The sequence below is a fragment of the Thermoplasma sp. Kam2015 genome, assembly GCF_003205235.1.
Lineage (GTDB): Archaea > Thermoplasmatota > Thermoplasmata > Thermoplasmatales > Thermoplasmataceae > Thermoplasma.
This window is the reverse complement of sequence record NZ_QJSM01000020.1, coordinates 115,343-226,115: the sequence shown is the minus strand read 5'-3', so window position 1 is coordinate 226,115 and position 110,773 is coordinate 115,343. Positions and strand designations below refer to the sequence as shown.

At 44.3% G+C, this 110,773-nt stretch carries 116 protein-coding genes, 3 tRNA genes and 4 pseudogenes; 68 read left to right on the top strand and 55 right to left on the bottom strand.

All coding sequences use genetic code 11. The features are described 5' to 3' along the window. Positions 1-334, bottom strand: a 334-nt coding sequence (locus DMB44_RS04335) for a hypothetical protein (protein ID WP_153280145.1), incomplete at its 3' end; no start/stop codon positions are given. A gap of 204 nt (positions 335-538) precedes the next feature. Between DMB44_RS04335 and DMB44_RS04330 the strand changes: the two genes are divergently transcribed. After that, positions 539-1,177 (top strand): site-specific integrase, encoded by a 639-nt coding sequence (locus DMB44_RS04330; RefSeq protein WP_110641182.1) that lies wholly within the window; start codon positions 539-541, stop codon positions 1,175-1,177. 20 nt (positions 1,178-1,197) lie between these two features. Then, on the top strand, positions 1,198-1,341 hold the full coding sequence (locus tag DMB44_RS09485; protein ID WP_153280144.1) for a hypothetical protein: 144 nt from the start codon (positions 1,198-1,200) through the stop codon (positions 1,339-1,341). Positions 1,342-1,523: 182 nt separating this feature from the next. Here DMB44_RS09485 and DMB44_RS04325 read toward each other — a convergent pair whose 3' ends face one another. The 7 genes and pseudogenes from DMB44_RS04325 to DMB44_RS04300 all read right to left on the bottom strand — a co-directional run bounded on the left by DMB44_RS04325 (position 1,524) and on the right by DMB44_RS04300 (position 11,118). Further along, a complete protein-coding gene (locus DMB44_RS04325) occupies positions 1,524-2,096 on the bottom strand; it encodes a hypothetical protein (RefSeq protein WP_110641180.1) in 573 nt (190 codons plus the stop codon). A 99-nt stretch (positions 2,097-2,195) separates the two neighbouring features. Then, positions 2,196-2,291 (bottom strand): annotated as a pseudogene (locus DMB44_RS04320) (type I restriction enzyme endonuclease domain-containing protein); the annotation flags it as partial. An 85-nt stretch (positions 2,292-2,376) separates the two neighbouring features. Further along, a complete protein-coding gene (locus DMB44_RS04315) occupies positions 2,377-3,312 on the bottom strand; it encodes a Swt1 family HEPN domain-containing protein (protein ID WP_110641176.1) in 936 nt (311 codons plus the stop codon). 4 nt (positions 3,313-3,316) lie between these two features. Next, positions 3,317-6,349, bottom strand: coding sequence for an SNF2-related protein (locus tag DMB44_RS04310; protein ID WP_110641174.1), 3,033 nt, complete (start codon positions 6,347-6,349; stop codon positions 3,317-3,319). Continuing rightward, positions 6,333-9,368 carry an Eco57I restriction-modification methylase domain-containing protein gene (locus DMB44_RS04305; protein WP_110641172.1) on the bottom strand — a complete coding sequence of 1,012 codons (3,036 nt, stop codon included), beginning with the start codon at positions 9,366-9,368 and terminating at the stop codon, positions 6,333-6,335. The genes DMB44_RS04310 and DMB44_RS04305 overlap by 17 nt, the downstream gene beginning before the upstream one ends. After that, positions 9,368-9,538 carry a hypothetical protein gene (locus DMB44_RS09480; RefSeq protein ID WP_201796929.1) on the bottom strand — a complete coding sequence of 57 codons (171 nt, stop codon included), beginning with the start codon at positions 9,536-9,538 and terminating at the stop codon, positions 9,368-9,370. Before DMB44_RS09480 ends, DMB44_RS04305 begins: the two co-directional genes overlap by 1 nt. Positions 9,539-9,774: 236 nt before the next feature. Next, the gene (locus DMB44_RS04300) at positions 9,775-11,118 is read right to left on the bottom strand and encodes a helix-turn-helix domain-containing protein (protein WP_110641170.1); all 1,344 of its coding nucleotides are present in this window, start codon (positions 11,116-11,118) and stop codon (positions 9,775-9,777) included. A 95-nt stretch (positions 11,119-11,213) separates the two neighbouring features. Here DMB44_RS04300 and DMB44_RS04295 point away from each other — a divergent pair, with 95 nt between their 5' ends. Further along, positions 11,214-11,375, top strand: a complete 162-nt coding sequence (locus DMB44_RS04295; RefSeq protein WP_110641168.1) for an AbrB/MazE/SpoVT family DNA-binding domain-containing protein — start codon at positions 11,214-11,216, stop codon at positions 11,373-11,375. A gap of 18 nt (positions 11,376-11,393) precedes the next feature. Here the strand turns inward: DMB44_RS04295 and DMB44_RS04290 are convergent, their stop codons facing one another. Further along, entirely contained in the window at positions 11,394-11,864 is a 471-nt protein-coding gene (locus tag DMB44_RS04290) for a hypothetical protein (protein ID WP_237265287.1), read from the bottom strand. A gap of 130 nt (positions 11,865-11,994) precedes the next feature. Between DMB44_RS04290 and DMB44_RS09570 the strand changes: the two genes are divergently transcribed. The 33 genes from DMB44_RS09570 to DMB44_RS04135 all read left to right on the top strand — a co-directional run bounded on the left by DMB44_RS09570 (position 11,995) and on the right by DMB44_RS04135 (position 31,408). Next, complete coding sequence (locus DMB44_RS09570) at positions 11,995-12,177, top strand: hypothetical protein (RefSeq protein WP_110641166.1); 183 nt, start codon at positions 11,995-11,997, stop codon at positions 12,175-12,177. 88 nt (positions 12,178-12,265) lie between these two features. Then, positions 12,266-12,730 (top strand): hypothetical protein, encoded by a 465-nt coding sequence (locus tag DMB44_RS04280; protein WP_110641164.1) that lies wholly within the window; start codon positions 12,266-12,268, stop codon positions 12,728-12,730. 6 nt (positions 12,731-12,736) lie between these two features. Next, entirely contained in the window at positions 12,737-12,907 is a 171-nt protein-coding gene (locus DMB44_RS09475; RefSeq protein ID WP_201796928.1) for a hypothetical protein, read from the top strand. Then, on the top strand, positions 12,904-13,557 hold the full coding sequence (locus DMB44_RS04275; protein WP_110641158.1) for a hypothetical protein: 654 nt from the start codon (positions 12,904-12,906) through the stop codon (positions 13,555-13,557). Before DMB44_RS09475 ends, DMB44_RS04275 begins: the two co-directional genes overlap by 4 nt. Positions 13,558-13,904: 347 nt before the next feature. Further along, positions 13,905-14,039 (top strand): hypothetical protein, encoded by a 135-nt coding sequence (locus DMB44_RS09655; protein WP_255414311.1) that lies wholly within the window; start codon positions 13,905-13,907, stop codon positions 14,037-14,039. Then, entirely contained in the window at positions 14,036-14,431 is a 396-nt protein-coding gene (locus DMB44_RS04270; protein WP_153280143.1) for a hypothetical protein, read from the top strand. The genes DMB44_RS09655 and DMB44_RS04270 overlap by 4 nt, the downstream gene beginning before the upstream one ends. Before the next feature lie 37 nt (positions 14,432-14,468). Then, complete coding sequence (locus tag DMB44_RS04265; RefSeq protein ID WP_110641154.1) at positions 14,469-14,783, top strand: YddF family protein; 315 nt, start codon at positions 14,469-14,471, stop codon at positions 14,781-14,783. 824 nt (positions 14,784-15,607) lie between these two features. Next, complete coding sequence (locus DMB44_RS04260) at positions 15,608-16,405, top strand: hypothetical protein (RefSeq protein WP_110641153.1); 798 nt, start codon at positions 15,608-15,610, stop codon at positions 16,403-16,405. A 66-nt stretch (positions 16,406-16,471) separates the two neighbouring features. Then, positions 16,472-16,741: a hypothetical protein gene (locus tag DMB44_RS04255; protein WP_110641151.1), complete on the top strand. Its 270-nt coding sequence runs from the start codon at positions 16,472-16,474 to the stop codon at positions 16,739-16,741. A 33-nt stretch (positions 16,742-16,774) separates the two neighbouring features. Beyond that, positions 16,775-17,170, top strand: a complete 396-nt coding sequence (locus tag DMB44_RS04250; RefSeq protein WP_110641149.1) for a hypothetical protein — start codon at positions 16,775-16,777, stop codon at positions 17,168-17,170. A 32-nt stretch (positions 17,171-17,202) separates the two neighbouring features. Continuing rightward, positions 17,203-17,523 (top strand): hypothetical protein, encoded by a 321-nt coding sequence (locus DMB44_RS04245; RefSeq protein WP_110641147.1) that lies wholly within the window; start codon positions 17,203-17,205, stop codon positions 17,521-17,523. A 22-nt stretch (positions 17,524-17,545) separates the two neighbouring features. Then, the gene (locus tag DMB44_RS04240; RefSeq protein WP_153280142.1) at positions 17,546-17,902 is read left to right on the top strand and encodes a hypothetical protein; all 357 of its coding nucleotides are present in this window, start codon (positions 17,546-17,548) and stop codon (positions 17,900-17,902) included. A 42-nt stretch (positions 17,903-17,944) separates the two neighbouring features. Beyond that, complete coding sequence (locus DMB44_RS04235; RefSeq protein ID WP_110641143.1) at positions 17,945-18,208, top strand: hypothetical protein; 264 nt, start codon at positions 17,945-17,947, stop codon at positions 18,206-18,208. A 30-nt stretch (positions 18,209-18,238) separates the two neighbouring features. Beyond that, complete coding sequence (locus DMB44_RS04230) at positions 18,239-18,778, top strand: hypothetical protein (protein ID WP_110641141.1); 540 nt, start codon at positions 18,239-18,241, stop codon at positions 18,776-18,778. A gap of 51 nt (positions 18,779-18,829) precedes the next feature. Then, positions 18,830-19,078: a hypothetical protein gene (locus DMB44_RS04225; RefSeq protein ID WP_110641139.1), complete on the top strand. Its 249-nt coding sequence runs from the start codon at positions 18,830-18,832 to the stop codon at positions 19,076-19,078. A 33-nt stretch (positions 19,079-19,111) separates the two neighbouring features. After that, positions 19,112-19,507 carry a hypothetical protein gene (locus DMB44_RS04220; RefSeq protein WP_110641137.1) on the top strand — a complete coding sequence of 132 codons (396 nt, stop codon included), beginning with the start codon at positions 19,112-19,114 and terminating at the stop codon, positions 19,505-19,507. Positions 19,508-20,173: 666 nt separating this feature from the next. Next, positions 20,174-20,908, top strand: coding sequence for a hypothetical protein (locus tag DMB44_RS04215; RefSeq protein ID WP_110641135.1), 735 nt, complete (start codon positions 20,174-20,176; stop codon positions 20,906-20,908). A gap of 25 nt (positions 20,909-20,933) precedes the next feature. Then, positions 20,934-21,473: a hypothetical protein gene (locus DMB44_RS04210; protein WP_110641133.1), complete on the top strand. Its 540-nt coding sequence runs from the start codon at positions 20,934-20,936 to the stop codon at positions 21,471-21,473. Further along, positions 21,470-21,898 (top strand): hypothetical protein, encoded by a 429-nt coding sequence (locus DMB44_RS04205; protein WP_110641131.1) that lies wholly within the window; start codon positions 21,470-21,472, stop codon positions 21,896-21,898. The genes DMB44_RS04210 and DMB44_RS04205 overlap by 4 nt, the downstream gene beginning before the upstream one ends. 151 nt (positions 21,899-22,049) lie before the next feature. After that, entirely contained in the window at positions 22,050-23,063 is a 1,014-nt protein-coding gene (locus DMB44_RS04200) for a hypothetical protein (RefSeq protein ID WP_153280140.1), read from the top strand. Positions 23,064-23,120: 57 nt separating this feature from the next. Then, positions 23,121-23,696: a hypothetical protein gene (locus DMB44_RS04195; protein WP_110641127.1), complete on the top strand. Its 576-nt coding sequence runs from the start codon at positions 23,121-23,123 to the stop codon at positions 23,694-23,696. Between the two features lie 59 nt (positions 23,697-23,755). After that, positions 23,756-23,983: a hypothetical protein gene (locus DMB44_RS04190; RefSeq protein ID WP_153280139.1), complete on the top strand. Its 228-nt coding sequence runs from the start codon at positions 23,756-23,758 to the stop codon at positions 23,981-23,983. A gap of 45 nt (positions 23,984-24,028) precedes the next feature. Next, positions 24,029-24,211 (top strand): hypothetical protein, encoded by a 183-nt coding sequence (locus tag DMB44_RS04185; RefSeq protein ID WP_110641123.1) that lies wholly within the window; start codon positions 24,029-24,031, stop codon positions 24,209-24,211. 4 nt (positions 24,212-24,215) lie between these two features. Further along, the gene (locus tag DMB44_RS04180; RefSeq protein ID WP_153280138.1) at positions 24,216-24,575 is read left to right on the top strand and encodes a hypothetical protein; all 360 of its coding nucleotides are present in this window, start codon (positions 24,216-24,218) and stop codon (positions 24,573-24,575) included. Positions 24,576-24,618: 43 nt separating this feature from the next. Then, positions 24,619-25,197, top strand: a complete 579-nt coding sequence (locus DMB44_RS04175; RefSeq protein ID WP_153280137.1) for a hypothetical protein — start codon at positions 24,619-24,621, stop codon at positions 25,195-25,197. Positions 25,198-25,242: 45 nt separating this feature from the next. Then, complete coding sequence (locus tag DMB44_RS04170; protein WP_110641118.1) at positions 25,243-25,812, top strand: hypothetical protein; 570 nt, start codon at positions 25,243-25,245, stop codon at positions 25,810-25,812. Then, positions 25,809-26,159, top strand: coding sequence for a hypothetical protein (locus DMB44_RS04165; protein WP_110641116.1), 351 nt, complete (start codon positions 25,809-25,811; stop codon positions 26,157-26,159). The genes DMB44_RS04170 and DMB44_RS04165 overlap by 4 nt, the downstream gene beginning before the upstream one ends. A gap of 70 nt (positions 26,160-26,229) precedes the next feature. Beyond that, positions 26,230-26,427, top strand: a complete 198-nt coding sequence (locus DMB44_RS04160) for a hypothetical protein (protein WP_153280136.1) — start codon at positions 26,230-26,232, stop codon at positions 26,425-26,427. Between the two features lie 322 nt (positions 26,428-26,749). Next, positions 26,750-27,271 carry a hypothetical protein gene (locus DMB44_RS04155; protein ID WP_153280135.1) on the top strand — a complete coding sequence of 174 codons (522 nt, stop codon included), beginning with the start codon at positions 26,750-26,752 and terminating at the stop codon, positions 27,269-27,271. Between the two features lie 303 nt (positions 27,272-27,574). Beyond that, positions 27,575-28,735 carry an AAA family ATPase gene (locus DMB44_RS04150; protein WP_237265291.1) on the top strand — a complete coding sequence of 387 codons (1,161 nt, stop codon included), beginning with the start codon at positions 27,575-27,577 and terminating at the stop codon, positions 28,733-28,735. Further along, positions 28,732-29,997, top strand: a complete 1,266-nt coding sequence (locus tag DMB44_RS04145) for a hypothetical protein (protein ID WP_110641108.1) — start codon at positions 28,732-28,734, stop codon at positions 29,995-29,997. Before DMB44_RS04150 ends, DMB44_RS04145 begins: the two co-directional genes overlap by 4 nt. A gap of 3 nt (positions 29,998-30,000) precedes the next feature. Continuing rightward, positions 30,001-30,912: a hypothetical protein gene (locus tag DMB44_RS04140; protein ID WP_153280134.1), complete on the top strand. Its 912-nt coding sequence runs from the start codon at positions 30,001-30,003 to the stop codon at positions 30,910-30,912. Then, positions 30,884-31,408, top strand: a complete 525-nt coding sequence (locus DMB44_RS04135) for a DUF1643 domain-containing protein (RefSeq protein WP_237265286.1) — start codon at positions 30,884-30,886, stop codon at positions 31,406-31,408. Before DMB44_RS04140 ends, DMB44_RS04135 begins: the two co-directional genes overlap by 29 nt. On the opposite strand, the gene DMB44_RS04130 is transcribed toward DMB44_RS04135, so the two are convergent. The 4 genes from DMB44_RS04130 to DMB44_RS04115 all read right to left on the bottom strand — a co-directional run bounded on the left by DMB44_RS04130 (position 31,391) and on the right by DMB44_RS04115 (position 35,747). Continuing rightward, entirely contained in the window at positions 31,391-32,422 is a 1,032-nt protein-coding gene (locus DMB44_RS04130) for a hypothetical protein (protein ID WP_110641104.1), read from the bottom strand. The two genes, DMB44_RS04135 and DMB44_RS04130, sit on opposite strands and share 18 nt — an antisense overlap. A 4-nt stretch (positions 32,423-32,426) precedes the next feature. After that, positions 32,427-33,026 (bottom strand): hypothetical protein, encoded by a 600-nt coding sequence (locus DMB44_RS04125; RefSeq protein ID WP_153280133.1) that lies wholly within the window; start codon positions 33,024-33,026, stop codon positions 32,427-32,429. 20 nt (positions 33,027-33,046) lie between these two features. Then, complete coding sequence (locus DMB44_RS04120; protein WP_153280132.1) at positions 33,047-34,984, bottom strand: hypothetical protein; 1,938 nt, start codon at positions 34,982-34,984, stop codon at positions 33,047-33,049. 106 nt (positions 34,985-35,090) lie between these two features. After that, on the bottom strand, positions 35,091-35,747 hold the full coding sequence (locus DMB44_RS04115; RefSeq protein WP_110641098.1) for a zinc-ribbon domain-containing protein: 657 nt from the start codon (positions 35,745-35,747) through the stop codon (positions 35,091-35,093). A gap of 110 nt (positions 35,748-35,857) precedes the next feature. Here DMB44_RS04115 and DMB44_RS04110 point away from each other — a divergent pair, with 110 nt between their 5' ends. Further along, positions 35,858-36,052: a hypothetical protein gene (locus DMB44_RS04110; RefSeq protein ID WP_153280131.1), complete on the top strand. Its 195-nt coding sequence runs from the start codon at positions 35,858-35,860 to the stop codon at positions 36,050-36,052. Between the two features lie 115 nt (positions 36,053-36,167). Here the strand turns inward: DMB44_RS04110 and DMB44_RS04105 are convergent, their stop codons facing one another. Beyond that, complete coding sequence (locus tag DMB44_RS04105; protein ID WP_153280130.1) at positions 36,168-36,338, bottom strand: hypothetical protein; 171 nt, start codon at positions 36,336-36,338, stop codon at positions 36,168-36,170. A gap of 90 nt (positions 36,339-36,428) precedes the next feature. Here DMB44_RS04105 and DMB44_RS09275 point away from each other — a divergent pair, with 90 nt between their 5' ends. Continuing rightward, positions 36,429-36,602 carry a hypothetical protein gene (locus DMB44_RS09275; RefSeq protein WP_153280129.1) on the top strand — a complete coding sequence of 58 codons (174 nt, stop codon included), beginning with the start codon at positions 36,429-36,431 and terminating at the stop codon, positions 36,600-36,602. 100 nt (positions 36,603-36,702) lie between these two features. Beyond that, positions 36,703-37,398, top strand: a pseudogene (locus tag DMB44_RS09770) (tyrosine-type recombinase/integrase); the annotation flags it as partial. A 144-nt stretch (positions 37,399-37,542) separates the two neighbouring features. On the opposite strand, the gene DMB44_RS04095 reads toward DMB44_RS09770, so the two are convergent. Further along, positions 37,543-37,615: transfer RNA gene (locus tag DMB44_RS04095), tRNA-Asp, on the bottom strand. Positions 37,616-38,552: 937 nt separating this feature from the next. On the opposite strand from DMB44_RS04095, the gene carA reads away from it, so the two are divergent. From carA to nth, 3 genes are read left to right on the top strand one after another with little or no spacing between them, the layout of a single operon-like run. Beyond that, positions 38,553-39,596, top strand: coding sequence for a glutamine-hydrolyzing carbamoyl-phosphate synthase small subunit (gene carA / locus DMB44_RS04090; protein WP_110641092.1), 1,044 nt, complete (start codon positions 38,553-38,555; stop codon positions 39,594-39,596). Then, the gene (gene carB / locus DMB44_RS04085; RefSeq protein WP_110641090.1) at positions 39,580-42,726 is read left to right on the top strand and encodes a carbamoyl-phosphate synthase (glutamine-hydrolyzing) large subunit; all 3,147 of its coding nucleotides are present in this window, start codon (positions 39,580-39,582) and stop codon (positions 42,724-42,726) included. The genes carA and carB overlap by 17 nt, the downstream gene beginning before the upstream one ends. Then, positions 42,723-43,367, top strand: coding sequence for an endonuclease III (gene nth, locus DMB44_RS04080; RefSeq protein WP_110641088.1), 645 nt, complete (start codon positions 42,723-42,725; stop codon positions 43,365-43,367). Before carB ends, nth begins: the two co-directional genes overlap by 4 nt. A gap of 12 nt (positions 43,368-43,379) precedes the next feature. On the opposite strand, the gene DMB44_RS04075 is transcribed toward nth, so the two are convergent. Beyond that, on the bottom strand, positions 43,380-45,152 hold the full coding sequence (locus tag DMB44_RS04075; RefSeq protein WP_110641086.1) for an APC family permease: 1,773 nt from the start codon (positions 45,150-45,152) through the stop codon (positions 43,380-43,382). Between the two features lie 223 nt (positions 45,153-45,375). Between DMB44_RS04075 and lysA the strand changes: the two genes are divergently transcribed. The 3 genes from lysA (at position 45,376) to DMB44_RS04060 (ending at position 50,854) form a co-directional block, all read left to right on the top strand. Beyond that, positions 45,376-46,581: a diaminopimelate decarboxylase gene (gene lysA, locus DMB44_RS04070; protein WP_110641084.1), complete on the top strand. Its 1,206-nt coding sequence runs from the start codon at positions 45,376-45,378 to the stop codon at positions 46,579-46,581. Between the two features lie 119 nt (positions 46,582-46,700). Beyond that, positions 46,701-50,123, top strand: a complete 3,423-nt coding sequence (smc, locus tag DMB44_RS04065; protein ID WP_110641082.1) for a chromosome segregation protein SMC — start codon at positions 46,701-46,703, stop codon at positions 50,121-50,123. Then, positions 50,120-50,854: a hypothetical protein gene (locus DMB44_RS04060; RefSeq protein ID WP_110641080.1), complete on the top strand. Its 735-nt coding sequence runs from the start codon at positions 50,120-50,122 to the stop codon at positions 50,852-50,854. Before smc ends, DMB44_RS04060 begins: the two co-directional genes overlap by 4 nt. A 168-nt stretch (positions 50,855-51,022) precedes the next feature. Here DMB44_RS04060 and DMB44_RS04055 read toward each other — a convergent pair whose 3' ends face one another. The 4 genes from DMB44_RS04055 to DMB44_RS04040 all read right to left on the bottom strand — a co-directional run bounded on the left by DMB44_RS04055 (position 51,023) and on the right by DMB44_RS04040 (position 53,332). Continuing rightward, the gene (locus DMB44_RS04055) at positions 51,023-51,646 is read right to left on the bottom strand and encodes a DUF998 domain-containing protein (RefSeq protein WP_237265285.1); all 624 of its coding nucleotides are present in this window, start codon (positions 51,644-51,646) and stop codon (positions 51,023-51,025) included. A gap of 99 nt (positions 51,647-51,745) precedes the next feature. Next, positions 51,746-52,687 carry a hypothetical protein gene (locus DMB44_RS04050; RefSeq protein ID WP_110641078.1) on the bottom strand — a complete coding sequence of 314 codons (942 nt, stop codon included), beginning with the start codon at positions 52,685-52,687 and terminating at the stop codon, positions 51,746-51,748. A gap of 497 nt (positions 52,688-53,184) precedes the next feature. Further along, positions 53,185-53,258 (bottom strand) — tRNA-Ile (locus DMB44_RS04045). Between the two features lies 1 nt (position 53,259). Next, positions 53,260-53,332 (bottom strand) — tRNA-Asn (locus DMB44_RS04040). A 248-nt stretch (positions 53,333-53,580) separates the two neighbouring features. Here DMB44_RS04040 and DMB44_RS04035 point away from each other — a divergent pair. Then, positions 53,581-54,534: a Gfo/Idh/MocA family protein gene (locus DMB44_RS04035; protein WP_110641076.1), complete on the top strand. Its 954-nt coding sequence runs from the start codon at positions 53,581-53,583 to the stop codon at positions 54,532-54,534. Positions 54,535-54,552: 18 nt separating this feature from the next. Here DMB44_RS04035 and DMB44_RS04030 read toward each other — a convergent pair whose 3' ends face one another. Beyond that, entirely contained in the window at positions 54,553-56,091 is a 1,539-nt protein-coding gene (locus DMB44_RS04030; RefSeq protein WP_110641074.1) for a thiamine pyrophosphate-binding protein, read from the bottom strand. Continuing rightward, the gene (locus DMB44_RS04025) at positions 56,092-57,021 is read right to left on the bottom strand and encodes a 2-hydroxyacid dehydrogenase (protein ID WP_110641072.1); all 930 of its coding nucleotides are present in this window, start codon (positions 57,019-57,021) and stop codon (positions 56,092-56,094) included. Positions 57,022-57,169: 148 nt separating this feature from the next. On the opposite strand from DMB44_RS04025, the gene DMB44_RS04020 reads away from it, so the two are divergent. The 3 genes from DMB44_RS04020 (at position 57,170) to DMB44_RS04010 (ending at position 61,742) form a co-directional block, all read left to right on the top strand. Next, complete coding sequence (locus DMB44_RS04020) at positions 57,170-57,718, top strand: pyruvoyl-dependent arginine decarboxylase (RefSeq protein ID WP_110641070.1); 549 nt, start codon at positions 57,170-57,172, stop codon at positions 57,716-57,718. A gap of 5 nt (positions 57,719-57,723) precedes the next feature. Beyond that, on the top strand, positions 57,724-60,408 hold the full coding sequence (gene leuS, locus DMB44_RS04015) for a leucine--tRNA ligase (protein ID WP_237265284.1): 2,685 nt from the start codon (positions 57,724-57,726) through the stop codon (positions 60,406-60,408). Between the two features lie 83 nt (positions 60,409-60,491). After that, a complete protein-coding gene (locus DMB44_RS04010; protein WP_110641067.1) occupies positions 60,492-61,742 on the top strand; it encodes a Glu/Leu/Phe/Val dehydrogenase in 1,251 nt (416 codons plus the stop codon). 120 nt (positions 61,743-61,862) lie between these two features. Here DMB44_RS04010 and DMB44_RS04005 read toward each other — a convergent pair whose 3' ends face one another. Beyond that, positions 61,863-63,284: an MFS transporter gene (locus DMB44_RS04005; protein WP_110641207.1), complete on the bottom strand. Its 1,422-nt coding sequence runs from the start codon at positions 63,282-63,284 to the stop codon at positions 61,863-61,865. Positions 63,285-63,427: 143 nt separating this feature from the next. Beyond that, positions 63,428-63,967 (bottom strand): nicotinamide-nucleotide adenylyltransferase, encoded by a 540-nt coding sequence (locus DMB44_RS04000; RefSeq protein ID WP_110641065.1) that lies wholly within the window; start codon positions 63,965-63,967, stop codon positions 63,428-63,430. 378 nt (positions 63,968-64,345) lie between these two features. On the opposite strand from DMB44_RS04000, the gene DMB44_RS03995 reads away from it, so the two are divergent. Then, complete coding sequence (locus tag DMB44_RS03995) at positions 64,346-66,235, top strand: 2-oxoacid:ferredoxin oxidoreductase subunit alpha (protein WP_110641063.1); 1,890 nt, start codon at positions 64,346-64,348, stop codon at positions 66,233-66,235. Beyond that, complete coding sequence (locus tag DMB44_RS03990; protein ID WP_110641061.1) at positions 66,225-67,148, top strand: 2-oxoacid:ferredoxin oxidoreductase subunit beta; 924 nt, start codon at positions 66,225-66,227, stop codon at positions 67,146-67,148. The genes DMB44_RS03995 and DMB44_RS03990 overlap by 11 nt, the downstream gene beginning before the upstream one ends. Positions 67,149-67,167: 19 nt before the next feature. Here the strand turns inward: DMB44_RS03990 and DMB44_RS03985 are convergent, their stop codons facing one another. Next, positions 67,168-68,328 (bottom strand): pyridoxal phosphate-dependent aminotransferase, encoded by a 1,161-nt coding sequence (locus DMB44_RS03985; protein ID WP_110641059.1) that lies wholly within the window; start codon positions 68,326-68,328, stop codon positions 67,168-67,170. A 147-nt stretch (positions 68,329-68,475) separates the two neighbouring features. Here DMB44_RS03985 and DMB44_RS03980 point away from each other — a divergent pair, with 147 nt between their 5' ends. Then, positions 68,476-69,147, top strand: a complete 672-nt coding sequence (locus DMB44_RS03980; protein WP_110641057.1) for a metal-dependent hydrolase — start codon at positions 68,476-68,478, stop codon at positions 69,145-69,147. Between the two features lie 4 nt (positions 69,148-69,151). Here the strand turns inward: DMB44_RS03980 and DMB44_RS03975 are convergent, their stop codons facing one another. The 3 genes from DMB44_RS03975 to DMB44_RS03965 are packed head-to-tail and all read right to left on the bottom strand — an operon-like array spanning position 69,152 to position 70,694. Next, positions 69,152-69,517 carry a PIN domain-containing protein gene (locus tag DMB44_RS03975; protein WP_110641055.1) on the bottom strand — a complete coding sequence of 122 codons (366 nt, stop codon included), beginning with the start codon at positions 69,515-69,517 and terminating at the stop codon, positions 69,152-69,154. Continuing rightward, positions 69,507-70,109 carry a mevalonate-3-phosphate 5-kinase gene (locus DMB44_RS03970; RefSeq protein ID WP_110641053.1) on the bottom strand — a complete coding sequence of 201 codons (603 nt, stop codon included), beginning with the start codon at positions 70,107-70,109 and terminating at the stop codon, positions 69,507-69,509. The genes DMB44_RS03975 and DMB44_RS03970 overlap by 11 nt, the downstream gene beginning before the upstream one ends. Continuing rightward, entirely contained in the window at positions 70,110-70,694 is a 585-nt protein-coding gene (locus tag DMB44_RS03965) for an isochorismatase family protein (RefSeq protein ID WP_110641051.1), read from the bottom strand. Positions 70,695-70,796: 102 nt separating this feature from the next. Between DMB44_RS03965 and DMB44_RS03960 the strand changes: the two genes are divergently transcribed. Further along, entirely contained in the window at positions 70,797-71,534 is a 738-nt protein-coding gene (locus DMB44_RS03960) for a glycosyltransferase (RefSeq protein ID WP_110641049.1), read from the top strand. A 27-nt stretch (positions 71,535-71,561) separates the two neighbouring features. Here DMB44_RS03960 and DMB44_RS03955 read toward each other — a convergent pair whose 3' ends face one another. Together DMB44_RS03955 and DMB44_RS03950 are read right to left on the bottom strand one after the other, a co-directional pair. Continuing rightward, entirely contained in the window at positions 71,562-71,924 is a 363-nt protein-coding gene (locus DMB44_RS03955; RefSeq protein WP_201796927.1) for a hypothetical protein, read from the bottom strand. Between the two features lie 102 nt (positions 71,925-72,026). Further along, on the bottom strand, positions 72,027-73,589 hold the full coding sequence (locus tag DMB44_RS03950) for a helix-hairpin-helix domain-containing protein (protein ID WP_110641047.1): 1,563 nt from the start codon (positions 73,587-73,589) through the stop codon (positions 72,027-72,029). A gap of 267 nt (positions 73,590-73,856) precedes the next feature. Here DMB44_RS03950 and DMB44_RS03945 point away from each other — a divergent pair, with 267 nt between their 5' ends. Together DMB44_RS03945 and DMB44_RS03940 are read left to right on the top strand one after the other, a co-directional pair. Next, entirely contained in the window at positions 73,857-74,972 is a 1,116-nt protein-coding gene (locus DMB44_RS03945) for an L-rhamnonate dehydratase (RefSeq protein ID WP_369907620.1), read from the top strand. Continuing rightward, positions 74,962-75,723 (top strand): hypothetical protein, encoded by a 762-nt coding sequence (locus DMB44_RS03940; protein ID WP_237265283.1) that lies wholly within the window; start codon positions 74,962-74,964, stop codon positions 75,721-75,723. Before DMB44_RS03945 ends, DMB44_RS03940 begins: the two co-directional genes overlap by 11 nt. Positions 75,724-75,728: 5 nt before the next feature. On the opposite strand, the gene DMB44_RS03935 is transcribed toward DMB44_RS03940, so the two are convergent. From DMB44_RS03935 to DMB44_RS03915, 5 genes are all read right to left on the bottom strand, one after another. Then, positions 75,729-76,589: a fumarylacetoacetate hydrolase family protein gene (locus DMB44_RS03935; RefSeq protein ID WP_110641043.1), complete on the bottom strand. Its 861-nt coding sequence runs from the start codon at positions 76,587-76,589 to the stop codon at positions 75,729-75,731. 8 nt (positions 76,590-76,597) lie between these two features. Continuing rightward, positions 76,598-77,596 carry an alcohol dehydrogenase catalytic domain-containing protein gene (locus DMB44_RS03930; protein ID WP_237265282.1) on the bottom strand — a complete coding sequence of 333 codons (999 nt, stop codon included), beginning with the start codon at positions 77,594-77,596 and terminating at the stop codon, positions 76,598-76,600. Between the two features lie 416 nt (positions 77,597-78,012). Next, positions 78,013-78,732, bottom strand: coding sequence for a helix-turn-helix domain-containing protein (locus DMB44_RS03925; RefSeq protein WP_110641041.1), 720 nt, complete (start codon positions 78,730-78,732; stop codon positions 78,013-78,015). 89 nt (positions 78,733-78,821) lie between these two features. Further along, on the bottom strand, positions 78,822-79,586 hold the full coding sequence (rhaD, locus tag DMB44_RS03920; RefSeq protein ID WP_110641039.1) for an L-rhamnose 1-dehydrogenase: 765 nt from the start codon (positions 79,584-79,586) through the stop codon (positions 78,822-78,824). A gap of 14 nt (positions 79,587-79,600) precedes the next feature. Next, entirely contained in the window at positions 79,601-80,965 is a 1,365-nt protein-coding gene (locus DMB44_RS03915) for an MFS transporter (protein WP_237265281.1), read from the bottom strand. A gap of 252 nt (positions 80,966-81,217) precedes the next feature. On the opposite strand from DMB44_RS03915, the gene DMB44_RS03910 reads away from it, so the two are divergent. Next, entirely contained in the window at positions 81,218-82,102 is an 885-nt protein-coding gene (locus DMB44_RS03910; RefSeq protein ID WP_110641037.1) for a dihydrodipicolinate synthase family protein, read from the top strand. Positions 82,103-82,114: 12 nt separating this feature from the next. On the opposite strand, the gene DMB44_RS03905 is transcribed toward DMB44_RS03910, so the two are convergent. Next, on the bottom strand, positions 82,115-82,420 hold the full coding sequence (locus DMB44_RS03905; protein WP_110641035.1) for an L-rhamnose mutarotase: 306 nt from the start codon (positions 82,418-82,420) through the stop codon (positions 82,115-82,117). A 225-nt stretch (positions 82,421-82,645) separates the two neighbouring features. Between DMB44_RS03905 and DMB44_RS03900 the strand changes: the two genes are divergently transcribed. Then, on the top strand, positions 82,646-83,014 hold the full coding sequence (locus DMB44_RS03900) for a DUF2004 domain-containing protein (protein WP_110641033.1): 369 nt from the start codon (positions 82,646-82,648) through the stop codon (positions 83,012-83,014). 38 nt (positions 83,015-83,052) lie between these two features. On the opposite strand, the gene DMB44_RS03895 is transcribed toward DMB44_RS03900, so the two are convergent. After that, complete coding sequence (locus tag DMB44_RS03895) at positions 83,053-83,922, bottom strand: phosphatidylserine/phosphatidylglycerophosphate/cardiolipin synthase family protein (RefSeq protein WP_110641031.1); 870 nt, start codon at positions 83,920-83,922, stop codon at positions 83,053-83,055. Between the two features lie 151 nt (positions 83,923-84,073). On the opposite strand from DMB44_RS03895, the gene DMB44_RS03890 reads away from it, so the two are divergent. The 3 genes from DMB44_RS03890 to DMB44_RS03880 all read left to right on the top strand — a co-directional run bounded on the left by DMB44_RS03890 (position 84,074) and on the right by DMB44_RS03880 (position 89,554). Continuing rightward, a complete protein-coding gene (locus DMB44_RS03890) occupies positions 84,074-88,090 on the top strand; it encodes a thermopsin family protease (protein ID WP_237265280.1) in 4,017 nt (1,338 codons plus the stop codon). A gap of 74 nt (positions 88,091-88,164) precedes the next feature. Beyond that, a complete protein-coding gene (locus tag DMB44_RS03885; RefSeq protein ID WP_110641029.1) occupies positions 88,165-88,827 on the top strand; it encodes a TIGR00266 family protein in 663 nt (220 codons plus the stop codon). Between the two features lie 91 nt (positions 88,828-88,918). Continuing rightward, positions 88,919-89,554, top strand: coding sequence for a trans-aconitate 2-methyltransferase (locus DMB44_RS03880; protein ID WP_237265279.1), 636 nt, complete (start codon positions 88,919-88,921; stop codon positions 89,552-89,554). Between the two features lie 53 nt (positions 89,555-89,607). Here the strand turns inward: DMB44_RS03880 and DMB44_RS03875 are convergent, their stop codons facing one another. Continuing rightward, complete coding sequence (locus DMB44_RS03875) at positions 89,608-90,675, bottom strand: glucose 1-dehydrogenase (protein WP_110641025.1); 1,068 nt, start codon at positions 90,673-90,675, stop codon at positions 89,608-89,610. Between the two features lie 91 nt (positions 90,676-90,766). Between DMB44_RS03875 and DMB44_RS03870 the strand changes: the two genes are divergently transcribed. The 6 genes and pseudogenes from DMB44_RS03870 (at position 90,767) to DMB44_RS03850 (ending at position 95,391) form a co-directional block, all read left to right on the top strand. Next, a complete protein-coding gene (locus DMB44_RS03870; protein ID WP_110641023.1) occupies positions 90,767-92,578 on the top strand; it encodes a DNA/RNA helicase domain-containing protein in 1,812 nt (603 codons plus the stop codon). A 188-nt stretch (positions 92,579-92,766) separates the two neighbouring features. Then, positions 92,767-92,901 (top strand): hypothetical protein, encoded by a 135-nt coding sequence (locus DMB44_RS09645; RefSeq protein WP_255414309.1) that lies wholly within the window; start codon positions 92,767-92,769, stop codon positions 92,899-92,901. 64 nt (positions 92,902-92,965) lie between these two features. After that, positions 92,966-93,544, top strand: a pseudogene (locus DMB44_RS03865) (RNA-guided endonuclease InsQ/TnpB family protein); the annotation flags it as partial. A 174-nt stretch (positions 93,545-93,718) separates the two neighbouring features. Further along, positions 93,719-94,044, top strand: a pseudogene (locus DMB44_RS03860) (HEPN domain-containing protein). Continuing rightward, the gene (locus tag DMB44_RS03855; protein ID WP_110641017.1) at positions 94,020-94,220 is read left to right on the top strand and encodes a nucleotidyltransferase domain-containing protein; all 201 of its coding nucleotides are present in this window, start codon (positions 94,020-94,022) and stop codon (positions 94,218-94,220) included. The pseudogene DMB44_RS03860 and the gene DMB44_RS03855 overlap by 25 nt, the downstream one beginning before the upstream one ends. A 559-nt stretch (positions 94,221-94,779) precedes the next feature. Continuing rightward, the gene (locus tag DMB44_RS03850; RefSeq protein WP_237265277.1) at positions 94,780-95,391 is read left to right on the top strand and encodes a hypothetical protein; all 612 of its coding nucleotides are present in this window, start codon (positions 94,780-94,782) and stop codon (positions 95,389-95,391) included. Between the two features lie 89 nt (positions 95,392-95,480). On the opposite strand, the gene DMB44_RS03845 is transcribed toward DMB44_RS03850, so the two are convergent. The 10 genes from DMB44_RS03845 to DMB44_RS03800 all read right to left on the bottom strand — a co-directional run bounded on the left by DMB44_RS03845 (position 95,481) and on the right by DMB44_RS03800 (position 102,813). Then, a complete protein-coding gene (locus tag DMB44_RS03845) occupies positions 95,481-95,843 on the bottom strand; it encodes a hypothetical protein (RefSeq protein ID WP_110641013.1) in 363 nt (120 codons plus the stop codon). A 50-nt stretch (positions 95,844-95,893) separates the two neighbouring features. Next, positions 95,894-96,130 (bottom strand): hypothetical protein, encoded by a 237-nt coding sequence (locus DMB44_RS09565; RefSeq protein WP_237265276.1) that lies wholly within the window; start codon positions 96,128-96,130, stop codon positions 95,894-95,896. A 169-nt stretch (positions 96,131-96,299) separates the two neighbouring features. Beyond that, positions 96,300-96,416 carry a cyclase family protein gene (locus DMB44_RS09800; protein ID WP_237265275.1) on the bottom strand — a complete coding sequence of 39 codons (117 nt, stop codon included), beginning with the start codon at positions 96,414-96,416 and terminating at the stop codon, positions 96,300-96,302. Between the two features lie 192 nt (positions 96,417-96,608). Further along, on the bottom strand, positions 96,609-96,845 hold the full coding sequence (locus DMB44_RS03835; protein ID WP_110641011.1) for a nucleotide-binding protein: 237 nt from the start codon (positions 96,843-96,845) through the stop codon (positions 96,609-96,611). Positions 96,846-96,953: 108 nt separating this feature from the next. After that, positions 96,954-98,225, bottom strand: coding sequence for an MFS transporter (locus DMB44_RS03830; RefSeq protein WP_161952093.1), 1,272 nt, complete (start codon positions 98,223-98,225; stop codon positions 96,954-96,956). Positions 98,226-98,313: 88 nt separating this feature from the next. Next, a complete protein-coding gene (locus DMB44_RS03825) occupies positions 98,314-99,813 on the bottom strand; it encodes a PQQ-binding-like beta-propeller repeat protein (RefSeq protein WP_110641007.1) in 1,500 nt (499 codons plus the stop codon). 493 nt (positions 99,814-100,306) lie between these two features. Then, a complete protein-coding gene (locus DMB44_RS03815; protein WP_153280128.1) occupies positions 100,307-101,059 on the bottom strand; it encodes a hypothetical protein in 753 nt (250 codons plus the stop codon). A 25-nt stretch (positions 101,060-101,084) separates the two neighbouring features. Continuing rightward, positions 101,085-101,840: a hypothetical protein gene (locus DMB44_RS03810; RefSeq protein ID WP_153280127.1), complete on the bottom strand. Its 756-nt coding sequence runs from the start codon at positions 101,838-101,840 to the stop codon at positions 101,085-101,087. 273 nt (positions 101,841-102,113) lie between these two features. Then, positions 102,114-102,548 (bottom strand): type II toxin-antitoxin system VapC family toxin, encoded by a 435-nt coding sequence (locus DMB44_RS03805; RefSeq protein WP_161952092.1) that lies wholly within the window; start codon positions 102,546-102,548, stop codon positions 102,114-102,116. Next, entirely contained in the window at positions 102,529-102,813 is a 285-nt protein-coding gene (locus tag DMB44_RS03800; RefSeq protein ID WP_110640997.1) for a DUF6364 family protein, read from the bottom strand. Before DMB44_RS03800 ends, DMB44_RS03805 begins: the two co-directional genes overlap by 20 nt. Positions 102,814-103,079: 266 nt before the next feature. Between DMB44_RS03800 and DMB44_RS03795 the strand changes: the two genes are divergently transcribed. Beyond that, positions 103,080-104,294 (top strand): RNA-guided endonuclease TnpB family protein, encoded by a 1,215-nt coding sequence (locus tag DMB44_RS03795; protein WP_110640995.1) that lies wholly within the window; start codon positions 103,080-103,082, stop codon positions 104,292-104,294. Between the two features lie 1,120 nt (positions 104,295-105,414). On the opposite strand, the gene DMB44_RS03790 is transcribed toward DMB44_RS03795, so the two are convergent. From DMB44_RS03790 to DMB44_RS03765, 6 genes are all read right to left on the bottom strand, one after another. After that, on the bottom strand, positions 105,415-105,831 hold the full coding sequence (locus tag DMB44_RS03790; RefSeq protein ID WP_153280126.1) for a hypothetical protein: 417 nt from the start codon (positions 105,829-105,831) through the stop codon (positions 105,415-105,417). 49 nt (positions 105,832-105,880) lie between these two features. Next, entirely contained in the window at positions 105,881-106,312 is a 432-nt protein-coding gene (locus DMB44_RS03785) for an FkbM family methyltransferase (RefSeq protein WP_110640991.1), read from the bottom strand. After that, entirely contained in the window at positions 106,296-106,811 is a 516-nt protein-coding gene (locus tag DMB44_RS03780) for a hypothetical protein (RefSeq protein WP_110640989.1), read from the bottom strand. The genes DMB44_RS03785 and DMB44_RS03780 overlap by 17 nt, the downstream gene beginning before the upstream one ends. Before the next feature lie 31 nt (positions 106,812-106,842). Beyond that, the gene (locus DMB44_RS09555) at positions 106,843-107,055 is read right to left on the bottom strand and encodes a hypothetical protein (RefSeq protein WP_237265292.1); all 213 of its coding nucleotides are present in this window, start codon (positions 107,053-107,055) and stop codon (positions 106,843-106,845) included. 140 nt (positions 107,056-107,195) lie between these two features. Then, entirely contained in the window at positions 107,196-107,585 is a 390-nt protein-coding gene (locus DMB44_RS09270) for a CRISPR-associated endonuclease Cas1 (RefSeq protein ID WP_153280125.1), read from the bottom strand. Positions 107,586-108,157: 572 nt separating this feature from the next. Beyond that, positions 108,158-108,337, bottom strand: coding sequence for a hypothetical protein (locus tag DMB44_RS03765; protein ID WP_153280124.1), 180 nt, complete (start codon positions 108,335-108,337; stop codon positions 108,158-108,160). A 274-nt stretch (positions 108,338-108,611) separates the two neighbouring features. Here DMB44_RS03765 and DMB44_RS03760 point away from each other — a divergent pair, with 274 nt between their 5' ends. Then, positions 108,612-109,736, top strand: a complete 1,125-nt coding sequence (locus DMB44_RS03760; RefSeq protein ID WP_161952091.1) for a glycosyltransferase family 4 protein — start codon at positions 108,612-108,614, stop codon at positions 109,734-109,736. Between the two features lie 3 nt (positions 109,737-109,739). Here the strand turns inward: DMB44_RS03760 and DMB44_RS03755 are convergent, their stop codons facing one another. Further along, entirely contained in the window at positions 109,740-110,312 is a 573-nt protein-coding gene (locus DMB44_RS03755; RefSeq protein ID WP_161952090.1) for a class I SAM-dependent methyltransferase, read from the bottom strand. Between the last annotated feature and the right edge of the window lie 461 nt (positions 110,313-110,773).

The window sequence follows — 110,773 nt, the reverse complement described above, 5'->3', positions numbered from 1 at the left end:
TCAGAAGCCTCCTGGTCGACGCGCGGATCTGGATCGTGGTGGGCCTGTCCACCGGCTCAGGCTCCGGCAGATTGAACATGCCCTGCTCTTCAAACAGAACCCTGTCCGTATCCGGGTCGACGATCTTTATGAGTATGCCGTCTAGGCCGAGGCCCTCGACGTAGCCCAGCTCCATCCAGCCCGTTGCGTTCCAGTCGGATGCAGTCGGCATCCTCTCGAATTCCACGCTCCCGTCCTTGTACAGTATTGCGTACCTTCCTTCAAAGAATTCGTCCTGTTCGTAGACAAAGCGAAACGCCTCATCTTTTGCCTTTTCAAATATTTCAGGCTTCATTATCCTGTATTATATCCTATAGTTATATTTCAGTTTTTCTTCGTTTGAGGTTCGGGCGCATCGCTCATAGATGCTCAAGTCTTAATGTAGGACTTGAGCATACCCCCCATACGTTATATATTATCTCTTTTTTATATAATAGGCTATTCGGGGTAAAATGCTCAAGTATAAATTATTCTTGAGCATGGTCTTTTCGATCATAGAATGGATCCTATACTCATTGAGTTCAAGGAGCCTAAACACAGGGAGAGGCTAGGCCGCACTGTTCTGGAGGAGGAGCCCCGGCGGAGCAATGTCGTTCAGATGAAGACCCGCATTCTTAGGCCGTCAGAATACGAAGCCCTCCGATCAGCAGCATCGCCCAAGTACCGCGTGGTGTTCGATACTGCGCTGATGACAGGCATGCGCGTGGTCGAGCTCCGGCTTTTCTTGAAGAACCCGTCCTGGTTCGACGGCACGTTCATACACCTGCCGCGCATCGCGATCAAGAAGAAGAAGGCGACGATAAACCAGCGGTGGATCCACCTGTCATCGAGGGGGAGGGCGCTCATCGAGAACATACACCAGATCCTCGGAGAGGCGGATCTGCCCACAGAGACGTCGCTCAGGGACTATATGCACAGGAAGGCGCTCATAGCCGGAATAGACCCATACGGCCTGAACATGAAGATGTTCCGGAAGACATGGGAGTCGTGGCTCATCGCTTCCTATCCGGACAGGAAGGAGGAGATATTCCTCAGCCAGGGCCACACATCGCTGACTGCGCTGCAGCATTATGTTAATCTTCCTTTCACCGAGGAGGACCGTTTGAAGATGAAGGAATGGGTAGAGGGGTGGAGATGATCTAACAAAGGGGGGTTTAAATGACAGAATCCGTAAGGGCGAAAGAAGATTACAACATAGATTTTGAAAGAATTATTGAACTCATATCGAAATACGAACAGATCAAGAAGTCTGGTGAAATCAGAAAATACAACGAAGAATCCACAAAAAAGGATTTCATATAGCCTTTGTTTGAGGCATTAGGTTGGTATCATATACCAAAGATGGTATAGTAATATTCGGTCTTATATACTCAAAATTAGATTGATCATTTTTATTTATATACTCCACAATCGCCTATTGGGATATATTAATGATTGAATAATAAAAATTCATTTTTCGTTCTCCGATATTGACTTAACGTTTCTTAGTCTTGTTTTTCATTTACCTTTAAAAGGAAGTATCCAAACTTGGTATATTCATCGAAATTATAGTTTGAGGGTTCTGCTTTTATTCCCCTTTTATCAATAATTCCTTTTAGCTGTGATATTAGATCGTTAGAGTTGTTTATTTTATTAGAAGCCCTAATCTTAATATTATTCACTGAGACAAATGAAAGCACGTATACCTTTTTTTCTGGATTTTCGCTCAGAATTAATTTGTTCAAATCTTTTGCGATAAAATAATTCTTTGAAAAATAAGAGTTAAGTGTGAAAGTTCCTTTCTTTTGTTTCCCTACTAAAATATGTTTTAGCTCAATCCAATACTCTTGTGCATCAGTGTTAATTTTAAAGTCAATAATATTTCCATTATTTTTAACTTCCCTATTATAGACCGTCAATTCAATTTTATTCCTCTTAAAGTAACGCATTAACTCTCCTCTGAACCATCCTTCTATCTGAATTTCGAGAGTAGAAAATAATTGCAGATATTCACATTTTTCTTTGATCAAGTAATTGTAAAAATCTTCTACCTGTTCCTCAAATTTGTTGTTAGCCATGTTTAATCTATGCAGCCAAAGCTTAAAAATGTATTCTTCAAATATAAAGTGAGATTTAGAATTTTAGCTAACCCATTCATACCCCAACAGTTTAGCCTGTTATAGTACTGTCAGTGTGGCTTTCTCCTGCTTGTCCGGAGGATAGCCGTATTTCCTCAGTATCTTCTTCACCATGAGTCTGAGTTTGGCCTGAAGTTTCTTCCACATTCACACCATGTGGGAACAAAGATAACCACTATATCAGTATACAAAGTTAGATTTCCGAAATGGGTTAATCCGCCTAGCACGGAAACGCCTTCCCGATTATCCTCTTTATATCACCCGAGTTAATTCTGAGTCTGTCAATTTGGTCCTTTGTAATTTTTCTTGAATGTGCCAATGAATTTCTGATCGGTGCAATCTCATTTATTTTTATACGAATCCATTCCTTACTGGGAAATATCTGCGAAAAACAGCATTCCCAGTTGTTTTCTTGCAGTATAATTTCAAGATAATCCGAGAACACCAGGTACGAGAATAAATCTTCGCCCTGTGTACTTTCTTTCTGCTCTTGGCTTAACATCCTTTTTTTAGCTCTGGTACGGATATATGGCGGGACAATATCCTCATAATTGTCACCAAACATTCCTCTCCCCTCTTGCCGAAGCATAGTTCTCAAACAATTCTCAAGAGAATTAATCAAATCAAGAGCTAACAAATTTAATGGGCCCCTATTTTGGATATAGGATGTGATTTCACTGTTCTCAATCAGTTCCATGTTGATGATTTCATCAAGCACTTTTATAAGTTCCATAATTCTGCGCGTAGGTGTGCTATATTTATTCAATCTGTTCATCTTTCTGATCAATAGATAGCTGTTTCCGCTCAAGGTCAGATTACGGGTTGGAACAGAGACTGTTGAGAGAAAGCTCTTAATCTCCTTTACGAGGATACCCAGCTGGCTGTTAGCATATCTAACTGCATTCTCCCTTTGCATCCTTCTCTGTTTCTCCATATTGGTGTTCAGATAGTTAGTTGCAATTGATTTGGCCTTCCTTCTTCCGATGATGTCCGATATACCAAGAATTTCAGGGATCTTTCCTGCAATATTGCCAATAACCTCGTTTCTAACCTTTTCTTTGTTGTATCCAGATGGGTATTCAGGTATCTGTATTGTAAGCAGAGAATATGCTCTCTGTTTAAATTCCAGAAGTTTTGTTTTAATAGAATTTTCCATTTGTCTATTTCCCTCTTGACAGAAGACACCAGCATACACGTTTTAGTGTCGCTTGCGTCTCCTTAACCGCGCTTTCCCGGATCGTTATTTTTTCTATTACCCTCCTGGCATTTTCCAAAAAATTTGGAGAACCCATGGATTCGAATAAGGAATTCACCAGAGTCTCCCTGGATGCAACATTTCTAAACCTGAGCGCCAGCTCCTCATCCAGAGAGGCAAGTTTCTCGTAAACTGCTATTGCTTTTTTTGACATTTTTGGAAGTATTGATGAGGATTTGCTCTTCCTCATGTCTGCCTTGATCATCTCTAGAGTATCATCCTTCAGTGCCTTGAGTTTCTCAACCAAGCCTTTGTATTCTATTTTCTGGCCAGATTCATCTTCAGACTGACGTTCCGTGAGAATACTGACAATCTGCCCAGGATCAGCAATTACCGTATCGTCGTCAAAAAACTTCAATCGCCAGTAGAGCCTGTCTCCGTCCGTAAATAGGGAAAATAGACCATCTCTCCCGTATTTCTTGTACGCCCCTATTCCCCTAGGTATTGCTTTGATCCATTCTTCACCCATCTGATCTATTATTTCCATGAGTTTATCCTTGGGATCGTTGGTAATTTGTTCCAGCTCCTTTGCGATGGCCTCCAGAACCTCGCTTTTGCCTTCGTATATCCTTTTCTGGGTCTCTCCAAAATCCTTTGGATCGGCATCTTCCCCCAGCACAGGCGAATCAATGCCTATGGTATCCTTGATTCCTGATATCTTGGTGTAAAGTTTCTTCATGAGCCCAATGAAATGCTCCAATGACTGCGGATCGTTGGGATCAGAATTTTCCTGCATCATGTTGATCAGGTATATCTTCCTGTGTTTTGATCCCATCCTGTCCACCCTACCTGCCCTCTGTATTAGAACGACAGGGTTCCATGGGAAGTCATAGTTCACCACATACTGTCCATTCTGGAGGTTCTGTCCCTCGCTGAGAACATCGGTGCTTACAAGCACTCCACCATACTCCTGGAAAAGACCAACTATCTTTGTTATATCGGAATTCCTTCCCTCATGGTCACGGCATTCCGATCCAGTGGTAAGGTAGCATTTTGTTTTCAGATCCCTTACGGCGTTATAAACTGCCCTTGCAGTGGCCGTGTATTGTGAGAAAACAACAACACCGTTGGGAGGATTTAAGGATGACACTAGCTTGCTCAATCTCTCCCTGAATCGATTCAACTTCTCATCATTGGCTGGGATATTTTCCAGGATTTCTTCGATCTTATAACGGTCTTTCCTACAAGATTCTATGAACCAGTCCTTTTCGGTGTCTGTAAGACGGCACATTTCCTTGAGTGATCCGTATTTTGCGCTCTCAAATATATCTGGCGGTATCTCCTCATCAAAGTCAAACAGTGAATCATCGGCAGCGCTTCGTGGGAGGAAGTAACCGGTCTTTTCTGCGATATGAATCGCCTTTCCCATATAATCATGAATTGACAGCATAGTTTCTCTGAAAGCTTCTATGGAGCTCTCTATTCTTTTAAACAGATTCAGAATCACAATTGTTTTCACTAGATCCTTCAGATCGTCCTTCTTTCTGGATACTACAAGCTGCGAAATAGGCTGACCTGTTGGCAGCCTGAGGTCTGTCAGTTTTTCAATGGATAGGTCATACTGCGCAAACACTAGGTCCTCGAGTTCTTTTTTCAATAGCTCATAGTCTATTCCTGATCGGTACCGGTTCAGTGGATCAGTGTCTATGATTCTATCAGGGAAGCTTACATCAGGCTGCAGGGTCTTGGCAAACTTTCTCGAATGCCTTACCACAAACCTTTCTAGTACAGATGACATGTCAAGGCTTCTTCCCTCAAGAAGCATTTTCTGATTACTCGTGAAATATCCCCTGAGCGTCAGGCCGGCAATATCCTGTACGGCTTCTTCGGAGGCAAATAGGGCAATCAGGTTGTACAGATCCATCAGGGTGTTATTAACAGGGGTCGCGGTGGCGAGAACTACCTGAGCTCCATTACGGAGTATAAGATCCCTGAGCGCCTTGTACCGGTTTGACGAGGACGATTTGAAATAATGGGCCTCATCGACAATGATAAAGTTACATTTCTTTTTACTGTACTTTTCCAAAAAACCATACGGATCGGCAGATATCGCCTCAGAATTTATGCTTTCAATATGCGTGTCAAGTTCTTCCATCTCCTTTTCCCATGTGGTGCGGAGAACGCTCTTTGGTGCTATCAGAAGCACCTTTTTACCATCCTTCCTGGCTTCATGGGCCAGGGCAAGCATGGTTCTCGTCTTTCCAAGACCTGTTGAATCTGCGATGACTACGCCGTTGTAAGCAGAGATGATTTTCCTCGCCTCGAGAACCGAGACGATCTGAAAACGCTTCAGATTCATCATCTTTATCTTTTCTGATTCAAGCATCGTGCCCTTATATGCCTCGTATAAGGCCTTTGCAACAACCTCAAAAGGTGTGTGCGTGACGGTGTAATTCCTCAAGAAATTGAGGAACTGATCCTTATAGTCCTCTGACGATTCCCATTTCCTGGAGAACCAGTCACAGAGTTCCCTCAGAACTTCCCTATCGGTGTTTACAACGTTCAGCTCATTGTTTGTCTTGAGACCTGCCGATGTAAAGTTGCTGGATCCCACTATTCCGACCCCATAGTCCGGCCTCTCTAAACTTGGTGTTACTCCAATGTATGCCTTCCCATGAAAGAACGCCCCAGTCTTCTTTCTCACCTGTCTGTGATTATCAGTGAAAAAATCAACAGCATCGAGCATAAGATTGTAGTATTCCGGGTTATCCTCATTCTCCTCAAGTTCCCTGACTATCTGTTCCTCGAATGATATGCTCTCATCCTGTGGTCTACCCACAAGGAATTTTAGAGGCTTGTTCCTGATTGCATCTCTGATAAGGCCGAATCCGCCTATATTGAAATAAGCCGAGGCTATGGCAACTTCATTTGACTTGGACAGTTCCCTCAGAAGAACACTAAACATCTTCTCATTCTCATTGTCAATTATCCTGCTCATCTGTAGCCTCCTTTGATTTCAGTCCCCTATCAGCCTTGATAAGGCGGTCATCGACAAGCTCAACAAATTCCTTGTAAAATTCCTCGATGGTGAAGCTTTCTGCAGATAGCAGCTTTAATATTTCACTGTCAAGTTCTTTTCTATCCTTCATCTTAACCTCATCGAAATATCTCATTACATCTCTTTCAAGCGCAATATTTGTGGATGATAGATCAATTTTGTGCAGATCTGGGACGGGCATCTGCTCGTAATCGGTTACCTTGATCTCACCCACACCCCCACCCAGTCTTCTAAGGTATAATTCCATAGTGATGTAAAATATCGTGGAGTTTAGATAAGATTCAATACCCTTAACTTTCGATTTTAGTGTATAAAATGTATTATCACAAATTACCGGTTCTCTTGATACTGGAATAAAGAATCTATCCATAACGTACATTGGTAGTATTATGTTTGATGGCTCAAGATCGTTGAGGTAATACCAATTTTTCCTTCCAGATACAGATGGCACATTATTGTAACCTATAACAGGCTCCTTTCTTCCCCTGATACTTATATTCTGTTTTTCGCCCCATTCAATGTATTTTTTGGTCATAGATCCTGGGTCTTTGGTGTATAAGCACAATCTCTTTGGTTTGTCAATTATATATCTCCTAAGATCCTTTGTCGTTCTAACAAGTGATTTTGTATCAGAGCTATTTATAACAAATCTCTCTCCACCCTCGTTCTCAATATAAATCAACCCCTGATCTTTCAGCTCTTTCTCATTCTTCGCGGTCACACCCCACTCTTGAAACTTCTTTGGATTTGCAAGATAGTCAGCTTCGTATTGTGATGAAACATCCTTCATGTAGAAGAAATCGTTGGCACCCGTTGTGAAACCTCTTTTAATTTCTGCAAAATCTCCAAGCCTGTGCGTCAGCTTCGGGTATATCTTTTCCATGAAAATCTTTGGTGCCCGGAGATAGAACCATTTTCCGGGTTTCAGATCTGACCTTTTGAACCGCACATGGTTTCTTACAATACGCGACATGTAGGATTCAAGATAGATGAAATCTGTTGTTTTCGAACTGTCCGTATCACTGCTGTACACAAAGATAACACTGTTTACATCAGCTTCAAATGTCCTCCCCCTCTGTCCATATATTCCAATCAGTCTGCTAGACAGCAACTTTTGAAGATCTTCGCCATATCCTGTCTCAAGCCACTTGTCTGAAGATATGACTGAGACGATGCCGTTACTGTTGATCAATTTTAGGGCTCTAAGGACAAAATAGCAGTAAAGATCCGATTTCTTGTCGATCTTGTAATTAGATGTATAATGTTTCTTCCTATCCGCCGGTATTGATTCCTGCCTTACGTATGGGGGATTCATGACGATGATATCCACCGGCCCTATACCCCACGATTCAATGGTCCCACCGTAAACACCTGTCTGTTTCTCCATATCCGCCTGAAGTCTTTGAAGCTCTTTCCTGAGTCTAGATCTGGATGTGGAATCAGTTTCATTCATGAATCTTGAGCGAAGACCATTCATTGTATCCCAGAACATACCAATTTTGTCATCCAGCTTGCTCTGGGATGATAGCTGAAGAGAATCATGTATTAGTATCAAATTCATGTCAAGGCTAGGAAGAGGTTCTGCTGATTTCTTGTCCACGATCATAGATAGCCAGAGTCTCAGTTTCGCAATTTCAATGGCTTCCCCCTCAATGTCAAATCCGAAGAGGTTCCGGAGTATCCTATTCTTATAATCTTCCATGTCAGCTGTCCAGCCAACGCTCTCGTCTGCTTCTCTAAGAATGGATAGCATCTCCTGCATCATTCCAAGCAGGAATCCGCCAGATCCGACGGCAGGATCCATGATTTTTATCCTGAGGATCCTATCTCTGAGTTCCCTCACCATCTTCTCGCTTTTTTCTGATCTTATCCTGTCAAGGAGGAGGGAGATTCCGTCCTGCAGAACCTCCTGACCATCTTGGTTAACAACATTTTCCTCTATCCTCAGATACTGGGCGAGTGCCCTTCTGCAGATGAATGAAATCTCCTCCGGTGGAGTGTAGAAGGTGCCCTTGGATCCCCTATCATGCTCAGGAAGCATGTTTTCAAATATTGTACCGATCATAGTTGGATCAACGCTTACCTCGGCATCCAATGGTGAAAGTTCATCCACAGTAAAATTATACTGATTGAGAAAATCTCTTGCTTCAATGAATATTGCGTTCATTTTTTCGGAGATTTGGTCTTCAATCCTTTCATCAAAATAGTCCTCTCTCTCAAAAAGGGTGCCATCTAGATAAGGTAAACCGTCATTTCCCTCTTTGCTAAGACCTTCGTAGAAGATCCAGTTCAATTCTTTATAGTCCTTTATCGTGTCAACAAATCTCTTGTTATTCTTCAACCAGCCTTTTTTCTGAAGGAAATAAAGAAACATGAGTCTGCCAATAAATCTTTGTGAATATGATGCGGCGTTTTCCCCCAAAGTTTCTCTGACGGTTTCAAAGACCTTTTGATACAGATCTCTATAGCCATGGAAGAAATCTTCTCTGACCTTCTCATATGGTAAAAAGCTGTTATCGTAGAGTTCCCGGAGTAGTTTTTTATCCTCCATATACTGCAGTGAATTGAGTGCTTCATTGTCAGTTCTGAATATCATTTCTGAAAGGCTCAGTATCCTCGCTTTCGTTGATTCAGATTCAATTGGGCCAGGAACAACAACTGCATAACTGTCAGTCCCATCGGTGAAAAACATAAGCTGCCGACCCTGCTGGTGTGCCTTCCAGTATCTGGCAATTCGTGACGCCGATGTTCTTGATGGAAGTCTGTCAAACTCCAGTAGAACGATGTCAAATGTTAAGGGATCGGAATAGAGCAGATATCCCTGTTTCAGATTTACGCCTGGAGGTACAGCTTTCCTTTCTCTTAGAAACTGAACAGGTATTGGATTCTCACTGATATGGTATCCCAATTTGGTTAGCTCTGATACCCAGAACTTGCGGTCAAATTTTTCCATTGACATCACTTGCTCCGTGAACCTGGAATGGTATATGAGCGTCTTCCTTCCGCTTCATATATATTGAAATAATTATTGCAGTCTCCACATTTGTACCTGGTTACCTCATAGAAGCCGTACTTCCAGTTCTTTACAAAGACAAAATTCCCTTCGGATTCACAGATGGGGCATTTCATATAATGTTTAGGATTAGAACATATATTAATATTTCAGAAAGAAGAACATAATTTGTCAGTATATATAGACAATTTCTTATCGAGATGGGGATCTGGGCTTATCACAGACAGATATTTGATTGAATAGGTATAAAGATTTAGTTTTTCAATGCATCAATTAGAAATTCTATAATCTCGATTGTCACTTGACATCTAAAGGAAATTTAGGAATTTATTCTATTCGTATCTTAGCGCCTTTAATAAAACCAGTTTTCTTCCTTGGTTTTTAATAATGCGTGGTCTACTGAATCTATTGGAATCGGCAACATTAAACTTTCATATATAGAATTCCTTAATTTAATTGAGCTTATTATCAGTTTGGACATCTCGGAACAAAATCTAGAAAGAAATTGTTCGTATCTTATATTATACTTTTGAAAGAGATCAATGACTCCCTCTTTATATCTGACCGGTTCAAGGAAAAATTGTAATTCTCTTTTCAAATCACAGAATTTTATATCACTACCTTTTCCTCCTCTATAAATCTTTGAAGAAATGGTATTTATGAATTTGTTAAGTTGTGGCCAGTGTTGGTCATGATCATCATTTGTAGCATATTGGAACATGTAAGAAACAAAGGAAAGTGCCGTTAAAGGAGGTTCTTTATTAAAGAATATTTCATTTCTAGGGCTAACATGTTGTATGTTTGTAAGAAAATCCAAATTTATGTTCTCGCCTCCAAGATTAAAAGCAGATATTAGCATATTTAGAAGATCAATAAACAAATAGTCTTCGTTATAAGTTAAAATCGTGTGAGGAATATACCTTACCTTGTACAATTGTATGTAAAGGTCTATCGTTATACCATAATAGCCTTCATACATCGATAAAAAGCTTGAAGAATTGAATAGATCTACAAACTTTTTATCACTTAACTTTTTATCACTTTTTTTTAAATAAGAATTGGCGAAAGCATGAAGGTTAATGACTTCTATTTTTTCCTCTCTTCCTTTATTAACTTCACGCACCAAATCAAATAAAAAATTATTCAAAATTTTAAAAATTTTTACTCTGTATTCAAAATTATAGACATAATTGGCCTTCAAATTTGCAATTCTGTTCAAAACTGATGGTTCCATTTTTCTCGTACTGGGTCCGGTTCGAGTCCAATAATTGTAGGTAAGAAAATTCCTATTTTTATGTTCGTTTTGATCAAAACAGGTAATTTCTTCCTTAACCGCATGTATATAGGGACTTAATCCAACCTCTATCAAATGAACAAACTTACCATCATCAGTCTTTATCTCATGAATATGGTACAACCCTGAGAGACTTGGTTCAATATACTCCTTTATCAAATTTTCAATTTTATCTGCCTTTTCCTTGATTCCGAAAACATCATGAGTTTCATCATCAATACCTATTACAAGAAGCCCTCCCCGAGTATTAGCAAAAGCTGAAACTGGATTCAACAAATGGGTGTATATGTTGCTTATATCTCGCTTAAATTCAAGTTGAACATCTTCATTACTAATGGCTTTAAACCTTTCTAAGTCTTTGAAGGAGGGCCTGTTTGAACCAAGAATTTTTTCAATTAACACTCAAGATAATTACCTAACTGTCTAATAAAGCTTTATTCAGCTCAGCCACTTTCTAATCGGCTAAAACTAAACTTATTCCACTTACTCTTCCTTGAATGCCGGAAATACCAATAGCAGTGACAAGAACATCCTCAAAGGGATCATCTCTTCGAATAACCTTACCAAAAGAAGTAGCAGAGAAACTGAATATATCGGTATCCGAACATATTGGATTCTATGAAGTAAATGGGGAGATTGTAATTAGAAAGATTGAATGAAGAGGATCATTTGAATGATTAATCTGGGGGCACTCTCAATAGAACATAACGAAAAGTATTATTTTCACTACTATTAGAATGAATATTTGTGTATTCACCCCTGTATTTATCGATCAGGGGCGAATGAGCCACTGGATATACCAGCCTGCCCTGTACTGTTGTCAATGAAATTGTATGTGAATCGGGATAGAATTTGAATGTTCTGTTATCATACCTTATTGTGAGTGATTTTCTCTTTATTTTCTTCTCAATTTCTGTTGCTTTCAATGCTTCAGATGCCGTATCCCTTGCCGTCTGAACAAGTGCAGATGGAAGAGTGGGTATCCTTCCCCTCACCTCTCTGTATGTGCCTCTATTGAGTTTGTTCTTGTTGAACGTCTTATTCTCAAAACCATAGTCCAGAACTATCTGGCATGCGTTCCTGAACTGCTTCACTGTTTCGATCAATGGTCTATCGTATGGTAGTTTCAGTTTAATAGTTCTGAACATCTATTATTAATATAGCAAACTTATCAATAGGATTTTCGGTTGGGGGAAGTCCGTGTATCTCCTGTACGAAGAGAGAGTTTTACTGCTTCCCTCAAACTCCTAACCTTTCTATAATCTCGATGAAGTTGAAATGACTGGTGCAAATGAAGAGGATTATTTAAAATACTTGAAGGATCATGAAATTGCCAATAGCAAGGAATTTCTTAATTGGGTTTTAACGTTGAAGCCGAAGAATGTCAGGGATAAGGGGATATCACAACAAGCCCTATACCCCAACGTTAACATGCATGCATCTCATCGCTCAAGCCTTTGAGAATTACTGCTTCCCAAAAACGCTAACTTTAAAAGGCTAAGTGGTTTTTGTTGGTATGCCAGTCAAGAAATCCCAACGGGCAGTCAGAGTGCATGGAAGAGCTATCAGAGGCACTCTGAAGGAGGAAAAGGAGCTGATGGCCGACAGCCGCGGGCTCTACTCTCTGACCAAAGGACAGCATTTTGGAAGTGCAGCCGAGAAGGTAAACGACATGGGCCGTACCCTCGAGGAGCTGGACCAGCACATAGAGGCCTTGCGAAAACTAGCCTCCGACAAGAGGGTCGCTTATTCAGACAAGCTGAAATACGCCACCATGATAGAGGAGGCCAAGGCCCAGAGGCGCAAAGCCGCCTCCAGCATGCTTGAGCACAATGATGGCGGTGATTCCCATCACAGTGATACGGTTGCAAGGGCAAGGGCGGATCTGGATCTCAGGTCCATTCCAGAAAAGCTCGGGTTTTTATTCGGAAAGCGCAGAAAGCGGGTCAGTTCTGGTGATATAGAGGCCGTTTCTGAGGAGGGCGCAGGCGACGGCAGCCTACACTGGGAGTGATGAAGGATGAGGAAGGGTGCGCTTAGAAACTACGTTAAGAAGAGGTTCGGGAACAAAGGCTTCACAAAGGCCGGAACCATCAAGATCGAGGTTCTAAAGAGGTTGAAGCAGGACGGCAGCCCGGCCATTAGGAAGAGGGCAACCTTCGCCCTCAATGCGAGGAAGTGGGGGAAATGACGCGCTTCATAACGAAAGGCTACGGCAGCAATGCGAGGCATATCCCGATCAGGGAAAAAAGGGGCAGCATCAGAAGGCCGATCATAACCAATTTCATCGGTAGGAACGGATCCAACGGCCTGATCAGGTATGCGGTATCGCATGCGTTCAGGATCATAGGTTCCGTCTCCGGCGAGCTGAAGTTTGTGGCGGCCACCTCTACAGGCGAAATCAAGGCAAACCTACTTGAAGCGAGCAGCTATCTTGACACCAACCTGTCCGAAGAATTTTCCAGACTGGCAAATGCGCCGAGCAAGATATCAGATCCTGAGCTGTTCTTGAAGGTTTATAGAGGCCTGACATATGCTGCCGGAGACATCATGGAAGCCATCAACATGTTCAAGAATTCAAAGTCTGAAAGCAACAAGAACAAGTCAGAAGCACTGGTGGTCTATGTGAGCCGCCTGCTGACCGCCCGGGATATGATGAAAAACGCCTATGTCAGCGCAATGATGGAACGCGCAATAGCCCAGAACAGGCGTGCTAAGAGGAAGACCCCAGCATCGGCATATCAGCGACTCCACTTGGCAAAAGCATCGCTAGGAACAAAGGTCAACGAGCTCAAAGAAGCTGAAATCGCTGCCCGTTACGAGGACTGGTTCGCTCTCTGAAGCTGAGGGGCAGCCCGCAGCTACCTTTTTCCCCTTTTTTGAGGCCAGGGAGGGAAAAAATAGCGAAATATTTATATAGTAGATAATCGTCAATCGATCATCAAAAAGATTAGTGAAATGAAGGGGTGGGTGGATTGAAGGATTTCTCCACCGAAACCTTTATATAGTCAATTGTCGCAAACAGATTAACGGGAAGCAATTCCCGCAAGGGAACGTCTAGATGTGCCTTTTTTCTAGGCGTTTCTGCCATTCCCGAGAGGGAAAAAGAATGGGCCTGACGATTGCCGTGGCGGCACACCACAGGCATGCTCTGCCAAGGAGAAGGCCCCGAAAGGGGAGTTGTACTCATGCTCCGTACCTCCAGAGCACGAGAAAATACTGGCAGGGTTGGCGAGCTTCTGAATGGTCTTGCGAGCCGAAACAAAGTAGCCCAATTTTTGTTGCTCGCCACCGCTGAGGTGGCGAGGAGGTGTGTTGTGTGAGATTTTTGGAATTGAAGAATCAGATGTTCTTCGAGACAGCCAAGATGCTGTCTCAGGAAGGGAGCCTCGGGGAGGCTTTATACCTCCTCGAGGCAGATGGAGATAGTGCAGAGCTGAGGGAGTACTTCTCCCTCGTAGCTCTGTATTTTAAGGATGAAGGGGGATACAAGAGGTCCCTCTTCATCCCATTACCGGTGGTCCTGAAAAGCAGGACCGCTGGAGCGAAAAAGATAAGGGAGGCTCTTCAGAGCCTCCCTGAAGAGCACATCGTGTCAAGAGATTGGCACGATGTGGAAGGAAAGACGGAGGTTCCGACGGGCTACTACCCGCCGGAGCCGGAGGATGAAGAAGTCGGAGAAGAAGAAGATGATGAAGAAGAATTCTCCGACTGAATTTTTTTGTTGCCCGTAAGGGCGGAGGAAAAAAGGTATGTTGTTTGTATTAAACACTCCTATTCTAACAGAATACGGAGTGTATACCTTCAGCCGAATATCGGTTGAAGAAGCAAAAGAATTGATTAGTAATGGATTCGTGTCCGCAATAGGGCACGAAGGGACTGCGGTCGTGCTGAGTGAAATACTCGGCACGAAAATACCCATGAGCCGGGTTGCAATTAAAATGCAACCCGGAGATAAAGCGATTGTCTTCAGGCTTCTCGAAAGACTGCCTGAAGGCAAAATATTATCCACAGACGAGCTCAAACAGTTGAAGTTTGAGCTCGGGCTACTGGAAAGAAAAGAATGAAAAACTTAATTTTTGTCGCTCCAAAAAATTTAAATAGTTGATCGTCGAAGCACGATCAACAGAAGATTGTAGCCCAAATGAGATGGCTGAGCGGAGGGATAGCAAGGCGATGGCCGTAGGCCAATGGAGCCGAAGGCCAGCTGAACCTTGCTACCGCGAAAATACGCCGTGGATGTGTGTGGAAGGCCTGTACAATGGATGCAGGCTGGAAGTACATTGAAGCGGCGTAGCCATGCCGATCCAATGGAGATCGGAAGCAGACAGCGTGGCTTAGGGCGATCCTGACCACCAGAGGTCGCGCTCTGGAACATCCCGCATGGAAGCATGCGCGGGCAATAGGTAGTTCCTGACCGGATGCAGGTTCGGTGCATAACTTGTGCGGTTGCGTTGTCTGCATTTTTTTGTCGCCTGAATACTTGGCTGACCGGACAGGACAGGCAGGTTTGCTCCGAGCCGATGGAGTGAGGGGAAAAACAGACCTGCTTGCCGGGAAAACGCACATGGAAACCGTGCGTGGAAGCGTGCACAATGGATGCATGCGGAATCCACGATGGAAGTGTGCGGCCAACCGATCCAATGGAGATCGGTCTTTATACACGTGAGAGGGGGGACCGTCCTTGTGGCGGTTCCCCCTTTTGCGTTATGGATCTTTGCAGCCCGTAAGGGCGGAGGTGATATATGGAACAAGAGAAATATTACAGGTACAGATATTCGTACATAAACGAGTATGGTACCGTTGTCGAGCATTACGAAAGGCTCGACAAAGAAAACAAGCCTTGAATTTTTTTGTTGCCCTTCAAAAAAGAAGGGGGAGGTAAAAAAAGATGGAGACAGAAGTAAAACAAGACCTGAAGTTCTCCATTCTGCTGAAGAATGGAGAGGTAAACGACTTTGCTAAGGCCATGGGGCCTTTGATGGCCCTGAATGGCGAAGAAGGCAACGGGATACTCTTCGTAGCAACGAAGAGGAGCCTTAGAGCCTTCAGGATGCAGAGTGAGCACATAATGCTGGCATCGGTATACCTTGACTTCAAAAGGTTTACCGATGCCAGCGTAAACGAGGAGATAAACTTTCCAGTGAGCTACAAACTGCTTAGCAGCTTGCTGAAGGTTGTCTCAATAGGAAAGGGCAAGAAGGAACTGAGAATGATTGCCCGAGAAGAGTCTGTTACCTTCGTGTACTTCAGTGATGAGGCATCGCTGGAGTACCACGAAGAGTACAATGAGGAAATCGAGATAAGAGAGCCGAAAGTGGATTATCCCTACGGCTCGCTTGTCGATGCCAAAGCTTTTGTAAAAAGCCTGGCCTATGCAGCGTCAAGCGTGACGCTTACGGCCGGACAGGGGAAGCTGAAGGTCTCCTACGACCTAGGAGACACAAAGAATACAACTCTGACCTATGAACTGCCCATCGGCGAATCGTATCAGCCGATTCCCGAGGGGGCACAGATATCAGTAGGGACTTCAGCGATAAAGGTGATGAAATCGCTGAGGCACAGTGACGGCTTGATGATAAGGTTCAAGCCGGCTAAGAAGGAAGATGATATAGCCCCATTAAAAATAGGCTATAAAAATGGTGAAGTCGTGGGCTATCTGATGATAGCTCCAATGATTAAAGGATAGAGCCAACGCTCAAAAAGGTGAAAAAAATAAAAAATTTTTTTGTTGCCCGTAAGGGCGAGGTGAAAAATGGAAATTGATGTTCCAAGCCTTGAACTTTTTTACAAGGCTTGGGTAAAACGAGAGGCGGGAAAGCCCCTCGAAGAATTTGAGAAAAGGATAATTATTGTACAGATCTTAGAGCAAAGAGGCCTTGCGAAGGTGGACCCCGGAGATCCTATTGTTTCTCTGATAAAAAGGGAGATCGGTAGCCTCTGGGACCTTCCAATGCCAATAGCTGCATTGGATATTCCAGATACGATAGAGGATCTCTATCGGGATCTGGCCGATGCTCATTAAATTTTTTTGTTGCCCGTAGGGGCGAGGCATAAAATGGAAACACGCGAATATAAGGCCAATGTGAAGGTGAGCGGGAGGAAGGATGAGGAGGGCGACATTGCAGGAATTTTTGATCCTCTGAGGATTGTAATGTACCTCGGAGACAACTACGATTGCCCAGAGTGCAGGTATTTTTCGCCCTATTATGCGGAGGGCGTAGAAAATGCAGTGGACATCGTAGAGACCGTCCTGCCAAGGTTCACAAGGCTCACAAAGAAACAGGGCTATGCGTTCATTGATGATCCATTTGAAGGGGCAGAGAGGCCGGTGATAGCCGAAGAAGACGAATACCTAGACCCTTCGGATGCCATGGACTTTCTCAATGAAATATTCAATGAAGAGCCGTGGGACATAGACTGGGATAAAAAGGATCTAGAAAAACAGGAATGAATTTTTTGTTGCCCATAGGGGCGAGGGAGTGAATGACGTTATATGGTTATGAGGGAAGGGATTATTATCCTCATTTGAAGAGAAGGCTTCAAACGAGATTGGACGGCTTTGAGACAATGAGGTTGACTTCTAAAAATGAGGATGAAGTCTTCCTCATAGACTATGAAGGGCCATTATCTGATATTGAAGAGTTTGGGCTTCCACTACCGGGTAGCTACATAAGCTGGGAGGAGGTGGAAAACCTAGACGAATTCTATAAAGAGAATGAAGCCTTTTGCCTCAGGAAGAATCCAGACGGATCGTACAGAAAGATCTATTTGGATATTATGCTAGAGGCAAAAATGCTCCAATGATTTTTTGTTGCCGGGGTGAGGCATGAACAGAATTTTTAGATTATATTATTTTATGGGTGAGAAAAAAAACTACAGCACGAGCAGGAAAAAACAGTCTTCTCTTATGGACTACCCTGCATTCGTGTTGATGGATGACAAAACGCTGAACAAGAGATACGCATTCGCGTTTCTCGATGGAGGTGACGATGCCGTTGAAATGGCTCTCGGAACGCCAGACTGCTACATAGGCGTGCCTATTGGCAGCGTGGTGGATAGAAAGTTCGTGGAGGAGATCGCAGACGAATTCTCCGAGACCTACAGCCTCGAGCGCCTTGAGAAAGATGGGCATGCATACATCCCGATCAGATGCGTGCATTCAGCGGATGATCTGATACTCTGATTCAGCGTTTATTTTTTGTTGCCCGTAAGGGCGAGGTGAAAAATGGCAGGAAATATATATCAAACATCAGTAGCCATCAGACATAAGGCTAAATGGGAAGAAGAACCCAACAGCCTTGAAGACGATGATTGCAAGGTATTCATGGCTGCTGGCGATGCTGTCGGTGCTTTTTGCTATGATCAAGATGGCTATCTTTACAGACTGCCAAGGCTAGTCTTCGTAAAGAAGGTAAAGGGCAAAAACAACGGGTACAGCGTTGACAGAGAAGGCGATAGCGAATACAATTACGAAAAAAATTATGAATAATTTTGTAGCCCGAGAGGGCGGAGGTAGATTATGAAAAAGATAAATATAGAACCAAAAGTGGATTATGGAACTGACGAAGGAGCGGTGAGCCTCAATTATGGGCCATTCTCGACCGACATAAATTTCGTCTGGCACAGAGGGACTATCGCACTTCCATACGGCAAAATTTCCGTTTCCACATACGAACTTGGAGAGTTTGTTGACTTGAATAAAAGCAAGTCGACATATCTGGCGTGGGAAACTTTAGATCGAATATTGGAGGACCATACCGATAAGAAGTTTGGTTCATCCTATATTGAATTTCTATATCCAGGAAGTCCTGGGTATGGGTTCAATATAACATTGCCGTATATAGACTACGACTACACCGAGAAAGACTTCAAGGATGACTATGCGGGATATTACAGCTATGGTGTAATCAAGAGAGGGTACAGGAAATACGTGAAATTGGTGGAAGTGTATAACGAAATCATGAGCGGGATGGAGAGAGAAATTATAGCAATAACAGAAAATGTTCAGAGAATGGCAGAGGAAGAGGAAAGCAACGCTGACACAGAATCAGTGGAATAATGCCAATAATGGACGGATTATTTTTGTTGCCCGAGAGGGCGGAGGTAGATTATGAAGGGAAGGGGATTGTTTGTGGAGCTCTATATAGGCTGGCGTCCAGACGAGGCCTGGACATATATAGAGTGGGAAGGCCGAAAAGGCCATATCAAGCAGGTGTTCCTAGATCAGGATCACCGAATAATGATGTTCAGGGCTGAAGACGATAAAAACGAAGACTTTTGCGGTTGGAAGACCGTTTCGTGGCCTGAGATCCAGGCCATAATAATGGGCGACGACAACCCGCTGTTCGTCTTCAAGTGAATTTTTTGTTGCCCGTAAGGGCGAGGTAAGAAAGTGGAAAAAGATGAGAGGGCAAAGGAAGCTGCGGAAGCTGCGCTTGAAAACATAAAGGATATGATTAAAAGGTGCCATACGAACGAAGAAGGGGAATACGACGAGGGCTACCTGAACGATGAGGTGCTCAATGAGATATATGAGGCTCCTCTGAGCGTGTTAGTTAGAAGCGACTGGTACAGCCCAGGGGAAATTCCGCCAGAAGCGGTGGAATACATGATACTCCTCACAACTGGTGGCCCAGCCGTACAGCTTATCGGGACACTTGACAAGGGAAGCCCAGATTCCGTACAGCTTCAATACCAGGACTGGGGGACGCCATGGTGCGATTATCCGCTGGATAAAGAAAGTTCAGAAATACTGCTGGAATTCGCACAGCTGGTGATTCCATCATGATCATTTTTTTGTTGCCCGACAGGGCGGAGGTGATGAGTGAGGATACCAAAATTAACCGACTACGTCGACGGCGTCGGATATATTGAAGGGGGTCGTATTGTGGAAGCTGTCTTGGTGAGGGTCGACAGGCCGCCCGATGAACCGGACAGCCGGTAGGTTTCCATATACGCCTCTCCCTTCCTTTTTTTCTTCATGGCTGTGTGCGGCTTCGGGCCGTACCATGCCATGGAGGCTTGTAGCCGTGAAGGCGAGGTGAAAAATGGAAAAAGAGAGGTGGTCGGAGGTCACCGACCAAAGGAACGAACCGATGAGGTTCGAGCGAAGTGAGCTACTCCTAAGCTAAAGCTTCAGAGCTTCCTGATTCAACGACCGACCTCTGCCTGTACGGATATATTCCGTACAAGCCCGATGTTGCGATCTCCACAGGCGTGAATTCGGATCGCACCGATCCTACTCAGTTATCATCCACTTGGTTATCGTGGATGATACAAAAATATGGAAAGATGGTTTATAAATATTTCCATTGAGGGAAGTCCGTGTATCTCATCGCTAAAGCTGTTGAGATTTACAGCTTCCCCCAAACCCCTAACCTTTCTATAAGGCTGAGGGATCATCAGATCTGATCTTTTTGTTGCCCTTCAAAAAAATGAAGGGGGAGGTTGAAAGATGATAGTGACAAGGCATATGGTTATTCCGGACTATTCAGCCCATGACGGGCCGATCGTTCTGGAAGTGACCCGGGAAACCGATTTTGGTGGTGTGGACCCCAGAGAGGACGATACTCTGGGGCACATGGTCTGCTGGAACCGCGGGTACAATTTTGGAAGTGAACCGCACGACAGGAATATACACAGTGAGGATGAACTTGCTGTCATTCTTGCCGGGATACTGGCTGAGGAGCTGAATCTCGATTCGGATCAGAAGGCGAATGTTGAGAACTTCAACTCGCCGTATGAACTGATGAGAGCGATTAAAAAGCATACCAGGACTGTGGTTCTGCCAATATACCTGCTGGATCACGGCGGGCTCTGGCTTAGCACAGGCAGAGGGTACTTCGATATGATCGACCCTGGTTCATGGGATCATGGACAGGCCGGCATAATATACGCCACATCTAACGATATGAAGAGGAACTTCAAAGTCCAGGAAATAACAGATGAGATAATGAAGGAGGCAGAGAATGTCCTTGAGAGCGAGATAGAAAGATACAGCATGTTCCTCCAAGGCGATGTCTGGTACTATGAGCTGAAGAATAGGGACACCGACGAGCTGATAGACTCATGCGGAGGGATATATGCAGATCGTTTTAGTGATCTCAAGAGACAGATCAAGAGCCTCATACCTGAGGAATTCGCTCATCTGGCAGATACCTTGGACGAGAACAATACCATCGATTACTAAAATCATTTTTGTTGCCCTTCAAAAAATGAAGGGGGAGGTAAAAAAGATGGTGGAAAAAAAGCTATGCTTTAAAAACGTGTTGGAAACTGCGGAAGCCCTTAGGGATCTTTTTGAGGAAAAAGAGAAAAGGTACATCTTCAGGGCGGAGGTATACGACATGGATAGCAAGCTATGGGAGCTCTATTCAATACTTTCAAATAGTATGCACGGGATAGATATGGACATTGACAGCGTCTATGAGTTCACCGTTGATGCGCTCGACAGCATCATAGATAACAGCGATGAATCTACAGAGCTGGACGAGCTCAGAGACAAAGTAGATGAACTCGCAGACGAGCAAGCAGATATCTATACATCGGCTCTGACTGAATGGTTGAACAGAGCTGATAAGAACGTAGGCTATCTCACTGAAGTCCTAGAAGAGTACTGGAGCAGAGAAAGCAGCCTGAATGGCTTCGAGCTTCTAGGCCTTGCGCAGTTCAAAGCACGACAAGAAGTGTATGAGATGGTCCTAGATACCATCGAAAAACTCATGGATAAATATTCATGCGACGAGGATGAGTGAATCATCCCGCCTTTTTTGTTGCCCTTCGAGGAGAAGGGGGAGGTAAGGAATTGGTAGAAGATGATAAAGACCAATTGGAAGAAGATGAAGACCAGTGGATTTATCCGTGGGGCTTCTATTACAATTGGGCATCCGATATATTTTATGGAGAGCTTGAAGATTTCAGCTATGACCCAAGGGACTACCTTGAGTCGATGTGCTGGGATCCAGATGAATGGCTCGGCAAAATAAAACCAGATGATGTGGATTATACCGAGGAGCAAGTAACAGAGCTCGCGGAAATACTAAGAAAATATTTTGAAAAATATCTTGAAAGAGAAGAACCAGTTGATGCAACTATGGATACGATGGATGAGGATGAAGTGAGAGACTTCATCGCGAATACCATCGCGGAATGCATCCAGTCTGCAGAAAAATTACCATAATTTTTTGTTGCTTTGCCATTTTTTCCCTCTCGCCATACCATATGGAAGGCGGGAGGGAGAAGGGTTGGAGGTTGAAAAATGGCAATTGATCATGACAAACAAGTATTTCTGATTTTTGTTGCCCTTCAAAAAAGAAGGGGGAGGTAAGGAATTGGTAGAAAAGGAAGAAAAAGAGAACGAAACCGAAACGAGCGGGCTGATGATATATGACGAGGGCTTTGTGCCTGAGTGGAAGATAAGGAGAGAAGCTGCGAACACCGATGAAGCAACCGGTGAGAAAGACAGTGCATCATCCGACCAAGAAAAGGCCGTAGCCCAGTCTGAGGAGGCTCTGCCCGTTGCGGTCAGCAAAACGACGGAAAGAACAGAATACAACGACGCAAAAATAGAGGTGATGATACAAGAGAGAATACTGAAAGATGTGCTTAACACAATACGTGTCTTGGGCATATCTGAGGTAAGGATCAATGCAGACAAAGATGGGATGGGAGTGAGGCAGATCACACCAGATCATGTGGCACTCGTCTCACTGTCAATCCCAAGGGAGTCTTTAATAATGTACCACTATAATACAATGGCAGAAAGCATAGAATTTGCCTTGGATGTGGATGAGCTGTACAAGCTCATATCATCATATCCTAAGAACGATACCTTGACGCTTTCTGTACCGATTTTTAACCAGGAAGCACAGGGAAAACTGATAGTGCAGAGCTACAATGGCACAACGGCTGAGATGGACCTCATAGAAAAGGACGCGATATCCATACCAAGAATACCGGATATCAAGGTAGAGGATTATGCCGTGATGCCTACAAAGAAGTTCAGAGATACAATGAAGACTATTAAACATTTTTCAGATGTGGCACATATAAAATTTGACACGGAGACTGTGAAGATTAGTACCCATACATATGGGGACAGTAATATCAACACAGAAACAGTCTTCACAAGAGATGATATCAAAGAGATGCTGGTCAGGGAGCCGGGATGGGTGGAATACCCTGTCGACTACCTGAGCCAAATGGCTAATGGAATAAAAAGCACGGAGTTCAGGATGACCTTGAAGAAGGATTATCCTGTGAGAATAGATTTCGAGTTGATCGCTGAAGCCGGCGGGGATAACATAAAGGTTACTTATCTGCTGGCTCCTAGAATAAATAACTAAAATTTAATAAATTTTTTATTTTTTGTTGCCCTTCAAAAAAGAAGGGGGAGGTAGAAGATGGAAAAACAGAATAGAACTATTCTAGACATTGAACTGGAACAAGCATTAAGGGACGCCTTCAGCGATCTGCTGGGGGCGAAGGTCTTGGAAATAGAAAAGGATGCTGTTTGGGGTGGATACAAAATCAAAATAGAGCGCGTAGACATCAGCAAGTTTAGAGAGCTTGCCAAGAAATATTCGTATTCCCAAGGATATTTCACGATTTCGCTGGTTCAGGCTTTACCGGTTTTGAAGGAGCTCGAAGGAAAGGGCATACTTCCAAACGAGGGCGGCTTGGCCTCAAAGTGGAGTCTGCGCGAAGCTGAGAAGAGGGCGAAATACAATGAGGAAATAGAGAAGAAGGCTGCTGAATTGAAGAAAAAAGTTGAAGGCCTTCTGAATGCGTCAGTTCTCAGCCTCGAACACCATTTGGAGGAGGAGTACGTCTCTGTAAAACTTGAAAGGCTTGAACTGGCAAGATTCAAAGAGCTGGCTAATAGGTATAGATATTCCAACGGCTGGTTCAAAATACCGTTGAAGGATCTTGGCATTGAGGAGCCGATGTCTGTGCCTGAAATCCTGAGCAGCAGGTGAGCCGCATTGCAGTGGTTCACCACTTTTTTGTTGCCCGTAAGGGCGGAGGAAAAAAGAGGATGAACGGAGAGACTTCAAAGCGCTGCCCAATATGCGGGGAGCCGTTGAAGACCCTGATTCTGGAACAAGACGAGATAGTAACATATGAGATGGATGTAGAAACAGGAGAAATGAGGACCATCAAATCAGATAACGGTGAGCTGGTCCTGATATCCTGTGGAAACTGCGGGTCAGAACTAGGTCAAAATACAGAAGACCTGAATAGATTACTAAATGAGAAAGATTAAAAAATCATTTTTGTTGCCCTTCGAGGAGAAGGGGGAGGTTGATATATGAGATGGCTGAGCATCCTGAATATATACGGAAGCGGCATAGCAACGACGGTAGCCATAATAACACTTGCAGAGAAGCATACTGTGCTATCGATTGGGCTGACGCTGGTAGCCGTATTTCTGGGACTTCAGGGGTTGCTACTCTCAAAAGACAAAGAATTAAATAAAGAAAATGAATATTAACAGGGTGCTTATGAGAGTTGAGAGTCCTTTCGGAGAAAAACCGAGAGTTATCGTGAAAAAAAGCCTAATAATGGAGGCGCTTGACGAATTCAATTATACCAATATTCCATATATTCTCATCAATGTGGTGGACGACACTATAGGATATGGCATAGAAGATGGTATAAACCCGTATTCTGTGGATGCCGTCTTTGCCCTTACGAGAGATGATCTGGAAGCAGACTACAAAAAGTGGTCTCTGCTCGGGATTCGGAAAGATTGGAATGAATTCCTCAAGCATGAAGCAGAAAAAATTGCAAAGGAACTCATGAAAGAGGACGAGAATGCACCTTATCAGATAGTCCGCGTTGAGGACGATATTTGAATTTTTTGTCGCCCTTCAAAAAAGAAGTGGGAGGTTGAAAAGAATGAACGAAAAAAGGTTCGAGAAGGTCATATCCGAATTCATCCGATCCGGATATCAAGTCATGAAAATATATGCTGACGGGTCCGTCGGATTTTTTATGAACACGACGGATAAGTCAAAGGAGGAGTTTTTGAACAAGCTCGAGCCAGCTCTCGTGATAACGATGAGAGAGCTGGAGGAATACAAAGAACACTATGACATGCCCTGGGACAAGATGCTGCATAACATGTCCTGGGACGAGGTAGCAGAGTACTTCGCTCGGGACGCAATAAATAACCAAGAGTGGCTGCCATGCTTTGACCCAGAGGACTGGGAAAAAATAGAGCGTGCAACGTACGATTGGGTATCTAAAATCGAGGAACCATTTGAGGGGAAATACGCCGTCCTCTATAAGGATGGCGCCGTGGAGTTCGAGAAGCTACCCCGCGCTTCACGATGGGCTTGGGTAAAGGTAGGGGTCATTGAAGGCCTCGGTCTGGATGGGATCGAGCTCTCTTTGATTGACCCCTGCACTGGAAAAACTGTCATACACGAGGTGGGGGACTTCAATATACGCTATCCTGGGGAGCCGGATCTATGATTCCTTTTTTTGTTGCCCTTCAAAAAAGAAGGGGGAGGTTGAAAAATGGATGAAGAAAACTTTGAAAAGACGATATCCGAATTCATCGGATCCGGATATCAAGTCATGAAGATATACGCTGACGGGTCCGTCGGATTTTTTATGAACACGACGGATAAGTCAAAGGAGGAGTTTTTGGACAAGCTCGAGCCAGCTCTCATCGTTACCATGAGAGAGCTGGAGGAATACAAAGAACACTACAACATGTCCTGGGACGAGGTGCCAGAGTACTTCGCTCAGGACACAATAAACGACGAAGAGCCACTGCCATGCTTTGACCCAGAGGACTGGGGAAAAATAGAGCGTGCAGCGTACGATTGGATCTACGAAATAGACGAACCATTTGAGGGAAAATGGGCTGTCTTGGTAGATGATGACAACCCAGGGAAGGTTGAGTTTGAGCAACTCCCAACTGCGTCAAGATGGGACTTGACAGGATGGACGCAGGTCGGTACCATCGAAGGCCTCGGTCTGGATGGGATCGAGCTCTCTTTGATTGACCCCTGCACTGGAAAAACTGTCATACACGAGGTGGGGGACTTCAATATACGCTATCCGGGGGAGACGGATCTATGATAGAAAAAAATCCGTTTATAATCGAACATTATCTCGAAGAATTTATAACTTATTTCAAGTTAGGCTATAAATTGCTGCGCTTTTATGATGATGGTAGTGCTGATGTCGCAATGCTCGACACTACCTATTCATATTCAGATGCATACGTTTTTCTGGATGTGGAAGAAAGCGAGGTCATCGATTTCATACAGTCCGAGGGATATACGCTTGAGGATTGCCTTAGAGCGATGAAAGAATTCGGGACTATCGAGGATCTACTACTCCCGTTAGCTGAGGAAATTTCAGAGAGAATAAAACGTAAGGAGGCAGAGGAACTCGTCTCAGCCTTCAATTTTGTGTTTTCTTAAATTTTTTTCGGGGGAACACATATTTGTGATCCTTTTTTGTTGCCCTTCGAGGAGAAGTGGGAGGTAGAAGATGGCAAAATTATCAATGTACGCCCGATCCGATAGGGCGAAGAAGGGAAAGCAAATCACGGGAAGCAGATACATAGATATAGCCCTGATCGTGGAGCAAGAGGATATGAAGACCATAAGCGTTAGGCTGAACATACCCAATGATACAGGCAAAGCCACGCTGTGGATAAACAAAAAGCCCGTATGGACTGAGGACTGATCAAGACTCTTTCTATGTTTATTTTTTATATGCCACCCAGGCAGGTGCTCCCCTCGAGAGAGGATGCGGTGGCGGGTAAAGCAGAGCCTGCTCAACAAAGAGGTGAGTTGATCTGAATAGAGATAAGATTGAAAAAACCGGAATACTGAGCAATAAAGAAACCGTTGAAAAATATGGCTGGATACTGCAGGGTGAGGCAAGACCAATTCATCCCGCAGTTAGTCCGTTCAAAATATTGAGAGATCTGCAGGCAGCCTATTATGAAGAGGCTGACCTCCATAAAGGAAAATACATTGAAGAGCTGTCGAAAGAAGTGGATAAAGTGGAAGAAGATGCCCATATTAAAGGGCTGAAACAGGTCAACGACTTTCTGACCCTGCTCGCCGAGAGCGTGTTCAGGGCGATCGCAAGAGACCTGTTTGAGACAGACGGAAACAGAGTTGAATGGGTGTTCAACAGACACATGGTGATCAAAGATGAAGACGGGAAAGACCTGCCGAAATGGGTAGGTTTCTGGCCGGACTACGGAGGGAGAAAAACAAAGGAGGATTTCTTCGCACTCTACTTTATGGATCTGGTCAAGGGTATGTCTAATCTCATAGACTTCCTGATGAAGCCCACGGACTTTCTGGATTACAAGGAAGTACCTGGGCAGTGCGAACGATACATACAGGGAGCAGATTATGACCCGCAGACCGCACTTGCCATAAAGCTTGAGTGCGTCAGATCGCGCCTGAAATTCATATTCCCAAATGGGAAATTCGATCTCGAAGGGGATGATGAATTCATGCTCCGCATGTCCAAGGCTTTCCCAGGGATCTTTGATCTTAACCTGAAAAAATGAGATAATTTCTGTTGCCGATGGAGGTAGAATTTGAAGGGGAGTCATCGCAAGGTGGCTCCCCTTTTTGCGTTACATGAACATAAAAATAAAGAATACAGCATAAAGGGGGAATCGTCCCTGTGGCGGTTCCCCCTTTTGCGTTACGTTGACTGATCCTCAGCTGAATCGAACTCGAATAAAAATTGATACACGTGTAGCAATATTTTTCAGTTTTCAGATTTAGGCTTCTTACCAATGTCTTCATAAAAAATGATACAGAAAAAGTTAATATACAAGCAGGCATTATGCCATGACGTGGAAAAGATGGAGGTTGAAAAATCGAGGCCGCTTGATGCGGTAGCGAAAATGCGTGCTCTGGCGGACGCTGTGTCTGCCGAATTCGTTGGGCGTGATGTGGAATCCCAGCTTGCCGTCACTGCTCTGGCGAGCAGCGCAAACCTTGTTTTCATAGGTGAACCCGGCGTGGCAAAGTCCTCGCTGATCAGGTCTCTGGCGTCAAAGATTGACGGCGGGCGCTTCTTCTACTACCTCATGACAAAATACACAACGCCTGACGAGCTGCTAGGCCCAATAGACCCAATAGCTTTCAAGAACGGCACGTTCAAAAGGATGCACGGTTCATGGATGCCGGACTCAAACATAGTCTTCCTTGACGAGCTGTTCAAAGCGTCTTCTGCAACGCTGAATGCGCTCCTGAACGCCATGAACGAGAGGATGATAGTCGATTTCGATGGATCTGTCATAGATATCCCCGCAATATCAATATTCTCGGCTTCAAATGAGATACCTCAGTCCTCAGACCTGCGCGCCCTGTACGATAGATTTGCCATAAAAGCCTTTGTCAACCCTATCAGCACCGACCTCATACCGAAGACGGTGAGGCTCAACGTGAACAAGGCCAGGGAGAAAAGGACGGTGGTATCCATCGATGACATTATGATGGCGAAAAAAGCCGTTCAGGACTATCTCAGACAGAATGCCGATTCGGTTGCGGACTCCATAGGCGAGGTCGTATCGCTCCTGAGGGGCGAGGGAATATCGGTATCAGATAGGATGGCTGTCGGGGTCGATGAAAACATCGGGTACTTTCCAGCGGTCGTCTCGGCATACTCTCTGATCTTCGACCAGACGCCACGCAAAGCGGCCATTATAATGGCGAGATACCTCGTTGATGATCCTTCGGCCATGGGCACGTTCGAGAAGGCCATTGAAACACTATATCCAAAGGAGCTCACCATAGCACAGGAGAAGATAGAAGAGGCGACCGCAGCCCTGGGAGCCGGCGAACTCAAAAAGGCCAAGGAGCTTGCGTACGAATCTATGAACATGTTGCAGGATCTGATCAAGAGCGGAAAGTTCGATCTTTACAGGAACGAGATAGAAATGATGGTGAAGAGGGAAGAGAGCATAATGGAAGCGATCAAGCAGACGCAGAGCATCATTGACAAGGCGGCGAAAAAATGAACAGGCATGTATTCATAGATGACTATACGAACCGCGTGGGGCTGATCAATGCCGAGAGGCTGTCGGATTATCTCGCGGAATATGGCCTCAAGACCGACAGGGAATTCCTATTTGACCTCTACAACATGTACCGCAGGCCGTGGCCGGATCTAAAGTTCAATCCGCTCTCCAACAAGAGCTGGAAACCTGTCCTGCAAAAGGAATATGACAGCGTTGAGTACAGAAAGAGCAACGAAAAGGTCGCATACCTCTCGAGGCTTGCCTACCTCTCCGCTCAGAACGCGCTCTACCATATATTTGAACTGAAGGACAGGGAGAAGAAGAGCGGAAACGGAGGACAGCAGGACGGATCTGGGAAAAACGGACCGCAGGACAGCCAGTCCGGAGGCCAGCCAGACGCCTCTACAGCCTCCAACGGCCTCACGGATGTGGACATAGGCAGCTTAGACCAGAATGCTGTCGCCAAGGCATTGGAGGAGGCAAACATGGAAAACCAGCAGATGGGGCGCCTGGTGGCAGGCTTTTCCCACATAGGCATACCGGCCTTCAAGTTTGAAGATATCGATGATGCAAGGCGCATGCTTTCCTCATCAATCATCCTGAACGTCCTCAAGATGCTGCAGTCCATTGACACGCAGGATATGGAGGACAGGCTTGAAGGGTATCATGGTCTTCCCATATCGATCAAGAAGATGGAGAGGTACGCTGATATCCTGGATCTGAACAGGATCGAGTACGCCTACCCTGACGAAATAGAGGATTACAGGATGGCAACGCTGAATGCGGTTGTAAACAGTAGAATGGCTTCGTCCTTGGACTATCATATCTACATAGACAAAAGCGGCAGTATGATGGGGGCCATAGACTCTCCAGTGGGGCAGATAGAAAAGATAGCCGGAGCTGCTGCTGTGGCCATAGCGTTTCTCCTCAGCGCCCAAAGGGGCGGTGGGAAGGTTGCGGTAAAGTTCTTCGATACCGAACTCTCGGAGGAGTATACCGATCCGGAAGATATACTGAGGGGCCTGCTCAGCATAAGAGCTTCCGGCGGAACGACCATAGACAGGGTCATGGAGGACATAGACAGTAAAGGAGATGGGCCTGTGTATGCGGTAATAACGGACGGCATAGACTCTGTAAGCGTTTTCCCGCGCAGGGACATACGCTTCATTTTCATAGATACGAAAAATGCGGAGCTGGAGAAGAGGTACAGGTGCAGCCATATCAAAAGGTTTGAAGAGGGAAACGTCCTGGTGGAGGTGTAAGAAATGGTGGATGAGACGGAAGACGGAAATGGAATGGGGGAAGAGGAAAAGGTGGACGAGGATGAAGACATCGATGCGGACATCGATGCGGAAGTAAAGGAACCCGATGTGGGTACTGCAGACCAGGACCCGCTCAAGGAATACTATATGGTTTCCCTGAGGATAAAAGGAGCCGGCATATCTGCATCCAGCGAAGAGGGGAGGCTGCTGGAACGGTACTTCCTCCTTCACAAGGATCAGAGGGTGGCCCTCGATGAGATGAGGGTGGATTTCTACCGCACGCTCAGGAGGGTGTCTTCATTCAAGATCGACGGCAAGCACTACGTCGTACATGAATCGGATCTGAAGGCCGTGCAGGACAAATTCATAGAGGTATCCAAGCGGTTTGGGGAATTCAGGAAGAACACCTTTGAAGACCTGATGAAGAACTGGGAGGCCTACGTGGAGCGCGACTATAGGAGAAACAAGATAATGATACCTAAGGATCAGGTGCTGAAGCTGCTTCCGTCGGACTCGGAGTTCATGGATCTTGAGATGCGGACAGTCCCCGTCCTGTCATGGCTCATGGGCGGCGATATGGGCGAGTTGATAGCAAAGATCGGCGCCAACTCCCCCGAGGCCAGATCCATCATGGAGATGCAGAAAAAGAAGATGATGGCGAACCTGAAGATGCAGTATGAGAAGCTGATCACCGACCTTCAGGGAAAAATAGAGAAGCTGAAAGACCTTGCAGTGAAGAAAGGCAAAAGGTACTACAAGACAAAGGAGAGCGTGGAGAGGGACAAAAAGACCGTGGAAGACCTATCGACCGTACTGGGTGAAAAGGAGGCGACGGAGATTAAGCTTAGATCCATGTTTGCTGCGCTGGGGGAGGACCTGAGCGAGGATGACGGCGATGAAAACGATGGTACTTGATGTCGGCTTCCCCCAGGCATCTGGAGCGGAATTCAGCCCTGATGGGCGATACCGCTACACCCTGTGGCGGATCTGGGATCCAAAGAAGCCGGTCGTCCTCTTTTTGCTATTGAACCCAAGCACCGCGGACGAATTCCGCTTGGATCCTACGCTGACCCGATGCAGGAACTATGCAAAGAAATGGGGCTACGGTGGCATGCTCGTCGGCAACATCTTCGCGCTACGGAGCACCGATCCGAGAGATCTGTACCGCGCCGAAGATCCAGTTGGGCCGGAGAATGACAGAAAAATACTGGAAATGATCGGGAAAGCCGAAACCACCGTTGTGGGCTGGGGTTCTCATGGAAAATTAATGGGCAGGGGGGAGGCCGTCCTCAGGATGGTCCCGCACCCTTTTGCCCTTGGGCTGAATTCGGACGGCACCCCGAAGCACCCGCTGTACCTGCCCGGCAGTGCTGTCCCGAAAGAGATCGGCGCCTCAGCTGAGCATGCCTGAGACGTCGGTGAAGGTCTTCGCATCGGCTGTTTGTGCGACCTGCTCTATGAAGGCCGAGAACGTCCCAATCTTCTTTTTTTCAGATGCGCCGTATGTGTACTTTGGGATAGAATAGATGCCAAAATCGACCACGAGCGGGTCGTTCCCAGAATTGATGGACAGCAGGGCTGCGTTGGCGTTGCTCTTCTTGAATGCATTTACGACCGCTTTAAGGTCCCCTGCCTTCACAAAGGCTATGTTGTGCTTCAGGTCGCTGAGAGAGCCCGCTTTTTCCCTGAGCCCCATGCTTGCCTGGAGCAGATGGAGGTGGTATTCATCGTTGAAGTTCAGGGTCAGGGCGCCTCCCGCACTATTGTACGGCAGCATTATTATGGCGTCCTTTGTCTGTTCCACCTCGATCATGGTCTCAGAGGGCATGTATCTGATCGCGTCCGAGATCCTGTCCATGTCCAGCGAACCCAGCGGGACGACCTGGTCCTGCATGCCCCTGATGAGCGATTCTTCCTGAGCTATCTTCTCGATGATCGACGACAGATCGATCTTCGATGTGCGGTCTATGCCGTCCTTTGCCTCTCTTTTCCCGTCTATCCAGACTACGCGCTGCTCAGGATTGGGTATATCAAACTTCATGAGGTATGCTATGCCGCCCTTCTCGCTGTTCATCATGCCGTTCCGGCCGAAGAATATGGTAGAATCCTTTCCGAACAGGGCGAAGTTCATGTCGCCCATATCCTTCATGATGGAGGACGCCTCTTCAGGTATGGTCTTCTCCATGGATTCATCCTCAATAGGGAGCCATTTCTTTATGTCCTCGTACATGTAGGAAATGAATGGGGCGTAGAGCTTTTCGTTGCCCATCTTCCCCACGTAGGCCACGTGAACGCGCTCATAGGGATACGACTCTCTAAGCATCTGAGCCACACGCTCCGCCCTGGCCCTGGACATGCCGCCAGTGGCGAGGGGGTATCTGACGTTTGTCCCGTCGCTCCTCTTCTTAGTCCTGAATTCAACCATTCAATCACCTCCCATAATACTGCTCGTACACATCGGAATCGTCCTCACTAGCGCCCGCTGAATAGAGCTTCCTTATGACGTCTGGCGTGAAAGCCCCCGTGGACTGAGCCGCAGACCTTAGCTCGGTCAGGAGCGCCTCGTAATCGTCCGGCTTCGGCGAAGACGGGCCAGGGGTATTGCCTATCTTCCGGACAAGGCCGTAGAACAGGTCCTCAGGCCTCTGGTCTTCAGACGGAAGCCTCGCCAGCCTCTGCACCAGCCTTGTGGCGTTGTCCGGAGTGCTGACGTCCAGATAGAAATTGCCAGTGCTGATCTTCTGGGCCTCCCTGATGAACCGGTCTAGGCGCCTCTTCGCCTCGTCAGGGCTGCCGGACAGCTTGTCCCTGAGGGCGCTGATGTTAGAATAGACCTGGTCTGCAAGCTCAGAGTCGCTGCCTGAACCGTGCTCGGTGGACGCCTTGATATAAACCCTCTGCGGTTCAGACTGCTGCTGGGGAGGCTGGGGCCTAGTCGTCGAAGACGATGACATGGGGCGTTCAGTCATGCTGGACACGGCTGAACTGGGCTGCGTCCTGCCTGATGCTGTTGGAGCTGGGGGAGCCACACCGTGTATGACTCCCCCCATCAGTTTGGGCGGGACCCCTCGCCGTACAGGATGGAATGGTCTATGTAATTGATCCCGGGCACGTTCTTGAGTATGTCGGGTATGGATTTTTCAGAATTTCCGGTTCCTCCGCGCTCCTGATCCGACCCATGCGGCTGGCCGGAGTCGTTCCTCGTGGCGCTGTCCACCACCGACTTGAGGGATTCGTTCAGCTCCGCGAGTACGCTCTGTATGTACTCTGCACCGTACTTCGCTGGGTCGGTGTATTTGACCGGGCTTGCGAGGTTGGTCCATTCAGCCTGCAAGGCGCTGTTGTTCTGAACCGCATTGAGCACATCCGCAGGTGATGAGGCGTTGGCCATGAGCTGCCTGTTGCGGTTCATCATGACGTTGAGCAGCGCATCGCCGAAGTTCTTGATCGCGAAGGCGCTGGTCATCGGAAGCCTTGCCCCGTTGTTAGAAGACCTAGCACGGTTCACGTATTTTGTGCTGTACAGGAACTTGTCGGCGAAGTTCTTGAACTCCTCATAGGTGGTCGGAAAATCTATGCCCATACGCTTCAGGCTGTTCGCCAGCCCGAGGACGTTCACCCCCGCCTTGGACAGGTTGTCTAAAGCGCTCTTGTAGTCCTCCGGATCGCCAGATGCAATGGCGCTGTAGGCTTTGCTGAAAGGCACGCCCGTAAGATCGGAGACCATGGACAGCTTGGCTATGAACTCGTTGAGCGCGTCCCGATCCGGCTTCTCTCCTGGGGCGATGTAGCCGTATTCTCTGAGAACGCTCATGAGCTCCCTGTCGTCTGCCGCCTGATCAGGCGGGGGTATGAGCAGAGCAGCTTTCTGAGTCCTGCCGTACGTATCGGTGGTCACCACCACGTTGGGGTTCAGCGGATCTGACAGATCGAAGTAGTTGACGCCTATCCCTGATATGATGGGCATGTATCTGTCCGCCGGTATGTAGGAGCCGTCTCTCCTCCTGTCGTTGTTGTTCGTGTCGAAATCTATCATATCCTTGAACGTGTCCTCGGTGATCTCCTGGAAGGCTATGTTCTTCGACTGCTCATCCTTGACCCTGCTCATGACGGATCTGTATGCGTCGCTGTTATTCTTCAGCGTCAGGATCATATCATTGTACGCGGGCATTCCCCTTGACGCCAGCTTTAGGAACGTGTCATGATAGACCCATTTGAGCTTGTTCATGTTCTGCAGTATCTTCGGCACCTTCTTTTCGCCCACTGTGTCATAAGCGAGGAGTTCTTCCTTGAGAACGCGGACAAGGTCCGGCATGGGAAGCGTCTCTATTGGAACGAGAATGGAGGTGCCCTCAGGCCTGTAGAGCAGGACGGCGTGTTTGCTGATCGGGCTGGCGTCCTTCATCCTGCCGCCGTCTTCCTCCTCGGTCTCAGCCATGGATACGTATATGTGCGATGATATGGGAAGGACGTCCAGCTTTGTGTTCTGCGGGTTGTTGGCGTCCATGGGGTTCAGCGGTGATATGCTTTTGTTGATGAAGAGGCCTGAATCGGTGAGGAAGCCGTAGCGGAGGTTGAAGAGCGGCGGTGGGTCCCTGGAATCCCAACCAAGCCCGAGCGCCTCCGGGACCTTGAGCTGGAAGTACTTGAGCAGGTTGTTCATGAAGTTCGGCGTCCTGTGGCTGAGCCTGTTGTAGGCCTCGGTCAGGGCCGTTATTGGCAGAGACTGGAGCCATGACGCCTGGATTATCTTGAAGTACTTGTGCAGCTCCGCCATGTTGTCCGTAATGTTCTCAAGGGCGTTGTTCTCCATCAGTATGTTGAAATTCCTTGTGATCCGCTCATATGACGGAGAGCCGACATCAAATTCCCTGTTGAAAAGTTCCACCTCTACACTGGTCCTACGTGAGGGGATGTCGGTTATGGGTATCCTGCGGACTTTTCCGCTTTTTTTATCCCTTTCCGAGAACCATCTGCGAATTCCCATACCAACAAAAACCACAGCACTTTTTAAAGTTAGCGTTTTGATGGAAATCTGACGTAAGCTGCCCCTCGTTGAAGGCCGAAGCGTTCCCTTTCCCTAGATGTTACAATTATTCCAGCTTCGCCCCGCAGTGCTTGCAGAATAACGCATCCGAATCGTTTTCAGTGTGGCAATATGGGCAGATCTTCGTCTTCCCGCGGTAGTGCATCATCATGCGCTGCACTTCCGGATAGGTCCATGCGACCTCAACATGCACGCAGTCAAACGAGTTGTCCTGCTCGCACCACAATCGAAAATCTCCGTGCCCATTCCGCTTTACATATACATTGAAGATCCTCGGTCTCCCTCCGCCCTGCGGGATCTCCTCAATTGTCACATGATCGTCCATGACGTTCACATGGAATAGAAGGCGGAGGTCAGCGACCCGCTTTGTAGCCTCTTCAGTTATTTCTATCTTCTGGATATCCTGCTTTGCAGGTTCATGCTTCTCAGCATCTGGATTCTCTGCGATCTCCTGGGCTTTCTTGAGCTGTTCTGCAACTGCTCTACCTTTAGGGGTGAGGGAAAAAGAATAGTATCGGTGGCCGGCGAATTTACGTTTAATCTCTATCAGACCGGCTTCTTCCATGAGCTTGCTGAGCTTTTCTATGGTCATATTACTAGGTATTATGTCCAGCAATTCATACTGCTTTGCATTTGATCTATCAAGCAAAAACAGGAGCATGGAAGTTGCGTATTTCTGACTTAGAACATCTAATATATCCATTTATGTAGAATGTAATGCTCACTTGCATTTTAACTCTACATTGTTTCTTATTTTACATTAATGTAAAAATGAGAAAATTTAAATATTTCTTTACTTTACACTAATGTATAGTGGTTGGTATGATAAAAACAACCAAAGTTTACCTAGACAGAAAGACCGGTGGTCTAAGGATCTACATACCCAGAGATATGGCAATGCTTCTCAAGTGGAATGACCATGAGAACATTGTTCTGATGCAGAAAGGGTCTCAGATGACAGTTATTAAGGATTCTATCACAGAACGCCAACAAAAGATGATGAGGTAAGCCAATGAGCTTCTTCGACGGTGATGGGATGCTCATCCTTCCGGAGGGCATCAGAAAGGAGTTTGACTCCATGAGGAAAAATCAAAAGCGGGGGAAGCCGTGCAATGAAAACAGGTCATTTTGATTTCCTGGACGCAGAATCGTGCTCCTCGATGAGCAGTTTTATGACCTCGCCCAATGAATCGACCTTTAGCTCGAACTTCAACTCACGCAGTCTGTCATACAGATCCTTTGTCACAGAGATCTGCGGATACTTCTTTGAGGGGCTGCCCCGTATTCCCGGCATGCGTGTAAATATGAGTATATCGAATATAAAGAAATTCCCCATATTATCGATTATATCGAAAAACTTATTAGCAGGAGAGGTGTATCGATAATGACGATAAAGATGCCCTCAAAGAAATACCCTCAGGTTTCCGTCTCGCGGGAGACCTATGCCGCACTCCAGAGGTTCAGGTTTGAGGTGCAGGCCAGGAGCCTGAACGAAGCCATAAGCACGCTCATTGAGGAGCACAGGGCCAGGAACCCGGACAGGAAGGGGGTGGAGTGATGGAATATAGATACGTCTACAGCGAATTAGATCTTAATACAGGCCGCGTGACCGAGTACTGGAAGGATCGAGACGGGCACATCATAAGGGTGGTGCATTGATGGACATGGAGGCATTCGAGGATTGGCTGTACGAGAACTTCAAGCCGAAGACCATAGCGAACACCATGCGATCCCTTCGCTATCTGGAGAGGAACGGGATTAAGCTCGAGGACAGGGACTCGTTCAGGGCATGGATACGCGAGAGCAGGAAAAGGGGCGTTCTAGACCGCACCATAAACACGTACATCAAGGCCTACAACCGCGTTCTAGTCTACATGAACCAGCCTAAGATAAAGTTCTTCAGAGAGCAGCACACCCTCAACAGACCTATCGCGTCCAGGGACGATTATTCCGTTCTCATTGAAGCCGCGAAAACGTTCGGGTATACAAAGCAGAGGAAGGTGCTCATCATAGAGCTGCTCTTCAAAACCGGCGCAAGGCTCGCAGAGCTCTCGTCGCTAACTGTAGACGACATACACGGCGACGTCATAGACGTCATAGGGAAGGGGCAGAAGGCAGCGAAGCTTTACCTGATGCCGTCCGTATCCAGGGCTCTAAGCGACTACCTGAAGGTCAGGGTGTCCAACGGTACGAACAGGCTCTTCACAAATCAGATGGGGGAGCCGATGACATACAACGGGATAAGACAGGAGATCCATCAGATAGCAGAGAAGGCGGGCATCGATTTCTCTGCGCACCGCGCTAGACGGTTCTTCGCTAGATACCTATATACGCATGGGATCGACTTGGAAAGGATACGAATCCTGATGAGACATGCGAAGTTTGAGACGACCAAAGAGTACATTCAGGAATCTGTGGAAGACGCAATTTCCTCGGTTCGCAGGATAGACCTTGACTTTGGACCCACCGAAAAGATTGCGAACCCGAAGGATCATAAGCGCCCCGGACGGGATTTGAACCCATGTCACAGGCTCGACAGGCCTGTATGATAGGCCACTACACTACCGGGGCATTCTGAAAGAGGTAAGACCTAATTGAGACCTTTTACTTAAATATTTTTTAACAGGCCATTTTCCATGGCCCCCTCTTAGCTGACCGTTTAGCTGCATCTATGCATTTCCTAAATCGCTCATGCATAACCAAAGATTATCAACCGAATGAAAATATCTAGGTGTCATTTATTATTCTCAAAAAGGAGAAATTCCCTATGCAGCACAATTATAAGAATGCTGATAGATTCCGGATTCAGGCGAAGCGGATCCACTGAGAGGAGGTCTCATACTCATGACAATCTCTATCGGTTCGTTCCTGACACCTTTTCGATCCAGCGCCATCGTATTTTGCCATTCCGAAGCTCAGATATTGCGAGAAAGAGCAAAAATGCTCCGACCTTTAGGATGAGATGAATCGCGAGAAATATATATGTTTTGATGGGAAGATGAGAGATATGGAAAGTCCTGAGGATAAGCCCTTCATAGAAGCCGAGCAGGATACTTCCATACTAAAGCCAGTCAGGTACTGGTTATGAACGCCTCTGCAATCTGCCTCAAGTATTGCGGGTGAAAGCGTATACAGATTGCATGCAGACAGGGATGCATGCAAGCATGGGCTCCATTGATCCAAGATTCTCCGACATAGTAACCGGCTTCTTAGGAAAGATGCGGTCCCTCGGACAGCTTTTCGTCATAATTATTGCATCAATCATACTGCGACATACATTTCGAAGGCGCCTATATCTGGCATACTTTACGGTGCGCTTGTCTCGATAGATCCAGCCTATGCTGTGGACTTCGTGCATGGATTCAGGATCGTTACGATCATCTGGAGAATCCTTAGCCTTGTTGGTCCCTACGAGTAGATACTGAAGATCAGGGAAGAATGAACCCAGCTATAGCGCAATCATGCAAAATTTATTAAATGATAGGCAATACCCGAGGAAAAGGTTGAAATGAAGCGATACTTGATAACCGAGGACGGGGCCGTCATCGTTGGTTCTGGATACGGTTCTCCCGTCACCGGATATGGAGAGCTCGTTTTCACAACGTCAATGACAGGTTATCTTGAGAGCCTGACCGATCCATCCTACGTTGGACAGATACTGGTCTTTGCCTCTCCCACCATTTCAAACTATGAACTGCACAAAGGCGTCATGGAGAGCGAGAGGGTGAAGGTATCCGGGGTGATCACGAGAGATGCCCATATGGAGCTGCCGGCAGGCCCTCTCGGAGGGGATTTCGATCGCTTTCTGAGGGACGAGGGTATTCCTGCCATAGACGGTGTAGATACCAGGTTCATAGTCAGAAAGATAAGACAGGGAGGCGTTCTCAAGGCCTACATAACCGATGATCCGGAGGCAGTCAACGACTTCCCAGATCCTATGAACGAGAATCTTGTGACAAAGGCACTTGACAGCACGGGCATCAGGAATATTAAGGGTGGCAGTGAAGAACGCATACTTTTCATCGATTTAGGTTCTAAGAAGACGCTTCGCGATATGATGCTCAACTACTTCTCTCTCACCGTGGCGTCGCCGGATTCGGATCTTGATTCCATAGATCACTATGATGCGATCTTCGTCTCCAATGGACCTGGCGATCCGCAACACCCATCGCTGAAGCCAGTGGTAGAATTTATCAGGAAGAACCTGGGAAGAAAACCTGTATTCGGTATATGTTTCGGTCTGCAGATAATAGCGCTTGCCTATGGATCGAAGACGTACAAGATGAAGTTCGGCCACAGGGGATCAAACCATGCGGTGAGCGACGGCAGAAGGGTATTCATAACCACGCACAACCATGGATATGCAGTCGATCCAGACACGATAAGGGATTTCCACGTCACGGAAAGAGACGTTAATGATGGTACTGTAGAGATGATAGAGGACGAGATGATGATGGCCGTTCAGTATCATCCTGAGGCGTCGCCTGGACCCCATGACACAAGATGGTTCTTTTCAGAGATGAGGAGGAGAACAGATGCCGCGAAGAGATGACATCCACAGGATACTGGTGATAGGCTCCGGTCCGGTCGTGATCGGGCAGGCAGCCGAATTTGATTATTCAGGATCGCAGGCCTGCCTCTCTCTTCGCGAGGAGGGCTACTACGTTGTCCTGCTCAATTCAAATCCCGCAACGATACAGACAGATCACCGCATTGCTGACCGGGTTTACATTGAGCCCATAACGGTGGAAGCCGTAGAACGCATCATAGAGAAGGAGAATATAGACGCCATAGAACCGCATATGGGCGGTCAAACTGCGCTTAATCTTGCGGTGAAGCTTAAGAGGGCTGGCGTTTTGGACAGATACGGCATAAAGATCATTGGTACACCAGTTGAATCCATAGAGCTTGCGGAGGACAGGGAGAAGTTCTACGAATTCCTTCTGAAGCTGAATGAACCGCAACCTGCGCGGTATAAGATAAGGAGAGAGAATTTTGAGGATGATATCGCGGCAATTCCGGACAGACCGGTCATAGTCAGGACATCGTTTTCACTGGGAGGTACGGGTGGAAACATAGCACGTAACAGGGAGGCTCTGAGATCCATGGCTGAGAGTATCTTCAGATCCTTCGATGTTGATTACGTTGAGGTCAACGAATCTCTAGAGGGTATGAAGGAGATAGAGTACGAGGTCATACGCGATTCCTTTGGAAACTGTATAACGGTTTGCAACATGGAGAATATAGATCCAATGGGTGTCCACACAGGCGAGAGCATAGTGGTCACGCCCTCGCAGACGCTAAGCGACATCGAATATCAGATGCTGAGAGATTCTGCCATTCGCATAATATCAGGACTTGGTATACAGGGTGCATGCAATATACAGTTTGCGCTGTCTGAGGGAAAATACTACATAATTGAGGTCAATCCCAGAACATCCAGATCCTCAGCGCTGGCATCCAAGGCCACAGGATATCCGATAGCGCGAATAGCGGCAAAGATAGCAGCGGGCTATGGTCTTCACGAGATCGTGAATCCAATAACCAAGAATACCTATGCTGCCTTCGAGCCTTCGCTGGACTACGTAACCGTTAAGATTCCCAGATGGCCGTTCGATAAATTCTCGGTTGATCGCACCATAGGCGTGCAGATGAAATCCATCGGCGAGGTCATGGGTATAGGTCGCACATTTGAGGAGGCGCTGATGAAGGCCATGGCCAGCCTTGACAACTCCTTCGCAACCTCCATACGGCTGCGTCTGAAGGACGATGATCTGTGGGCCCTCATCGAGAAACCCAATGACAGGAGGATGCTCGCTGTGTTCGAGGGTCTCTTCAGGAACTTCGACATAAAGAAAATGTCACGCCTGTCAGGATATGACGAATATTTCATACACAAGATGAACAACATCGTGAGGCTTCTAAGAAACATAGATCTGGGTCACATACCTGAGAATCTGATGCAGCTGAAGAAGATTGGTATACCGGATGAGATAATCTCGAGCTTCTGCGGGATCCCGGCCGATGATATAACCCGCTACAGGATCGATAAAAACATAATGCCAGTCTACAAGAGGATAGACACATGCTCAGGAGAATTCGAGGTCATCGTCCCATATATGTATTCAACCTATGAGGATGAGGATGAAATTCCGGATCTGAAGAACTCTGTCATGATAATAGGATCCGGTCCAAACAGGATAGCTCAGGGACTCGAGTTTGACTACGGATCTGTGAAGGCAATACTTGCATTGCGCGATATGGGCTATAAGAGCATAATGCTGAATTCCAATCCAGAGACTGTTTCCACGGATTTCGATATCTCTGATGCGCTCTTCTTCGAGCCTGTCACGCCCGAATACATCGTTAACGTTATAGTTAAGACATCATGCTCCGGGCTGATAGTGCAGTTTTCAGGGCAGACGGGCCAGAATATAGCCAGAAGGATAGAGGATATACTTGGTAGATCCATCGTGCTGGGAACATCCACAGAAGACATTGAGCGGGTTGAAGACAGAACAGTATTTTCACGAACTTTGGAATCTCTTCAGATACTGCAACCGCCCTTTGCCATTGCTGAGAACGAGAACGACACTGTTAAGAAGGCTCTGACGCTCGGTCTGCCAATTATACTGCGTTCCAGCCATGTGATAGGTGGCAGATCCATGGAGATAATATACGACATGGATTATCTTGCAGAGAGGGCAAGGGAAATTTTCGCGGTCTCCAGGAACGTTCTTGTCAGCAAATATCTTGAAAATGCGACTGAGATGGATGTGGACTTCGTATCGGACGGATCATCGTACAGCATCTGCGGAGTGCTGGTGCACATAGAGGAGGCTGGAGTACATTCTGGAGATGCCACGATGATATACGGTCCAGACATGGTGAATAAGAGGGTAAGGGAAAGGATCGAAAGGATAGTGGAAAGCCTGGTTAAGGAGTTCAGGCTCATCGGTCTCTCAAATCTGCAGATAGCCGTAAGGGGTGAAGACGTTTACGTCATCGAGCTGAACGCAAGATCCAGCAGGTCGCTGCCCTTCATATCCAAGGCCACTGGCATGGACTGGGTTCGCCTTGCGGTCGAATGCATGATGGGCAGTCCGCTACGTCCAATGCGAATCGAAGCATCCAGCTATTTTGTCAAGGTATCTGTCTTTCCTTTCTCTAAATTCCAGGATATGGACGTTGTATTCGGTCCAGAGATGAAGTCAACGGGGGAGGCCATGTATCCTGGGAGAACGCTGCCTGAGGCCCTGAGAAAGAGCCTGCAGAAGGATGTGAGATCCGTCCTGATAACGGTCAGGGACGAGGATAAACCAAGGATCCTTGAAACAGCAAGGATCCTGCAGGAAAAGGGAATAACCATATACGCAACCGCAGGAACGTCCATATATCTCCGGGATCATGGCATCAAGGCGCAGACGCTGTACAGGATAAGGGACAGAAGGGAACCTAAGATCCTCGATCTACTTTCATCAGGTGCCATCGATATGGTGATAAATACCACGGAGATGAGCACAGGAGCGGTCAGAGATGGTTTTAGAATAAGACGGCTCTGTATAATGCGAGGCGTTCCCCTGATCATGAACGTTAATCTCGCAAGGGCTTATGCGGATTCTCTTGGAGATGTCAGGCTGGAATACAGGGAGATAAGCGAATATCTGCGGGTGGAAGCTTGAAGGATAACAGGAGTCCCGATGCTATAAGAGAAATGGTGGAGAGGATAAGGAGATCCGTTCCTGCACACAGGTTTGTCTTCACAGATCCATTCTGGATGCTCATCACCACGGTTCTCTCGCAGAGAACGAAGGACGAAACCACGGATGCAGCCGCCAGATCCCTTTTCGAAAGGTACAGGGACGTGGATAGCCTTGCTAATGCAGATCCAGAAGATGTTGGACGCATAATTGGGAAGGTTGGATTCTGGCGTGTGAAGAGCAAGAAGATAGTTGAGATAGCACGAATAATCAGGGATCGTTATGGTGGGAAGGTTCCGGAAAGTATCGATGATCTCACCTCGCTTCGAGGGGTAGGTCTCAAGACTGCCAAGGTGGTGCTGGCGGAAGGCTTTCATGTGCCATCAATTGCCGTGGACACGCATGTCTTCAGAATATCGCATAGGATAGGATGGTCTTCAGCCAGAACACCGGAGGAGACCTCTGTGGATCTGGAGAATCTGATACCAAAAGATATACAGATAGGTTTCAACCCGATGATGGTTGAGTTCGGGAAGGCGATATGCAGACCAATAAAGCCGCTGTGCGATCGCTGTCCCGTATCAGAATACTGCAAGTTCTATTCAGAACGTTCTGGCAAATAAAAAATGGTTAGGTCACTCGGCCACGGGGCCGAAAGCGACCAGATTCTTCAGATCCTCCGTGTTGTATCCGGTGCGAACTGCAAGGTAGTATATTCCAATGCTCAGTACTGCGAAGATCAGGTAATCGTATGGGTATCCTATGACGTCTGTGCCCAGTGATCCGTAATAGGATACGATTCCAAGGATTATGTTGTAAACGATGACCCATACCGACGAGACGATCTCCACCGATCTCGATCGAACATATGCGTACAGGAACGTGGCTGAAGGTACCGCAGAAAGCATGGTCCAGTAATATACGAAGGGCAGCCTGCCGGTGTACCCGAAGTATCCTATGACCGCAATCAGGATCCAGTATACGGCGGATATCAAGATCGAGTTCATCATCGTCAGGTTGATCTTCTCCCTGAATTTGCTCAGGAGTATCAAAGGCAACCCGGCGTACACGATCAGTATTAAGAAATCCACTATGGAAAAGCCCGACCAGTAGACGAGCATGGATGCGACGGTGAAGGCCACCGGACTAAGTATTGATGCGAACGGAAGTTTGAAGGGCCTGTTGATGTCAGGTGCATTCTTCCTTATGACTGTGTTGGTTATGCCGGCAGATAGATATGCGTAGACCGTGAACGATGCATTGATCCCAACGATAAGATACCAGCTGGGAAACGGTGCGAGAAACAGCGTTGACAGTATCAGTGTAAATATCAGTCCAACCCATGGTGTTCTGAACTTTGGATGTATGGAACCGAAGAATTCTGGTATGACGTTTAGCCTTGCCATTCCGTAAAACGATCTGGCTGACGTGCCTTCGTAGACGCCAAGAGATGCGAATGGGGATATGAATGCGTCTATCAGAATGACCACTGCGAAGACTGAAAGTATGGCCACGCCGGAATAACGGGTTGCATAGTAGAACGGTCCTGATGCCCATGAGGATTTACTGAGTGCAGACCAGTCGCCAGGGCTTATGCCGATGATACCCCATTTTATTGATCCTATGAAGGCTATCTCCAGCGCAACGTATATACCTATGGTCGCAAGCATTGCGGCTATCAGACTTATTGGTACGTCTCTCTGCGGATTCTTAGCCTCGCCGGCATACTCTATTCCCTGTCTGAACCCCTCAAATGCATAAACAACGCCGCTGGGTATCAGCGCCGCAAATATGGCGGATGACCCGTAGGGCAGGAAGCCATGTGCGACATAGAAGTTCCTGGGATTGAAGGATAGAGACATTATGAGGGCTATGGTTATGATGGGTATTGCAAGCTTCCATGCAGTCATTATGGTGTTGATCCTGCCATAGACGTTGACGCCTATGAACTGAACGAAGAAGAAGAAGGCTATCAGCACTATCGATACAAGGATGCCAAGTGGGGTCAGAACACCGAGGCTGCTGTTGTAGAACTGAGGCATATATGTGGACGTGTAAGTCACAACGGATATAGCCTCAACGGTAACCGTAGACACCGCGCCTATGAGATAGGCCCATCCTATGAGAAAATTGGACATGGATCCGTGTGAATACTGGTTGAACCTCACGATGGAACCTGAATACGGAATCATGCCCGACAGTTCGGCATAGGTCAGCGCAATGATGAAGAAGAATAGCGCGGCGATCAGCCAGGTGAAGATTGATGCAGGCCCAACATAGTCCGCAGCATCAAGCGCAGCGAAGAGCCATCCGGATCCTATCATTCCGGTTATGGAAAGAAAGAAGAGATCCCAGACGCCCAAACTTCTTCTTAGTTTTCCATTTACGAAGTTCGTATCTTGATTCATCTTATCGTAATATCATGGCCATATATAAATTTTCGAATTGCTGATACGAATATCGTAATAAAGAATAAAGTGAGGTGCTGGAGGAGGTCGGTCATGGATGTACCATATGCAAACTAGAATCCGTTCACAAAGATTTTATATTATTATCGTCGATCTATCAGCAATGTTTGAGCATTCCTTTTTTTATAAATCCGTATATCTTCGGCTGGATGGGCGATGAAGTATGGGTGTCTTCGATATATTTGATAATGGATCAAGATCCACGATTTCCGGCGTATCGCTGGACAGGATTGCGGATATATACGGCACACCAGTGATCGTGTACTCGGCCAGGCGAATAAGGGATAACTTTACCAGACTAAAAAAGGCCTTTCCTGAGGCCAGTATATTTTATTCTGTGAAGGCAAATGACAATCCGAGGATAATCGAGCTTCTTGGAGGCATGGGCTCGGGGGCGGATACGGCGAGTCCATTCGAGATCTCAATGTCGATCTTTGCAGGAATAGATACGGGAAATATACTGTATTCCCCCAATAACGCTTCTCTGCGCGATCTTGAGTTTGCATACGACAGAGGCATCACGATAAATTTCAACAGCTTCACGCAGTATTCAAAGATGCGTGGAAAGATGGAAAGGATCTCCTTCAGGATAAATCCAGGGTTTGGCCTGGGTGAGTTCGGTGGCATCACAACCGGCGGATCGAATACCAAATTTGGGCTGGACCCTGATTCGGCCGTCCTGGCCTATGAGAAGGCCAGGGAAGACGGATCCTCAGAATTCGGAATACACATGATGATCGGATCGAACAACCGGAATCATCTGCAGCTTTACGAAGCCTATTCCAGCTTTTTTAAGGTTGCAGATAGGATATCAAAGGAGGCCGGAGTAAAATTTGAATTTGTCGATATAGGCGGGGGTCTTGGAATTCCATATTCAAGCGCTGATAAGGATCTGGATATAGCTTCACTTGGATCGATGACGACCGATGAATTTTCCAGGCACGGATTTGGCCACCTTGTGCTGGAGCCTGGAAGGTATATTGTGGGAGACGCCGGCATCATAATTGGTACGGTCAACGATGTTCACAATGGTTTTGTGGGTACAGATATTGGTATGAATATCAACATAAGGCCAGCACTGTACGGAGCGAGACATACGATCCTGCCGCTGTCTGAGAGGACTGAAGGCGAAGAGATGACCGTTACAGGTCAGATCTGCGAGAATACAGATCGCATAGGGCAAATAGCATACAGGGTCATGGAAGGCGACAGGTTGATGGTTCTGTGCGCGGGAGCATATGTTTATTCGATGAGCTCCAGATACAACGGCAGACCGAGGCCTGCAGAGGTCATGATCATGGAGGACGGTACTGATAGGTTGATACGGAGAAGAGAGGATTTTTCTGACTTTCTCTCCGCGGTTGTATGAGATCCTGTGGTGTCTCCGTGAGATGGAAATGAGGGCATTCAGAGAAAAACATATGAATGCAATAAAATGATTTCATAATATTTATATAGTCTCAAGATAATGTCATAAGGAGGTCTGACTTGTCGTCGTACATAGAGAGGATAGAAGCGTACAATTTTAAATCCTTCCGCAAGAAAAAGGTGATAAATTTCACTAAGGGTCTCAACGTGATAAGCGGCCCCAACGGAAGCGGTAAGAGCAATATAGGCGACATGCTTCTATTTGTTCTTGGTACAAAATCGATACATGCGGTGAGGGCGGACAGACTCTTAGATCTCGTGAGCAAGGGTTCAGGAAATGAGTGCAGCGTTTCCGTAACATTCAAAAATGACGACGGTCGAACGCTGGTGATAGAACGCAAATTGGTTATAGAGGATGAGCCGAAGTCCTATTACTTTGTGAACGGCGTCAGGTCGAAGCTGTCTGAGATCGATGATGCACTAGCCTCCATGGGCATCAATTTTGGGACGTACAGCTTTGTTCTCCAGGGAGATATAAACGATTTCATATCTTACACTGGCCAGGAACGCAGAAAGCTTCTGGAGAGGATATCTGGCGTCGATCAGTTTGATGCTGAGTTAGAAAAGGTCAGAGATGACATCGAAGCCGTCAGCAGAAATATGGAGATAAATCAGAGTATAATAGAGGAGAAGAAACAGAATCTTGAGAGACTGCGTGTGGAAAAGGAACGCAAGGAAAGATACGATGATCTTGTGAAGAGGAAGCGCGATATAGAATATACAGAGATAACGTCCCAGAGAAACACGGCGGAGAGGCAGAAACGCACCATAGAATCTCAGATATCAGAACTTACTGCAGATATATCAAGGCTGGAGAATGAACGTGTAGATCTGGAGAAAGGCCTAGAAATTGCCAGATCGAAGAGGGAGGAATTTGCGAAGAGGATCGATGAACTCAGCAGCGGTGAAATGAACAGGGTCAAAACGGATCTTCACGCGGTGGAGGTAGAAATAGCCAAGATCCGTGGCACCATAGAGGAGAAGAACAGGAATATCGAAAAGCTCGAGGAGATAATAGCAAAATACGAAGGAGATAGGGATAGGCTGGACAGACAGATAGATGATCTGGATGCGCAGATCCAGGAGAAGAAGGAAAAAAGGAAATTGCTTGAAGAAAGATATGAAAGGATCAAAAAGGAATACGATGATCTGTTCAGCATGGCGCAGGCAAAGGCCATAGATGCGGCTGAGACCCGCAAAAAATCAAAGGAGTACCAGGAAAAGATAGAGGATCTTGAGTCTGAGATCGAACGTATCAGGGACAGGATATCTTCGACAAATGCAGATATAGCTGCACTTATGCAGAAGAGATCTGGGCTGGAGGAGAGAAAGGAGGATCTTGATCTGAAGATCCGCACCTCGGAATGGAAGGCAAAGGAATCTTCAGAGGATATAGGAAAATACAGCAAAAAGTACTATGATCTCAAGGCTAAATACGATCAGATGAACGATCGGATATCCGATCTGAAGAGTGAGATCGCTGAGAAGGAGGCTGCCGCGAGGACAGCATCAAGCAGAGTTCCGGAATATGTGAAGAACGTTGAAATGCTGAAGCGGTCCGTGGATGGCGTAATTGGTCTGGTCAGGGATCTCATATCTTATGGTGAAAAATATGTGAAAGCAGTTGAAAGCGCCGGCGGATCGAGACTCAATGCTGTTGTTGTGAGGGATGATGAGGTCGCGAAGGAATGCATCGATCTGCTCAAGGAGAGAAAGATATCTCCCATGACCTTTTTACCTCTCAACAAACTTCGGAAGAATTCCATAGATCGGGATCTTAGCAGGATATCAAAGGATCCTGGATATCTTGGTGTATTGATTGACTTCATAGATTTCGAGGAAGAGTACAGATCTGCCGTTTACTATGCCCTTCGTGATACGATACTCGTTGCGGATATCGATGCCGGAAGGAGATTGATGGGTGTCTTCCGTCTGGTCACGCTGGATGGTGATATATTCGATCCTGGCGGTTCGATCACGGGCGGTTACAGAAACTATGCATCGGACTATGCCTCCGCAGCCAGAATACAGCATGAACTTGAGGGCATGAAGGTGCAGCTTTCGTCCCTTACGGAGGAGAGATCAAGGATAAAGAGGGAACTTGATCAGGCGTTCAACGAAATGAGCGAGGCATCGAGAAGATCCGGAGAGATCATGAAGGAGCAGGAGATGATCAAGAGGGAGGTTGAAAGATCCAAAAATGAACTTTCGCAGATCATAGCTGAGATAAGTAAGATCGATGAGGAGATGAAGCTGAAGAGATCAGCTGTTGAAAATGATACCCGCCTCATAGACGATAAGACGCGCGACCTGCATAAATATCAGGAAGCCCTGAACGATCTGTATGATAGGGTCGATCCGGATTTCTTCAAGAAGATGGGGGACATCTCCGCAGATCTGAACTCAGCGAGATCCGAGCTTGATAATATAGACTCAGATCTTAATAAAGCGATGAACACGAGGAACATTCTGATCAGCGAGAGGAAGCATGCCGAGGATCAGATGGTCGATACGAAACTTCAGGAAAATGCCATTACTGCAGATATAGAAGAGTCCGTAAAGGAGAAGAAGGAGTTCGAAGAGAAAGCGAAGAAATACCAGTATGTCCTCAACGACCTTGAGGGTAAGTACGGCGATCTTTCTGCGCAGATGAAGGAAGCGGAGAGGCAGATGAGGGAGATCGAGGGGAAGATCAACGATACCAGGGCCAGCGTAGAATTGAAGAACGAGATGAGAAACGAACTGAAGATCAAGATCAGCGTTCTAGAGGAACGCATATCGACACTCGATCAGTCGCTGTCCTCATACACGGGCGCAAATCTTGTTTCTGGAGATCTGTCTTCTATGAAACTGGAGATCGAGAACGCATTGTCTGATCTTGGTGAGATAAATCATGCTGCCTACGATGAGTACAATAAGGCCGAGAAGGATCTTGAAGAATACATTAGGAAACACGAACAACTGATGAATGAGAAGAAGGCGCTCGAGGATACAACTGCAATGCTGAACCAGAGAAAACGCGAGGTTTTCATGAAGACGTTTTCCGAGATAAGCGAGAAGATGAACTACGTCTATGGTATAATAAATGGGGGTTCAGCCAGTCTCATGATGGTGGGCGATGATCCGCTCACATCGTCAATAGAGGTAAGCGTAACACCGAAGGATAAGGCAACGGTAAAGATCCAGGCGCTCAGCGGTGGGGAGAAAAGCGTGGCTGCCCTTTCCTTCATAACTGCGGTTCAGATACTCATGCCCAGTTCCATATACTTTCTGGATGAGGTTGATATGTATCTAGACGGATACAACGCCGAGAATATGATAAAGATGATAAGCCAGAATGCCGGAGAGTCTCAGACCATAATAATATCGCTTAAATCCCTGGTATTCAGCTATGCATCGAACGCGATAGGCGTTACGAGCGTGAATGGCGAATCGTTCGTTTTCATAAAGCACTTTGACGGTTCGCTGGAGGCTGTATCATGAATATCGAGGAGATCATAGAGGATCTCATTATCCAGTCGTCCGATGAGGATCAGGCCGAATATTACAGGGATCTTGAGAGATCGATAAGATCCAGAAAGGTCATGGATCCGTCGAAAGCGGCCGTGATCAAGATACTTGAGATGTGCGCAGACGGGCTCATCGATCCATGGAATGTTGATCTGACCAAATTTTCGGAGATAATGATCAGGTTCACTGAGGGAGAGATCATTGATTTTCAGTTTGCCGGCAAGGCTCTAGCGGAGGCATGGTATGTCTTACACAGGAAGTCGGATCTCTCGGTGAAGGATGATATGCAGGAGGAATCAGACTTTCTAGAAGACCAGGTTCAGGATATGCCTAGGGCGATAGAACCGATTGAGCTGACTCCTGTGATATCAGTCCCGGTCAGAAGGCCAGTTTCACTTATTGAGGTGATAGATGAGGTAAGGCAGAACCTCACAAGGAAACATTCACCCAGGCAGAAGACGCTGCCTGTATCATTTTCCGTAGAGAAGCTAAACAGGGATAATCCCGAGGACGAGATGGCCAGGGTGATGGACATAATCGATGCCTATCCATCGGACACAGTGCCAATGTCGAAGGTATGGGGCAGCACCAGAAGGGATCAGGCCTCATTCTTCTTATATTCGCTATTTCTGCATAATAAAGGCCGTATAGAGCTGATACAGGACGATCCAGAGGGTGATGTGATCATAAGAAAATTATCTTGATTTGTCTCGCCTCAGATGCGTACTGCTAATTAATTTCTCTTCTATATATAGCCTCCGTCGGTCAATTAAACGATATCTCTTTTTCGCTATTCATGGCTGTTGTTTCACGAAGTTGTAGGAAAAAGGGATTGTCCATGTATTCGAAGATCTGTGGAAGATGATGCTGCGTCAGGATACTGATCTGTTAGAAACTTTATTTTTGTCGGTTCCATAGACAACTAAACCGGCGAAGATAGACCACAGTGCAAGGATCACGGCTTCAATGAATTCAGGTACAGCAAGACCAACGTTCTTGATGGTTACGAAATGGAAGACAAAACCTATACCAACTATTATAACAGCGATGGCCGTGGCAGATCCTGCAATACCATAGATTCTCAGGGATCCGGGAAGTGTAGCTGAAGCACTGGCAATAATTATGGAGACAGGGAAGAGTATGAAGTATATCAGTGCGAATAACAGGTGGAGGTAGCCAAAGTGCTCATTGAACACGCCAACCATCGCGAGCGACAGACCGGAGGCGATCATCATTGCCTGCACATATCTGGCTATGCCGATCCGCTTCAAAGATATCACGAAGAACACGTTAAGTATACCCTCTACTATCAGGCCGGAGTTGAAAAGATATCCGTACTGATGTACCCCAAGATCGCTGAGAGCATTTCTTGACCACAGGAACCAAGGGCTCACTCCGACGTCTATCAGAATGAAGGATATGGCTATTATTGGGCCTGCGATTCCGGTTATGCCAAGAATGGCTGGAGGCATTTGTTCATTTTTCATTGTATTCATTCGAAAATGTATTCATATAAGTTAATATAAATATTTCCCTTTTGTATAAATCATAATTTAACTAACTACTTTACATATATCTAATCGAATGTGAAATTGTCATATATATTTCCATATATCCTGATTGTATTTAGAAATATATTTTACATATATTCCATCATCAATCCTCTGCACCAGTTTGAATATCTCCGTATAATAATCGTAGAGCGAAGATGAAGGCAGGAATGTATCTATCTCAAGCATATCTTTGTAGAGTTTGAAGAAAAATCTGAACCTAGGTATATGCAGATTATTTGATATTCTCCTGATCTCCGAGACGTTCTTGCTCTCGATTATCGCTTCAAATATTCCGCTTTCCTCGGATATTGGAGTCAGTAGCTGGCTGAAATGCCTGTTCAATCTAGATTTCTGTATATATATGATCGTTTCAATACGGTTCTTCTGAACCGAATCGTTCTTGAGCTCACCTATGAATGGTGTCGATGATAATTCTTTGGCGATTTCCTTTTCCTCATCACCCAGCGGCATAACATATGAAACGACAGATAGACCGTAATCGGAGTCCAAACGCTCCAGCATTTCTTGAATGCCTATGGTTGGACCCAAGTATTCGATTCTTGAATGATCGCCATGGATTATGTATTTTGATAACAGATCTGAAATCTTTTCAATTTTCGAACTGTGGAATCTTAGATAAACATTCAGGTCTCCTCTGAAAATATCAGCATTGCTCATAACGCATGATGGCGCATTGATCAGCTCGTTTATTATCTCATATCCATGGATGTTGTTTATCCTCTCGTCAACCACGTACATATCTTCCTTCTCAATGGGATTGAAGGCACTCAGATTGATGTTGATCTTTTTTCCCGATTTGAACTTTGGAAAAAAAGCACTCATCATAAGTTTTCCGTCGATATTATGAATCATAACCGGGATCCTGAAGTCCAGATCTGCAGATGATTTTATGAACGGCGTATCCTCTCTCAGTTTTAGCACAAGATCCATATCCAGTGCATGATCGATGTCGATCAACTGCATGATAATTTATTGATTTCTACTATATTAAATTCCTTATGGATAGCATAGCTGTTTGAAGATTCATTTATTTAATCAGAATTAATGCCTGCAGAGATAGCAAACCTCAGCCTATTCGTATAGTATCAGGCAATTCGCATGATCCATCTTCAAAGATCACTGTAGCGTCGTTGATACGGATCATCTCAGGAAAAGTATGCAGAATTAGAAAGCTTATCGATCCATTTGAAAAATAGGTTTGATATGTTGTCATTTCCTTTATATTGGGTATATATCGTAAAAATCGATTGATGTGGAAATAACTACAGCGATGGCTGCTCACGCTATTATCAGGTCTCCTTTCCCCTGTATGATTCAACATCGTTTTCTTGATTCAATTTTAACGATCCTATTTATTTCAAAAATGCCATATCATTAAATATTCTCGATCTTCTGGAAAGGCCATAAATGATGTAAATAAAAATGATAGCTTATGAAGAATCCTTAAACTTATAACCGTATGGGGATGGCCGGGTTTGAACCGACGACCACCTGGTTATGAGCCAGGCGCTCTGCCTAGCTGAGCTACATCCCCACGCCGCTGATCGGTCTCGAACCGATGACCGCTCGGTTAACAGCCGAGTGCTCTACCAACTGAGCTACAGCGGCACTAAGACCGATAGAGCTACTTTGCTTTTAACTTTTTCGTCAAACTATGGGTCTGAAGCCTCATCAATCAATAACCCATGCCTTAGTTCCACACTTTATAGATCCATCGTATTTATACATGACGCTGTCCCCATGTGCTTTTGCGGGCTGTCTGGACTATGCCTAGCGAAATCATGCGTTGATATACAGCCTTATCGCTATATATCTATGCATAAAGAATAATATATAAGATAATACTCCTATGAGTTATGAATATACTTCTCATTGGAGGCAACGGATTTGGAAAGGTACATGCAGAAACCTACAGGCGTCTTGGCTTTGATTTTTCAGTATATGATAGAAATGATCAGGTTCTTAACTTGTACCGGAAGGACTATGGTATACATGGTACCTATTCTGACTTGACTGAGGCTCTCAGCAGCAACAGCGACATCGTGGACATAGTACTGCCTCACCATCTTCACTATGAAGTAGCCATGAAGGCGCTTGAAGCCGGAAAGCATGTTTTGATAGAGAAGCCAATAACGGGGAGGATAGATGAGGCCATCAAACTCATCAATCAGTCCAAAAGGAGGAATCTGAAATTCATGGTCGCGGAACAGTTCTTCTTCGATCCCTCGTTCAAGAGGGCTATGGAGGCCATCGAAAATGGTAAGATAGGATCTATACGCACCATCATCGTCAGGGATCAGCAGAGATACGATGCGCCGGGCTGGAGGAGCAGGAGAAGCGAGATGATGGGAGGATCTCTGATCGACGGAGGTGTCCATTTTCTTGAACTTTTCCTCGACTTCGGTGGAGAATGGAAGGATATTTCATGCCATAACTATAAAGGCGGAACCTCTCTGGAAGGCGAGGACAATACAGCTGCGCTTTTTACATTCAGGAACGGTGCATACGGCATTTTCTATTATTCATGGAGCTACCAGGATCCACCTAGACTTCCCGCGTATGAGGTCATAGGCACAGATGGATCTATATATGAGATGGCAGGATCAAGCCTCATGAAACCAGACGAGATCCGCACGGTGCTCAATCCTCCAGTTTTGAACGGCACGATGCTTAATGTAGAATGGAAGGACGTCTATGAATCCGAAATTGGTGGATTCATAGAAAGCGTGGAGAAGGATATCGATGTACCATATCCACCGGAAAATGCCCTCAGGAATCTTGATGTTGTTCTTGAAATGTACAGAAGATGATGGTTCCATGAGGATTGATCAGAACATGCTTGGGATGGATCTGTCCATCTTCACGATCAGAGCCTTCTGATCAGATCCTGACCTCAGCCACTCAAGTTCCTTCAGCTCAGCATCGGCAATACGCACGTCTATGTCATACGATGATACGATGCTCTCTATATCCATCTCTGGCCTGAGATATTCAGCATCACTGATCTCCGGAAAATAGGACATGGCATAGCTCCTCAGAATATTGTATCCGCCATTTTCCAGAACTATTAGTTTGAGTGGTATTCCGTAATGCTTTGCCGTCCACAGCGCCTGTATGGAGTACATGAGAGACCCATCACCAACCACAGTTACAACTTTTGGATTGTACATCGCTATGCCGAGAGATGCAGGCAGCGCCCATCCTATTTGTCCGCTCCTTGCAGTGAAGTAACCGTTTGGCCTGTATCCGAAGTAATGTCTGAGTGTTTCTGAAACAGATATTGCTTCATCCATCATGGTAAAATCACTGAAATACTTCGATATCCTGTATGAGACGTATTTCTGCCCCATCTTCTTTTTATCCCTGACTGCGTCCGTGAGCTTCATATAGTCCCTGCTACGTCTGAAATTGCACTTTCTGTGCACAAGATCCAGTATTCTCGCAAGGAATATCTTTGGATTCGCCCGATACGTTTCACCTATCATTCGTCTGTTGTTGAGGCCTATGACTATCTTCCTCTTACCGGGCAGTATTAGATCCGTAGTATAAGGATACAGCGTGAGATCGGATCCTATAAAGAGAAGGAGATCGTACTGCATCAGGTCCAGATCCACAAGAGCTGCTGCAGGATAAAGTTCTCCCGCGTAATGCGGATCATCTGAGGGATAACTCGATCTGTTTCCCAACGGCTCCGAATAGACAGGACAACCAAGTTTCTCCGCAAAGGCCATGGCTTCTGAGAAGGCATCGAATTCATCGATCTCCGATCCGAAGATCACGGCAGGATTCTTGGCATCATTTATAGCGTTTGCCACCGCTATTACATCGTCTTCGTCCATCACATTGTGAGTCGATCTCGCGACATCTTCGTATACGTATGATCCTTCCGCCTCCATGACGTCCATGGGAAATGAAAGGAATACAGGGCCCCTCGGTGGCTCTTCAGCTATCTGATACGCCTTTCTGATCTCATAGGCTATGTCATCTGGTTTTCTCACCTCTGTCCTGTATTTTGCGAAGTTATCGGCCATCTCCGTCAGATTTCCGGAGAGAAGCGGTTCGTAGGCCAGATGTCTCTGATCCTGCTGTCCTGCCGTGACTATCAGGGGGGAGTGGTTCCTTGCTGCGGTCATCAGAAAGGCCATGGCATTTCCCAATCCAAGATCTGTGTGCAGGTTAACGAGGACAGGCTTCCTTGTCCAAAGGGCGATCCCATCAGCCATGCCCACCGCGATTCCGTCATGAAGCGTGAGCACATAGTTTGAGATGTCTCTCAGCATGGGTAGTTCAGTTGTTCCAGGATTACCCAGAACCGGTGAGAGTTTCAAATCTCTGAGAACATTCCCGAATATTTTGTATCCCTTCATTCAGGCCACCCTGAAGTTTGGTTCATATCCCTGCATGTAGCGCATGACGTTTGCGATGGTTTCCTTGAAGAAACGCATCTGACTTTCAATGGTCACGCCAGCTATGTGCGGTGAGAGTATGGTGTTGTCAAGCTTCAGAAGTTCTGATTTGGGATCAGGCGGTTCCGTCTCGAAAACGTCAAGACCCGCCCTTAAGCCTTTCTTCTTTATAGCCTCAATGAGGTCCTTCTCCACAACGACCTCACCTCTTGAAGTATTTATGAATATTGATCCGTCCTTCATAAGATAGAATTTGCTCTTGTTGAAGAGATGTCTCGTTGTTTCGGTAAGTGGCACATGAACGGAAACGATATCTGCATCGGAAAGCAATCTATTCAGATCGACATACGTTGCACCGTATTCCTCCTCCTCAGCCTCGCTCATCCTCTTAATATCATAATAGATGATGGCCGTTTTGAACGGTAGAAGCCTGGATGCCAGCGCACGGCCTATGGATCCCATTCCAACGATGCCAAACGTCTTGCCCATAAGATCCGTCGATCTCGTTATCTTTGGCCACCGGCCAGACCGGATCTCCGAATCCAGAAATCTCTGATCCTTCAGCAGAGACAGTACCATGGAGAGCGCATGCTCAGCAACGCTGTCAGCGCTAGCCGTTGGTATATTCGAAACGATTATTCCGTTTCCTTTCATGGCGTTTAGATCTACGTTGTCATATCCTATACTCGCAACCTGCACGAATCTCAATCTTGGCATTTTTTTCAAAAGTTCGGCGTTTACGGGGGTGAACGTCGTGACGATGAGAATTTCTGCATCACTTCTTTCGAAGTTAGTGTCATTGCGTACATCAAGATCGGAGGATATCGTTGAGACGGCAGCTTTTATCTGATCCAACGGAAGAAATTCCGGTACCACTACCAGTATTTTCATATTTAAATAAGTTTTATATAATATATATACTTTGCCGGATAGCGGCATCCCGTCATCTATCCTTCGAGATGATGGCTGAAAAATTTGCAATCGCTGTGGATGAAATGTCGATCAAAAGTAATATAAGAACGCAGAATATCGGTTTTCTATGTCAGGATTTGTGCCGACGCATATCTTCTTCACGAGAGGCGTGGGGAGGGGAGAAACACAGCTTGTATCATTCGAGGCAGCTCTTAGAGATGCAGGTATAGCTCCTTATAACCTGTCCAGCATCAGTTCCATTTTTCCACCACATGCACAGATGATAACCAGGGAAGAGGGACTGAAAAAATTGAATCCAGGTCAGATACTGTTCACAGTGCTGGCTAGAAACACATCTAACGAGCTGAACAGGATGATATCAGCTGCAATAGGATATGCGATACCTCGTGACAGGAGCAAATGGGGATATCTTAGCGAGCACCACAGTTTCGGAGAGACGGAGAAGGCGGCCGGATCATTTGCCGAGAAGCTTGCGGCCGAGATGCTTGCATCAACCATAGGATCGTCGGCACAGCTTGCCTATGATAAGCAGAAGGAGGAATACGTGCTGGAGGATAAGATACTCACGACCGGTTCAATATCATCCACTGCTGTTGTTCTCGAACCGGGTGAGTGGACCACCGTGGTGGCAGCCGCCGTTCTTATAGTGGAGTGATCACCGTGGACATAGAGACGAAGTGGCAGAATGCCTGGGAAAGGGACGGAATATTTGTCCCGAAGATAGATGAACGGAAGAAGTTCATGATAACGGTACCGTGGCCATATACCAATGGATCGCTTCATGTTGGGCATGGCAGGACATATACGCTTGGAGACATCATAGCGAGATACAAGAGATCCAGAAATTATAATGTGCTGTTTCCCATGGGATTCCACCAGAGTGGTACGCCGATATTAGCCTTTTCAGAAAGGATAAGGGTAGGAGACAGGGCCACGATCGATCTCTACAGATCGTATCTTCAGGAATATGGAGAAAAGGATGTAGATTCTATAATCGAGAGTTTCAAGGATCCAAAAAATATCGCAGATTACTTTTCCAATGCCATAATAAACGATTTCAAGCGGCTCGGATACTCCATAGACTGGAGCAGGCGTTTCACATCCGCTGATGAATTCTATCAGAAGTTTGTGCAGTGGCAGTTCAGGAGACTGAACGACAAGGGTCTGATAAAGCAGGGAAAATATCCAATACTCTACAGCCTGGATGATGACAATGCGGTTGGCGAGGACGACATAAAGGACGGAGACACCGATAAGGTCACGATAGAGGAATATACCGCGATATTCTTTCACGGCAGATCCTTCGATCTGATCGCCGCCTCGTTAAGGCCAGAGACCATATACGGGATAACAAATCTGTGGATCAATCCGAACGCAAAATACGTTAAGATCCGTATAGCAGGTCGTGAGGCTGTCGTCTCCGAGAATTGTCTCACCAAGCTGAAATTCCAAAGGGATGATGTCGATCTGCTGGGAGAGATCAGTACAGCTACGATACAGAAGTACACCTATGAGACCCCAACAAAGAAGCAGGTCAAGGTGTATCAGGCCGATTTTGTGGATCCGGATAACGGGACTGGCATAGTGTACTCTGTCCCATCACATTCAGTATACGATTACGTTTATTACAAAAAGAAGAGGGGGCATGAATTCCCAGTCGTGATAGAAGCGCCCATCAAAATGGTGGATATAGAGGCCAAATACGATTTGAATTCAGATGAAGGGCGCGAGGAGGCAACGAGGGATCTCTACAGGAATGAGTTCTATTACGGCAAGCTGATCAACTCAGGGAGTTATACAGGTATGCCTGTCCGTGAGGCCCGAGAGGCGGTGAAAAAGGATCTCATAGATGATGGAAATGCGTTCATATTCTACGAGACGTCAAGGCATGCGGTGACTAGATCTGGATCGAAGGTCATCGTAGCGGTGCTTCCGGATCAGTGGTTTCTGGATTATTCCCAGACATGGCTCAAGGATCTAGGCCACAGCATGATAAATTCCATGGTGATGCATCCAGAATTATACAGGAGCGTCATGAACGACGCGATCGATTGGCTGCGTGAACGTCCCTGCGCCAGAAGAAGGGGACTCGGAACAAAACTGCCTTTCGATGACAGATGGGTGATCGAATCTCTCTCCGATTCGACCATATATCCAGCTGTTTACACAAACTCTCTGCAGCTTAGGGATCTATACGTCAAAGGCGACCTGAACGATGAGGTCATGACAAGAATATTTCTGGAAGGATCTCCGTTGAACGACAAAGAAGAAGAGGCCAAGAAGCAGTTCAGTTACTGGTATCCTGTAGATATAAGGCTCACGGCCATTCCGCACATATCCAATCACCTCTCTTTCTATGTTCTCAACCATGCCGCCATATTTCCTAAGGAAAAATGGCCCGCTGGACTCATAATATCTGGTCTTGTGGTTTCGAACGGCGCTAAGATCTCCAAGAGCAAGGGCAACGTCATATCGCTTCTGGAAATAACGAAAAAATATTCAGCCGATATATATAGGCTTTATGTGGCAGTCCAGGCGGATATATCGTCCACGATGGACTGGAATGAAACAGATCTGGCAGGCATAACCAGGAGATTCAATGAATTCAAGGATTTACTTTCAAAATTCAAGGCTGACGAATCTGATCTAAACTTCTATGAGGCATGGTTCGTAGCCAGGTTCGCAGTGAGGCTTAAGCAGTTCTTCGAGAGCATGGATAAATATCAGATAAGGGATGCATACATCAACATATTCTACGGGGTTCTGAACGATTTGAAATATCTTGCATCCAGAGGCGGAGATGTGAACAGAGCTATTACACCGGTACTCGCTGACTGGATCAGGTCTTTGATGCCTGTCATACCACATCATGCGGAGGAATACTGGCACATGTATGTCTCCGATACATACGTGTCCGTGGATCCGTTCCAAGAGAACTTCATGGACAGATACGAACGCATAGTCAGGAAATTCGCAATGACATGCGATCAGATGTATAATGCCATGGATTATGTTGAGAGGGTGCTGCAGGACATCAAAAATATAGTTCAGGTCACCGGCATGGAGCCAAAATCCGTTGAAATAACGGTTGCAAATGATGATGTCATGAGGGCTGCCCAGGAATTTCTCAACAATTCGGTTTCAGGGCAGTCCAAGAAATACATGCAGTATCTGGTGAAGCGCAGAAAGGACATAATGATCTACGGTTTCGATGAGTATGACGTCCTCCAGAGGAATCAGGTTTACATATCCAAGGAGATAGGCTGTCCCATAAGGATACAGAGGGGCGATGTCATAAACGGAAAAATTGCACTTCCCGGCAAACCGGTCATATATATTTCATGATTAAAAATGCCAAGATAATTAATTTCATATATTATTAATGCATGTCTACATGTATTTAAATATTTAAAAATAAGGTGACATATATGCCGGAAAGCATGGATCCTTTTGAGATGGCCTTGCAGCAGCTTGAGAAAGCGGCCGCAGTTTTGAAGCTGGATGAGCAGGCTCTGGAGATACTGAGGCAGCCTGAGAAGATCCTTCAGGTGAGCATACCTGTAAAGATGGATGACGGTAAGGTGAAGGTATTTACAGGCTTCAGGGTCAGATACAATACCGCCAGAGGCCCTGGCAAGGGTGGTATAAGGTATCATCCGGAGGAGACCCTTTCAACGGTAAAGGCTCTGGCCGCATGGATGACATGGAAATGCGCTATAGTTGACATACCCTTTGGAGGCGCTAAGGGTGGAGTGATCTGCGATCCCAAATCCATGAGCCAGGGTGAGCTGGAGAGGCTCAGCCGTGGTTATATAAGGGCAATCGCTGATTTCATAGGACCAGATGTCGATGTACCAGCACCTGATGTCTATACGAATCCACAGATCATGGCATGGATGATGGATGAATACGAAAATATAGTGAGGCACAGTGCTCCAAACGTAATAACCGGAAAACCTATCGAGGTAGGAGGATCCGAAGGTCGTGGAGACTCCACCGCAAAGGGTGGAATGTTCGTTCTCAGGGAGGGTGCAAAGAGGATCGGTCTCGATCTTTCAAAGGCGCGCGTGGCCGTTCAGGGTTTCGGAAATGCAGGGCAGTTCGCGGTCAAGTTTGTTCAGGAGATGTTCGGTGCAAAGGTCGTGGCCGTATCTGATACGAAGGGCGGAATATTCAAGAAAGACGGTATAGATTACAGTTCTCTGCTTGATCACAAGAGGAAGACAGGATCCGTCGTCGGTTTTCCTGGATCCACTCCGATCACGAATGAAGAACTCCTGGAATCAGAGGTGGACGTTCTCATACCTGCCGCCATAGAGGAGCAGATAACCGGAAAAAATGCGAACAGGATAAAGGCAAAGATCGTTCTTGAGCTGGCAAATGGACCAACAACACCTGAAGCTGATGAGATCCTCTTCAAGCGCGGAATACTCGATCTTCCAGATTTCCTGTCAAACTCAGGTGGTGTCACAGTGTCGTACTTTGAGTGGGTTCAGAACAACTATGGCGAATATTGGACCGCTGATGACGTATATAAGAAGCTTGATCAGAAGATGACCAAGGCGGCGCACGATGTCTTTGATGCTATGGATCGCTATAAGGTGAATCCTAGGACGGCTGCGTATGTTGTATCAGTCAAGAAAGTAGCTGACGCAATGAAGGCCAGAGGAATGTGGTGATCCTCTCTGTAAAATCAGAATCATTTTTGCTGAAAATATTGAGATTGAAAATTATACGCCTATCTGTTTCGCGAACGATGATGAATTTAAATTTTATGTATATTTAAAAAAAATGATTTATTATTTTTTGGAATCGTCAAGTGCAAGTACCGGTTTCCATCCTTCGTGTCTGTACTTTGCTACGGTTATCTCCTCAAGGCTGAGACCCTTGGTTTCAGGTGTGAAGAATATGGTGAAGAACAGTGCCAGCAGCATCACCACAAAGAGGACAAAGAAGAAACCCTCCTTTCCAAGAACGGTCGATTTTGACAGATATGGAAAGAGGAACGCCGAGAGGAACGAAACTATCCTTGTTATACCTGTGGCGCTGCCCATGGACGAGCTCCTCAGCTTGGTCGGAAGCAGCTCTATGGCATAGAGGCCCATGGTATTTCCAGGTCCAAGGTTTCCAAGTGCATAGTCTATTATGAACGCGAGTATGCCTATGGCTAGGAATATTTGCCCTCTTCCGCTTGCGGCAAAGAAAAACAGCAGCATGGCAAGAGCCATGGATCCGAAGCCGAGTATCTGCAGCGGCCTTCTGCCCACACGGTCATTCAGCATTACTGCACCGAACGCGCCCATGAAGCCTATGGGCATGTAGAATACGAATGAATAGAGGAGCGTATAGGAACCAACGACGCCCAGTTCCTTCAGGATGAGTGGAGAGTACAGGCCTATGCCGTATCCGGCTATGTCATACAGGATCCACTGAATCCAGACTATCAACGTTCTCTTGCCGTATTCACCCTTGAAGAGAGATCTCAGCGAACCTGATCGGATTCTGGATTCCCTATTCCTCTCCGCCAGTATGCTGTCCATCTCCTCCTTCTTAATGCCTATGCTGTCTGCAACGTCTCTTATTTCCTGTTCAGATACGCTTTTATCTGCAGCCTTCCATCTTATGGATTCTGGCATTTTCATCCTCATGACCACAACTATGATGGCAGGGATTGCACCAAGACCAAGCGTCCAGCGCCATCCTGTCAACGGATCGACAAGATAGAAGGCGTATCCGATTATGAATGCCGTGGCTGCGCCTAGGCTCCAGAAAGTCCAGACCCAGCCATAGCCTCCGCCTCTCTGTCTATTGGGATACATCTCTGTTGTGTAGACAGGACTGAGGGCATAATCAGCACCCACACCCAGACCGACAAAGAACCTGAACGCGATCATCTCATATATATTCGTGGCGAGAGCTGTCAGAATTGCAAAGATCGCGAAAAATATCAGATCGAATATGTACAGGTATCTTCTGCCGATCCTGTCTGCATAGTGCCCAAATAGCACCGCACCGACAAAAGCTCCCAGCAGAGCAGATCCAGTGACAAACGACTCTGTGAACGCCGTGTACTTGAAGATCTTGTAGGTCACCAGAACCAGCGTGAAAACGGATATCACGCTTAGGTCGTAACCATCAAGAAAATATCCCATCGCGGAGAGCGAGGTCATTACAGACCTTCCTGGCACCTTTGTTGCCTTTGCATTTGAATTCGCTTCCATCATGCGATCAGAGGTAGGGAAATATTAATTTTATTCCTTATAGGATATAGTGCTATATTCACTCATGTTCAAGATATATGGATTCCTTAAAAACGGAGATGGCGATGAAAGCAAATATCAAAATATGGCATAAGGAATAAATATCACTGCGTGATATCCTCGTCCGTCGTGGAAAGTTGTCTTATCCTGGAGATACCGTCTATCTCGTGGATCACCTCGACAACCGGATCAGGAACATCCTCTTCCCATGGTTGGCCTGCGATCATCTTTTCTCTTATCTTTGTGCCCGTCCACTCCTTTCTGTTCACCATCGGTAGCGAACGTACCTCATATCTTCTCTCCATGAAAAGCCTTCTGACCAGCGGGTTATTGGTATAGACTATGTCGAATTTTGGAGTAAGTGCCTCAACATGAGAGACCCAAAGAGAGTTGGCATTCACATCCTCTATGGGCACCAGGTAATAATTGTAAATATGCTCTTTTTCGAGTGTTCTGGATATCATCAGATGGCGCTCTCCTGCGGTGAATGGATTGATCACCGTGTGCGAATACTGCGCCGAACCTATACCTATAATAATGGAATCGTTCTCGCTTAATATGCGCCTAACTATCTCGAGATGTCCCTTGTGAAATGGCTGAAACCTTCCAATCAGAAAGGCCCTCTTTTCAGATCTGGTTTCCATTAATGAGGAAGTATATCTATACATATATTTTTATCTCATCCATGAAATTTTCTTTCTCCGATATATTGGTACTGCGTTCATCATATCCTTGGAACAGATGAACGGAAGGTTCAATGATTTCGTACAAAGGATCGTCCTTTTGAATTGAGATTCATAGATGCTGCGAGGAATATATCTTCAATGGATCCTTCATATGGGCGTATATTTATGATGTATGTGTAGATATATGTAGCGTTCGATGGTACATCTATATGTTCAAGATATATTCGAATACAGTAAATTGCATAATGTTTTTCGTTTTTAAGTTTTCATTTTCTTTCTCCAGGAGCGATCAAAAACATATTTTAATACGAAGGTAATAACCATAGTTGAGTAAATATGGATTTCAATATACTCATAGGCGGTCCGCAAGGAGGCGGTATAGATACAGCCGCTAACCTTGTTGGAAAAGCAGTTGCAACTTCTGGATACGGTGTTCTCAGCGTTAGAGAATACCACTCAAATATAAAGGGGCGCCACAGTTATACCCATATGAGGGTGATGGAAAAGCAGCCGAGGTCTCTAAAGTACCCTGTGAATATTTTTGTCGCACTTGATCCTGACACGATATTCGAGCACCTAGATGACGTATCTGAGGTGTCCACCGTTCTCTATGATAAGACAACCGAAGATTACGATCTGCAGGCTGCTAGAATGATAATGAGAGATACCTCTGCCAAGATCAGGAGAATACTAACGGAGAATGGATTCGAGACCACCATAAGGGGGGCTCTAGAATACATGAAGAAGCGCGGTGCGCATCTGCTACCCATACCATTCTCTGATATTGCAACCGAGGCAGTTCCGGATGGAACTCCGAGCAGATATTACAACACCATTGGAGCAGCCATAACACTGGCCATAATAGGAATAGACAGAAAATTCGCTGATGATGCGATATCCTATATATTCAAGGGCAAGCAGCAGGTTATCGAGGAGAATGTAAAGGTGGTTGATGCTTCTTACAAGTTCGCTCAGGACAGCAAGGTTGCGGGTAAGACACTCCCCGCTTTGCCTACACCGAGGAAGCTGTTGCTCACCGGGAATGATGCATCCGCACTGGGCAAACTTCTGGGTGGGTTGAGATTTCAGACATACTACCCGATAACGCCTGCAAGCGATGAGAGTACAACGATAGAGGAACATCAGAATATAAAGTGGCTGGCAAACGAGGCTAAGAGTCTTAAGAAGGGCGGTGTTGTCATAGTTCAGACAGAAGATGAGCTATCCGCAATAAACATGGCCATAGGCGGTGCATTAACAGGTGTTAGATCCGCTACTGCAACCAGTGGCCCTGGTTTTTCACTGATGGCTGAGGGTCTGTCATTCGCCGGTATGGATGAGGTACCGCTAGTCGTCACATTCTATGAGAGGGGCGGGCCGAGCACAGGTCTTCCGACTAGGAACGGCCAATCCGATCTGCTCTTTGCTCTGAATGCTGGACATGGCGAATATCCGAGGATAGTGTTCTCCTCAGGAACGGTTGATGAATGCATATACGACGCTGCAAAGGCCCTTAACTATGCAGCAAAATATCAGCTCCCGGTTATACACCTTATAGATAAGAATCTGGCCAATACGCTAGATCTGATATCAAAGATTGACCTTGACAATATAAAGATAGAAACGGTAAAGCTCGCGAAGGAGGGTGACGATGTCAAGCGTTACGATCTCAATACGGAAAACGGCGTTTCTCCATACACAACCATGGGGAGAAACATATTCTGGATGACCGGAGATGAACACGACGAACTTGGACATGTCACCGAAGATTCGGACATCAGAGATAGGATGATGGAGAAGAGATTCAAGAAGCTGGAAACGGCGGACAAGGAGATCCCGCTGGAGGAAAAGGCAGTTTTAATAGGAGATAAGGAAGCCGATGTAACGTTCGTCACATGGGGAAGCCAGAAGGGACCGATACTCGATGTTATCGAAGATCTGAAGGAAGAGGGTATCTCTGCCAATCTCCTCTACCTCAAGATGTTCTCGCCATTCCCAGCAGAATTTGTTAAGGATGTTATAAGCAAGGCAAGACTTGTTATCGATGTGGAGAGCAATTACACTGCTCAGGCAGCACAGATGATCAAACTCTACACTGGCATCGATATCAAGAACAAGATACTGAAGTACAACGGCAGGCATATGACAGAGGATGAGATCCTGAAGTCTGCAAAGGAGATATTGAATAAGGAAAGTTTGATGGTGGTGCTTGAAGATGGTTCATAATTTTAGAAATGATATAACGGTTGATTGGTGCCCGGGATGCGGAGATTTTGGTATATTGACCGCATTGACGTCGGCACTGCAGGAATTGAATCTGGGCGCTCACGATGTTGCTGTGATATCTGGTATAGGGTGCTCTGGAAAGACACCGCATTACGTCAACGCAGCTGGTGCACACACGCTCCATGGCAGGGCAATACCTGTTGCCGTAGGTGTTAAGCTGACGAACCCCAAGCTGAAGGTCATCGTAACGGGTGGTGACGGCGATCTGATGAGCATCGGAGCGGGCCATCTGGTTGCTGAAGGAAGGAGGAACAGTGGTATAACGGTTCTGATGTACGATAACGCCGTATACGGTCTGACGAAGGGGCAGGCCGCACCCACATTGAAGCTTGGCGTTCAGACGAAGAGCCTCGCAAGGCCGAACATATACGATGCCATTAACCCGATCATGCTGGCCATTTCAACTGGATACTCGTTTGTTGCCCGTGGATTCAGCTTTGAGATCGCGCACCTGAAGAACATAATAAAGCAGGCCGTCATGTTTCCTGGATCTGCCTTTATCGACATTCTGCAGCCCTGCCCAACCTACAACAACATAAACACGATGGACTGGTACAAGAAGAGGGTCTACAAACTTGACGACGACAAGTCGTGGGATCCTGTCGTGACCGAGAACGATCCAAAGGCCGAAGAGAAGTACAACAGAGCCATAGAGAAATCCTTCGAATGGGGCGATCGTATACCCATCGGTATCTTCTATGTGAATAAGAAGATCCCACCGTTCACAGAGAGACTGAAGCAGTACGTTGACAACTACGAAAATGTCCCCCCAGCAGCGCAGGATGTCAAGACGCCGGATGGAAGACCCATACTGGATCCATTCGAAACCTTCAAGGACAAGATAATTGTCTGATTTTTTTTGAAAAATAATATCAATGGAACTTCTCCAGAAGTTCCGATGCTTCTTTTATCTGTTCTGTATCTGCGCTGAATGCGAATCTTATGTATCCCTCTCCTGCAGGTCCGAAGACGGGGCCAGGAGATGATCCCACTCCGGTCTTATCCAGAAGATAGTAGGTCATATCCCATGAATCTTTGACACCCTCTGGAAACTTCTTTATCCTGCACCACAGGTAGAAGGTTCCGCCTGGTTTTATGGGTTCGAGATATGGTGATTTCAGCACTGCATTGTATATGATATCGCGACGCTTTTGATACTCATCCCTCATCTGGCCTACAAACTCCTGCGGTCCTGTTAAAGCCGCAACGGCGCCGTACTGAGTTGCCGAGTTTACACCGTTAATCGTGCATCTAAGCAACTTCTTCATCCTCTCGTATAGCAGATCGTTGTTTGTGTGTGCATAGCCGATTCTGAGGCCGCTCATTGCATAAGTCTTTGACATGGAGAAGAGCGATATGGTATCATCGTACTTTGATGCAGGGCTCACATGCTTTCTTCCGTCAAATATCACGTCCTCATAGGCCTCATCACTAACGATGAATATCCCCTTGGACTCAGCGAATGATATGATATCGTCGATCTGCTTGGGCGTGAATACCAGACCTGTTGGGTTGTGCGGGCTGTTTATGAATACAGCCTTGATCCTTTCGTCATCCTCGTACTTCAGCAGATTCTCGGTATAGTTCTCAACAGGAACCCTCACTGGAACGCCTTCCGCGAGCTTTATTATCTCAGCTATCTCAGTCCACATGGGATCCGGAATGATGACCTCGTCGCCTGGACTGATGAGTGATCTGAACGTTACGTAGAGGGCATTCATTCCGCCGTTGGAGACTATGACATTTTCAGGTGTCGCATTCTTAATGCCGTTCTTCTTTACTAGTTTCTCAGCAATGGCCCTTCGCAGTTCTGGTATTCCAGTGGAATCAGTGTAATGAGTCTTGTTGTTCTCTATGGCCTGTTTTATGGCTTCTTTGACATGGGGCGGAAGGGAAAAAGACGGATCTCCGGATTCCAGCCTGTAGACCTTCTTACCGTTCCTCTGCATCTCAAGAAGCTGATCCCTTATCTTGACGATTGCCCCGAAGGAAATATCGTCTACCACGTTCCTGCCTATGATTGATTGTTTCATACGGGGGTTGATTTTGAATCATCATATAAATTATTAGGTAATATCATGGACAATATGACAGCATTTTTGCCTCCGGATATACCGCGATATCTTGATATATTGAACCGTGGCGGAAAAGGATTTTAAATCTTGATCGCATGCAATACTATGACCGTGAGGATAACCTGGCATGGACATGCTTGTTTCTCCATAGAGGGGAAGAAGAATATTCTGATAGATCCGTTCATAAAGGACAATCCCGTGGCAAAGGTCAAGGTGGAGGATCTCAATCCAGATCTCATACTCGTAACGCATGGCCATTATGATCATGCGGCCGACGCTGTTGCCATAGCCAAGAGAACAGGTTCACCTATACTGAGCGTGTTCGAACTGTCTGAGATATTCAAGGAGTCCGGCATCAAAACCATAGATATCAATCCTGGCGGGACAGTGGACTTCGATGGAATTTCGGTGAAGGCAACTATAGCAACGCATTCATCCAGCTATGATGGTAGATATGCAGGAAATCCAGTGGGCTACGTGATCGATATGGGCAGACGCATATATCATGCTGGAGACACTGGATACTTCAAGGACATGGAGATAATAGGTTCAGTAGATAGGCCGGAGATATCGCTGTTACCCATAGGTGGCCATTACACCATGGACGTTGATGGGGCTATCGAGGCTCTTAAGATGCTGAGATCGCCCATAGCCATACCAATGCATTACAATACATTCGATGTGATCAAAGCCGATCCGATCAGATTCAAGAACCTTGCCGCGACTATAGGCACATACGTGATAATACCGGAGATAGAGAAACCAATAGATCTGTAAAATATCAAAAAATTATCTTTTTCCCTGACAGCATTCCTGCTCTCAGGCCAGATCTAATCAGACGTTGAGCCAGCTCCTTATCATTTGTTATGACCATAGCGCCGGTCTGCTTCGCTGCGGATATTATGCACTCGTCTCCCTTACCAGGAGCTTCGATTATTCTGAACCTCCTGCAGTATTCATAAGCAACCTTTGCATCCACGTTTCTTCTGGACAGGCCGTATAATTCAGCCATGACGCATGATGGTATGACTATAGTGCTTATGCCCGGTATTTCCAACACGGCATCTTCAAGCCTTATCCTCCTCTGCACCGCGTATATGAGGACGTTTGTATCAACGATCACATAGTTCGGGATATTAGAAGCCATCTTCTTTCAATTTCTTTATTATCTCTTCCTTTGCAGCCTGGTAGTTTGATGTATCCACCATATAGACTGGATATCCGGACGACTTTTCGATGCTGTATCTCATTATGGTTCTGTATTCGTAAAGGTGCGAGGCCAGTCTCGTTCCGGGTGAGTTTCTGTGTGTGTAATTTATACGTTCCACAAGTCTCTTCCTGTGGGTTTCCTCATCTTCTATGTACAGATATATCATACGTATTCCACCCATAACATCGGCGGGGATCATCTCTGGCAAAAAATAAAGTGATTCAACTATCAGATCCTCACCGTTGGATATGGCTCTACGAAGCATCCATTCTATACCTGTCATCATCAGCCCAGCCTGATCCCTGTATCCCCTTATTATGTTCTCCTGGGACATAGTTCCATATGGCTGCCAGGCGTCGTAAACGCTCTTCTGTATGAGCTGTTCGCTTTTCATGAGAGGCCTCAAGAATTCGCGGAGGTAGTCGCCGGACAGCATTATGTTTATACCGAATTCCCTCGCGATCGATCCTGATATGCTCGTCTTTCCTACGCCAGGTACACCGCCGATGAACAGTATACGCGAGTCCATTCAGATCACCTCCCAGTACCTCATCAGATCCCTGGAGTCTATCACCTCTACATGCTGGGACAGCAGATCCAAGGCCTCGAAATAGGTTCTCTCTGATATGGTGGACGTTGCGTCGGAAACCACGAATGTGTAATAGTCATGAAGAAGTGATTCCATGGCTGATATGTATATATCAGATTCGGTGAAGAAGCCGGTGAAGACGATCGTCGTCTTCCCAGATTCCGTTATGATTCTGGCCACGTCTTCGCTCGAGAATATGTCCTCATTGTACACCTCTATGCTCTGGATCAGGTCAAGATCGTTGAACTGTCTTACATAATCATCGTCGTAGCTCGATGGAGACATGAGGCTTATGAGTTTCTGACTGTACTTTCTGCTTATGTACGACGACAAACGTGACTGTCGAAACTTTCGCTCTATGGCCAACATCGGTATCCCGTATCTTTTGGCAGCAGAAATTATGAAATTCATAGAGGTGATGAACTCAAGCTTGCTGAATATCTGCTTGAAGTTATCAAGTGTTGCATTCATCAGCACTATCATAGAATTCCCGGGATCGAGATCAGCACCATCGTATTCAACCATGTGAAGCACCGATACATCTGGGCATTATTTGATGGTTAATTATTTTATCCACACGTGAAAAATTAAAGTATTCTCTAAATATAATCTCGGAAGGTAGTTCATTTGAACCTTCAGATCAGCGTAGTGGCTGCAACTCTTAACGAAATGGATAACATAGAGATATTTCTGGACGAAGTTGAAAAGCAGCTTGCCGGATATACCTTTGAGATAATAATCGTCGACGATAACAGCAGAGACGGTACGAAGGAATATCTGGCAAAGAGGATGGCGGATGACGAACATCTCAGGGTTATAGAGAATGCAATAAGGGTTGGGATGCTAGGTTCGTTGAAGATGGGTATAGATAGGGCGAATGGGGAATACTGCATAGTCATGGATGCTGATCTGCAGCATCCGCCGGAGGTCATTTCCAGGATAATTGATAAGCTCCAGCACGGTTGCGATATAGTTGTAGGAAGCAGGTATACGGATGGTGGATCGGCTGGAGACAGGAATAGCTACAGGGCAATACTGTCCATAGGTGCGCAGTACATGGCATACGCGATCTTACCGTCCTCGAGGCTTACAACGGACCCCATGTCCGGGCTATTCGGTTTCAGGATGTCTCTTAACCATGACTTCAACCACAGAAACAGATTTCGACTCACAGACATGGGGGCAAAGATACTGCTCATAATCCTCGCTGAAAACAGAAAGAGCCGTGTGTGCGATATTGGCTATCAATTCAGAGACAGAGAGAGGGGGAAATCCAAGATAGTGAATGGTACATCCTTTTTAAAAAGATATATATCAGAGCTGCTGGATGCCTTCATTATAGACAGGGAATGGGCAAGAAGATAGAACGCTCCGTATTCACTTTTTTTGCGTTTATTCTATATTTCTGCCGCCCTCATTGCTCCATCCTTCAGGCTCCTCCTTCTTTGCTCTCCCCTTGCCGCGGCCGCCGGCAGATCCCTTAGGTCTACCCCTGTGCGGATGCATTCCCTTGGATTCGATCATGCGATCCAGTGTTGATATTGCCCCCTCTACGCTTTCAGAGAATCTTATAGCGTCAGCCAGATCTTTCCTCCCGATATATTCCAGCCACATCGCTATATGGCCTTCCTTCAGATGATAATACAGGGCGGCACCATCGTATTGATTCAGACATTTCATTTCATAAAGAAGACTCTTCTCATCGCAGGCTATGCCGATCAAGCGATCGTATGATTTAAAATAGAAAGGTTCCATACTTAATAATTAATTTATAATATTTAAGATTTTATAAAGAAAAATAAACTGTATTTTCTATCCATGTCTTTCCATAAGTGAGTCTTATCAAGATCTTCAGTTCTATGCAAGTTCCTCCACAGGTAGCAAATTGTCTATCCTATCGGTTGATATCCAGGCGCGTCTTGTAATACCTATACCAAAGCGTATGTAGGAAAGTTCATCTGGATTCCCAGCGAAAGAAGCTATAGCAATGCGTACGTCGTTTTTCCTCAATGAGAACAGGAAATCACTGGATGGCCTCATCGATTTAGAATCGATCATTATAGAACATCTGGATGCTGTGCATGCTTCTATTATCTTCGATACCTTTTCCTCACCAGGTGTGCCAATAGCATCCAAATTGGTCAGAAAACGAACTTTTCCATCCCTTATGTATTTAATAAGGCTATCAACATCATCCTTGAACGATGATGCATCGGCACATCTGAATGTGGTTTCAGTCCCCTCTACCGAATCATTTCTATTCAATGTGTATGATCTGATCCTAAAAATCCCACGTTCATCCTCCGATCCAGCATAGGCCAGAATGTAAGCGTATCCATATGCCCTCATCTTATCTTGAGCCTTGGAAATATCAAATTTAACGCACAGATCAGCATTTAGAGAATCGTATTTTACTATATTGGGCAGCTTGCCCATCTGGGCGGCCTCAAGCTCGCCCCTATCTTCCCGTAACTCTGGATCTATGTAGGATAGGCCAAGCGTCCTGTATATGTAATCTTCATCATGTCCAGCCGCAACATTTTCCTGATCCCTGAATAAACCATACTCATTGAGCTTCATTCCATGATCTATGGCGATCTTCCTCATCCTTATGTTGTGATCCTTGCTTCCTGTGAAATACTGTAGTGCGGCGCCGAAACTCTCCCTAGATATGATGCGCAGATCGCAAGTTGTTCCAATATCCAATGCAACGGTGGATTTTTTCTCTCCCTTTGCGATCACGGATTTTACTTTGGGCATTGATGTGAATGCATCCATCATCTGCAAAGGTTTTTCCGTGACGGCCAATATATCAATATCTCCCAGCGTGTCTTTCATTCTTCTTGTTGAACCGGCAATCTCTATCCTCTCCGCAAGTCCTGTCTGGATCAGATAATCTCTTATCTCAACGGCTCTAGCATATCCTAGGGGTAACGGTATCCTGCCAGCTGAGGATTCATAGATCTTCAGGCTCTGGGACAGGATTTCTTCACTTTTCTCACCAAATCCTGGGAGATCCCGTATTCTATGATCTTCGATAGCCTTCTTCAGATCGTTCAGATCCTTAACACCGATCGATCTGTACAGCATCAGAATTCTCTTTGGACCGAGCCCCTCTATCTTTGTCAGCGTCTCGAAATCTATTGGATAATTTTTTCTGAGATCCTCATATTTCTTTATGGTTCCTGAATCGATGTATTCTGCAATTCTGTCTGCAATCCCCTTACCTATGCCAGGTATCTTCATCAACGCCTCCTTTCCGCCAGATCTGTATATTGTTTCTATATCGTCCTGAAGCGATTCCAGAGACCTGGCCGCCCTCAGATAAGCATTCGCCTCAAAGCTGGATCTTTGATCGCCACTGGCCTGTATCATGTAGGCTATTTCATTGAAGATTCTGGCGATGTCTCTATTTATCATATTATCATATTCCCTTTGATGGCTTTAATCTTATCCAATATGACGATGATCCATGATCGTATATTATGTAACGATATACCATATTTATGAAAAATAAGAATCTTGCATTCGGAGAATATCATCCCATATATTGTAGCTAAGATCTGCCCGTATTTTCATGATATCTTCAGCGTTTCCTTCTCCATGTCTTCATATATTGATAGGATAATCGATCCGTTCGTGGACAAGTACGGTAATAACCTTATTTTATTGATTGATCTTGTTATTATCATGAGCAAGATAGCTTCTATTGAAAAGATAACAGAAGAAAAGGTGTCACAGCAGGTATTTCCATATACAAAGCCAACCGATTACTACAAAGATATGATAGGGGAGGTTTCACCTGCTGAGGCAGCTATGATCACGAATATAGTTTTTGTAAAGATGAGGACGGAGAATGGAACAGAAAGCATAATCTCCGTGACTGAACCTGTTTGGAACTATCTCGATGGCATAAGAAAATATGTAAAGCTCTTCGATGTCTCAGAGATCAGCAAGGCATGGGATTTCCTTTACAGGATCACGCTCCCGAACGGCCGATCAGGTCTTGCCTTGCACGCTATAAGCGCGATCAACCTGCTGATGTACGACGCCTACGCCAAGGAGATAGGTGTACCGGTGTATAATCTCATCGGTGGTTCCACAAGGCATGAGATTAGGGCCTATGCAAGCCATCTGCATCCAGATAAGGAGGAAAATCTCGAGGCTGAAGCAAGAGGCTATCTCGAAGAGGGATACACGGACATGAAGATGAGATTCATAGCTTCGCCTTCCGATCCATATGCAGTGGAAAAGAACCTGCAGCTTGTCAAGGTGATAAGGGATGTCGTTGGATACTCTGTCAACCTAGCCGGAGACTTCTGGATGTCTCTCAACTACAATTTCGCTTACAAAATGATAAGAGCTTTGGAAAAATATGAACTTGCATGGATAGAGGAGCCGCTTCTACCGGATGATTTCGAAGGCTATGCAAGGCTGACGAGGAAGGTGGAAATTCCAATCTCAGCAGGCGAACACCATTATCATGTATTTGATTTCAAACGCCTATTGGATGCAGGAGTGACGATTTTGCAGCCTGATGCAACCTGGGTCGGTGGAATAACACCGATGAAGAAGATAGCTGGACTGGCTGAGTCATATGGTGCTCAGGTCATTCCGCACGCCGGAAATATATACAACCTTCACTTCATAGCCTCTGAGCCTGAGGCCATCACGCCCATGGCAGAGTATCTGACAAGATACAGAGACTGGATGGAGCAGCATATAGTGAATGTACCCAAACCTGTCAATGCAAGGTTCACGCTCGGAAAGGATGCAGGATTCGGGATAAGATATGACCTCTGAGGAAGTTTATTCAATCAAGGTGTTGAAGGTTGGCGAATCTGAGGTTCCAGGGGCAGAGGTTTTCTGGATGAAGGACTTCTGGACCTGGGAGCAATTATCATTCCACGTGGTGCTGGCATACAATGATCATCGTACATTCATGATAAATACAGGTATGCCGCTTGATCTCAGCCTGAGAAACGAGGAGATGAGGAAGTTCGCCGGCGATAGAGCCCTGTTCAGATCGCTAGACACAATATCTGTGATCCATGATGCTGGATTCGATCCGGACAATATAGACTTCATAGCATTCACACCGGTTCAGGATTACACAGTTGGCCGTCTCGACGAGTTCAGAAGATCAAGGATATTCATATACAGGGATGGATGGATAAAGGACATAGCTGCTCCTGCATTTGCATATTTTCACAACAGAGATCTCTTCATACCGAGGAAGATCTTTGATTTCATCTACGGTGAAGGCTGGAAGAACGTAATTTTCTATGATGGTGAAGTGGAGCTTGTTCCGGGTATAAGGGCCATTCCTGTGGGATGCCATCACAGATCATCTGTAGCATTTATAATAAACACGAATTCTGGTAAATATGTCTTCACGGATGCGTCATTTAAGGCTGAGAATCTTGCCAGGAAGATACCAATCGGGATAGCCGAGGATATCTATGAATGCCTTTCCGCATACGAGAAAATTGAAAAAATAGGCAATTTACTCCCTGCCTATGATCCATCCATAGACGGCCTTCAGATAGAATGACCTGACTATTCCACTGCGTTAGTGAGCGTTCCTATGCCGGTTATGTTCACCTCTATGACATCTCCATGCTTCAGCCACACCCGCTTTTCTTCCGGCATTCCGAGGATCACCCCTTCTGGTGTTCCTGTAAATACCAGGTCTCCAGGCTCCAGTCTGAAATATCTGGATAGGTATTCTATTATCTTCGGAACATTGAATATCATATCAGCGGTATTTCCATCCTGCCTGACCTGGCCGTTGACCTTCGTCTGAATTCTAAGATTTTCAGCATCTCCCAGCTCGTTTTTACCCGTGATCAGAGGCCCGATGGGTGCGAAGGTGGGAAGAGCCTTTCCAAGAAGCCATTGCGACGTCCTGAACTGCAGATCGCGTGCTGATACGTCGTTTCCCACGGTGTATCCAAAGATGCGATCTCCTGATTTACCGCGTTCGCGGCCTATGACCACGACCAGTTCCCCCTCATAGTCCAGTTGCGTTACGTCGCTTGGCGGTCTTATATTTTCGCCAGTGCCTATGACGCTATCCGGAAACTTTGAGAATATGGTGGGATACTCCATTACGCTCTGCTTTGACTCCTTGGCATGTTCTCGATAATTGACACCGATGCACAGTATTTTTTTCGGCCTCAATACGGGAGACAGGATCTTAACGTCTTTCATATTTTTTCCAGACAATTCATCAATATGATCGTCTATCGATCTATCAACCTCGTTCAGATCAACATCTGATGCGATGAGATCATCTGTTACAGTGAAATCCTTGAATTTACTCATGAATCTGGCTATCTCGCTGAATGGATAGATAGCATCGCCCCGGGCGATAGCTCCGGCAGGGCCATGTTCAGATAGGAAATTGAGTGTCTTCATGTTTATCCCTATGGTTTCAGTATGATCTTCGAATATCTGGACTCTGGAGAAAGCTCCTCATTGAAAGAATCTTCACCTTTTTCCAGGGGCCTGATGTCGTACCATCTCTCGTTTATATCGAGAAAACCCCTGTTGATGAGATCGACCGATCTTCTGAAATTATCATCAGAGTAGCAGAATGAGCCGTATGTTTCGATCTCGCTTCTTATCATATAGTTGATGGGCACTGCTGCCTGCGGTTCATGCAGACCGACGAAAACAATCCGGCCGCCCCGGGCGACAGAGTTGATCGCCATCATCCTTGTATCCTGAGTGCCCACGGCATCTATAACGACATCGAAGTCCTTTGGTATGCCCTTCTCTTTCTTGTTGTTTATCACTTTTGTGGCTCCCCAGTGCAATGCATGTTCAAGCCTGAAATCATTGATATCGACAACCACGCGATCAACGGTCCCGTAAGTCTCCAGTAATTTTGTAGACAGCAGTCCAATTGTTCCTGCACCTATTATGAGGGCCCTATCGTCAATCTCTGGCATAGCATGGAAGACTGCCCTGAACGCAGTGGCAAGAGGTTCAGCAAGCGATCCCTCAGGCTTCTCAACTATCTCATAGCATGAATAGTCCGGTACGTTGACGTATTCCTCAAAGCCTCCGGGATAGTCGACACCTATCAATTTTCTCTCTGGACAAAGCTGTCTGTTACCAGTTCTGCAGTATCTGCATTTTCCACATGTGACAAGGGGATTCACTGCAACGTTTTTCCCTAAGAGATATCTATCGGAATCTGATCCTACCTTGACAACCTTGCCTGTGAATTCATGACCCATTATCGAGGGAGGCTTTCTGAGTTCGTTCTGACCAACGAACGCGGACAGTTCAGAACCGCATATCCCGGAATAGTTCACCTTCAGCGTGACGAATCCAGGTTTTGGATCTTCTGGCTCCCTATCCTCAACAGCCATCTTTCTAATATCGGTCCAAATCAATGCCTTCGTTGTTATCGCCATGTAACTATTTTTAACACACATAAAAAGGTATAATCGGAAACGTCCACCATCAGCATAGAAGGATCATTAGCCGTATATGAGCCGAATCCGTAATTTCGGGGATTTCTATTCATAGGTTGATCATGCACGATCAATATCTCATGGTCTCAGATATCCTTTACAATACATATTTTGCATCTATGGAATATCAAGTGAATGACTTCTAAGCTGAAGCTTCGGATCGCACAGATCCTGCTCGAGCGTCATCCACTTGTTTATCGTGGATGATGGAAAAATTATGAAAAGACAGTCTATAAATCATTCTATTGGAAGAGATCCGTGTATCTCCTGTCCGAAGAAGGAGAATTACAGCTCCCTCCAAGTCCTTCACTTCTCCTTAAATGCTGCTTGCGTTCATGCCTAATCGTTCGCGAAGATCATAGTCTTTTGAGATCATTCATCAGTTTGAAGAGCTTCATGCTCGTCATGGTCTTCGATTCTGCATTCCTTATATATTCCTGAACAGTTGACTTGGAAAGTCCGAAATATTCAGCAATCTCCCTGATTCCTGCTCTCCGCGGTATATCATAATAACCCTGATTATATGCTTCCAGCATGATCTGCATCTCAATTGGTGAGAAGTTGAAATAGGGCATCAGAACCTCATAGAAATTAGGGAAATATTTCGCCCTGAATTCATAAACGTGCCCTAGCGTTTGCAGCTCGTTCTTTAGATCATTCACGTTCTCCGAAGGTATGACTGCATATTTTTCCTCTACGCCGTGTTTGACAAGATCAAAGTCAAAGATACTATTGTAATCACTGAGTTTTCCCTGTATCATGCCGCTGTACGTTTCGTAAAGATCCACTATGTAAACGTTTCCCTTAAGTTCACTAATGCTGAGTCCTACAAGTTTCTTCACGGTACCGGATCTGCTTAATTCTCGCATGAAATCTCGCAGGGTATGCTTACCCTTAACCTTAAGCTCAAATAGGCCATATATGACATCTCTGTCCTTAAATGGCAAAAGCTTCAATGTATGTACCATCACATCATAGTTTTCCGTGATTCTGCTCCAGCAGTTATCATGAGTCATCCTGAAATATACCATTGAAAATTTATCATCAAGATTCCTCGGAGCATATTTGAGTATCATAGTTAAGTATATTAGAACATTATTTAATATTTACTAACTTCATTAACATAAATCTTATTTGTTAAAAATATAGGAATATTTTTTCTACTCTATTGAAGATTTATGAGCATACCCCCATCGGCCAGCAGTTCCGTACCAGTCACATAGGTATTATCATCCGATACAAGGAAAAGCGCAGGGGCAACCATGTCTTCCGGCAATCCCAGCCTGCCAACCACCGTCCTGCGTTCCATGTATTCGCGTTTTTCCTTGTTAGAAAGATCCTCCTTATTTATATCTGTTAGTATAGTTCCAGGTTCTAGGCTGTTTACGAGTATCCCATACTTTCCAAGGACTATGGCTATGGAATGCATGAAACCATTCAGAGCGGATTTAGTTGTAGTATAATGGGTCTGAAATTCTCCGCCAACATGTGCGCTGATAGAGCTTATCAGCAATATCCTTCCCTTGATCTTGTTCTCGATCATGTTACTGGCTATGCGCTGTGTTATGAAATAATGGCTTTCAACGTTCACTTTCCATACTTTTTCAAACAGATCAACGCTTATCTTGAAAAAATTTTCGAAAGGACATATGCCTGCGTTATCAACAAGCACGTGAACCTTGCCAAGCATTTCAATGGCCTTATCTGCGAATCGAATACTCTCATATGGGTCACTTTGATCCACTTTAACCTTGTATGCTTTGACTCCGAAGCCTCTAGCAGCTTCCAACACTTCATCGGCCTCTGAGTCATGAGATGCATAGCTTATCAGTATGTTGGCGCCCTGCTTGGCGAGACCCAGAGCAATCGCCCTACCGATTCCCCTGGATCCTCCCGTAATTACAGCATTTTTTCCCTTGAAATCCAACATTTCCCATCACTCGCTTATTCTTCTGCAGTCTGCTCAAGAGATCTCGCTTCGGTTCTCACATAGCTGGGTGCAGCGAATCCCATGATCCCGACCACTATGAACGCGGCTAGGAAGAATATCCCAGCGATCCATCCAATGTATGTGACACTTGCCTTTACGATCAGCGGTGTGAACAGCCCGAATATTGCACCCTCGAATCTCATGGTGAACCAAACGAAACCCTGTCCTGAGTTTCTCAGACTTGTGGGGAAATGCTCCAGTGAATATAATCTTGTGATGGGCCATACACCCAATCCCTGCCCTATACCGAACAACAGGAAAGACACAAGAAGAACTGGTACATTGTAAAGGAACGGTTTGTAAACTAGCAACAGGAAGGATACCGCGGACATAGCAGCACTGGTGAGATAAAGTGGATACCTGCCTACACCGACCTTATCCGTTAGGAAATAGTATATCAGCAGACCCGGTACTATTGCGCTACCGAAGTAAATGGCCTCGAAGGCAAACACTACTCTGGTAGATACCAGATGAAGCGAGCTGAAGATGTATGGGAAGAATTCACCGTAAGTGGATGCAGGAATTCCCCACATCAGATATAGGAACCAGGCGAAGAGGAGAGGACCACCGTACTTTGTGAACAGCTCCTTATATCTGTACTCTCTGTATTTAGGTGCGGCTGACGCCGAAACATCAGCCTCTTGAGCCGCACCGAGAACCTTTGTTGCATTGTGAAGATCTTTGTATCTGCCCTTCAGAACGTCAAATCTCGGTGATTCTGTGAGCCTGCGCCTTAAGACCCAAGCTATTATAGCTATAACCCCGAGCATTATCCATATAGTTCTAAATAATGTGATTCCAGTGTTGTATATCGCTATAGCTATTGCCAGTTCCACGAGTACGCCGACGTACCACATTATGTTGGTGTACGTCATGAGCTTCCCTCTTCCAGCTTTAGGTGCAAATTCGGAGATCAGAGACCATGAGGTCGGCACGTCAGCGCCCACCGCTATACCGATCAACGCATAGAATATCATGGCCCATATGAAATTGAATGAAAAAGCGAGTAGTATTGCGGCAACAGCATAAATAATCATATCAGCCTGATAAATGAATTTTCTACCATATCTGTCACCGAGTGGTCCGAAAATGAGCGCTCCGAAAGCTGTTCCAAGGAGGGTGATCAGAGCTGGAAAGCCTGCAAGAAGTGTCGACGTTACATGTAGATAGGCCAAAATAGCAGATAATGTTATACCAGTTCCTGCAAACATACCAGCATCGAGAAAGTCTCCAAGGGAAGCTATCAGTGTCCACGACACATGCGTGCCAGTAAGCTTCGCGTTATCTAACATCTCGATTGGATTTGACTTATCAGCCATGTATATATTATCATCTAATGCATATTTAAAGAATGTATCATACCTGTCCATATTAGATATATACATAATTATCCATCCATAGGATTAGATGCTCAAGCCCATACTGAATATGAGACTATTCTTAGTGTCTAATGCATTTCATGCCTTCATTTGAAGACGATTATACCATCGTTTATACGTGTTCATTTCACCGTATAGAGGCCGGACGTGTTCTCCGATCCCTTTAAGTTCTGGTTTAAATCATATCACTATATGATCTACCATAAGGACTTCAGTATAGTGTCCGCATGTCCTACGGTATTTAATGAAGATCAGACTGTAAACTATGATGAAACGGCTGATATTCTCGAGTTTCTGGAAAAAATAAAGATAAAGTCTACGGCCATATTGATCTTTGGCGGCGAATATTACAGACTTACCATGGATGAGAAAAAGAAGATAATTGAATACCTTTCCTCCTCCACTTTCTGGTCGGGCGAGATCATGGTGGGCATAAATGATAATTCATTATTCGCCATGAAAGAGCTATCTAAAGTAGCGGATAAATACGGCGTTGACTACTTGATAATTTCGCCCCCACAGTATGTTCCGTTCTACAAATTGAATAAAAAATTTGTAGAAAAATTTGTTTCCCAAGCTATTGAAATGCTGGATATTCCAGTTATATTCCAGGATACCAACATCCCGTCATCGTACCTGCCAGATATTGAATTCTGGAGAAGGTATATATATTCAGGTAAGGTCGCAGGCTTCAAGATAGAGGGGAGAGGATCTGTGACCAAGATGAGAAAGATCCGAATCGCTTATCCTGATATTCCGATCTATGGTGGATACCTTGGTCTCGACATTATACGGGAGAGAAAAGCAGGATCAAACGGAAGCATAATCGGATCCTCGATGCCAGATGTGGTGAACAGGATGATGCTTAACGGTGATACAGCTGATCGAGACAAAATCAGAGAATTCCTGAAGGTCGAGGTGAATCATCTGGACAGATTCGTGGAGATCGAGAAGTATGTATTGAAAAAAAGGGGCATTATAAACAACTACAGATGTAGAGAACCATGCCCGCATCTCTCAAAGATTCTCATACGCAGACTTGAATCTCTCATATCTGTGCTTGAATTATATTTCTGAATTCTGTAAGATCTATGGGAGATAGAACACTTCATCCATACCCTTGGCGGTTCTTCTCTCGCTCGGTGTAATTATTATGTCGCTCATATATTCTTGCCATTTCCTGTTCACATCACTCTCATTTATTATGCGCAGGGTATGATCAATGTCATCGCATTCCCAGCATCCAAAGATATCCTGATTTTCGATGAAAATTGAATAGTTTCTTACGCCAGCTTTCCTTAGAAGATCCAGCATTTCAGGCCACACGTTCTGATGCCTTTTTCTGTATTCGAGTTCCTTTCCCTCCTTTATCTTAAGATGAAATGCATATTTCATATTTCCTTATCATCAAAGACGATAAATATCAATCACCGGACGGTTCCATCGTTTCTCTAAGGACAGGCTAATGAAAAGTACGTTCTTTCAATGCCCATAAACTGAGGATTATAAGACTTATGCAGTGGAATTATTTTCCTATTGATTCTCAATTATGAATTCCAACATAACGATCGATTTCGCATCATGCATAAACTATTTAAGTGATGTTTTTGTAAGCTGGCCATGCAGAAGGGATTGGAGATAGCTTTTCAGACCGTGCATGGACTGGATGAAGAGCTCGTCAAGGCACTGGCCGGGATAACGGCTCACGAATTTAGCGACATGAATATAGACTACAATATTTTCCTGGTGACACTTGGGGATCAGAAATTTTTCAGAATACTGTTCCTTTCCAGGAAATTAACGGATCTTCATCCTGAGGAGAGAAAAAAGGTTAGGGAGAGATTCGATCAGAATTCGAAAATGCAGTATCTGGACCTAATAGCTAAATATCACAATCTGATGCAAGAAGGGAAGATACCCGATAAATCAATAAAGGAGGTACACGAGGAATATGACCTGTGGGAAGATCCAATATGGCAGTACATATGAACAGAACGATCTGGTCCTCATCCTGCCATTCTTCAATGCTAGAATTTTATAGATATCTTCCAGTCTTTCCTGAAGTGACGTTTCACTTTTCTCTTCGATAGAAATCCATCGAATACTATCCCGACTTCCCTGTTTTTGTTCAGGGAGGTGGAGCTGAAATTCTCAGATCCTATGAAGACCCTATCCCCGTATATCATCTTGGCATGCATGTAGCGTTTGTTGACGGGCATCAACCTGATCCTGAGTCCGGCCTTCTTCAATTCCATAAGCCGCTGCCTGTCCTCGGAACTTACGGAAGATGGAAGTATCATTTTTATACGCTTCCTCTTCTTCAAGGCATCCAGTACAGCAGGATCATCGCCCATCTCCTCTGTTTCGATGAATTTTGCCCTTCTTATCAACGTGCAGATGATCCTCTCTGATCCGGGAGATATCACAAGTACGTGTGGCATTCTTATCCGTTTTGTACCTACATCATTCCAGTCAGCGAGAAAGAGTGCCTTTAAAGCCTTTCTTATTCGTCGGTCTTTTGATATGTAGATGTATTCCCTGTTCTTGCTAAAGGACGCGTCCGTTGCATTTGCTGTTCCTATTATTGCGATCTTCTCGCTTACCATATATTTCGCGTGGTCGAATACTCCGGGTGAGTCAAACTGCTTTGGAGCCGTTTTGTAGTTTAACCCATAATTTTTTATTGCATCCGATTCCTGACTCAAATTTGCCTCACCATATGGGCGACCATCATAGATTATTCTGACGTCGACCTTCTTCCTTTTCTTTTCCTTCAAAGCGCTGAGTATCTGATCATTGTCAATCAGATAGAAATTGGCATATATGAATTTCCTGGCCTTTTTTATCATATCTATTACAGGACCGATTCCCTCGTCTGGTTCAACAATTATTTTCATGGATGCTGTGACATGACAGCGTCATACAAAATAGTTCCATGTCAGACACCGATACAACAAATTGAATTATATCACGATCTTAACTCTGATACGTATAAAAGTTACATATCATTTTTTCATAATATTTATCAAGTATATGCCATGTTTTTGAATGATGAACCAAAGAAGGATATTTCTGCTGACAGTCATTGTGGCTGTCATTGCTGTAACAGGTTTCCTGGGTGTGAATTTTGCCTTCAACGACGCATCGAATATATCGACGCATAGAATAGCCAGCAGCCCAGGCAAAACAGAGCCGGTGAAACAGTTACCCACCAGCATGCTGAAACCAGTGAATAATTATCTTTATCTTCCGGCAAAGTACCACAGATTTCTGTATCAGAACGGAACTGTTGAACCACTGTACACGCAATCACCTGCCCCGATGGGTATAGGTTTCTTCGGGCTTGAAAACATGTCAGGTACACTGATTGGAAACAATTATTATGCATCCAGCTTTGAGGCGGTTATTGATATTAACAATCTTAGCGTCTTCAATCTTGCAGATGATGCACCTTCATCTCTCACATTCCAACTCAACACCGTTACCGCAAACACGACGCTGTTCGGAAATTCATCCTATACCTTCTGGACTCAGAACGTGGCTACATACTCCGTCAGAACGCATGAAATAAGCTTCGTTGATAATATCTGGAATTTCAGCAGTCCAGGTGCAGAGGTGACAAGCAACGCGATACTCAACTCAACCGGAACCATATATCCGTATCCAGGAGTTCACATAGCGCTTGGTCCAACATTCTATCTTCCGACACCCTTCACCCTCTTGCTCTATATGAACACCTCAGAGATCGATGGCAATAACGTCTTCTATTTCAACTATTCCATACCGACGATAGGTGTTAGTGGCACATATGATCGCGTGACATTTAACTCCACTTATGGCATGCCGCCAGCTTACAAAGCGCCACCTTCCTATTTCAGGGTCAGCGGAACCCAGCTTAATCCGGCCGGACTGCTCTATGATGCTGAGATAATGATGGGAGGCCCAGGCGGAGGATCGACGACGACGTTCACCGATATTAACGGGATGATGCAGCTGAAATACATCTCTGCGACCAATCCGATGCATCCTCCCGCACCACCTCCACCACCATCACCGCCAGGTAAGCCCGCTGTTCCCAAATCGTATGCTAACGTTCCAAATGCATTCGATTTCGGAACAGATACTGGAGAAACGTCCGTTGGTGCTGCCGTAGCATGGAATTCTCAGGATCAGGCAATCCTAAGCACAGGCCCCTCGCTTCTGTATGGCATGTGGAATGTTTCTTCAGCTAAGGTTATGGATCATTTCACGGGAGATGTGAGTCCAAGCAATGCGTTCCTGTTCATAAGCCCAGGTAACGTCGTGAATTACAGTCAGGCAGGCTATGTTCCGCTGACGGCTTCAGGTTCATACAGCTTCTGGCTCCCAGCCGGAGAATATGCGGCTCTGGCCCTGCTCAGCGATCACCGCGCACAGGCACAGATGCTGTCTTCATCCAACACATTTGTACTTCCACTGGACATGTCAGCCGGTCTGTACACTCCGCTGATGGCTGTTAACAATAACCAGATCAGGAACATATCCATGTCTGGTGATGGTTCTGTATCTGATCCATACGTTCTCTTCAACAATGAATATGGATACATTAGCCCGCTCTTTGGAGAGATAAACGATTACTCATACCCACAGTTTGCAGGCGTCATGCTCATGAATACTTCGGCCTATGTGATGGCTTCAAGCATGCCGACATTACCGGTGCTGTATCAGGGCATATTCCAGGAATATGCGCTCTTCGAGGGAATGATTCCGTACAATTATCTTGGTTACTGGATATTCCAATCCTCGCATTTCATCCTCAGAGACAGCCAGATAACTGGCTGGTTCACGGCCTATGACAGCGGAGAGCCATTGGCCAATGTGGTCTTCTGGAATACTTCGGACTCACTCATCTCGTCCAATGTCTTCATGTCCATGGATTCCTCTGCATTGATATATGGAGGGTCAAATAATACGGTATGGGGCAACTACTTTGTGAACTCGCCCAAGCTGGCCAATGCGGAGCTTGAGCAGGCATGGAATCTCTGGGGTGAACCTCTGGGGCTTGCCGTATACTCTTCAAACAACACCATATACAATAATTTCTTCTCCACGGAGATCACTGCCATAAGCCCATCCATCAGCATATACAGTGGAAATCCCGCCATGTATACTAACATGTGGAACATCACAGTGCAGCCGGCCACCAACGTTCATATGTTTGATGGGCAGATTCTTACTGGCAGTATAGTGGGTGGAAATTACCAGGGAGGTAACTTCTGGTATAACTTCAATGGAACTGTTCCGTACAATGATGATGGGATGATCGAATACGGCGGGGACTATGAACCGCTCAATCTCATAGACCTGAAGCCGGCCAATTCAGTCACACTGAATGGAAATGTACCTTATCTTATGACCTCTCCGTATTTCCAGCGGTATCTACTCAATCTTGGGCCAGTCAATCCAGATGATGTCATAAACGTGACGCTTTATCTCAACCTGACAAACCTCAGCGAACTTGAACAGTTCGTATCCGCTGTGAATTCTCCCATGAGTCCGTATTTCCATGACTATCTCACGCCTCAGGAATTCATGGCGCATTATTATCCATCGGAGTCTCAGATCATGCAGGTGGAAGCATATTATTCCAATATGGGCTTCAAGGTCTGGTCATACAGTTATGCTCCTCTCGTCATAGTGCTTCATGGAACGGTTGGAATGTTTGAGAGGGTCTTCGGTACGGTATTGTTCAACTACGAGTTCACGTATCCGGGGGGCAGCGGTGCGGTATTCATGACCAATACTGCCAATCCATATATACCGGCGCAGTTCTCCGGCCTCATAATGCATGTCTACGGCCTGAGCTATTCAAGCGAAGCCCTATTGAGCGTTAAAAATAGGCAGGAAGTCAAGACAGAGATATCGAATACAGCATTGGTCCCAACCAGCGGTATAAACGGTTCTAGCAGTCTCCTTACGCCGGTTCACCTCGCGGAATTCTATAACGTTACAGGGCTTGAGAATATGGGATTCACAGGCCACGGTATCAAGATAGGAATACTGGGCGTCGGCGAATCAGCAAATATGAGCGCGATCTCCATGTTCTGGGATGAGTATGGAATACACAATCCGCAGGTCGTCTTTGTCAATCTTACACCCAATGGAAAAAACCCATATCCAGAGGGTGTTGAGGCGGATCTTGATGTTGAGTGGTCTGGAGCCATGGCGCCAAATGCCACCATCTACGATGTGATGCAGCCCTTCAATTTGACGGGAATAGGTGACAATGCTATAAACCTTGAGATCTACTACATGCTGAATGTAATACATCCTCAGATAATATCTGGTAGCTGGGCAGAATTACAGTTCCACCATGATGCTGGATTCGCTCAGATATACAACTTAATAGGGCTGCAGGCAGCAGCAGAGGGTACGACAATATTCCTTGGATCAGCTGACAGCCACAGCATTTACTATCTAACAGTCATGGCATCGGAATACATTGTGTCCGTTGGAGGCGTATATCCAGTTCTTAACCAGTCAGGATACATCGTCGGACAGTACGCATGGTATCAGCCTGAATTCAGCTGGTATGGTGGCCCTGTCGGATCAGGAGGAGGTAACAGTTTCTTCTTCGCTAGGCCAACATATCAGAGCTCGGAGCTGATAGTTGTACCATCAACGTTCACCAACCGGGGTCAGCCTGATATTGCCATGCCGGCAGCTAAGATGGTCTTCGCATTCAAGCATTACTTTGGTGTTGCTGGAGGGACAAGTTTTGCCACTCCAATATCCGCTGGGATATTTGCAGATATAGAATCAGCATTCGTGTACGCTGATGGATCTGTTGGATACTTCGGATGGATACAACCCGCGCTCTACGATCTCGGATATGGAAACGAATTCGGTCTGCCCGCGTACTACATGGTGGATTACGTGCAGCCCTATCCAAACATGGTGGGAAGCGGCTACCTTGGACAGGGATGGAATGATTTCGTCGGCATCGGATCGTTCAATGCGTTCAACATGACAGTGGATCTGGCGAATTACTATCTTGATACACTGCTCATAGCTTACGGGCTGTGAACAGTATTTCAAATTTTTTATACACATCTTTTTTATAAGAACAAAAATTTAATAATTATTTTACATCTCATCGTATGGTAGATTATGAGATTCAGGGTACAGATGTTCAGTATCTGAAGGCAAAGCTTTCCGATGGTGAATCAGTTTATGTTGAACCGGGCCATTTGATATACAAGGATCGATCCTCAAGGCTTGATGTCAGAGCTGGAGGACTCCGAGGTGTTTTTTCGCACATGCTTGGCGGTTCCGCCGTTTTTCTTCTGAAGGTCGATGGACCTGGTGAGATAGCCTCTGCAGGTTTTTTGCCCGGAAAGATACACCGGATCGATCTGAAAGGAAATGGTATCATCGCAGAGTTCAATGCGTTTCTATGCATGGATTCAGGAATTCAGTATTCGACTAAGTTCGCAGGTATATGGCAGGGGCTTCTCGGTGGCGAGGGTCTGTTCCTTGAGCATTTCAGCGGAAGCGGATCCATATTTCTACACGGCCATGGGCAGGTTATAGAAAAGGATCTTGGCCCTGGTGACGAGATAAATGTCGAGCTCAGCCATGTGCTTGCTTTCGACGACTCCGTTCAGTACAATGTAGAGCGTATAGGTGGTCTTCGAACGATGATACTCGGTGGTCTGGAAGGTGAGGGTCTGTTCTTTGCCCACATGCGAGGCCCTGGGAGGGTCTGGATACATTCCATATCACTCTTCCAGCTTGCCGCAAAGCTGATCGTGAGGCAGTGATCATCATCCCCTTATTTTTTTGACCATTTTATCTTTAAAGGCAGCTATCGCATGAACAAGAGTATTATGGATCATATCATTAGGTGTATGGATGCCCGATCCAGACTATGGAGTGTATCATCATTCGTCCAGGGAAGATTCGGAGAAACTGCGTGTATTGGCCAGGGTCATGTTTGTAGAGGCGTTCAGGAAGATCGGAATGGATGAGGATGCAAGCATTCGAATAGTCGATATTGGTTGTGGCCTTGGTTTCCTTACGGTACTCTGCGCTACATACTTTAAAAATGCGAGGATAACTGCGATAGATACGTTTTCCGATCCATCGATTGCGGATAATTCCAAAGAAAAGCTTATGGAGAATCTGAAGATAGCTGGAGTCTCCGATCGAGTTGCCATCGTCGAGGCTGATATTACCAAGAGCATTCGCGTGGATGATAAATTTGATCTGGCTGTATCAAACCTGGTGCTGCACAATACGGGAAGGCATAGGTTCGATGTCTACAGGAACGTGTGGAATATACTCAGGTGCGGGAGCTACTTCATAGATGCCGATGGCTTCATAAGGAAAGGAATCTCATCCATTCTGGTGGATCCGTTCAGAAGAGATATGTCGAAGATATCGAACATTTTTGAACCTGAATTTGCGATGGAACCAAGGGACCAGAAAAAGAATGCAGCATGGCGATATATTCTGGTCGGTCTCAGATCAAAATGCAGCGATGTCTGATGATTTAACATTTAATATTTTCTGATGCATATAGTAGGATATCTACTGAATCTTCACCAGAGTATCTTTGTCTTTATCTCTCCTGGAATTCTGTTTTCAAGAACATTGAGTACTGATTTCTGATCAGATATATTCACGGACCTTGTGATAAAATGAGATGTGGTGAAAGGATACTGAGTCTTCCATTGCACAAGATGATTAATGGCAGTCTCGAAGTGGGGCTTTTGGCCATTGATCAGTCCGGTGATGGATATTGATCTGTAAACTAAGGACTGCAGATCAACAGGGGATAGGGACAGCGTACCCGATCGAATGAACCCGAAGAGCCCAAGAAAACCATTATTCTTCAACCTCCTTATAGCATATTCAATGACAGAGGCGTCCGATCCTGAGGCTTCTATCACACCGTCATATTTCTCGTCGTCGCGGTGCGCAGACGTGTTGACGAATTTCAGGCCAACCTCCTCGAATATCCTCGTTTCGACATCGGTGGGTTCACGCCTGTTTGCTATACTAACATCGAAGCCATAGGTCTTCAGGAGCATTGAGATAAGGATCCCGATAGTTCCCGTACCGGTCACAAGCATTTTCCTACAGCCGTAAGTCGCATCAATACATCTCCAGTGCAGCCTGCCCTGAACATCGATCATCTCCGCGACTGACTTTTCAAGATCCGATAGGGGCTGTGCCATTATGGCTATGTCCCTTATCTGCGGTGGAACCGGAACAAGATAGTTCGGATCGTCATATATATACTCGCGCATGAAGCCATGCATCCCCTTGATGCCTGCCTCCACAAAATCGTCTGTCTCGCAGAAATCAGCACGGCCGTTCAGGCAGTTGATGCATTTATTGCATCCACGCCTGTTGATGGGCATCACAATAGTCCCTCTCTTCAGATTGTCGGTATCATCTTCAAGTATGCCCAATGCTTCATGGCCTAGTACAAGGAAATCGTAATTCTCTGGGACGGTCGCAGCTGACATCAGGCCTTTCACTATCTCCCTGTCGGTACCGCATATTCCGTTTTCAATTATTCTTACCTTCATTCCCTTCTCTTTAATTTCAACGTGCTCTACCCGGGCTCCAGCCCCATGAGGTCTTACGGTGATCGCCTTCATAGTCGAGTGATCTCACCATAGAATATACGCCATACTATAGGTACTTTACTGGGCGCGTTAATGTTTTTATTTAAGAATTCGTTATATTTCAATGAGCCTTCCCCTTCTTATCAATCAATATGACAAGCCCGAGGATATGGTAAGCGATCTCAGTAAGGCGATTATCCGCTATTATGGAGATGAACCGTCACCTGAAGAGAAGAGCGCTTGGACTTTTTTAGGAAAGAATATAATAGAGATGAAGCTGGATTATCCAATCCTCGTTGAAGTCCCTCTCTTTGGGCTCGATCGCGCAGATCTCATCGCAGTTGACACGAGGAATGCGATCATTGTGGAGGTCAAAGGATGGAGAAACGTTAAACGAATAAGCGATATGGTCGTTCTGGCTGATAATGCTTATCACATAGACCCATGCTATCAACTGAATAATTACGTTTCAAAGATGAAGTTTTTCCATACCTCTGGAAAGATTGTCAATTACACGGGGATTCTGTATATGTACAATCATCCTGAGTATAAGTCTAATTCCTGTAGAATAGCGTATAGCGAAGAGGATCTTATACATGAAATAAGAAGTATTGGTAAGCCCGGAGGAAACGATGATGTTGACACAATAGTCACTGGAAGATTCACCATAAGCGATGATCTCATAGATATAATAATAAAGAATGGTAACAGTATCATCAGGAACGCTTCCTTAACGCTTTTGTCAAAGGGCTATGGCCTGAGCGAGGAGCAGGCCATGATCATGCACAAAGTGCAAGATGCACTCAAAAACGGGGAAAATAAAACATTTCTGATAAAAGGTGAGAGCGGTTCCGGGAAAACGCTGTTAGCCCTTCAGCTTCTCCTCGATGCCATTAAAAATGGATACAAAGCATTGCTTGCATACAGGAACAACAGGCTCCTGAACACCATGCGGCAGGTTCTTAATCTTAATGCCGGCAGCGTTAACATAAGTTCCCTCATACAGTACTATTCAACAGGAAGAGGAGTGGGTATAGGAGAACGGAATTTCGATGCTTCCAGATACAGCAATATGGATCTGATAATCTACGACGAGGCGCAGAGGATGACTCAGGATGTCATCAGGACGACGCAATCCAGGTCAAATGTTAAGGTCTACTTCTACGATGATTCACAGATACTCATTGGGGACGAAGCGGGGACTCAAGAGAACTTCAGGCGGTACTGCACGAACACAACCGAGATGCATCTCACCGGTTCGTTCAGGATTTCGAGAAACTATCTGCAGCTTGTGCGTCATATACTATGGAATGAGAAGCCGCCTGATACTCTGAACTATGAGATCAATATGTTCGACCACATATCGAATCTTATCGAAGATCTGAGAAAAAAACATACTGATGGAAACAAGATAGGACTACTTTGTGCATTCACAGAATCCAAAGGAGATAAGAAAAATCCGACCAGCGTTCAGAACAGACGTATCGGGTACCCTCTCCCGTCCAACTTCGATTTGTATAAAAATTCAGGTCTAGATATTTATTGGCTTATGGATGAAAAGACAGAATATCCAAGATATTGGAGGGGTGAACTAGACCCTCTGAAGTACTGCGCCTCGGTATATGGCGCCCAAGGGTTCGAAGCAGATTACATCGGGCTTGTATGGGGCAGGGATCTTGTCTGGAGAAACAACAATTGGAAGATCAACGCAGACGCAATAACTGATACTATAGGCAATAATTATTCGCTGAAAAGAATGGCCAAAAAAGACAATGATGTTGCGATGACACTGATAAGAAACCGTTACTATACTCTTATGACAAGAGGAATTCGCGGGATAGATCTGTTCTTCGAAGATCAGCAGACGGGACAGCACATAAAGGATGTTATAGATAGGATAAGAAAAGATGCGATTATGGGGTATGATAAGCTTTAAGCGGCTCTATATACCATAAAACACATGTCCTTAGATCTGATAGTACTGAATTTGGATAGCCATGTACTTCTTTGCAGGAACATATCCGATCAGATCGTTGATGCCATTATCACAGGTGGGCTGAATATAAGCCATCGTCCTTCATAATCCTTGGGTACATTTTCTATGCGAACCGTCACACGGTGAATGTGGCATATGATATCTCACGAAGAGATGGTTTCATAATTCTCACCAGGAGCAAGAAATGCGTTGTAGTTTCTAAGGTATCAGCCGATGATAGAAAGAAGATAAGCGTCAAATACCTGACATACTCTTCTCGCTGAAGCTTCGGAGGTTCCGGCGTCTCCGTCGTTACCATAGAAGAAACCATTATCTGCAGAGAACTCCGTTGGTATCTATCTAGGCATCGAAAAATTTGCAACCTTATCGAATGGTATAGCAATAGAGAATCCAAGGTTCATAAAGAAGGTAGAGAAAATGAAAAGACGATTACAGAAGGAGTACATGAATCTTAAAAACATGCGGGATGACTTCTATGACAAGGTATCGAATGCGATAGCCAAGCATTACGATACCATAGTCATCGAAGATCTGAACGTATCAGGCATGTTTAGAAACCACCATATTGCAAAGAGTCTAAGTGATGTTTCTTTCTATTCCTTCAAACAAAAGCTTCTCTATAAGGCAGAGAAGTATGGTAAAAACATTATCGAAATAGGAAGATTCGATCCATCATCTAAGATATGTTCATCATGCGGTAACGTAAAGCATGATCTGAAGTTATCAGATCGCATATATCGTTGTGATGTATGCGGATTAACTATAGACAGGGATCACAACGCATCAAAAAATATAAGGAAAATAGGTTTGATAAAAGTAGGATCGGTGCGATCCGAATTCACGCCTGTAGAGATCGCTACTTCGGGCTTGTACGGATGTCCGGAAAGGCAGATGTCTCTTCGATGAAGGGAAGCTCCGATGCTTTAGCTTAGGAGTAGCTCACTACCGTACGAATGCACTTGCTATTAGAATTTATATATCAATTCAGGTTCTGAAAATGGTGAGCAGTTATCTCGATGAGGAGGAGTTCGGTAGGTGGTTAAAAATGCAAAATATACGCCTAAGTCGGCTCATGCGGATATGAGTACTGGTTTCTATAGTTTGGCGTGCTTCAAGGCGAAGCAAACAGCCGAATTTGCAGCCAAAGCTTACCTTCGTGGAATCGGCGAGGATTCATTTGGCTATTCTGTTTCAGTGCTGCTTGGAAAGGCGAAGTTCGGCGAAGATCTGATAAATTTAGCGAAAAAATTGACAGGTACTATATCCAGACAAGATATACAGATGCCCGGTCTGACGATTCCCATGAAGATTACTATTCTCTGGACGATGCTCAAGAGGCCATTACCAGTGCTGAAACCATCATTTCCGAGGTAGAAAATAAATGGGAATCATTCAGAAGCGCATAGAAAAAAGAACCAAAGTAATTGAGGACATTTCGAGATTCGCCATGAGTCTGGATTTCAGATGCAGTGTAGTTTTAATCGGTTCCTACGCGAGAGGCGACTTCAACTTATGGGGCGATGTGGATGTTCTGATAATTGGAAATTTCAAGGGGACCCTCTTGAGAGGCTCAAAAGTTTAGACTTGCCACCTGGTTATGGGGATATTATGCTTACTCCCGAGGAAGTTTCTAAGATGCAGAGAACACACAGCAAATTCATTGTAGATGCACTGAGAAAAGGTGTAGTCATAAGGGACGATTTTGGTCTCTTTTCACGAGAGAACTGACATCTAACAGACCATAGATCCAATATATGGCTTATCCGAAGGGATTTAAAACGAGATTTTCTCGAGATGTTATGAATTTGTACAAATAAAGAGCCCTGACGCAATGAAGATAGATATTGTTAATGTTTCTGTGAGAATATTTTTGGTCAATAATGATAGGACAGGATGGAATTGGGAACTATCCGCTTTATCTTGGAAATAGGCTTTTCCAGCATATTTAGCAGCTTGCTGATTCTTTATAGGGGACACAACTACAAAGAGGCCTCACGATTGATGGCGTTTGATTTCAGTTTGTATTCATGTTACAAGACCTAGTTTCTCTTTCATATTTCATATGTTCGTTGTGCATTTTTAAATAAAAAGGTTTAAATAATGCAAAGATTATATTCAATGGGTAATTTACTTTGACTGATGTGAACTCAGAGTACGTTATAAAGAAGGTAAAGGAATGGGCGTTGATGAACTACGGCGTGATTGAAAACAGCGTTAATGTATTCTCCGTAAAGAAGCTGAGTAATGGATACTGGAATGCAAGATGCTCCTTCATAATGAATAATGAAGAGAAGCGTTTTTCTTTCAATCTGGACAGCAATGGTGAGATAGTATCCTATTCGGATCTTGGAAAGGCAGCGTCTTCGGATATGGGATCTGCGCCAACAATGATTTTGATCGCCGAGGTTTTCTCAATAATAGGTGTTGTGGCTATCTTTCTTGGAATAATTGTTATAACCTTGATATCCGTCACATCGGTCACCGCTGTTTCGCCTAATGGAGTTACAACGTTGAACCCTGTGTTTGCTGGCCTCGCGATACCTTTGGTATTTCTTCTCATCATGGCTATTATAAGCCTCTACATACTGAGTAGAATACTGAAGATAAGAAGATACATATTGTCCGGGGATGCAGCTTCTGCATACGAAGAGGACAGTGTTGGCCTTGGCGTACTGGCCTTGATCTTTAACGGCGTGATCGCAGGTATACTTCTCCTGCTAGCAAGGGAGGATCTCAGAAGGGCATCACAGTGATCTCTAATTATGAATCATGAAAAATGCTATCTTCATCTTATATTCTCAGTTCTTCACCGAGAACTCCAGATAATTTTCATGATGTTTACTCAAAGAGGTATCTTTAAGAAGAATACTATGATAGCAGCTATCAGTATGGCGAAGCCTAATGCATAGAAAAATATTGAATCCCTGTGCCTTTTTGGAATTCCAAATTCATCATAGTTATTGTTTCTATAATCGTATTGATAATCTTCCATGTTATCCTTTTTATCACTATCCGAGGCGGGCGTTGGATGCTGATGTTCACTGCCGGAATATCTTCTACCAAACATGAAGAATGGGAAAAAGAAGAAGATTGGCACATAGCCAAAATATGCGCTGTATCTCGGCAGAAATACTGGTAGAAGGAATTCAAATGCCACTATGAATATCACGTAAAATAGGATCATGTAAATATATCCAGCCCTCATTGCTCTCGATCATACCCCCATCAAAATATAATATTTTAATATGTAAGATCCTATTCAAATTCATTCGCGATCACTCTAGCCATAGATCCACCGGCGGCCTTTATTTTTAAACGCAATGCAGCGATCATATGTGGTTTACCTTTTTCAAGTTCGTCCAGACAACAAATATCTTCTATAGACGGTATCCCTTGCGATAGAAGCCGCCTATGAACTCTGAATTCTGAGTTCTCGTATAGTTCGATGCCGAACGTATCTATTCCGATCGCCTTCGCATCTCGCTCTATCAAAAATTCAACGGCATCTTCGGGATGCCCGGAAACTCAAATTGAAATTCCCTGGTATATCCGCGCCTCTTGTACCAGCCCGTTTCTATGAAAATTATGGATCCATCGTATTCTTCCTTCCAATTCTCTTATAAGTGGGTTGATGCTATGAAATGTCCATCTGGTATTACCTTCAAGCTGAGTCCTGTCCCACGAATCTATCAATTTCGATATTATCTAACGAAGATCCACTTTCGAGCATATGATCGGGTGCATCGATGTGAGTGCCGGAATGCGTTACACCATTCATAGTTTCTATCTTATATCCATCTCTTGCAATGGTACCAAGTGGTTTTATGTCCAGCTGTGAATTGGTTGGTCATAAAAGCATGTACGTTTCTGAGGCTACCGTCAGATCATGTATTGCTCTAACTCTTGTAATAATTAAATATTATAAGCAGTAATAAATTATTTTATGAATAATTTCAATGAAAACATATATTTAAAGCAGATGATGTTTCTTTGTTCCCTGAGTGTCCATATTGCCAGCATTCGGCTCGTAAAAATCGACCTTTCCACATTGAGGGCATCGATATAGGGTGAACGTCTGTGTTGTTTCCATAATATCATTCCATCCTCCGAGGAACATACCGCCTATACCAGTGAAGCCCCCTACTCTAAATTTCATATCTCCCACATTCTCCATCTCAGTTCCACAATTGCTGCATTTGTGTTCCATGGTTCTGATCAAGAGAAATTAACATATAAAGGTAGTTATAACGACCTTGATCTGCGTCGTACTATTAAATAGATATCTTGATCTAAGATTCTGTACGAGATACAAGGATTATTTTGCCAGATCTTGATGTATGCCATGATCACCAATCTTGAAGAACCTTGGAATTATGATCATCCCATACACAGCCAGAGGCAGAACAAGTACAGCTACCAGCAGGAGGATGTTAGGGATTGAGGAAAACAGTGATAAAGTGGAGAACACCGCACCCATAACAGGTGAGGCCCCGCTAGAGAATATCTTCAGGAAGGACATCACTCGCCCATATATGTTCTGCGGAATTATACGCATGAGATTTGCAGTTATCGGAATATTGATTATTGGAAGAATCAATCCGATAGCGAATGCATCGATGATATCAAGTAATGGATTAGAGCTGACGGCCAAGACGAATATGAGCGGTGAAAACAGAAGTATCATGATCGATATCAGAATTGGTCTATCTTTTTTGAAATAACCAATTGTTGTGATCGGAGATCCAGCTATCATTCCTAATGGTAATGCGATGTTAAACATCGTATAATACACCGGGGATGCCTTGAGAATCAGGTGAAACAGTCCAGATGAATAGGTATTCAATGAGATGAATAATCCGTTGATGAAGAATGCTAGTATAAGAAATCCTGAGATCCTTAGTAAAAATGATCCTATGTACTTCATCTCGCCCCTGCTGGAGATATCCGAGGCTCTAGATCTGTATGAAACTTCATCTACGGGCCAGGAAAGCACCAATGAGACAATGACCAGACTTAGGATAGCATAATCAAATGATTTGCTCAGAAAGATGATGGACAACCCACCCGCAAGAGTTCCAATCAATGAGGATGCGCTAACACTCATATAATTTATCGACACGGCCCTCTTAAACTGAACTTCATGAAGATGCCTCTTCATTACAGCTGGGAATGAGTCCACTTTGAGGCTGAAGCCTGAAACAAGCAGTCCTGTGCTGAAATATAAAAGTGGGAGACTGAAGCCTGTGAACATCAATAAAATTCCAGAGAGCATCAGAACACTTGAGAACATATTAAGAACGGTGCTGTTATGCCTGTCGATAAGATGCCCGATTGGAAAGGAGAGTAGGATATCAACGCTAAGGTATATTGTCACGATCATACCGGAAAGAAAAACCGAATGATATAGTACTATTATAAGCCACATATAAAATGTCAGGTATGCCATTACGGCAATAGCAGCAAATGCCCTTGAAATGAGAAAGCGAAAGAATACAGACGGAAGATGCTCTATGGCCGAATTCCTTTCTGTCAGATACCATCCCTTAAAAAGGCATGTTCCGATTGATATTTGAAAATTGGTTAGCATCGAGGAAAACATGAATAGATGGATACACTATCTTCAAATTCCTCAAGAATAAAATAAATAAAATGGGTAGTCATTTTAATGGTTTATTTTAATCCATAACGTTATTCAATGGTGCGGCATAAACGTAGTTCATTATTGAACTTTCGATCATCGTGTTGCCTATCACAAGCGGCTGCTGTATGGCATATATGTATGGCGTCGTGTAATTATCGATGATATTGCCGTTCGACGAATTCAGAACAGTGATGCTATTGAGATCAGGCACCAGCAGATCACCTTTGTAGAATGTCGGCTGATCATGCAGGAATGCATATTGGTTCAGACTGGCCGATTTCCAGAGTATCTTTCCAGTGGATATGTTGACGGCAAAGACCGCGTGATCGATGATCGATGGTACATAGGCTGTGCCGTTTATCACCAATGGCGAATTGCCGTTATTCGTGCCGCCCACATGGTAGAAACCGGTTAGATTCTCATCATAGATTATCTTCCCTGTGAGAACATTCGCCACCATGAACACCTGTTTCACCATTATCTGCGTCAGCTCTGGCCCTTCGTAAACGGGATAGCCCGTGAAACTGTCCACAAGATAATTTCCATAGACCGCTGGCACTGCATCTCCCACGCCTGATGTTGCGCCAAATGGAACGTCTATTATCCTGTACGGAGTTAGATTGAGATTAAGCTCAACGAGCGCAGACATATTGACTGGATAACCTGGGGAGAATCCGGCTATTATTAGATCGGGCTTCCCGGAATAGTAGGCCAGGCTTGCCATATTGGCGCTGCCATCAAAATAAAACCTGTGGATGATCGATCCTGTGGTCAGGTTAAAGGCGTATACGTTTCCATCCCCATCGTCCCAGTATAGCGTATTGTTTGCAATTAGGCCGGTCGGCATTGCCTGCGACTTTGTCATGTAAAACCATATTGGTTTACCGTTAGTGGCATTGAATGCCAGAACGCCCGTTATTCCCGTGTACATGCCACGGTGGCCGCCTCCAACTGCATTCAGTAGGCCCTGGCCGTAGGTGAAGAATGCGCTGCCCAATCCTATATAACCTATGCCATTGTATATCAAAGCTTCAGACATGAATGATGAAGAGGGAACGCTCAACATGAATATGACTCCACCGGTAGCTGCGTTGATGGCATAGAGCATACCCATACTGGATGTCACATAAACTATGCCGTTCACTAAGCTAGGTCCAACAACATCGCCTGTCATCTGTGCGTACCCGGTTATCCATCCATATCCAAGGTTCTTGAAATCGGTCATGAAGGCGCTGATATTGCTGAAATTCTGATATTGCGTTATCAGCCATTTCGCTGAGAGATCGGAATTGAATACCGGATTTCTCGACTGGTTATCAGCATACTGAGTCCAGGAGGTTGGGCCTATTTTTTGCAGGCCACTGAGGTTCGATGGGTAATAGGTATCATAGATGGCGATACCATCCATATGCACCACGTAGGCCTCCGATTTATTGGTTGTAGGTTGGTGCACATAGAATCCGACGAAAAAGGCGGAAATAGCTACTATTATAGCTATCACGATCACTAATATATTAGGTATAGACTTCTTCATATTTTAGTATCTTTTAATCATATTTATATCTTTTAGTCAGATCTATGAAAATATAAGATTGACGTCACATCCCACATCCGCTGGAGTTTTCGGATAATTGCACATCTGACTGTCTTGACCATAAGAATTTTTTTTAATATCCATTCTGGAGACCAAGCAATCCACTCTTTATTATCTGATGTGCGATAAGAAAAATATCCTTCATTTTGAGAAGCATATAGTCATCACTGACGGATCTTCTAATGTTTTTGATATTCGATATTACATTGCATATATTCATGGCGATGAACTTATTGGGATTAAATATGATACGATCGTGCACATTGTGTTTTTTTCTCATTTCCCTTCAACTATTTTTCTTTCTATCATATTTGCCATAACTGTCGATAACGGATATCTTGATGGCTGGACAATTTTTCCTTAAGCGAAAGAGGGGAATCACAGCAAATTCAGTGATTCATATATTTTGCCAATTTGGTATCCATCGATCGGTCTAGAAGGACATGAATATATTTCCTATGTCCAGCGTGGTCCCCTCCGGAATTTTGACGCCTGAGAAATAGACGTACATTTGCGTTGAGATATAGGACGGTTCCCCTGCGAACGTCAATTCTGAACTGGACAGCATACCCTCCAAGCTGTACCAATTCACGCTAACATTTGTTCCGTTTCCCCATTGAACACCATATATCGCAGTATCATACATATCGTATGTTTCACTAATTCCAAAGAATGTCTGAGGAGAGAGTGTTATATTTGTGGATGAGTTGGGATACCCCTCAAATATGGTCACGTTTGTCAAATTGAAGGAAAACAGGTTCAATACGAAGTTCAATGGCTGTTGAAAATTTCCCATATTCTTCACGGCATATGTCTCCGTGAATCGATCCTTATACAAGTCATACTTTATGATCAGCTGCAGGTTGGTGATGTTTATAATCTCAATGGCGGACGTATTTGAGTCCGATAATGTCAGGGAATCTCCTGTAATATTACCGTTTTCATTGCTAAAATAGAAACCAGAAAATATAGTATGGTTGCTTGTTCCCCGCTTAAGACTGGAATATCCTCCCCCTAGTATGTTTACTGTGATGTTATCCAGATGTAGCGCCCCTTCATGGAATTCATGATACACCTTTCTGACCGAAGCCTTCGGAACTGGACTCTGAGAGAAATAGAATGCGAGCAAGCTCACGATCAGTATGACAATCATGGTTGCAATGATTGCAGCAATCTTCTTATTCATGAATATCACCATACAACACTTGGCGTCATTCCACCTGAATAGAAAACGCATTATAGGAATAATAGCTGTTCTGTGGAATATTATATGGCCCGGTTAATAGTTGCACATAATCTCCGCCGGGGGTTATAGAAATATCTTCATAACAGATCAAGTTTGTAGGCATTTGCTCCCAGGAAATTGTGACGGATGTAAACGGAAGTTCCTCATAGAAAAGCTGCCTATGCTGAAAACCGGACGAAACAAGATAAGTTCCGTAATTCGGGTTGCTAGGGGTGTATTGATAAAGGAATTCTCCTGAATATATTTCGTAAGCCTGTCCAATTGAAAAATTGAAGCGTACATACATATTGTCAACCTCTGACATCACATATGCAAGGCCAATTGTATTATTATCTGGATTGAATATGTAGCTGATGGATCCGGTTGTATATGTATCTATGAGCACCAAAGATCTCTGCACACTGTCATTTATTATATGATATCCGGTGAAGACCAGAGTATCATTCAAAAGCTTGCCATTCTTTCCCACAAAGGGAGAGAAATTTAACATAATCGACATATCTGGACCAGAAATTATGACCTGTTTTCCTGCTACTAATGTGAATTGATATCCATTAAAATATAACGTAGTCACGTTATAATTGGCTTCAGATCCAGTCTGATCATTATTTGAGTTTTTATTCAATGATATATGAGCCAACCATGCTACAAAAGCAGAAATTAAAACGATAGAAACGAAAATCACTATGACCTTCCGTTTAGAAAGGGAAGAAGAACCCATTAATTTTAATAATTAGACTTATTATTTAAAGCTTTGTATTAATAAAAATATACCTTCTGATATCTTTGTTTTCAGAATTTTTGCGGATTTTCCAATTTTTATCTTGTTTATTATTTTGGCATTAGCTCTGCACGAAAACTCTGTCTCTGGTAAGATCGCTGAAATCCGAATGCATGTCCGCAAAAACGTCTCCAGCGGGATACCTGATTCATGCGGACATCAGCTGCATGTCGTCGAGTAAGAAATTTCCGTCCCTTTTGTGATGAGAGGGTATTAGGGTACGGTCTCGATGCCGATTCTCCTGGCGATAGCATTGAGTTCCGTATCTCCAGAGCAGAAAAGCGTTGCACCCGCTTCAATACAGGTCTCAAGTTGAATTGCATCCACCACATATATATGGTATTCCAGAACAATTTTGATTGCTTTTCTTAAGGTATGACTGTCAACGGGATATATTTCCACTGAAGAGGATCTTTCAAGGGATCGTAGTTCGCTTAACATAACCTGCATGCGATTCCTCGCATCAATATCCATCTTCCTAGAGTATTTATCGAAGACAACGGCCGCTTCACCAAGATTGATTTCAGATAAGCAGATAACCGACTCTCCTCTTTCCGCTTGATGGAAATATTCATCAGCTATTGCGCTTCCTTCCTCCTTAACATATCTCTTGACCAAGATGCTGGTATCAAGATAGATGCGAGGCACGTTCACCCCTCATCTCCTTTATTTCATTTTCTGCCAAGGCCTTGCCAGTAAGATCAGGTCTGTTCCTCTCAACATTCTCTCCGGTGATGTATTCGCAATCAATGTCAAGCTCCTCGCATAGATCAGTAATGATCTCTGATGTTGAAAGTGATCGAAGTGATTTTTCTATGTAATCGCTAAGTGTCCTCCGTTTTTTCAACAGGGCTAACTTTGCATTTTCGATCACCGATTTATCTACAGATACTGTTATCTTGCTTTTAACCATCTAGCCGTATATACGGTAATCCGTATTAAAATTTTCTGTTGATTCAGACCTTAGCTGCGAATTAACTTTGAAGTTATAAGATGATTCATACTTTCTTCCTGCAGTATTTAAGGAGCATAGTCATCGTCTTACGTTTATCATTAAATATAAATCCTGTAACCTTACAGAAAAAAGAGCAAGAAAGCTCCGACCTTCAGGGAGGAGATACACGGACTTCCCCCCAATACATGAAAGATCTATAAATAATCTCATCATATCTATAATCAATGATAACGGCTGCCAAAGTGAAGCTGTATCCAAATGAAAGACAGAAAATTTTACTGGAGAAGCACTTTGGCAGCTGTAGATTCGTATACAATTACTTCTTAGCGAAGAGGGATGAATACTATATAACGCATAGGGATGCGGAGAAATCTTCATTGAGCTATCTGGACACACAGAACATGCTCATCGAACTCAAGAAGGAATATCCATGGCTGTATGAAATAAACTCACAATCCTTACAGATGTCCCTACGTTTCTTAGACAATGCATTCAAGAACTTCTTCCATAAGAATACTGAACATCCTAAATTCAAAAAGAAAGGTATCAACGAATACTTTGCAGTACCACAGCACATCAAAATTCAAGGAAACAGAATATATTTCCCAAAGTTCTCAGAAGGCATATACTTCAAGGGCTCTGAGAAGAAGCTGTCCGAGATTAAAGACATCAACGAGATAGTAATAACCAAGGATTCAGGTTATTACTACTGCTCCATAATATATGAGATACCAGAGGAACTACCAGAGAAGAAGCCATTATCTGCAGAGAACTCCGTTGGCATAGATCTAGGCATCGAGAAATTTGCAACTCTTTCCCCCGGTATAGCAATAGAGAATCCAGGATTCATAAAGAAGCTAGAGAAAAGGATAAAGAAACTCCAGAAGCAGCTATCGAGAAAGCAGAATGGATCGAAGAATAGAAGGAAGCATATACTTAAATTACAGAAAGAGTACATGAAGCTGAGAAACATGCGTGAGGACTTCGATGATAAAATATCGACTGCGATAGCCAAGCAGTACGATACCATCATCATCGAAGATCTGAACGTAAAAGGAATGATGCAGAACCATCATATATCGAAGAGTCTGAACGATGTTTCTTTCTATTCCTTCAAGCAGAGACTGGAATGGAAAGCAGAAAAATATGGAAAGAATATAATAGGGATAGGAAGATTCGATCCATCATCTAAGATATGTTCATCATGCGGTAACATAAAGCATGATCTGAAGTTATCAGATCGCATATATCATTGTGATGTATGTGGTCTCATCATAGACAGGGATCACAACGCATCAAAGAACATAAGGAAAATAGGATTGATAAGAGTAGGATCGGTGCGATCCGAATTCACGCCTATGGAGATCGCAACATCGGGCTTGTACGGATGTCCGGAAAGGCAGAGGTCTCTTCGACGAAAGGAAGCTCCGATGCTTTAACTTAGGAGTAGCTCACAGTAAATGCAGTATAGTCGAATTAAGACAAGATGTAAAACATGCTGTTCAAAGAAAATTCATAAGGTATTACACCAGGATTGCATTGAATATTTAAGTAAGTGAACTTGCGATATTGAATCTTCTAAATATCGCTTTTATCGAGATTAAGTAGTGCATATTTCACAATACATTTATGATGGGAAACACTTTGTATTGAAGTCGCACTCAAGAAGTGCTATCCCAAAGTTCGATGTCATATAATAGGTAGATGTCCTGATTTCATATTTTCCAACGCATATTATTTCTGAATAATTTGTAAGAATCATGGCTCTCATCTTATTTTCCCGCATGATATAGAACTTTATATTGTTAATTTCGATTCTTTAAAAATATGATATTGTATATCGCTTAACATGAATTGAAATCTATGAATTTTCATAACCAACGCTCGTAAATGTATTATGCACGCATAGAATGTATTTGTATCGACAATGAGATCAGATCTCCTAGAATCGATTATAAATTCATCATAGATAAAATACAATCGTATAATATCTTTTATTTGTAGACATTCTTCAATATAAAATAGTATTTATTTCGATATTCCATAGACATAATAAGGGACTATACAATAGGGATGAGTGTCGCTCTATAATGCCTTCTTTTGATTAATATTGAATGCAGCAACTTATTATGATTCAGTTGTTATGGTCTATCTGCTATTTTATAAATGGCCAATTTATTCATCTACCTTCTCTTGGATTTACCAACATTCCATTACCATGCTCCAAGGCGTATTAAGGCAACATAGGTCCTGTAAAGGCCTTTTTAGATTCAATTGCGTATACTGGTGGGCTTGACATTTCATAAAGCTGTAAACTAAATATCCGATCCATTTTATCACTAACCATGGTTGTCATAATTTCATGGCCAAACAAGGCAGGATATATTGATAGATGGTTGTCAATCAATATCGCCGTATAACTACGGTTATACAGCGTAGGACAAGATACACCTATATTAATGATAGTTCAGATTTTTTAAGGTCCATTATATGTCGGGGGATATAGACAAGCCGAAAACTTTTGCACCTTATATAAAGTAAAATCTTAGAATAAAAATATTATTTTTTGTTTTTTAATACAGTCTCCTTGTATAGTTGTAATAAGTTTTTAACAACTTTTTGTTTAACGTTTAAACTCTTTCCGTTTTTAATTATTGTTCTTTGGTAATATAGGGCTTGATGTGATATTCCCCTATCTCTGATATTCTTCGGCTTCAACGTTAAAACCCAATCAAGAAATTCCTTGCTGTTAACAATCTCATGATCCTTTGTATACTCTAAGTAATAATCTTCATCTAATCCAGTTATCTCAACTTCATCGAGGTTATTAGTTTCCTTACCAATGTATCGAATGCGGCCAGCAATGATGTGCTTCTTAACAGTTATGTTATCGATGTAATCGAATTTGTGATCATCATACCTTACATACTGTGCCAGGACGTCCTCTAAGATATGCAAGTATTCCCGTGAAGGCAACGACAATTCTTCTCAAGTTTAGTCTGACTATCAGATAAGAAAGCAGAATTTAGTCCATTCTGACAGCGTAGACATATCCCAGTTCCATATTAGGATTTATCTTTTCTCTTCGATCATAAAATTTATGTGGCTGCGTATACCTTACGTCGAATCCTGCATTCATGAGTTTTTTCCTCAACTCCACATAGCCATAATGGTATTCGATCTGAATTTGTTTAAATTTCCTTAATATTTCGTTATTTTCCTTTAAAAGATTATATTCACAACCTTCACAATCCATTTTCAATACCGCTTCATGAATTTGGTAATGATCAATTAAGGTCTTCAATGAATATATTGGAATCTTTATTCCTTTGTCAGAAGCAGATAGTTGAGTATAGTCAAAAGATTCTTTATCTGGATCAACGATAACAAATCCATCTTCACCATATCCCGCGTTTAATATTTCTATTTTATTAGTCAGGTTATTTTTTTTTGACATTGAGTTCTGCAAACGAATATGAATAGGGGAAAGGTTCTAAAGCTATTACTCTCTTTGCTCCTCTCAGGGCAAAATAGATAGGGGAATCACCGATACTCGCTCCTACATCTATGACGTCCATTTCAAAGACATTCAAAAAACGATATTCTTCTGATAAAAAGACATCAAAAATATTTCCATTATTTATGTTTCCTTCATTGCACCACCCCTTTATTGAGATGTTATATTCCACGTCAAATTCATTTTTAAATGGGATTCTGTTATTGATTACACAGTCAAGTGCATCATTTATATGTATTCCCTTTCTTAATAAGGAAAACAAGAGATTTATCTCTAAACCCCAAAGTTTGATCCTAGTATGATCTCGCAATACCACCAGGAATTTCTTGTTTGATGGGAGAGCCCACTTTCCCCTATATAAATATAATCCAATGGATAACCAATTATTGAAGTTTCTCCGGAGAAGATGAAGGTAATTTATTTTATTCGTTAGCCTCATTCAATCTTCACCTTTGTTTTTCCATACATCTTTATGGTCTTTCCCTTTTAATCTTTTTCTGTTCATACCACAATGTAGATTTGTTTATCTTCAACTCTTTCCTTTTATCAGGATCAATTGACATGACCATATTCCTCATTTCAATGTCATCATTCCTTGACATCGCAATGTCAGGTATCCTGAACTCAAGCTCTTTGACCTTTCCTAATATGTATCTGCTCAATTCCCTGACATTCTCAAACATGATGTTCTCTAATAAATGCTGTTTATTACTAAACTCATAACGCTTGTTGAAGTTGTTCTTAATTTTCTCAATCAATAGCTTTGCTGTATTTGGCTTCAATCTGATATGGTAATCCTCGGTTGTTATGAAATCCGATTTCTTCAATCCTGTTTCCAGTACTTCGATGACTGAATAATCAACAACATACCTGAACAGTTCCTGTAAATCGTAAATAGGCGGATGCTGGACGGTGCCGTTTCATGCAGACATCCTATGTATATGTCAAGACCTATCGTGTTGATATCTTTCCTTATTATTGATTCAAGTATTGCATAGCCGTAGTTCAGCAAGGCATTTACTGGATCGGATGCATTCATGTTCCACAAATATGATAAGTTTTTCCTTGTTTCAAAATGAAAAACCTTGGCCAACGAATTGAATATTTTAGATAATTCAGACCAGTAAGCCGATGCAATGCACCCTTCATATATCATTAGAGTGGTTATGTTGTCATAATTAACTCTCTGAATTTTTTTGTTTCTCCTGTTCATATAGATGTTATAATCAGTCGAGAGTATTTATTATTCCATAGGAATTTGAATTCTAATTTATGAATCTCTTGAAATGTTCATCTATCGTTTATTTATCATATTTACTAACATCTGATTCAAAGTTCCTTGATGCATGTACCGTGCATAATTGAAAATCAGCTCTTGGAATATCTTTATTATATTCTCATCAAGTTTTGGGATACCATCTATTATGAACTGCAAAGGCTTTCTTATATCCCTACCGTATAGGTCTTTTACAACTTCTGTATATGAGAGATGGTATTCTTTAATTCCCATGTTAAATATTATTGACTCCTTCTGCACAGTATCCTTTACGTGGAAGAAGAATAAAGGAAATTAATGCATCAAGGAATATTCCTATGTATCTATAATCAAGGTATCTTGAATGTAATCTATTAACTTCCTCTATAGTGGCATTTATTATTCTTGAGATGGATGATCTATATCTGTTCTGGAATATTGTATCAGATTATTATCAATTTATTTCTTAAGCTTTCCTTGTAGATATTCCCTTAGAATGGATAATTAATAAGGTTATATGGTTAACCTAATTATCCATATATGTGTTGAAGAGAATAAAGATCAAATATTCCAGTTCTGAAATTACCTCCCATATTTCTTGGTACTGATTGATTTTCTATCTCTCCAAACTCAGTTTTTATTTTTTTGTAATAGAATCCATTCTTTGTTCTTTCATACTCATCTATGAACACATTCCTCTCTGTTTTCATCAATGTTTCCAGATATCCATTCACAGCCTTTTAACAGTCGTTTTCTCATCCACCTTTCCATATTCATTCGTGTCTCTTCGGTTCAAGAGATTTACTTCTTTTGTTCCAGAGATTTAGACAAAATTCATAACACTATAATGGGGTAAATAATAATCGACTGTCAGAAACTTTATAAATATGTGAATTATGAACAAATTAAATGAGACTATATAATAGAAGTTATGATTTCACTTTCATTCTTCCCGGTTTTAGTTTCGCACCGCCTGGAGGTTATTTGGTCGTATTTGAATTGAGGGAATACCTCATTAGCCAAGGATATAGTGTTCTGTTGATTTTTCTTAAAGATATTAATAGAGGATTATATAAAATCACCAGAGATAAACAATTGCTGGAAGAATTTAAAAAAGAATCTTTGAAATACAAAATCTATGAAATACTAAATAGCAAATATTTAATTAGATTCCTTATTTTTCTGCTTAAGAAAAAAAATAAATTAATAAAAAAAATAATACCGGATGTTAGGTATGAGTTCCTTAAAGAACTTAATTTTAAAGATCCTAGTTATATAATATCACCTGACATCCCACAAATTAATACAGAACGACTCATAGCTACTGCCTGGCAAACATCCTACTTTGTAGCTTCATCTAAAGATGCTCGCCTAAAATATTACTTGGTCCAAAATAATGAAGACGATCCATCATTTTCTAAGAATTTATCGAAATTAGCTAATGAAAGTTATGATTTGCCATTAAAAAAAATCGTTATAAACAGAAAAATGTTAGAGAGATTTAGTACTGAAAAACCCTTAAAGATAACTGTGACTTCTCATATCAAAGGAAAGATCATAATCGCTCCGGAGAAAAGAGATGGCAAGTTAGTATTAATTCAACTCAGATCAGGAGAAGATAAGGGTGGGGACATCGGAATAAAAGCCGCAGAAATTATAAAAAATATGAGACCTGAAGTGAAATTAATAAGTTTCGGAACTTATAATAAAAAAATACCTATTTATATTGAACATCATGGCTATGTTTCTGATTCAGAATATATTAAGCTCTTCAACATAGCTTCCATATTTATATTGCCATCATTGGTGGAAGGTTTTTCTACACCTGTACTTGAAGCTATGTCATGCGGTTGTGTTCCTGTTGCTACAGCATGTGGTGGGCCAGAAGAAATGATCAATGAAGGGATCAATGGACATCTTGTTCCTATAATGGATCCAGAAGCTATAGCAAAAAAAGTTATCGAATTGGTAGATCATCCAGATAAAAGAATAGAAATGGCCTATAAGGGCATCGAAACATCAAAAAATTATTCCTTAGAAAAAATGGGAGCAGAATTTATTAATGCAATTAAAAAATATGAAGAAGGTGTAATCAATGCAATTACTTGATTACTATGGTTTCTCGCACAATGCGAATATTGTCTCCGCATAGATTTTTGGTAAAATTTTAGAGATTTTATTAAACTTATTAGGATAATCATTCCATCCCTCTAATCGGATAATCCTAAAGTTTTTTGAGAGAAGAGTCTTAACCTCGTTAAACGAATATTCTCTTATATGCCCATATCCAGAAAAAGACCCGTTCAATATTTGATCCTTAGTCATATACGGATTTTTGCCAAAATTTAATGAAACTATTTTACCAAGAGCCGATACATTTGGCACAGAAAATATAAGTTTTCCACGATCCTTTATAAGCTTAGAAATGTTGATTAATATAATTTCATCTTTTGCCAAAAGATGTTCGAGAACTTCCGTAAATATGATCAAATCAAATTTAATGGGCGGATCACTAGAGCTACTATCTGTTATATCATAAAAGATTATATAGTCATGATACTTTTGATACTTTGTCTCTATGAAATCCTCATTCGGTACAATATTATAGAAGAAAGCATTCTTAATATGTTCTCTAAACATATCATCAAACACAGAATAGCCTATTATTCCTATTTTATCTCCCATTCTAGCTTCTTTAGAGACAACGGACAAAATGTGTGCTATTCGTTTTTTGTGCATATATATATATACTCTTCCTCATAATCAATTTTATTCATTTCTATCCTTGCTTTCCTTAAAGGATCTATCATTCTGTCCTAAAAAAATTTTTCTATTCATATTCGACGTTAATTTGCTTTCCTCATCCTTTCTGCCAGCTGAAACTGATCGAAATAGTCTCATCTCCATATCATCGTTCCTTGATTACAATGTCCGATATCTTGAACTTAAGTTCTTTTACCTTTCCTGATATGTATTTTCCCAATCCCCTTACATTCTCAAACATGATGTTTTTAAGCGTATGCTGTTTATTCTTGAATTCGTATCGTTTGTTGGGATTATATTACTTTATCGATCAACATCTTTGTCGCATCAGGCTTAGTATCAGTCTCATGAATAGGAGAGGTAAAAACTTTCATATTGGCGGG

Coding starts and splice junctions, on each gene's coding strand:
- DMB44_RS03870 (WP_110641023.1), top strand. CDS start 90,767: ATGAGCCTTCCCCTTCTTATCAATCAATATGACAAGCCCGAGGATATG.
- DMB44_RS04130 (WP_110641104.1), bottom strand. CDS start 32,422: ATGGTTGAATTCAGGACTAAGAAGAGGAGCGACGGGACAAACGTCAGA.
- DMB44_RS04330 (WP_110641182.1), top strand. CDS start 539: ATGGATCCTATACTCATTGAGTTCAAGGAGCCTAAACACAGGGAGAGG.
- DMB44_RS04315 (WP_110641176.1), bottom strand. CDS start 3,312: ATGGAAAATTCTATTAAAACAAAACTTCTGGAATTTAAACAGAGAGCA.
- rhaD (WP_110641039.1), bottom strand. CDS start 79,586: ATGTTGGATTTCAAGGGAAAAAATGCTGTAATTACGGGAGGATCCAGG.
- DMB44_RS04295 (WP_110641168.1), top strand. CDS start 11,214: ATGCCGGAAATACCAATAGCAGTGACAAGAACATCCTCAAAGGGATCA.
- DMB44_RS03885 (WP_110641029.1), top strand. CDS start 88,165: ATGGTAGATTATGAGATTCAGGGTACAGATGTTCAGTATCTGAAGGCA.
- lysA (WP_110641084.1), top strand. CDS start 45,376: ATGGGTGTCTTCGATATATTTGATAATGGATCAAGATCCACGATTTCC.
- DMB44_RS04165 (WP_110641116.1), top strand. CDS start 25,809: ATGATAGAAAAAAATCCGTTTATAATCGAACATTATCTCGAAGAATTT.
- DMB44_RS04260 (WP_110641153.1), top strand. CDS start 15,608: ATGGAGACAGAAGTAAAACAAGACCTGAAGTTCTCCATTCTGCTGAAG.
- DMB44_RS09570 (WP_110641166.1), top strand. CDS start 11,995: ATGACTGGTGCAAATGAAGAGGATTATTTAAAATACTTGAAGGATCAT.
- DMB44_RS03825 (WP_110641007.1), bottom strand. CDS start 99,813: ATGAAGAAGTCTATACCTAATATATTAGTGATCGTGATAGCTATAATA.
- DMB44_RS04030 (WP_110641074.1), bottom strand. CDS start 56,091: ATGAAGGGATACAAAATATTCGGGAATGTTCTCAGAGATTTGAAACTC.
- DMB44_RS03980 (WP_110641057.1), top strand. CDS start 68,476: ATGACCGTGAGGATAACCTGGCATGGACATGCTTGTTTCTCCATAGAG.
- DMB44_RS03845 (WP_110641013.1), bottom strand. CDS start 95,843: ATGAGGGCTGGATATATTTACATGATCCTATTTTACGTGATATTCATA.
- DMB44_RS04215 (WP_110641135.1), top strand. CDS start 20,174: ATGATAGTGACAAGGCATATGGTTATTCCGGACTATTCAGCCCATGAC.
- DMB44_RS04325 (WP_110641180.1), bottom strand. CDS start 2,096: ATGGCTAACAACAAATTTGAGGAACAGGTAGAAGATTTTTACAATTAC.
- DMB44_RS04055 (WP_237265285.1), bottom strand. CDS start 51,646: ATGAATACAATGAAAAATGAACAAATGCCTCCAGCCATTCTTGGCATA.
- DMB44_RS03995 (WP_110641063.1), top strand. CDS start 64,346: ATGGATTTCAATATACTCATAGGCGGTCCGCAAGGAGGCGGTATAGAT.
- carB (WP_110641090.1), top strand. CDS start 39,580: ATGCCGCGAAGAGATGACATCCACAGGATACTGGTGATAGGCTCCGGT.
- DMB44_RS04275 (WP_110641158.1), top strand. CDS start 12,904: ATGACGCGCTTCATAACGAAAGGCTACGGCAGCAATGCGAGGCATATC.
- DMB44_RS03890 (WP_237265280.1), top strand. CDS start 84,074: ATGATGAACCAAAGAAGGATATTTCTGCTGACAGTCATTGTGGCTGTC.
- DMB44_RS04170 (WP_110641118.1), top strand. CDS start 25,243: ATGGATGAAGAAAACTTTGAAAAGACGATATCCGAATTCATCGGATCC.
- DMB44_RS09480 (WP_201796929.1), bottom strand. CDS start 9,538: ATGAAATGCCCCATCTGTGAATCCGAAGGGAATTTTGTCTTTGTAAAG.
- DMB44_RS04135 (WP_237265286.1), top strand. CDS start 30,884: ATGACGGCGATGAAAACGATGGTACTTGATGTCGGCTTCCCCCAGGCA.
- DMB44_RS04050 (WP_110641078.1), bottom strand. CDS start 52,687: ATGCAGTTGATCGACATCGATCATGCACTGGATATGGATCTTGTGCTA.
- DMB44_RS04150 (WP_237265291.1), top strand. CDS start 27,575: ATGGAGGTTGAAAAATCGAGGCCGCTTGATGCGGTAGCGAAAATGCGT.
- DMB44_RS03830 (WP_161952093.1), bottom strand. CDS start 98,225: ATGCTAACCAATTTTCAAATATCAATCGGAACATGCCTTTTTAAGGGA.
- DMB44_RS04250 (WP_110641149.1), top strand. CDS start 16,775: ATGGAAACACGCGAATATAAGGCCAATGTGAAGGTGAGCGGGAGGAAG.
- DMB44_RS04265 (WP_110641154.1), top strand. CDS start 14,469: ATGTTGTTTGTATTAAACACTCCTATTCTAACAGAATACGGAGTGTAT.
- DMB44_RS04115 (WP_110641098.1), bottom strand. CDS start 35,747: ATGGATATATTAGATGTTCTAAGTCAGAAATACGCAACTTCCATGCTC.
- DMB44_RS03915 (WP_237265281.1), bottom strand. CDS start 80,965: ATGGCTGATAAGTCAAATCCAATCGAGATGTTAGATAACGCGAAGCTT.
- DMB44_RS03925 (WP_110641041.1), bottom strand. CDS start 78,732: ATGATACTCAAATATGCTCCGAGGAATCTTGATGATAAATTTTCAATG.
- DMB44_RS04255 (WP_110641151.1), top strand. CDS start 16,472: ATGGAAATTGATGTTCCAAGCCTTGAACTTTTTTACAAGGCTTGGGTA.
- DMB44_RS03930 (WP_237265282.1), bottom strand. CDS start 77,596: ATGGCGATAACAACGAAGGCATTGATTTGGACCGATATTAGAAAGATG.
- DMB44_RS03780 (WP_110640989.1), bottom strand. CDS start 106,811: ATGAGGCTAACGAATAAAATAAATTACCTTCATCTTCTCCGGAGAAAC.
- DMB44_RS04185 (WP_110641123.1), top strand. CDS start 24,029: ATGAGATGGCTGAGCATCCTGAATATATACGGAAGCGGCATAGCAACG.
- DMB44_RS03855 (WP_110641017.1), top strand. CDS start 94,020: ATGGGAATCATTCAGAAGCGCATAGAAAAAAGAACCAAAGTAATTGAG.
- DMB44_RS03910 (WP_110641037.1), top strand. CDS start 81,218: ATGATCTACCATAAGGACTTCAGTATAGTGTCCGCATGTCCTACGGTA.
- DMB44_RS03765 (WP_153280124.1), bottom strand. CDS start 108,337: ATGAAAACAGAGAGGAATGTGTTCATAGATGAGTATGAAAGAACAAAG.
- DMB44_RS09555 (WP_237265292.1), bottom strand. CDS start 107,055: ATGTTTGAGAATGTCAGGGAATTGAGCAGATACATATTAGGAAAGGTC.
- DMB44_RS04175 (WP_153280137.1), top strand. CDS start 24,619: ATGAACGAAAAAAGGTTCGAGAAGGTCATATCCGAATTCATCCGATCC.
- DMB44_RS03905 (WP_110641035.1), bottom strand. CDS start 82,420: ATGAAATATGCATTTCATCTTAAGATAAAGGAGGGAAAGGAACTCGAA.
- DMB44_RS04305 (WP_110641172.1), bottom strand. CDS start 9,368: ATGTCAATGGAAAAATTTGACCGCAAGTTCTGGGTATCAGAGCTAACC.
- DMB44_RS03935 (WP_110641043.1), bottom strand. CDS start 76,589: ATGAAGACACTCAATTTCCTATCTGAACATGGCCCTGCCGGAGCTATC.
- DMB44_RS04235 (WP_110641143.1), top strand. CDS start 17,945: ATGGCAGGAAATATATATCAAACATCAGTAGCCATCAGACATAAGGCT.
- DMB44_RS03810 (WP_153280127.1), bottom strand. CDS start 101,840: ATGGGTTCTTCTTCCCTTTCTAAACGGAAGGTCATAGTGATTTTCGTT.
- DMB44_RS04000 (WP_110641065.1), bottom strand. CDS start 63,967: ATGGAAACCAGATCTGAAAAGAGGGCCTTTCTGATTGGAAGGTTTCAG.
- DMB44_RS09275 (WP_153280129.1), top strand. CDS start 36,429: ATGACGATAAAGATGCCCTCAAAGAAATACCCTCAGGTTTCCGTCTCG.
- DMB44_RS03900 (WP_110641033.1), top strand. CDS start 82,646: ATGCAGAAGGGATTGGAGATAGCTTTTCAGACCGTGCATGGACTGGAT.
- DMB44_RS09475 (WP_201796928.1), top strand. CDS start 12,737: ATGAGGAAGGGTGCGCTTAGAAACTACGTTAAGAAGAGGTTCGGGAAC.
- DMB44_RS04140 (WP_153280134.1), top strand. CDS start 30,001: ATGGTGGATGAGACGGAAGACGGAAATGGAATGGGGGAAGAGGAAAAG.
- DMB44_RS04035 (WP_110641076.1), top strand. CDS start 53,581: ATGAATATACTTCTCATTGGAGGCAACGGATTTGGAAAGGTACATGCA.
- DMB44_RS04060 (WP_110641080.1), top strand. CDS start 50,120: ATGAATATCGAGGAGATCATAGAGGATCTCATTATCCAGTCGTCCGAT.
- DMB44_RS04190 (WP_153280139.1), top strand. CDS start 23,756: ATGAACGGAGAGACTTCAAAGCGCTGCCCAATATGCGGGGAGCCGTTG.
- DMB44_RS09270 (WP_153280125.1), bottom strand. CDS start 107,585: ATGAACAGGAGAAACAAAAAAATTCAGAGAGTTAATTATGACAACATA.
- DMB44_RS04005 (WP_110641207.1), bottom strand. CDS start 63,284: ATGGAAGCGAATTCAAATGCAAAGGCAACAAAGGTGCCAGGAAGGTCT.
- DMB44_RS03895 (WP_110641031.1), bottom strand. CDS start 83,922: ATGAAAATAATTGTTGAACCAGACGAGGGAATCGGTCCTGTAATAGAT.
- DMB44_RS04105 (WP_153280130.1), bottom strand. CDS start 36,338: ATGCCGGGAATACGGGGCAGCCCCTCAAAGAAGTATCCGCAGATCTCT.
- DMB44_RS04210 (WP_110641133.1), top strand. CDS start 20,934: ATGAAGGGGGAGGTAAAAAAGATGGTGGAAAAAAAGCTATGCTTTAAA.
- DMB44_RS03970 (WP_110641053.1), bottom strand. CDS start 70,109: ATGGACTCGCGTATACTGTTCATCGGCGGTGTACCTGGCGTAGGAAAG.
- DMB44_RS04225 (WP_110641139.1), top strand. CDS start 18,830: ATGAAGGGAAGGGGATTGTTTGTGGAGCTCTATATAGGCTGGCGTCCA.
- DMB44_RS04290 (WP_237265287.1), bottom strand. CDS start 11,864: ATGTTCAGAACTATTAAACTGAAACTACCATACGATAGACCATTGATC.
- DMB44_RS03950 (WP_110641047.1), bottom strand. CDS start 73,589: ATGATAAATAGAGACATCGCCAGAATCTTCAATGAAATAGCCTACATG.
- DMB44_RS03975 (WP_110641055.1), bottom strand. CDS start 69,517: ATGGCTTCTAATATCCCGAACTATGTGATCGTTGATACAAACGTCCTC.
- DMB44_RS03815 (WP_153280128.1), bottom strand. CDS start 101,059: ATGAATAAGAAGATTGCTGCAATCATTGCAACCATGATTGTCATACTG.
- carA (WP_110641092.1), top strand. CDS start 38,553: ATGAAGCGATACTTGATAACCGAGGACGGGGCCGTCATCGTTGGTTCT.
- DMB44_RS03955 (WP_201796927.1), bottom strand. CDS start 71,924: ATGGAACCTTTCTATTTTAAATCATACGATCGCTTGATCGGCATAGCC.
- DMB44_RS09655 (WP_255414311.1), top strand. CDS start 13,905: ATGCTCCGTACCTCCAGAGCACGAGAAAATACTGGCAGGGTTGGCGAG.
- DMB44_RS03755 (WP_161952090.1), bottom strand. CDS start 110,312: ATGGGAGATAAAATAGGAATAATAGGCTATTCTGTGTTTGATGATATG.
- DMB44_RS03965 (WP_110641051.1), bottom strand. CDS start 70,694: ATGGTTGAATACGATGGTGCTGATCTCGATCCCGGGAATTCTATGATA.
- DMB44_RS03985 (WP_110641059.1), bottom strand. CDS start 68,328: ATGAAACAATCAATCATAGGCAGGAACGTGGTAGACGATATTTCCTTC.
- DMB44_RS09485 (WP_153280144.1), top strand. CDS start 1,198: ATGACAGAATCCGTAAGGGCGAAAGAAGATTACAACATAGATTTTGAA.
- DMB44_RS03990 (WP_110641061.1), top strand. CDS start 66,225: ATGGTTCATAATTTTAGAAATGATATAACGGTTGATTGGTGCCCGGGA.
- DMB44_RS04230 (WP_110641141.1), top strand. CDS start 18,239: ATGAAAAAGATAAATATAGAACCAAAAGTGGATTATGGAACTGACGAA.
- DMB44_RS03880 (WP_237265279.1), top strand. CDS start 88,919: ATGCCCGATCCAGACTATGGAGTGTATCATCATTCGTCCAGGGAAGAT.
- DMB44_RS04245 (WP_110641147.1), top strand. CDS start 17,203: ATGACGTTATATGGTTATGAGGGAAGGGATTATTATCCTCATTTGAAG.
- DMB44_RS04160 (WP_153280136.1), top strand. CDS start 26,230: ATGGCAAAATTATCAATGTACGCCCGATCCGATAGGGCGAAGAAGGGA.
- DMB44_RS03800 (WP_110640997.1), bottom strand. CDS start 102,813: ATGGTTAAAAGCAAGATAACAGTATCTGTAGATAAATCGGTGATCGAA.
- DMB44_RS04195 (WP_110641127.1), top strand. CDS start 23,121: ATGGAAAAACAGAATAGAACTATTCTAGACATTGAACTGGAACAAGCA.
- DMB44_RS04075 (WP_110641086.1), bottom strand. CDS start 45,152: ATGAATCAAGATACGAACTTCGTAAATGGAAAACTAAGAAGAAGTTTG.
- DMB44_RS04025 (WP_110641072.1), bottom strand. CDS start 57,021: ATGAAAATACTGGTAGTGGTACCGGAATTTCTTCCGTTGGATCAGATA.
- DMB44_RS03875 (WP_110641025.1), bottom strand. CDS start 90,675: ATGAAGGCGATCACCGTAAGACCTCATGGGGCTGGAGCCCGGGTAGAG.
- DMB44_RS04240 (WP_153280142.1), top strand. CDS start 17,546: ATGAACAGAATTTTTAGATTATATTATTTTATGGGTGAGAAAAAAAAC.
- DMB44_RS03940 (WP_237265283.1), top strand. CDS start 74,962: ATGACCTCTGAGGAAGTTTATTCAATCAAGGTGTTGAAGGTTGGCGAA.
- DMB44_RS04310 (WP_110641174.1), bottom strand. CDS start 6,349: ATGAGCAGGATAATTGACAATGAGAATGAGAAGATGTTTAGTGTTCTT.
- DMB44_RS03835 (WP_110641011.1), bottom strand. CDS start 96,845: ATGGAACACAAATGCAGCAATTGTGGAACTGAGATGGAGAATGTGGGA.
- DMB44_RS03795 (WP_110640995.1), top strand. CDS start 103,080: ATGATAACGGCTGCCAAAGTGAAGCTGTATCCAAATGAAAGACAGAAA.
- DMB44_RS04010 (WP_110641067.1), top strand. CDS start 60,492: ATGCCGGAAAGCATGGATCCTTTTGAGATGGCCTTGCAGCAGCTTGAG.
- DMB44_RS03785 (WP_110640991.1), bottom strand. CDS start 106,312: ATGTCAAAAAAAAATAACCTGACTAATAAAATAGAAATATTAAACGCG.
- DMB44_RS04120 (WP_153280132.1), bottom strand. CDS start 34,984: ATGGGAATTCGCAGATGGTTCTCGGAAAGGGATAAAAAAAGCGGAAAA.
- DMB44_RS04145 (WP_110641108.1), top strand. CDS start 28,732: ATGAACAGGCATGTATTCATAGATGACTATACGAACCGCGTGGGGCTG.
- DMB44_RS04020 (WP_110641070.1), top strand. CDS start 57,170: ATGTCAGGATTTGTGCCGACGCATATCTTCTTCACGAGAGGCGTGGGG.
- DMB44_RS09800 (WP_237265275.1), bottom strand. CDS start 96,416: ATGAATGGTGTAACGCATTCCGGCACTCACATCGATGCACCCGATCAT.